This is a genomic window from Caballeronia sp. Lep1P3 (assembly GCF_022879595.1).
Lineage (GTDB): Bacteria > Pseudomonadota > Gammaproteobacteria > Burkholderiales > Burkholderiaceae > Caballeronia.
The window spans coordinates 2,272,609-2,385,976 of sequence record NZ_CP084265.1; the positions used below are offsets into that span (position 1 = coordinate 2,272,609).

The following is a 113,368-nucleotide window of genomic DNA, read 5'->3' on the forward strand; positions in this document are numbered from 1 at the left end:
CGTTGGCGTCGAACAGGATGAGCATGCCGTTTTCCTGCATGCGCACTCTCACGCCCGGCGTTCCACTCGCTTGCGATGACCAGATCGTCGTGCCATTGCGCACGACGACGAGGTACCCGTTCGTCCCGAGCGTCAGCGCGACGCGGCCGTCGCAGGATTTGAGCGTCTGCCCGGTCGAAAGGCCCTCGCCGGGCGCGAGATGCCCGCACGCGGACGGCGCGCGCACTGTCGGCAATGCGGCGAACCAGTCGAGATCGACGGCATTGGCAATGGCCTGCAGGCCCGCATCGTTCGGATGCAGGTTGTCGCCGCTGTTGTACGCCGGCGCATACGTCGACGCGCTTGCCCGGGCACTCGCCGCGCTCGCGGCGCTCGCGCTGCCGGGGTCGCCGAGCACGGCGGCCTGATCCAGCACGCCGTCGCAGCCGCTCGCGCCGCTGCGCAGCCATGCGTTCATCGCCTGCCGGGTGTCCTCGATGGCGGGCGTCCACGTCCCCACGCCTTCGAACGGCGTGAGCGTCGAGCAAATCACTTTGACCTTCGCGCTGTGCGCCTGCGCGATCAACTGCCCGAACGTGCTCTTGAGACGCTGCGCGGTCGGCGGATCGCCGCCGATCAGGTCGTTGACGGCATCGTCCGAAATGACGACCCACTTCACGTTCGCCTGCTGCAGCACGTCGCGGTTGAAGCGCGTGAGGCCCGCCTGCCCGGACGGGCCCGTATCGATGAAAAAGCTGTTACCGCTGATGCCCTGATCCAGCACGCCCACGTTCAAGCCCGCGCCCGCGAGCCGCGCCGCCAACCGGTTCGGCCAGCGCCGGTTGGTGTTGGGCGTCGACGCGAGACCGTCCGTAATGGATGCGCCGAACGTGACGACCGCGCCCGTCGCGCCCTCGTTGACGACGTCGAGGTTGGTCAGAAAGTAGTACGACTGCGCGCCGCCCGGGTTCGTGACGCCGCCCTTGAACGACGCATCGCCGCTCGCGTCGCCCGGCGCGACGTACACGTCCTGCAGCCCGGCGGGATGGCCCGTGGAGTACGGCGGCGTTTTCGACGGAACGTGCACGCTCACGGCGACATCGCCCATCACCGGCACGGGAAACGCGACGGTGTCGCTGACGACGGAGCCGCCCACCGGAATCGTCACGTAACTCTGGCCGTTGAACGTGACGGCGCGGTCCGTTTGCGCGACCGTCTGCGCGCCGCTCGACCGTTTCGCGATATGCACGTTGCCGAGCACCAACGGCTCGGTGCCGAAGAGATTGGAGAAGCGCACCCGCGCCGCCCTTCCGCCGATGCTCGTGTGCACGATCTGGCGAATGGTCTGGTTATCGAAGCCGGAATCGGTGGTGTAGGAAGGCGCAACGGACCATGTGCCGGTCCACTGCTGGGCGGAACTCTGCGCGAACGCGGGGGAAAGGCATGCACTCGAGACCATCGCGAAGAGCGCCGGCGCGAGGCGCCTCGTTAAAGCGTGCATCGTAGTCATATCCGCCTCCTGTCGACGGGAGATGGCCGGACGATGCGTGCGGCGCACCTGCGCCCGATGCATCGGCGAGCCTTCCCCGGTCGCATGCAGCGTGTCCGCTGTCGATGAGCCGCGCGTCGCGCGGCCGCGATGAATGCCGTTGCGGTGTAAATGAGAATACATCACACCGTTGCATTTTTTGACCGTGCGATAGCGCACAGACACGGCACATCGCATTCAATCCACGCGCGCAAATGAAAAGGCCGCAAGCGTCGTGCATGCGGCCCGTTGCCTGGCTGAAAACTTCCGTCGCGCTAGACGACGTTCATCGCCAGCGCGCTCGCGCGATAGTGCTCCGCAGCTTTCTCGGCATCGCCGAGTTGCTCGAAAAGACGTGCCAACGCGCGATGCGTCCGTATCTTGAGCGGCTCGTTGTCGGCGAGCTTCAGCGCCGATTCGAGGAACGCCTGCGCTTTGCCCCACAACTGCTGATGCAGGCACAGCCGCCCGAGCGTGAAGAGCAGGTCGGCGTCTTCCGTGCGCTCCTTCTGCCATGCCTCGGCGCGCTGGATCAGCGGCAGAGCGTCGCCGCCGACCACGCAATCCGGATACCGCCGCAACAACCGCGCGTCCCAGTTATGCGCGAGCGCATCTTCGACGATCTTCTTCGCTTCCGCGCGGCGATCGAGCGCGATCAGCAATTCGGCGGCGAGATCGGCGAGACGCGGCGACTGGCGCTCGGTGGCCGACAGCGATTGCCACAGTTCGAGCAGCGCGTCCGGATTGTGCCGCCGGTCGCGCAGCAGGTTCTCCGCCGCGACCTGCCGCAGACGCACCGCGACCGCCGGATGCAGCGCCTCGCGCTTTTCCAGCATCCGCACGAGCTTCAGCACTTCGCCCCAGTTCTTCAACTGCTGCTGCGCGCGCAGCGCGATCTGCTGCGCGTGAATGCGCCGGCCGCCCTGCGCCTGCATTTCCGTCAGCGCGACGAGCGCGCCGTCCGCGTCGCGGCCATCGGCGCGCATGTCGGCGGTGGCCATCAGACGCGCGTCCTGCCAGTCCGCGCCGTTGACCTGCGCGAGCCATTCGTCGCGACGCGCATATTCGTGCAGCCGATGCGCCGCGTTTGCGCCGATCAGCCCGGCCGCGCCCTTGTTCGAGTCGACGGAAAGCGCATCGCGCGCGGCCTTCTCCGCTTTCGAAAAGCGGCCCGCGTACAAGTGGCCGATCGCATCGCGCAGGGAAGCATTCGCCTTGGCGAGCCGGCTGCGCGCGCGGTATGCCGCCACGCGCTGCGGCATCTTCCAGACGCCGCGCACCGCGCGCACCAGCGCGTACAGCACGATGAACAGCACGACGAGCGCGACGACGAACAGATTGAGCGACACGTCCACGCGATACGGCGGGATGACGAGCAGAACCTGCCCGCCGTCGAAACCGCCGACGGTCGCGACGATCACCGCGACGGCGAAGAGCAGCGCGAGCCAGATGAGTCCACGAATCGTCATCATCCGCCTCGCTTGAACTGATGCACGGCGGCGAGGCTCGCGTTCAGGTTCGGCACGGCGACCGCGAGCGACGCCTGATCCACCTGCTTGACGAGATCGCGCACGGCGGCGACTTTGGTCGACGACGAATCGAAGTAGCGTCCGAGCGCGGCGTCGGCGGCGGCGAGGTCCGATTTCAGCGTCGGCTCGCTGCGCGATAGCAGCGACAGACGCGCGGACAAGAGCCGCAATTTCACGTTCTCGCGCACGAAGTAGCCTTCGTCGGGCGACGTGAGCATGGCGTCGGCGTTGTCGATGCGCCGCACGGAGACGAGGCTCGCGAGCTGCTGCCCGATGCCGCTCGTGATCTGCCGCCAGAGCACCTTCCAGCGCGGCTCGCCCGTCGCCGCCGCGACCGACGCGCTGTCGCCCGGCGCCGCGGCCTGCGCGCGCGCCCGCGCGATCGGCGCTTCGCCCGCGAGCGGCAACGCGTCGATCTGGTCGATGGCCGTATCGAGCTTGATCGCGAGGCCGGTCAGGTCCGTGGTCGGCGTGGCCTTGAGCTTGTCGATGTCCTGCGCGATCGCCTTGCGGATCGCCACGACCTGCGCGCCGGTGCTCGCGGCGAGACGCGTGTCGGCGCTTTGCAGCGCGAAGAGCGCGAGTTGAACGTTGCCGGTGAGCTGCAATTGCTGGCTCGCGCTCGAGAGAATCTGTTCGACTTCGGCGAGCGTCCAGTCGTCGCGATTGCTCGCGAGATCCTGATATTGCTGCTGCAAGGCCTGGCTATGCGCTTCGGCATCGGCGAGCTTGCCCTGCAACTGGATGATCTGCGTGCTGAGCGCGGTGGTCGCGCTCGCCGCCTGATCGGCCTTCGCGCGCAGATCGGCGTTTTGCGCATCCGCCCGGGCCACGCGCTGCGTGAGCTCCTGCCCGTTGCGATCGAGCTTGCGGTTGAGCGCATAGCCGCCCGCGCCCGCCGCGACCGCCAGAATGACGACGACGAACCACAACAGCACGATGCCCGCGCCGCCGCGCCGCTTCTGCTGCTCGTAGGGCGTGAAGGGCGTGTTCGGCGGCAGCGGCGGTGTCACGTTCGGCTGAGGTGAAGCCTTCTTTGAATCGTTCGAATCAGTCATGCGTGATTGAGCCGGTTGGTGAGCCGGCGGCGTGGCCGGCGAAGTGTCCGGTGATGGGTCCAGTGTCGGGTCCGGTGATGAATCCGCCGATGTATCGGCCGCGGTCGTCGGCGTCGGCCCCGCTGCGGCGGATGCGCGAACATCGCGGGGAAACAGCGTTTCCAGCGTTTGCACGATGCGTTCGTCGCCGGCGCCGGACACCGTAATCGTATCAAAACCCGTTTGCCGCGCGACTTCCGCGATGCGCGGATGCGGGCAGACGATCGGCGCGCGCTTCAGGCGCGCGATTTCGTCGGCGGTGAGATGTTCGCGCGCGAGTTCGTCGAGGTTGCGCACGCCTTCGGAACTCGTCAGCAGCCACGCGTGCGGCTCGCCGGCGAGCAGTGCGTGAATGCGCTCCCACTTGTGCATCGCCGGTTCCGGCAGCACGCGCCGGTACGCCGCCGCTTTCTCCACGCGCGCGCCCGCTTCGGTCAGGCGCTCGGCGAGCCATTCACGGCCGCCGTCGCCGCGCACGATCACCACGCGCCGGCCTTCGAGACCGCCCGCGCCGAAATGCGCTTCGATCGCGGCGTAGAGCGCCTCGGAATCGAAGCGCGGATCGGCCTCGTCCGCCGGCGGGCTGATGACGCGATACGCCGGCGCCTGCACGCCCTGCCGCGCGAGCGCCGCGACGCTGCCCGGACCGACGACGGCCACCGGCACGTCCGCCGGCCACGGCGCGAAGAGGCGGCCGAACGCGTGATCGACCGCGTTCGGCGACACGAATACGACGAGCGCGTAACGCTCCGGCCCGTAAAGCTCGTCGAGCGCGGCGCGCAGCGGGGCGTCGTCGGCGACGGGCGCGATGTCGATCAGCGGAAATTCGAGCGCGCCGAAGCCCGCGCGCGCGAGCCGCTCGACAAGCGCCGACGATTGCCCGGCCGGACGCGTGATGACGACGGTCGCGCGGAATTCGCGCGCCATCAGGAGGCGTTCGCCGCTGGCGGCGGCAGTGAATCGTCCTGCGAGCCGCCCTTCGCCGGGCTCGCGTTGGGCGCGTCGGCGCGGCTCATCGTCGAAAGCGCGTTGACGATATCCATCGCGCCTTGCGCTTCGAGGTCCGCCGACACGCGCTGACCGAGCGCGAGCGCGCCGGCGAGGTCCGGCGCGCGGACTTCTTCCTCGGCGCGCAGCACGCGCTTGCCGTCGGGCATCGAGACGGCGCCGCGCAGCGAGAGCATGTCGCCGCGCCATTGCGCGAACGCGGCGAGCGGCACTTCGCAGCTTCCGCCGAGCGAGCGCGATACCGCGCGTTCCGCTTCGACGGCGAGCGCGGTGGCTTCATCGTGCAGCGGCGCGAGCCACGCGGCGAGTTCGGGGCGATCCGCGCGAATCTCGATGCCGAGCGCGCCCTGCCCCGCCGCCGGCAAGCTCTGCGACGGTTCGAGCAGCGCGCGGATGCGCGCCTCGAGACCGAGGCGCTTCAGGCCCGCCGCCGCGAGAATGATGGCCGCGTAGTCGCCGCGATCCAGCTTCGCGAGGCGCGTATCCAGATTGCCGCGCAACGGCCGCACGTCGAGATGCGGGAAACGCGCGCGGATCATCGCTTCGCGGCGCAAACTCGAGGTGCCGACGACGCTGCCCGCAGGCAACGCATCGAGCGATTCGTAACGCGGCGAGACGAAGGCATCGCGCGGGTCTTCGCGCTCCAGAATCGCGCCGAGCGCGAAGCCTTCGGGCAACTGCATCGGCACGTCTTTGAGCGAATGCACGGCGAGGTCGGCGCGGCCTTCTGAGAGCGCGGCTTCCAGCTCTTTCACGAAGAGACCCTTGCCGCCGACCTTCGACAGCGTGCGGTCGAGAATCTGGTCGCCGCGGGTCGTCATTCCGAGAATTTTGACGTCGCAAGATGGATATAATTTGTGCAGCGCACACCGCACATGCTCGGCCTGCCACATCGCAAGCCGGCTCTCTCGCGAAGCGATGACGAGCGTCGCGGGCGGTGTCGTTGAATGCGTCTCGGAATTCATTGATGCTCGATCGGATGACGGGATGAAGTAACAAACAATGGTAGCACGCACACCACGGTCCATTCGACGTGTGCCTCGCGCGGGAGCCTTGTCCGGCGTGGCTTTGCGAGGGGCGGAGACAGCCGGCAGCGTCTTGCGCCGCATGAGGAGACACATGCCGGCACGCCGGCGCTCCGCGCACGTTCGTTTTTCCGTGGGTCCGCAGTCCATGCTTCGCGCGGCGTCCGTCCGGGCCGCCGCATCCGCCGATGGTCCTGGCTTCGCATCAGAGAGGAACTTGAACGTGACGTCTTCCGCATCGGCTCATCCGGCGCGCCGCAACGCCGCATCCCCAGACTCATCCTCCGACGCGTCCGTCGCGGCGTCGTCGCCTCCCATTGCGCGTACTCGGGCCGCGAGCGCGGCGAAGGCTTCCAGCGCGGCTGTCGCCGTCGAGCCGAAGCCGGGCGTCGAAGCGATCGTGAAAGCGTCCAAGGCAGCGAAGCCGCTCAAGAAGGCGACGACCGCCGCGCCCGGCGACGACGACAACGCGAATGCGTCCGCCGCTTCCGGCGACGCCGCCGAACGCGCGAAGCCCGCGAACCGCGCCCGCGACGACAAGGACCGGCCGCTCTTCGAGGACATCCGCTTTCTCGGCCGCGTGCTCGGGGAAGTGCTGCGCGAGCAGGAAGGCGACGCCGTCTTCGACATGGTCGAGGCCATTCGGCAGACCGCCGTCAAGTTCCGCCGCGAAGACGATGTCGAAGCGTCGCAGACGCTGGAGAAGCGCCTGCGCGGGCTGTCGCCGGAACAGACGGTGTCGGTCGTGCGCGCATTCAGCTATTTCTCGCATCTCGCGAACATCGCGGAAGACCGGCATCACAATCGTCGCCGGCGCATTCACGCGCTCGCCGGCTCCGCGCCGCAGCCGGGAACCATCGCGTATGCCATCGAGCGCATGCGCGAGCAGAAGAACGTCAGCGCAACGCGCAAGCTGCTGCAAAAATTCTTCGACGACGCGCTGATCGTCCCGGTCCTCACCGCGCATCCGACCGAAGTGCAGCGCAAGAGCATTCTCGATGCGCAGCACGACATCGCGCGCCTGCTCGCCGAGCGCGATCAGGAATTGACCGTCCGCGAGCGCGCGCACAACGAAGCGGTTCTGCGCGCGCGGGTGACGTCGCTCTGGCAGACGCGCATGCTGCGCGACGCGCGCCTGACCGTCGCCGATGAAATCGAAAACGCGCTGTCCTACTATCGCGCGACCTTCCTCGGCGAAATTCCCGCGCTTTACGCCGACATCGAGGACGCGCTCGCGGAACACGGCCTGCCCGCGCGTCTGCCGGCGTTCTTCCAGATGGGAAGCTGGATCGGCGGCGACCGCGACGGCAACCCGAACGTGACCGCCGAAACGCTCGAAACCGCGATCACGCGCCAGGCGACGGTCATCTTCGAACACTATCTCGAAGAAGTGCATAAGCTGGGCGCGGAGCTTTCCGTATCCGAACTGCTCGCCGGATCGAGCGACGCATTGCAGGCGCTCGCCGAAGCGTCGCCGGACCGCTCGCCGCATCGCACGGACGAACCGTACCGGCGCGCGCTCATCGGCATTTACACGCGGCTCGCGGCGAGCGCGCGCGTGCGGCTCGGCGAAGGCGTCGTGGCCGTGCGCAGCGCGGGGCGCGGCGCGACGCCGATCCGCGCGACGCCCTACGCCGATGCCGCCGAATTCACGCGCGATCTGAACGTGCTGATCGATTCGCTCGCGAAGCATCACGGCGCGTCGATGTCGCGCCTGCGCCTGTCGCCGCTCGCGCGCGCGTCCGAAGTCTTCGGCTTTCACCTCGCGAGCATCGACTTGCGGCAAAGCTCGGACATTCACGAGGCGGTCGTCGCGGAACTGCTCGCACGCGGCGGCGTCGCGCAGGACTACGCGGCGCTCTCCGAAGAGGAGAAGCGCGACGTCCTGCTGAGTGAGCTGTCGCAGCCGCGCCCGCTGCGTCTGCCGTATGCGCGGTATTCCGATCTCGCGACGAGCGAACTGGGCGTGCTCGAAGCCGCGCGCGTGTTTCGCGAGAACTTCGGCGCGCGCGCCGTGCGCAACTACATCATTTCGCATACCGAGACCGTCAGCGATCTGCTCGAAGTCATGCTGCTACAGAAGGAAACCGGCGTGCTGCAAGGCTGCCTCGGCAACAGCGACGATCCCGCGCGCGACGGCCTGATGGTGATTCCGCTCTTCGAAACCATCGCGGACTTGCGCAATGCACCCGTCATCATGGGCGACTTCTTTGGGCTGCCGGGCATCGACGCGCTCATCGACAATCAGGGCAACGAGCAGGAAGTCATGCTCGGGTATTCGGACAGCAACAAGGACGGCGGCTTTCTCACGTCGAACTGGGAGCTGTACCGCGCGGAACTCGCGCTGGTCGCGCTCTTCAGGGAACGCGGCACGACGTTGCGGCTCTTTCACGGACGCGGCGGCACGGTCGGGCGCGGCGGCGGCCCGACCTATCAGGCGATTTTGTCGCAGCCCCCCGGCACCGTGGACGGCCAGATTCGCCTCACCGAGCAAGGCGAAGTGATCGCGAGCAAGTTCGCGAACGCGGAGATCGGACGGCGCAATCTGGAGACGGTCGTCGCCGCGACGCTCGAAGCATCGCTGCTGCCGCACGAGAACGCGCCCGCGCAACTGCCGCAATTCGAAGCGACGATGCAGACGCTCTCCGATTCCGCGATGGCCGCGTACCGCGCGCTCGTCTACGAAACGCCCGGCTTCACCGACTACTTCTTCTCGTCGACGCCGATCGCTGAAATCGCGGAGTTGAACATCGGCAGCCGGCCGGCGTCGCGTAAATTGCAGGACCCGAAGCATCGCAAGATCGAGGATTTGCGCGCGATTCCGTGGGGCTTTTCATGGGGCCAATGCCGGCTGCTGCTGACCGGCTGGTACGGCTTCGGCAGCGCGGTCACCGCCTATCTCGACGAAGCCGGGTCGGAAGGCGAACGCACGAAGCGCCTCGCCGCGCTGCGCAAGATGCACAAGACATGGCCGTTTTTCACGAACCTGCTGTCGAACATGGACATGGTGCTCGCGAAAACCGATCTCGCCGTGGCGTCGCGGTACGCGCAGCTCGTCGCGGACAAGAAGCTGCGCAAGCTCGTGTTCGAGCGCATCGTCGCGGAACATCAGCGCACGTGTCATGTGCTGACGGAAATCACCGGGCGAAGCGAGCGGCTTTCCGACAATCCGCTGCTCGCCCGTTCGATCAAAAACCGCTTCCCGTATCTCGATCCGTTGAACCACCTGCAGGTGGAGTTGCTCAAGCGTCATCGCGCGGGCGACCAGAACGTGCGGCTGCGGCGCGGCATTCATTTGACGATCAACGGGATTGCGGCGGGCCTGCGCAACACGGGCTGAGTCTTCCCGGCGAGCGCGAAGCGGCGTTCAATCGCGCCGCTTCGCCTCGATCATCAGCGCGTCGAGTTCGAACGAGCCATCCTCCTTCACGCTGAAGTACTGGCGCACTTCGTCGGGCGCGCTTTTCCACATCGACTGGATCGCCGTCGCGCGCTCGGGCGGCGTGCGCATGCGCGAAATCCACGCATCGAATTCCAGCGGAATGCGCCAGCGTTCGGTCACGCGCGCGTCGAAGCCGGCGGCGTCGAGCATCGCGATCCATTCGTCGGCGCGATAGTCGCGCACATGCGACGCATCGCGCAGAATCTCGATCGCCTGAATGTGCGTGTCGTAGAGCGGATCGTCGATGCCCGCGATATCGATGAACTTGAGCCGCCCGCCCGGTTTCAGCACGCGGCCGACTTCGTTCAGCGCGCGCGGCACGTCGCGCCAGTGATGCGCGCTCATGCGGCTCACGGCCCAGTCGAACGAGGCGTCGTCGAACGGCAGCGTCTCGGCGGCGCCCTGCTGCGTGCGGATGGTCGTCAGGGCGCGCGCCTTTGCAACGGCTTCGACGGTGGCGAGCATTGGCGGCGCGATGTCGTAAGCCACCACCTGCCGCACATGCGGCGCAATCGCGAAGCTCGCGTGGCCCGCGCCGCAGCCCATGTCCAGCACGGTCGCGTTGCCGCAGGTGGCCGCGAACGTCGCCGCGAGATTGTCCAGGTCGGCGCCGGTCGCGTGAACCTGGCTCGTGAGATACGCGGCGGCGGTCGAGCCGAACGCGTCGGCCACCTGATCGTGATGTTTCATCGTGGGCTCCTTCGGTGGTGGATGTCTTGTCTACAAGAGGCCGCAGCGCCGGCCTGCCGCTACAATAGGCGCCTCGTTGTACCGGTACAAGTTGAGCAGTTATTCTGGTATCGAAAGCACCTGCCCTTCGACATTCGCATGAGCCACACCGATAACAAACCGGCCGCGTCGCCGGCCGAGTCGCCGGCGGAGACGTCCGCGCGCGCGCTCGGCGATTTCATCCGCACGCACCGCGAACGGCTTTCGCCGCTTTCCGTGGGCTTGCCGCCCGGCCCGCGCCGCCGCACGCCGGGACTGCGCCGCGAGGAAGTCGCGCAACTGTGCGGCGTGAGTCCGACGTGGTACACGTGGATCGAACAGGGCCGCCCCGTCTCCGCTTCCGCCGATGCCCTCGCGCGCATCGCCGTCGCGCTGCAACTGTCGCGGGCCGAACGCGCGTATCTCTTCGAATTGGCCGCGCAGCGCGATCCCGCCGAACCGGACCCCGCCGCGCAGGACGTGCCCGCCGCGCTTTTGCAGACGGTCGGCTTGATCGGCGCGCCCGCCTACGTGCTCGATCGCCAGTGGAACGCGCTGCGCTGGAATGCGCCCGCCGCCGACTTGTTCGTCGGCTGGCTCGACGGCGAGCACGACCGCAATCTCCTCACCTACACGTTCACGTCCGCGGCGGCGCGCGCGTTGATCGTCGACTGGGAAACGCGCGCGCGCCGTCTCGCCGCCGAATTCCGCGCCGATTCGATCCGCCATCTGAACGATCCGCCCACGCGCGCGCTGATCGACACGCTTTCCGCCGCGAGCGACGCCTTCGCGCGTTACTGGGCCTCGCAGGACGTGTTCGAGCGCGAAGGCGGCGAGCGCGCGTTCGATCATCCGTCGCGCGGACGCGTGGTCTTCAATCAGATCACGTTCAAGCCCGCGCATCGGGAGGACCTGAAGCTGGTTATTCTGGTCGGGTCCGAATAGTGTGAAATGTTAAAATTGTCGCCTTCCTGAAGCCCTCCCGAAGCCCGAACCGCCGGAAAAATCACGATGACGTCCCAACTCCACAAAAAAGGCGAAGCCTGGTCGGCTCGCTTCTCCGAGCCGATGTCCGAGCTCGTCAAGCGCTACACGTCGTCGGTGTTTTTCGACAAGCGGCTCGCGCTCGTCGACATTCAAGGCTCGCTCGCGCATGCGTCGATGCTCGCGGCGCGGAAGATCATCGGCGCGGACGATCTCGCGGCCATCGAGCGCGGCATGGCGCAGATCAAGGGCGAAATCGAGCGCGGCGAGTTCGAATGGAAGCTGGATCTCGAAGACGTGCATCTGAACATCGAGGCGCGGCTGACGGCATTGATCGGCGATGCGGGCAAGCGCCTGCACACCGGCCGCTCGCGCAACGACCAGGTCGCGACCGACATCCGCCTGTGGCTGCGCGGCGAGATCGACCGCATCGGCGGCCTGCTGAACGACCTGCGCGGCGCGCTCATCGACATGGCGGAGAAGCACGCCGACACCATCATGCCGGGCTTCACGCACTTGCAGGTCGCGCAGCCGGTGACGTTCGGGCATCACCTGCTCGCGTATGTCGAAATGTTCGCGCGCGATGCCGAGCGCATGCGCGATTGCAGGAAGCGCGTGAACCGTCTGCCGCTCGGCGCGGCGGCGCTCGCGGGCACGAGCTATCCGATCGACCGCCACGCGGTGGCCGCCGCGCTCGGTTTCGACGGCATCTGCGCGAATTCGCTCGACGCCGTGTCCGATCGCGACTTCGCAATCGAATTCACGGCGGCCGCTGCGCTCGTCATGACGCACGTCTCGCGCTTTTCCGAAGAACTCGTGCTGTGGATGAGCCCGCGCGTCGGCTTCATCGATCTGGCGGACCGCTTCTGCACGGGTTCGTCGATCATGCCGCAAAAGAAGAATCCCGACGTGCCCGAACTCGCGCGCGGCAAGACGGGCCGCGTGAACGGGCATCTGATGGCGCTGCTCACGCTCATGAAAGGCCAGCCGCTCGCGTACAACAAGGACAATCAGGAAGACAAGGAACCGCTCTTCGATACCGTCGATACGGTCGCGGACACGCTGCGCATCTTCGCGGAAATGGCGGCGGGCATCACGGTGAAGCCGCAGAACATGCGCGCGGCGGCGCTGCAAGGCTTCTCGACCGCCACCGATCTCGCGGACTATCTCGTGAAGCGCGGCCTGCCCTTTCGCGATGCGCACGAAGCGGTCGCCCACGCGGTGCGCATCTGCGACGATCGCGGCTGCGACCTCGCGGATTTGTCGCTGGAAGCCATGCGCATCGAGTTGCCGAACGTGGCGCATCTCATCGGCGAGGACGTCTTCGACTATCTGACGCTCGAAGGCTCGGTCGCGAGCCGCAATCACCCGGGCGGCACCGCGCCGGATCAGGTGCGCGCGGCGGCGAAGGCGGCGCGCGAAGCGCTTTGAACGCGCTTCTCTGCCGTGATGCCTGTCGAAGGCGGTCCGCTCGGGCCGCCTTTTTTTTCGTCACGACACACGGCGCCTTCACTGCTTCAGTTTCGTGAACAGAGCAGTCAACGTTTCGGAGCGTTGCTTGAGATTCGTCTCATTCAACTCCGATCTACATCTCAATAAGCTGTGCGGGTCGCATCAAGGCATTGCAAACGGCCAGAAAGACAGCCGTGACGCACCGTTCACCGTTTATCGAGAGATCGTTTCAATGAAGAGTACCTTCACGCACATCGCCGCCGCAGCAGTAATGGCCGCCGCCATCGTCGTTTCGCCGAGTTCGTTCGCGGGCAGCAAGACGGCTTCGTTTCAGGTTTCGCTCACCATCCAGAACGACTGTCAGATCAGCGCGAATCCGCTCAGTTTCGGCACGACGGGCGTGCTTGCGAACAACATCGACCAGTCGACGAACCTGAGCGTGACCTGCACGACGGGCACGCCGTACACCGTCGCGCTCGACGCGGGGACGGTGTCCGGCTCGACGATCGCGCAGCGCAAAATGGCCAACACGGCAGCGACAGGCCAGGTGCAATACAACCTATATCTCGATGCCGCGCGCACACAGGTATGGGGCAACACGATCGGCACCAACACGGCTTCCGGCACCGGTAACGGCGCGGCTCAGACCCTCACCGTCTACGGCCGCGTGCCGACGCAAGCGACACCCGTTGCGGACAACTATCTATCGACGGTCACGGCCACCGTCGCCTTCTGAGCGGCGGCGACCGGCAACTGCGCCACCGACTCCCGGCTACCGACGCCCCGCCCACGCGCGGGGCGCTTGCGTTAACAGCGAAGAAACATTATCCGTGGACGTCATCGAATGTCTCATAGCGGGGGTCGCATGCAGATCACGCTCGCGCGCGCAAGAGCCGTCCTGTTCGCGCTCATCTGCGGGTCGTCGCTGTGTTTCGCGGCATCGTTGCAGATTTCGCCCGTCTCCATTCAGCTTCATGCAAACGAAGCCGGCCAAGTCATCAATCTGCGCAACGCCGGCGACCAGGCCATTCATGCGCAAGTACGGGTCTTCACATGGGATCAGGCCAACGACGAAGACCATCTCGAACCGACTCGCGATCTGCTTGCCAGTCCGCCCATCGCCGAAGTGCCGGCTGGCGGCGCGCAGGTCATCCGTTTGATTCGCACCGGCCAGGAAACGGCGACGCAGGAGCGCGCGTACCGGCTGTTGATCGACGAGTTGCCGACGACCGACGCCGCATCGCAAGGCGTGCAGTTTCGCTTTCGCTATTCCGTGCCGCTGTTCGTCGAGCCGGACGGCAGTAGAGGCACATTCGATTTGAGCTGGTCGATCATCGAGAAGAACGGCCAGCCCTTCTTGCGGGTCGCGAACAGCGGGACGGTTCATGCGCGATTGAGCGCGGTATCGCTCGAAGTGAACGGCGCGAGCGTGCCGATCGCCGCCGGACTGCTCGGCTACGTGCTGCCGGGACGCGCGCGCGTGTGGCCGCTCACCGGGGCCGCGCGCGGCAACGCCCGCGAAGTATCGGCGACGGTCAACGGCAGCGCCCTCAAAGCCTCGCTGACCCCGGCCGCGCGCTGACGCGTCGCGCGCGACGCGACGCGAGGCTCGCTGCGATGAGCATACGATCCGTCACGTGCGGCAGGCGGCGCCAGCGGCGCCGGTGGATGGCGCCGGGCGCGCTGGCGCTTTCGGCGGCATGCCAGCCGACCCTCGCGCAGTTGACGGGTCCAGCGGACGCACCGGCCTTCCTGCCGGCTCCCGCTTCGCAAAACGTTTCGCAAGACCAGACGCTGGTGCTCGAAATCGTCATCAACGGCACGCATACGGATTCGCCGTCCGCGTTCGAGTTGCGCGGCGGCCAGTTGTACGCAGAGCCGCAGACGCTGACCGACGCGGGCCTGCGCATCGAGGACATCCGGCCGGGGCCGGACGGCTGGATCGCGTTGTCGTCCATTCCGGGGGTGCGCGCGACCTACGCGATCGCGCAGCAACAAGCCGTGCTGGACGTGACGACGGAACGGCAAGTGGCGCGGCGCATCGGCTATGCGATGCCGGCGGTGCCGAAGGCGACGCCGGGCACCGGATTCGTGCTGAACTACGACGCGACCTATCAGCGTTCGATGGGCACGGCATCCGGCAGCCAATTGGGCGTCTGGAGCGAACAGCGGCTCTTCACGCCGTTCGGCGTCTTCGACAACACCGGAACCTGGCTCGACGGAACCGGCGCCAATCGCTACACGCGGCTCGATACCAACTGGACGTATTCCAACGCTACGACGCTTTTCTCGATGACCGTCGGCGATGCGATCTCCGGGTCGCTGCCCTGGTCGCGGTCGGTGCGTTACGGCGGCATTCAGATCCAGCGCGATTTCACGCTGCGGCCCGATCTCATCACCTATCCCCTGCCGATGTTCGCGGGCTCGGCCGCCGTGCCGTCGGCGGTCGATCTGTACATCAACGGGCTGCGCCAGTACAACGGCAACGTCCCGCCGGGGCCCTTCCAGATCGCGCAGCGGCCGAGTCTTACGGGCGCGGGCGTCGCGCAGGTCGTCGTCACCGATGCGCTCGGACGCCGCGTGACCACGAGCGTGCCGCTCTACGTCGATACGCGCCTGCTCGCCAAAGGGCTTTACGATTATTCGATCGACATCGGCTTTCTGCGCGAGGATTACGCGCTGCGTTCGTGGTCCTACGATTCTTCGCCGATATTCAGCGGCAGCTTCAGCTACGGCGCAAGCGACTGGCTTACGCTCCAGGCGCACGCCGAAACCGCGAAGAACCTGCGCAACGGGGGCGCGGGCGCGGTGCTCCGCCTGGGCGACGCGGGCGTGGTGAATCTGGCCGCGGCCGGCAGCAACGGCGCGGGATCGACGGGCGGGCTGGCGAGCATCGGGTATCAGTACATCGGCCCGCGCTTCTCGGTGAACTTGCAAGGCGCGCACGCGACGCCGGGCTATCGCGACATCGCATCGCTCGGCGGCGGAACGATCTTCGAGCATCTGTATCAGGCGAGCGTATCGATGTCCTTGCTGGACCGGCAGTCGGCGACGCTCAGCTACATCGACTCGAAAGACGAGTTCACGGGCGCGGCGCGCGTCGTCACGCTCGGCTATAGCGCACAGCTCGGGCGGCGCTGGTCGCTGTTCGCGAGCGTCTATCGCGACTTCGCGCAACGCAACGTGTATGGCGGCTCGGTCGGCATCACGTTCGCGCTGGGCGCAAGCACGTCGATGACCGCGACGGTGTCGCAATCGGGCGGTCATGCGAGCGCCGAAGTCAACGCCTCGCGCCCCGCCGATTTCAGCGGCGGCTGGGGCTGGGCCGTCCAGGGCGGCGCGGGCGCGCAATATCGGCATGCGTTCGCCGGGGCCAACTATCGCGCGAGCTTCGGCGACTTCTTCGCGACCGCGCAACGCTTCAATGGCGTCACCACGACGACCGCGCAGGCCGCCGGCGCGCTCGTCGTGACGAACGGCGCGGTGCTGGCCTCGCGCACGCTCGCGGACAGCTTCGCGCTCGTCGCCACGGACGGCGTCGCGAACGTGCCTGTCTTGCAGGAGAATCGCCTGATCGGCGAGACCAATGCGCGGGGCTATCTGCTGACGCCCGATCTGCTGTCGAACCAGCGCAACCAGCTGGCGATCGATCCGCTCGCGCTGCCCGCCGACGCGATGATCGACCGCACCCGGCTCGAAGTCGCGCCGCAGCGGCGCTCGGGCGTACTGGCGCGCTTCGGCATGCGGCGCTACGAAGGGGCGTCAGTGCGTTTCGTCGATGACGACGGCAAGCCGCTTCCCGCAGGCAGTGTCGCGACGGTGACGGCGACGGGCGCGCAAGCCGTCGTCGGATACGACGGCATTGCGTTCTTCGAGCGGCTCGACGCGAACAATGCAATCACGATCAGCGGCAAGCATGCGGACTGCGACGCCAGCGTGCCCTTCGATCCGGCGAGCGCAAGCACGATGCCGCAGCTCGGACCGATCGTTTGCCGCGCGCGCGACAGAAGGCGGGGTCGTGATGCGTCGCGGCGCCGCTTCCTGTCACTCGTGGAGGAACACCATGCCGGGAATCAGCGGTAGCCGCAGGCGCGCGTGCCTGCGTGTGCTCGTGCTGTGCCTCCTGTCGTGGCTCGCGCCCCGCGTCGCCCTGGCGCAAAGCTGCGTGTTCACGGCAAGCAACATCGCGTTCGGCAACGTCAGCACGCTCAATGGCGGGCCGACGGACGCCGTCGGAACGATCAACGCCAACTGCACCGGCTATTCGACGCCTTACGTGCGGCTGTGCATGAGCCTCGGCAAGCCGGTCGGCGACGCGTGGACGCAGAAGTATCTGCCCGGACCTTCGGGTCAGCAGATCGCCTACAACATCTTCTCCGATCCGACGCATCAGACCTTGTGGGGCTCGTATTATTCGTCCGGCAACCCGCCGCTCGTCAGCGTCGATCTGCCCGTGACAGGCGGAAACGCATCGACCTCGCTGACGATGTACGGGCGCGTCAGCGGCGGCCAGACGAATCTGCCGGCAGGCAGTTACTCGCGCGTGTTCGCCACCAGCGACACGATGTTCGTCTACGTCGGCTATACGGGCACGCCGCCTAACTGCATGGCGACGAATTCGCCTGTCTTCACAGCGGGGTTCACCGTGACGGCATCGGTCATCGCGGATTGCAACATCGTCGCGCAGCCGCTCAACTTTCCCGCTGCGGGGGTGCTGAACCAGCCGGTGCGGGCCAACACGACGCTGCAAGTCACCTGCGTGAGCGGCGCGCCGTACACCGTCGCGCTCGATGCGGGAACGACGCCTGGCGGCACGGTCGCCTTGCGCAAACTCACGACCGCAGACGGCAAGACGGTCAACTATCAGCTTTACCGCGACGCTGCCTGGACGCAGCTTTGGGGCGACGGCACGCTAGGGACGAGCACCGGCGCCGGCACGGGAAACGGCACGCCGCAAACGCTCACGGTGTACGGTCAGGTACCCGCGCAGACGTCGCAACCGGCTGGCACGTACACGGACACGGTGACCGCGACGGTTGGTTTCTGATCGCGTCCGCGCATTCGAAAAGCGAGCACGCGCAGGCCGGGCGTCGTGCATCGCCCGTCATTTCCGGGATAATCTCGGAACCGTTCCGTAGCCATTCGACATGATCATTCGCCCGAAGCTGCACTGGTTCCGCATGCTGTTCGTCTGGCGCGGCTCCGTGCTGCCGCAATTGTTGCCGCGTCTCGCGCTCATCTTTGCGCTCTCCGTCGCGGCGATCTTCATGCACGACCACATGCGGCACTATCCGATCGGCCTCGGCACGCCGCCGTTCGCGCTCGTCGGCATTGCGCTCGCCGTCTTTCTCGGCTTTCGCAATAGCGCGAGCTACGACCGCTGGTGGGAAGGCCGCAAGCTGTGGGGCTCGCTCGTCATCACGGCGCGCTCGCTCGCGCGCCAGGCGCTGTCGATGCCGCATCCGCGCGATGCCGCCGGCACGCGGCAGTTCATCGCCGCGATCGGCGCGCTGGCGCATGCGCTGCGGCATCAGTTGCGCGGCACCGACGCATCCGCCGATCTCGCGCCGCGCCTGCCGCCGGAACTGAACGCGCGCGTGGCCGCCGCGCGGTACAAACCGGCGCTGATTCTGCTGTGGCTAGGCGAATGGGTCGCTGGCCGGAAGCGCGAAGGCGCGCTCGACGGCTACGCGATGCTCGCCATCGACGAGAACCTGAACGCGCTGTCGTCGGTCATCGGCGGATGCGAGCGGCTCACGTCGACGCCGCTGCCCTTCTCCTACTCGGTGATGATCCACCGCACGATTTATCTCTTCTGCGTGCTGCTGCCCTTCGGTCTCGTCGATGGCGCGGGTCTGCTCACGCCGCTTTTCGCGCTGCTCGTCGCGTATGCGTTCATGGCGCTGGAGGCGATCGCCGCGCAGATCGAAGACCCGTTCGGCCTCGAAGAGAACGATCTCGCGCTGAATGCCATGTGCGACACGCTCGAAGCCGCGCTGCACGACATGGTGGCCGATCCCGCGTTCGAGCGCGCGCCCGCGCCGCCGTCCGCCGCGCCGGGCTACATCCTCGACTGAGGCGCTGCTGTGCTCGCTTCAAGACACAGTTAATTTCAACGGCGCGCGTGCGTCATCGGCGCAATCTCAGTCATAATTTCTCGCGGTTTTTTCACGGAGAATCTGACTTGAAACTGTTCTACAAAGCCGGCGCGTGTTCGCTTGCCTCGCATATCGTCCTCGAAGAATCGGGCCTGCCTTATGAAATCGAAGCCGTCGATCTCAAGACGAAGCTGACCGCGAGCGGCGCGGACTTCACGGCGATCAACGCGAAAGGCTACGTGCCGGCGCTGCAACTCGACAACGGCGAAGTGCTGACCGAAGGCCCGGCCATCATGCAGTACATCGCGGATCAGGTGCCGGCCAAGCATCTCGCGCCGCTCGCGGATGCGATGTCGCGTTATCGCCTGCAAGGGTGGCTGACGTTCATCGGCACCGAACTGCACAAGAACTTCACGCCGTTCTTCAACCCGGCCGCCTCGAGCGACTGGAAAGCGGCTGCGATGGCCAATCTCGAGCGCCGCCTCGCCTACGTCGCGAAGCACCTCGACGACAAGCAGTACATTCTCGGCGACGAGTTCGGCATCGGCGATGCGTACCTCTTCACCGTGCTCGGCTGGGCGACGTTCATCGATCTCGATCTGAACAAGTGGCCGGCGCTTCCCGCGTATCAGGCGCGCGTGGGTGCGCGCGCGTCGGTGCAGGCGGCGATGAAAGCGGAAGGCTTGCTGTAAGCGCCGCGCGTTTATCGGGCAGCCAAAAGAAACGGCCCTCGCGGGCCGTTTTCTTTTGGAGCAAGCGGAACGTCAATCCCGCACGCAATCGACGAAATACTCGATGCGCCCGTTGATCATCTCGCCGACGAGCCCGTGGATATCCGTATGGAAGCCGGGGAAGCGCTCGTTGAATTCGCGCGCGAAGCGCAAATAATCGACGATCGTGCGATTGAAACGCTCGCCGGGAATCAGAAGCGGAATGCCCGGCGGATACGGCGTGAGCAGAATGCTCGTCACGCGGCCTTCGAGTTCGTCGATAGGCACGCGGTCGATCTCGCGGTGCACGAGCTTCGCATACGCTTCGGACGGCTTCATCGCCGGCTCCATGCTCGACAGGTACATCTCGGTCGTGAGCCGCGCGATGTCGTTCGCGCGATAGACGCTGTGAATCTGCTCGCACAGATCGCGCAGGCCGATGCGCTCATACGACGGATGCTGCGCGATGAACTCCGGCAGCACGCGCCACAGCGGCTGGTTGTTGTCGTAGTCGTCCTTGAACTGCTGAAGCTCGGTGACCATCGAGTTCCAGCGGCCCTTCGTAATGCCGATCGTGAACATGATGAAGAACGAGTAAAGCCCCGTCTTCTCCACGATGATGCCGTGCTCGGCCAGATACTTCGTGACGATCGCGGCCGGAATGCCGCTTTCGCCGAACTCGCCGTCCACATCCAGCCCCGGCGTGATGATCGTCGCCTTGATCGGGTCCAGCATGTTGAAGCCTTGCGCGAGCGCGCCGAAGCCGTGCCAGCGGTCGTTCGGCTTCAGCATCCAGTCCTCCCGGTCGCCGATGCCCTCGTCCGCCAGCGCGTCCGGGCCCCAGACCGTAAAGAACCAGTCGTCGCCGTATTCGGCATCGACCTTGCGCATCGCGCGGCGGAAATCGAGCGCCTCCGCGATCGATTCCTCGACGAGCGCCGGACCGCCCGGCGCTTCCATCATCGCGGCGGCGACATCGCACGACGCGATGATCGCGTACTGCGGCGACGTCGACGTATGCATCAGATACGCCTCGTTGAAACGATGGCGGTCGAACGTGCTGTTCTCCGAGTCCTGCACGAGAATCTGCGACGCCTGCGAAATGCCCGCGAGCAGTTTGTGCGTGGAGTGCGTCGCGAACACGAGCGCGCCGGTGCGCGGGCGGCCCGCGCCGATGGCGTGCATGTCCTGATAGAACGAATGGAACTCGGCGTGCGGCAGCCACGCTTCGTCGAAATGCAGCGTGTCGAGCATGTCGCCGAGCAAGTCCTTGATCATTTCGACGTTGTAGACCACGCCGTCATACGTGCTCTGCGTGATGGTCAGGATGCGCGGCTTCACCTTCGGATTCTTCGCGAGCGCCTCGCGCGCGAACGGATTCGCCTCGATCTTCCGGCGGATGTTCTCCGGCTTGAACTCGTCGCGCGGAATCGGCCCGATGATGCCGAAGTGATTGCGCGTCGGCGTGAGGAACACGGGAATCGCGCCCGTCATCGTGATCGCGTGAAGGATCGACTTGTGGCAATTGCGGTCCACGAGCACGATGTCGCCCGGCGCGACGGTTGCATGCCACACGATCTTGTTCGACGTGGACGTGCCGTTGGTCACGAAGAAGAGATGATCCGCGCCGAAGATGCGCGCGGCGTTGCGTTCGGACGCCGCGACCGGGCCGGTGTGATCGAGAAGCTGGCCGAGTTCTTCCACGGCATTGCACACGTCCGCGCGCAGCATGTTCTCGCCGAAGAACTGGTGGAACATCTGCCCGAGCGGATTTTTCAGGAACGCGACGCCGCCCGAGTGCCCCGGACAGTGCCACGAATACGAGCCTTCCTCCGCGTACTGCACGAGTTCCTTGAAGAACGGCGGCGCGAGGTTGTCGAGATAAACCTTCGCCTCGCGGATGATGTGCCGCGCGACGAACTCCGGCGTGTCCTCGAACATGTGGATGAAGCCGTGGAGTTCGCGCAGGATGTCGTTCGGCAGATGGCGCGACGTGCGCGTTTCGCCGTACAGGAAGATGGGAATGTCGGCGTTGCGTCGGCGCACGGCCGTGACGAACGCGCGCAGCGCGACGATCGCCGATGCAAGCTCGGGCGTGTCGCCTTCCACGACGACGTTGTCGGCGTAGGGCAAAAGCTCGTCGTCGTCGATCGACAGGATGAAACACGACGCGCGGCTCGACTGCTGCGCGAACGCGGCGAGATCGCCGTAGCTCGTCAAGCCGAGCACTTCGGCGCCTTCGCCCTCGATCGCCTCGGCCAGGGCGCGGATGCCGGAACCCGAGATGTTCTCGGAGCGAAAATCTTCGTCGATGATGACGACGGGAAAACGGAACTTCATGAGGCGAATCTCCAAATGGAACGACCGCTGCCCGAGCATCGGATCAGCGGTCTTTCAACTGCGTGCGCGTGTCTGACGATGCGAGGCTCAGGTTTTCGGCAGCGTCACGCCGTGCTGCCCCTGATACTTGCCGCCGCGGTCGGCGTAGGACGTCTCGCAGATTTCATCGCTTTCGAAGAACAAAACCTGCGCGACGCCCTCGTTCGCGTAGATTTTGGCGGGCAACGGTGTCGTATTCGAGAATTCGAGCGTCACGTAGCCTTCCCATTCCGGCTCGAACGGCGTCACGTTGACGATGATGCCGCAGCGCGCGTAAGTGGACTTGCCGAGACACACGGTCAGGCAAGAACGCGGAATGCGGAAATATTCCACCGTTCGCGCGAGCGCGAAGGAATTGGGCGGGATGATGCAGACATCGCCCTTGAAGTCGACGAACGATTTCTCGTCGAACGCCTTCGGGTCCACGATGGTCGAATTGATGTTCGTGAAGATCTTGAATTCGTCCGCAACGCGGATGTCGTAGCCGTAACTCGACGTGCCGTAGGAGACGATCTTGCGGCCGTCCTCGGCCACGCGCACCTGATCGCGCACGAACGGCTCGATCATCTTGTGCTCTTCGGCCATGCGCCGAATCCACTTGTCGGACTTGATGCTCATAGGGGACGCTACCCAACGTTTGAGGCGTGCAGCGGCAAGAATCGCGCGGCTGCCTGCCTGCGGTGAAACGGCGCATGGCCTTGGCGCGGCCAGACGAAAATTCGAACCGCGTATTTTACGCGAATGACGCCCGCGGGGAGATCGGCCGTCCGGACGATGCGCGCTAGCGCCGGATCACGCCGCACGCAAGCGCCGGACCCACGTTGTGCGGACTCGCTGCGTAGGGGTCGGTGGCTTCGCGATGAAGCATGATGGCGCGCGAGATGACCGAGCGCACGCCGTCGAGCGACACGTCCGTCGCGACGATGAAGCCCGTGGCCGAGCCGGTCGCGTCGGCGTGAATGTTGCCGAGCTCGCCTTCGACGCGGCTGCTCGCGCGCCGGCGATCGGAGGGCAGCGCGAAGACAGGGCTCGCGTCGCCGTTCACCGCGATGCAGTCGCCGCGCTCGTGAACTTCCAGCGCGTGATCGCTATTGGGCGGCATGTCGGTGAGGCTGTAGGACACCTGCACGCCGTCCGCGCGCTCGATGAGCGTGATCGTGCCGCGCGCCGTGTTGCCGGGCGTGGGCGTGAGCGCGGCGTCCGCGCGTTTCTCGTGATTCTGGAAGATGATGCCGCAGCCGCCCAGCAGGACGCTGCACGCGGCGAAGGCCAGCAAGGCGAACCGGGCGAGGCGCGAGCGCCCGTCGAATCTGTCTCTCATGCGATCCTCTCGGCGGCCCGCCGACGCCCTGTGCGTCGACGCTGCCGCGGCTCGAAGGCGACATGATACCGCGAGCCGCACTGCACAAGGCTCGCGGGAAACGGGCTCTCTTGCCGCGGATCAGGTGTTCTGAACGACGATGCTCGGGAACTTCGCAGTCATGTCGCGTTGACGCTCGGCCACCGCGATCGCGACGCGGCGCGCGATCGCGCGATAGGTCTCCGCGATGCGGCTTTCGGGCTGCGATACGACGGTCGGCTGGCCTGCGTCGGTGCGCTCGCGGATCGAGATGTCGAGCGGCAGGGAGCCGAGAATCTCGACGCCGTATTCCTTCGCCATGCGCTCGCCGCCGCCCGCGCCGAAGATGTGCTCTTCGTGGCCGCAGTTCGAGCAGATGTGCGTGCTCATGTTCTCGACGATGCCGAGAATCGGAATGCCGACCTTCTCGAACATCTTCAAGCCCTTCTTCGCGTCGAGCAGCGCGATGTCCTGCGGCGTCGTGACGATCACCGCGCCCGTCACCGGCACTTTCTGCGACAGCGTGAGCTGGATGTCGCCCGTGCCCGGCGGCATGTCGACGACGAGGTAATCGAGGTCCTTCCAGTTCGTCTGCCGCAGCAGTTGCTCGAGCGCGGACGTGACCATCGGGCCGCGCCAGACCATCGGGTTATCCTGCTCGATCAGAAAGCCGATGGAATTCGCCTGAATGCCGTGGCCTTCGAGCGGGTTCATCGACTGATTGTCGGGCGATTCGGGACGGCCGGAAATGCCGAGCATCATCGGCAGCGACGGGCCGTAGATGTCGGCGTCGAGCATGCCGACCGACGCGCCTTCCGCCGCGAGCGCGAGCGCGAGGTTCGTCGCCGTCGTGCTCTTGCCGACGCCGCCCTTGCCCGACGCGACCGCGATGATGTTCTTGACGTTCGGCAGCAGCTTCACGCCGCGCTGCACGGCATGCGCGACGACTTGCGAAGAAACGTCGACGGCGGTATCGGTGACGCCAGGCACCTGACGAAGCGCGTCCGCCACCAGCTTGCCGATCAGCGCGAACTGCGTTTTCGCCGGATAGCCCAGCACGACGCTCACCGACACCTTGCCGCCTTCGACCGACACGTTGCGGATGCTTTTGGAATCGACGAACTTGCGGTTGGTGTTCGGATCGGTGAGGGTGGCGAGTGCGGAATCGATCCGCGCGCGGTCAATGCTCATTGAAACTCCATGGAACGGCTGTTGCTTCCGCCGTGCGTCGCGGCGCAACAAACTGAAGAAATTGAAAGTATTTGTTAGAGGCCGTTGCGCGCGAGTCGCTTCGCGCTGCACTATCCCGCTGCTATTGTTTTTCCGGGGACGCATCGCAGCGGGCAGCCGGCCGCGTCTCTCAATATTGTAGAGGCTCGCCCGGAAGCCCGTCCGAAGACCCTTTCGCACTGTCGGCGCAAAAACGTCGAACGCTTGTTGAATCAAAGGAGATCAAAATGAACACGAAGTTGTTGACCCGCTTGTCCGCCCAATTGACCGTTTTCGCTGTCGCGGGCGCGCTCGTCGCAGGCTGCGCAAGCCAGCAAGGCACCAACACGGCCGTCGGCACGGGCGTCGGCGCGGCGACCGGCGCCGGCATCGGCGCGATTTTCGGCGGCGGCAAGGGCGCGGCCATCGGCGCGGCGACGGGCGCGGCGGTCGGCGGCATCACCGGCTACAACTGGCAGGCGATCCGCAACAAGATTTCGGGCGATTCCAAGGGCACCGGCACGCAAGTGACCGAGCAGCAGGACGGCTCGCTCAAGGTCAACATCCCGAATTCGATCTCGTTCGACACCAACAGCTACGCGATCAAGCCGTCGTTCGATCCGGTTCTCAACTCCGTCACGCAAACGTTGCAGCAGCACCCGGAGCTGATCGCGAGCGTCGTCGGCCACACGGATAACACCGGCACGGCCGCGTACAACCAGACGCTGTCGCAGAACCGCGCGCAGAGCGTGGCGTCCTACATCTCGTCGCACGGCGTTCCGGCGCAGCGTCTGTCGGCACAGGGCATGGGCCAGAACCAGCCGATCGCCGACAACGCCACGGAAGCCGGCCGCGCGCAGAATCGTCGCGTGGAGATCTATCTGCGCGCGACGGCGCAGCCGGGCCAGGTGCAGTAAAAGCTGCGACAAGCGTGTGCCGCCGCCGTTTCCAATGCGCGTGAAAAATATTTGAAACTCGGCGGCGCGGCGCGTGTCTGTCGTTACGGTAGGTGCGTGGCTGGGCCATCGCCTGCCATTCTCCTCTTGTCGTTGTTGCTCCGGGGCCCGATTGAGCCCCGGTTTTTTTTGCGCGCGCGGTTTTGCCCGCCGCAGCCCAACGCCCGTCGCGCCGCGTTGCCCGGCGCATCGCCCCGCCCTGCTAGAATCGACATTCCCCTTTTTCACCCACCCCAGCTCTTCCTCCGGGCCGCGCCTCCATGTCAGCACCGATTTCCGCCACTGCCGCCGCATCACCCGATCAGGGCGGCCGCCGCCAGATCCTCGTCACGTCCGCGTTGCCGTATGCGAACGGCCAGATTCATATCGGCCATATGGTCGAATACATTCAGACGGACATCTGGGCTCGGACGCTGCGAATGCACGGCCACGAGGTCTACTACGTCGGCGCGGACGATACCCACGGCACGCCCATCATGCTGCGCGCCGAGAACGAAGGCATCACGCCGAAAGCGCTGATCGAACGCGTCTGGAAAGAGCACAAGCGCGATTTCGACAGCTTCGGCATCTCGTTCGACAACTATTATTCGACCGACGCCGAAGAAAACCGCGTGCTGTGCGATTCGATCTACGGCGCGCTCAAGGAAGCCGGCCTGATCGACGCGCGCGACATCGAGCAGGCCTACGATCCGGTCAAGGAGATGTTCCTGCCCGACCGCTTCATCAAGGGCGAGTGCCCGAAATGCGGCGCGAAAGACCAGTACGGCGACAACTGCGAGGTGTGCGGCTCCACCTATCAGCCGACCGAGCTGAAGAACCCGTATTCGGTCGTCTCGGGCGCGACGCCCATCCGCAAGACATCGACGCATTACTTCTTCCGCCTGTCCGACCCGCGCTGCGAAGACTTCCTGCGCGGCTGGGTCGGCGGTCTCGCGCAGCCGGAAGCCACCAACAAGATGCGCGAATGGCTGGGCGACAAGGGCGAAGCGAAACTCGCCGACTGGGACATTTCCCGCGATGCGCCTTACTTCGGCTTCGAGATTCCGGGTGCGCCGGGCAAGTACTTCTACGTCTGGGTCGATGCGCCCGTCGGCTATTACGCGAGCTTCAGGAATCTGGCGGATCGCATCGGCGTGGACTTCGATGCGTGGGTGAAGCCGGATTCGAAGACGGAGCAGTATCACTTCATCGGCAAGGACATTCTGTATTTCCACACGCTCTTCTGGCCCGCGATGCTCCAATTCTCCGGCCATCGCACGCCGACGAACGTGTTCGCGCACGGCTTTCTGACCGTGGACGGCGCGAAGATGTCGAAGTCGCGGGGCACGTTCATCACGGCGCAGAGCGTGATCGACACGGGCCTCAACCCCGAGTGGCTGCGTTATTACTTCGCGGCCAAGCTCAACAGCACGATGGAAGACATCGACCTGAATCTGGAAGACTTCCAGGCGCGCGTGAACAGCGATCTCGTCGGCAAGTACGTGAATATCGCGAGCCGCGCGGCGGGCTTTCTCATCAAGCGCTTCGACGGCCGCGTGCAGGACAGCGCGATGCAGCATCCGCTCATCGCGCAACTGCGCGGCGCGATTGCGCAGATCGCGGCGTATTACGAATCGCGCGAATACGGCCGCGCGCTGCGCACGACGATGGAACTCGCCGATGCCGTCAACGCCTACGTCGATACCGCGAAGCCGTGGGAACAGGCGAAAGATCCGGCCAACGCCGTCGCGCTGCATGAGACGTGCAGCGTGAGTCTCGAAGCGTTCCGCCTGCTGTCGCTTGCGCTCAAGCCGGTGATGCCGAAGCTCGTCGAATCTGTCGAGGCTTTCCTTGGCATCGCGCCGCTCGTCTGGACCGATGCCGACCGTCCGCTGTCGTCGGCGCACGCGATCAACGCGTACAAGCATCTGACGACGCGCGTCGACCCGAAGCAGATCGAAGCGCTGCTCGCCGCGAACCGCGAGTCGCTGCAACCGGCGGCGCCGCAAGCCGCGGCCGCATCCGCGCCCAAGGCGAGCGCCAAGAAAGAAGCAAAGCAAGAAGCAAAGCAGGAAGAAGCCGGCGTGATCGCCATCGACGATTTCGCGAAGGTCGATCTGCGCATCGCGAAGATCGTCGATTGCAAGGCGGTCGAAGGCTCCGACAAGCTGCTGCAACTGACGCTCGATATCGGCGAAGAGAAGACGCGCAACGTGTTCTCCGGCATTAAGTCGGCGTATCAGCCGCAGGACCTGATCGGCAAACTCACGGTGATGGTCGCGAATCTCGCGCCGCGCAAGATGAAGTTCGGCATGTCCGAAGGCATGGTGCTCGCCGCTTCCGCCGCCGACGAAAAAGCCGAGCCGGGCCTGTACATTCTGGAGCCGCATGGCGGCGCGAAGCCGGGCATGCGCGTCAAGTAAGCGGCATTCGCCGGGCGAAACGAAGGGCACGCGGGGCAACCGCGTGCCCTTTTTGCTTTTCTGCGCGCTAGTCGTTCGGCTCGAATTCCACGGACGACGCCCCCGCCGGCGCGCTCGTCGATGCCGAAGTCGGTTGCGCCGCCGACGACGAACCGCGCGTTGACGACGAAAAGAGCCGCATCCACGAGTTGAATCGCCGTGTGTACGACAGATCGACGCCCTGATACGTGCCGCCATACGCCGTCACCGACCAGAAGCGCGAGAGGCTGAGTGTCGCCTTGATCGCGTTGCTCGCCGATTGCAGCCCTTGCTCGTAGCCGAGCACGAGCCGCTCGTTGATCGCCTTCGAGATCAGCACGACCTGCGGGTCGGTCAGCCCGACTTCGCTCGAACCGATGGAGAACTCGTCGAGTCCGAACGTCTGCGCGATGCGCTTGCCGCTCGAACCGCCGAGCAGCGCGAGCGCGCTCGTCATGGCGCTCTGCTGGCCGATGTTGTTGCCCTGATCCGTGCCGTGCCCGAAGAGCAGCCACGACAGCTTTTCGTTGTCCGGCACGTTCGGCTCCGAAATCAGCTTCGCCACCGGCGACTGAACGGTGCCCGTCACCTGCACGCCCGCTTCGATTTCCTGATTGCGCCGCATCGCGAGAATGTTCAGCCCCGGATTCGCCACCGGCCCGTTGAACGTGAAAAAGCCGTTCTCGATGTTGAGCTTGCGCCCGAACGCCGTGTAGGTGGAACCCGGCGTCACGCGCACGTTGCCGACCGCGCGCAGCGGCATGTTCGGCGCGCTCGTCGCCGTGATCGTCCCCGCGAGCCCGAGGTCCGCGCCCGCGCCCTTGAAGCGGAATCGCTGCCCGAGATCGATGTCGACGTTCGCGCGCGGCGTGAACGGCCCGACCGGTTTCTCGGTTGCCGCGACCATCTCCTTGCCGTTTTCGCCCTTCACGGTGCCGTCGGGACGCACGATCACGACGTCGTCGCCGAGCGAGGGCGCGGAGCTTTCCGGCAAGTCGAAGAGCGCGTGATCGACCGTGAACTTGCCGTTGATCGCCATGCCGCCTTGCAAGCCGGCGTTCGCGATGCTCGCGCTGCCCGAGAGCATCAGTTCGCGATCCGGCGACGCGAAGAGTTCCAGCTTGTCCGCGATGATGCTCGCGGTCAGATCCGGCTGCTGCTGGTCGAGGCGCACCTTGCCGGTCGCGCGCAGCGTGCCGCTCGCGCCGTGGAACTCCACTTGCCGGAAATCGACGAGATTCTCCGACAGCGCGATGCGGATGATGCCGTCCTTCAGTTGCACGCCCTGATCGACGACCGTTGCGGAAACATTGTCGCCGGTGAGCGATCCCGACAAATTCGGCTTCGCGACGATGCCGGCGATCGTCAGCTTGAGCGCGAGCCTGCCGCCGAGCAAATAGTTCGCGCCGAGGAGGCCGCCCGTCGTGCGAAGTTCGGGAATGTTCGCGTCGATGGCGCCGGAAAGCGGCGCTTCGTCGGCCACGGTCAGGATGCCGTCGCGTGCGACGAGCGTGGTGTGCACGTTCGCGTCGATGGCCCCGATGCGGCTTGCCTGCGCGTGCAGCGTCGCGTTCAGGCGGTTGCCGCCGGTGAAATCGGCGCGCGCGGCGATATCCGAAATGCCGAGCGCCGCGACGCCGCGCGTGCCGTCGAAGGTCACGTCGCCGCCACGCCGCCTGAGCTGTGCGTAGCCGGTCGCCGTCGCGCCGAGCGAGAAGTTCCAGTCGCCGTCGAAAATGAGGTCGGTGCGGATCGACGCTTCCTCGCCGGTCATTTCGCGCCGCACGTCGAGCAAACGCGGCACGGAGAGATTCGTGAGCGTGCCCGCCGACTCGATCCGCCCGTTTTCCAGCGCGAACGACTTCAGATTCAGCGCCGCGCCTTCCGCGACGAGCCGCGTCGCGCCGAGCACGATGCGCTTCGGCCCATAACTCACCGACAGCGGCGATTCGAGATTCACCGAAGGCGTGCCCTTGTTCGATAGCTTCGTGATGGTGCCGTCCCAGTGCGGGCCGTCGGGCGCGTCGGTGAACTTGCCGTTCGCGTCGAGCGCGAGATTCACGGGCTGACCCTGCACCTTGCCGGTCGCGGTCACGCCGAGCGTGTGATGCATGCGCGTGCCGTTGAGATTCGCGTCGAGCGCGGCCACTTCGACGCCCGATGCGCTCGCGTCGCGCGCCTTCAGCGTGAAGACGAGCGGACCGTTCGCGCCATCGCGGATATCGGCGCGGCCTTCGGCATGACCGAGGCGATTCGCGCCGAACACGACGCCATCGGCCTGATAGTTCGCCGCCACGTTCGGATGCGCGAGCGAGCCGGTCAGATCGCCGTCCGCTTTCACCGCGCCCGCGAGCCCGAAGCCGAGCCGTTCGAGACGCGGCGCATCGACGCGAAAGCGCAGCCGGTCGCCCGCCGCGCCGAAGCTGCCGTTAAGTTCGACATCGTTGCCCGCCACCGAGAGCTTGGCCGCGCTCGGCAAAAGGCGCGTGCCGGCGACCTGCACGGTTCCCGCGCCGGTGAGCGGCAGGTTGTCGTACATGCTGTCGTCGAGCTTGAAGGTGGCCTTGGCCGTGAGCGTCGGCGCGAGCATGCCGGACGCCGCGAGCGTGCCGTTCACGCGCGCGTCGATTGGGCGCGACGCCGCGGCTTTCTTCGGCGCGGGTTTTTGCGCGACGAGTTGCTGCGTGAGCAAAAGCGGATTGAAGTCGATGAATTTCGCCTTCACGTCGTAGCTCGAATGCGCGTCTTTCTTGAGCGCCCCGCTCGCCTCCACGCGGCCCTTTCCGACGACGAGCTTCACGGCGTCGAGCGTGGTCGCTTTCGGGTCGAGCCGGACCTTGGCCTGCGCGCGAATCGCCGCTTTCGGATCGTTCAGATCGACGCTGATGTTCTGCGTGTCGCCGGCGAGCGCGACGTTGACCGGCCCCGCGAAATCCGTCGGACGCACGCTCGATTCGATGGCGTTCAGATCGAGCCTCGCCACCTTGAGATCGAACTGGCCCTTGCCGCCCGCGAGCGAGCCGCCGCCCGTGATCGTCGCCTGCCTGAGCAGCCGCACGTTGAGGTCGGTGATGCTTTGCGCCGATGCATCGAGCCGCACGTTGGCGCGCGCGTCGACGAGCGGCAGGAGCTTCTTGTCGATGGAACCGGGCTTCGCGTTGACGATCGACACCGGCCCGCTCACGACGAACGCCTTTGAATCCGGCACCGGCTTCACTTCAGCGCGCACGGCGAGGTCCGCGGCGGGCGCGCCCGCGTTGAACGCCTGCGGATTGATGTGATCCGCCGTGACGATGGCGAGCTTGAGCGGGACATCGGCGAAGGGCGTCGCCTCGACGTGCGCGCGGCCCGCGAGCTTCATGCCGCTCGCATCGACATCCGCGATCAGGTCTTCGAGCGAGCCGGACAAGCGCGCGCCCACTTGCACCGCTTCGCCGTTCAGCTTGCCTGCGTAGCTGGCGTCGCCGGTAAGCGGAAATGGCCGCGCGCCGCCGTCGAGCTTCGCCGCCGCCGTCACCGAGCCGAACGGCGTTTCGAGGCGCTGGACCGTCGCCTCGTGATGCCGGCCGTCGCTGCGCCCGTTGAACAGCAGGCGCGAGAATTCGGTCGTCGTCGTGCCCTGATGCAGCCGCAGCTTTTCCACGCTCAAATCGCGGATCGCAAGCTGGATCGGCAGCCGCAAATCGTTCGGCAATTGCGTCTTTTTGCTCGGCTCGTTCGATGGCGCGATGCGCGCGTCGATCGTTCCGACATGCAGATAGTCGATGGTGAAGCGCAGCGGATCGCGCGTGAGCGCCCAGCGCCCCGACACGCTGTCGATGCCGATATCCGTGCCCTTGCCGTCTTTCCAGCGCACGTCGCGAAGCTGCAGGCCGGTCGCGATCGCGCCGCCGTCGAGCGTGCCCGCGAGCCGTCCGCCGAGCAGCGACGTCGCCGCCTGCCACGCGTAGCGCGTGCCGCGCTCGGTCGTCAGCGCGAAGAGGACCGTTCCGAGCGCCAGCACGACGATCAGCACCACCGCGAGCACGAGCGCGCCGAGCCAGCGCAGCACGCGCCGCCCGCCGCGCGGACGCTGCGGGGTGGGCGGAGTAGGCGGAGTCTCAGGGCCTCGCGGCGCGCCGTTGCCGGCCGGCCCTTCGCTCGGGTTCGGTTGGGTGTTCGAGTCCGTCGTCATGCGTTCCTGATGTTCACATTCGCTCCGTACCGCGTCGGTCGCGCTCAGAACGCGATGCCGAGCGTCAGATACGGCTTGATGCTCTTGTTCCTGAGTCCATACGCGAGATCCACGTTGACCGGCCCGACCGGGCTGCGCCAGCGCGCGCCGACGCCCACGCCTGGCTGGAACACGCGCTCGCTCCAGGTGTCGGTGGCCGTGCCGATGTCGAAGAACACCGCGCCGCCCCAGTCGTGCGTGAACCAGTGCTGATATTCGCTGCTTCCCGTCACCATGTACTTCGTCGGAAGGATGGAACCCGCCACGTTGTTGCCGATGCTCAAATAGCTATATCCGCGCACCGAATTCGCGCCGCCCGCGCGAAACAGCAGCGACGCGGGCACGCCGCTCGATGGCCCGCTCGTGAACACGCCGCCGAATTCCGCGCGAAACACGAAGAGATCGTTCTTGCCGAGCGGCAGATATTGCTGGGCGTTGGCGTAGAGACGCGCGAAGGTCTGATCCGTCATCACGTTCTTGACGGCGAAGCCGGCCTCCGCGCGAATTACGTTGCCGCGGCGCGGAAAGAGCGGATCGTCGACATCGCGGCGAACCCACGTCCACGCGGGCACGAGCGCGCGCGCCGTCGACGGATTCGGCTCGTTCTGCGTGAGGCGGTCGTCGTAGAACGTGAGCGAGTAAGTGGTGTCGATGTTCTGCGTCGAGCGCGAGCGCTGCACGCCGACCCGCGCGCTGTAGATGTTCGTGTCCGATACCTCGGTGATCGTGTACGAGCCGAACACCGCGTTGACCCAGCCGTGCGAGTCGGGCGGCATGGCCAGTTGCACGCGGCCGTATTGCTGCGTCTGGTCGAGCCGGCCGGAGACGGTGAACGGGTACGCCGCGCCGAACGTGTTCAGATAACTGTAGGCGCCCTGAACGTGAAAGCCGGTATCCGTCGCGTAACCGACGCCGTAGCGCATGCTGTTGTACGGATACTCGCTCACCTTGATATGCAGCGGCGTCTCGATGGGTTTCGTCACGTCGTTGTCCGCGTCGATCGCGACGCTCGCGTAATACGGCGTGTTCTGCACTTGCCGCTGAAGCTCGTTCACGCGGGCGATGTCGTAAATATCGCCTTCGTGGATCGGATTCACGTTCTCGATGATCTTGCGCGGATAGCGGTTCGTGCCGCTGATATCCAGTTTGCCGAAGGTGAAGGTGGGACCGCTATCGAACGTGACGGACAAATCCGCGATATGCGTGCGCGGATTGATGCGCGCCTGCGAGCGCGCGATTTTCGCGCCCAGATAGCGGCGCGACTGCAGCGCCCGGAGCGCGGCGTTCTTGGCGTCGTCCCACGCGGCTTGCGAGAAAGGATCGCCCTCGTTGATCGAAAACGCGAAACGCGCCGCGTTTTCCTGCGCGCGGTCTTCGGTCGTGACCGCGCCGGTGAAATGAAGCTGCACCGACGCCACTTTCGTCCGCGGACCCGGATCGACGCTCACCTTCACCGAGCGCTTGTCGCCCGAGCCGGTCACGTCGGTCCGCACGACGGGCGTGAAGTAGCCCTCGGTGGCGACGAGATCGCGGACGTCCTTCGGCGTGGCCGTGACGAGGAACTGGAACTGGTCGTCGCTTACGTCGTCGCGCTTGGCGAATCGGGCGAGATCCAGGTGATCCTTCAGGAGTTTCCTGACGTCGCGCGGCGCGTCGATGTCCACGTCGTACTTCGCGAACGCCGGCGATGCGACCGCAAGCGCGGCCAGCGCCGCGAACGCCGCACGCCCCGCATACGCGCCCCGGCTCAAGGCCGCGCGCTCCGGGCGGATGCCGTGCGAGGGCGCGGACGGTTTCGTCGCGCGCCATCTTGCGGCCAGGCCGCGCAACGCGCGCAGCGAATCAAACGAACGCCCCGCCAAACGTGACCTCCGGCATCGGGAAAAGTGTGGGAGTTGCAAGCTTATGCGGGTCCGCGCGTGCGAAATCTCGTGCGAGATGTCATGCGGAAAAGCGCGTGGAACGGCGCAGGCGCTATTTCACCACATCGATACGCGCCGGCGACGTAAAAAAGCCGCATCCGGGACGCGGGCCGTGCGGCGTTGGACGGCGCGCGCCGCGCCGGGTTCCAGGCGAACGCTCACAAACGCTCACAAACGCGCATAAAGGCGCATTAAGCCGCCGCCGCCGTGCGCGGATATGCGCGACGGCGCCGAGGCTTGCGGTAAAATTCGCGACGAACTCGCGGCACGCCGGGCGCGCCGCCATCCACCGAACCGCATCGAATCAACGGAAGCCGGATCATGTATCAGTCGGACATCACGCAGTTCATCAACCAGTTGAAGACGCAGAAGCCCACGCTCGAAGCCGAGCAGCGCCGCGGCCGCGCGCTCCTGTGGGACAAGCAGCCGGTCGACCTCGACGAGCGAGACCGTCAGCAAACCTCGCGCGTGAAGCAGACGCCTTACGTGTACTACCAGAACTTCTGAACGTGAGCGCCGGCCACGAGCCGCAAGCCTCGCGCGCCGACGCCCGCGAGGAAGCGCGCGAAGATCGCGACGTGGCGCTCGCCGCCCCCGCGACCGATTCGACGCCCGACACCATCGACGGCGTCGCGATCGCGCATCTGTACGGCGAGCCGCTCTGGAAGCTGCCGACGGACCTCTACATTCCGCCCGACGCGCTCGAAGTCTTTCTCGAAGCGTTCGAAGGCCCGCTCGACCTCCTGCTCTACCTCATCCGCAAGCAGAACTTCAACGTGCTCGACATTCCGATGGCGGATGTCACCGCGCAGTATCTCGGCTATGTCGACCAGATTCGCCAGTCGAATCTCGAACTCGCGTCGGAATATCTGCTGATGGCGGCCATGCTCATCGAGATCAAGTCGCGCATGCTGCTGCCGGTCAAGAAGGCCGACACCGGCGAAGACGCCGAAGATCCGCGCGCGGAACTCGTGCGGCGGCTGCTCGAATACGAGCAGATGAAGCTCGCGGCGCAGCGCATCGACCAGTTGCCGCAGCTCGGGCGCGACTTCCTGCGCGCCGAGGTGTATATCGAGCAGTCGTCCGTGCAGCGCTTTCCGGACGTCGACATGAACGACCTGCGCGCGGCGTGGGCCGACGTCATCAAGCGCGCGAAGCTCGTGCAGCATCACAAGATTTCGCGCGAGGAATTGTCCGTGCGCGAGCACATGAGCATCATCCTGCGCCGGCTGCAAAGCGCGCGCTTCATGGAATTCACCGAGCTTTTCGACACTTCGCGCGGCGTGCCGGTGGTCGTGGTGAACTTCATCGCCATGCTGGAGCTCTCGCGCGAATCGCTGATCGAAATCACGCAGGCCGAACCGTATGCGCCCATTTACGTGCGGCTCTCGTACTCTCCCGCCTAGAATTCGCTTTTCCCCTCACACTTTCCCCGGGGCGAGCGCATCAGGCGCCGCCCGCCAGGAGACACCCGCTCGATGAAAGTCATCAGCTCGATCCATGAACTGCGCGACCAGTTGCGCGGCCAGAACCGAACCGCCTTCGTTCCGACGATGGGCAATCTCCACGAAGGCCATCTCTCGCTGATGCGCCTCGCGCGCCAGCACGGCGATCCCGTGGTCGCGAGCATCTTCGTGAATCGCCTGCAGTTCGGCCCGAACGAAGACTTCGACAAATATCCGCGCACGCTTCAGGACGACATCGACAAGCTGCAGAGCGAGAACGTCTACGTGCTCTTCGCGCCCACCGAAACCGACATGTACCCGGAGCCGCAGCAATACCGCGTGCATCCGCCGCACAATCTCGGCGACATCCTCGAAGGCGAATTCCGCCCGGGCTTTTTCACGGGCGTGTGCACGGTCGTGATGAAGCTGATGTCGTGCGTGCAGCCGCGCGTCGCGGTGTTCGGCAAGAAGGACTACCAGCAGTTGATGATCGTGCGGCAGATGTGCCACCAGTTCGCGCTGCCGACGGAAATCATCGCCGCCGAGACCGTGCGCGACGCCGACGGCCTCGCGCTTTCGTCGCGCAACCGGTTCCTTTCCGCCGACGAGCGCGCCGAGGCGCCGCAGCTCGCCGCGCAATTGCAGCGCGTGCGCGAAGCGGTGCTCTCGGGCAAGCGCGATATCGCCGCGCTCGAACGCGAAGCGATGGACGCGCTCGCCGCGCGCGGCTGGAAGCCCGACTACGTGAGCGTGCGCAAGCGCTCGGACCTGATCGCCCCGGGCGAGGCGGACGCGAACGCGCCGCTCGTCGTGCTCGCCGCCGCGAAGCTCGGCGCGACGCGGCTCATCGACAATCTGGAAATCTGAAGGAAGTCTGCATCATGCAACGCACCATGCTCAAATCGAAGATTCATCGCGCGACGGTCACGCACTGCGAACTGCATTACGAAGGCTCGTGCGCCATCGACGAAAATCTCCTCGAAGCGGCGAACCTGCTCGAAAACGAGCAGATCGACATCTGGAACGTGAACAACGGCGAGCGCCTGACCACTTACGCGATCAAGGGCGAGCGCGGCAGCGGCATGATTTCGCTGAACGGGTCGGCGGCGCGGCGCGCGCAACTCGGCGATCTCGTCATCATCGCGGCGTTCGCGCAAGTGGATGAGAGCGAGATTGCGGCGGGCTGGAAGCCGAACCTCGTGTTCGTGGATGGCGAGAACCGCATCAAGGGCAGCCGCGATCACGTTCCGACGCAGAACTGGACGTAATCCATCTGCTTTTTGCTTTGTGATGAAGCCGGCGTTTCCGTCAAGGAACGCCGGCTTTTTCATTTCTTCGACGCCCAGTCGATGATCGGCTGCCACTGCTCCAGGTCTTTCTCGACGCGGCTTCGCGCGACATCCCAGATGGTGAGACCGTGCGCGGCGAGCTGCACGTAGTTCTGCGTGTCGCGCAGATAGCCGAGCACCGGCAGATCGAGGCTTTCGACGAAACGATGCAACTGCTCCGCCGAGCGCGTGCGCGCATCCACGCGCATGCCGACCACGCCGACCTGAATGGACCCTTTCCTCACGGCTTTTTCCTTCGCGAGCTTCGTCAGGAAGTCCTGCGTCGCGAGGATGTCGAACATGGACGGCTGGAGCGGCACGATCACCTTGTCGGCGAGCTGAAGCGCAAGCGCGAGCCGGTTGCCGTGCACGCCGGCCGGCGTATCGACGATGGCTTTTTCCAGACCTTTCGGCGGCTTCGCGGGCGCGTCGATATCCACGCCCCATTCCTCGATCTTCGGCAGCGTATCCACGCGCAGCGAAAGCCACGCGTGCGCGGAGCGCTGTTTATCGAGATCGGCGAGCGCGACCCATTCGCCGTTCGCCGCGAAATAGCCTGCAAGATTCGTTGCGAGCGTGCTCTTGCCGACGCCGCCCTTCGGATTTGCCACCACGATCACGGTCATGGAATGTCCTGATATTTGTCCGGCGCGCGAGAAAGTGCGGAAGTACGCGCACGGTTTCGTCGTTATAGAACGAGTACATGATTCGAGCCGTTGATATTATCGGCAAAAGTCGCGCGCGCGGCACGCTGGCCGAACGGCCAATGCGACGTGCGCGACGTGCGCTTCTCCCCTCTTCCTCACGGACGCTTCGCTCATGCCCCTTCGCCCCGACGTCACGCTGGATTACCTGCGCAATCGCCAGAAAGGTCGTCTGCCCGATCTGCTCGGCGTGCAAGTCCTTTCGCTCGATGAAAACTCGCTCGTCGGCGAACTCGTGATCCGCCCGGAACTGCTCGCGCCGAATGGCTTCCTGCACGCGGCCACCGTCGTCGCGCTCGCGGATACGTGTTGCGGGTACGCGTGCATCGCGCATCTGCCGGACAAGGCGCAGAACTTCACGACGCTCGAACTGAAGAGCAATCACGTCTCGACCGCGCGCGAGGGAAAGATCGTCGCGAAGGCGAGCGCCGTGCATCTCGGACGCAGCACGCACGTCTGGGACGCGACCGTCACGCATGGCGATGGCAAGCTCATCGCGATGTTTCGGTGCACGCAGATGATTTTGTATTGAGCGAAACGGCGCGTCACGCGAAGCACGCGGCGAGCGCATCGACATCGAGCGACTGCGCGAACGCATCCGCGAGCCGCTCCAGCGACGCCTCGCGCAGCGCCGGATAATCGAGCGGCGCGGCATCCTCCACGCCCGCCCACGCGAGCAGCGCCGCGCACGCTTCGGGCGTGTCGAAGAGGCCGTGCAGATACGTCGCGGCAATCTGGCCGTCGTCGGAGATGGCGCCGTCGCTGCGGCCGGAATCGAGCATTACGGCGGGATTCGCGAGCGCCGGGCCGCTCGTGCGTCCCATATGAATCTCGTAGCCGCGAACGGGCGCCTGCCCGCCGCCGAACGCCAGCTTGCCGGTTACGTTCTCCAGTTGCTTGTGCGGCGCGAGCACCGTACGAAGATCGAGCAAGCCGAGCCCGTCGACACGCCCCGCCGCGCCCTCGACGCCATCCGGGTCGTCGATCTCGCGACCGAGCATCTGCATGCCGCCGCAGATGCCGAGCACCTTGCCGCCGTATCGCAGATGCCGATGAATCGCGCGATCCCAGCCATGGTCGCGCAGCCACGCGAGATCGCGCTGAACGCTCTTCGAACCCGGCAGCACGATGAGATCGGCCGGCGGCGGCGCGATGCCCGCGCGCACGTATTCGAAGTCGACCTGAGGATGCGCGCGCAGCGCATCGAAATCCGTGTGATTGCTGATGCGCGGCAGCGCCGGCACGATCACCTTCAGCACCGGCCGCTCCCCGTGCGTGCGGCGCTCGCGCGGCAGCATGTCCTCGGCATCGAGCGTGAGGCCGTGCAGATACGGCAGCACGCCGAGCACCGGCTTGCCGGTCTGCGCTTCGAGCCAGTCGAGCCCCGGCTCCAGCAAGCCGATATCCCCGCGAAACCGGTTGATGACGAAGCCGCGAATGCGCGCGCGCTCGCTCTCGGACAAACACGCGAGCGTGCCGACGAGATGCGCGAACACGCCGCCGCGGTCGATGTCCGCCACCAGCACGACCGGACAATCGACGCGCTCCGCAAAGCCCATGTTGGCGATGTCGCGGTCGCGCAGATTGATCTCGGCGGGACTGCCCGCGCCTTCGACGATCACCGCGTCGAATTCCGCCTGCAAGCGCGCATAGGATTGCAGCACGGCATCGAACGCGATGGATTTGTATTCGTGATACGCGCGGGCATCGAGATTGGCGCGCGCGTGGCCGTGAACGATGACCTGCGCGCCGCGATCGCTCGTCGGCTTGAGCAGCACCGGATTGAAGTCGATGCGCGCCGGCACGCCCGCCGCGATCGCCTGCAACGCCTGCGCGCGGCCGATCTCGCCGCCATCGACGGTCACTGCGCTGTTCAGCGCCATGTTCTGCGGCTTGAACGGCGCGACGCGCACGCCGCCGCGCCGCGCGAGACGGCACAGCCCCGCGACGAGCGTGCTCTTGCCGGCATCGGATGTCGTGCCCTGAATCATCAGCGTGCCGCGCGGGGTGAAGGGCATCGGAGAATCCTGTGAGAAGCAACGCGCTATCTTAGCCCGTCAGTACAATATCGAGATGACCCGCGATCTCACGTTCATCCTCGGCGGCGCCCGCTCGGGCAAGAGCGCACACGCCGAACGTCTTGCCGGCGAAAGCGGCCTGCCCGTCACCTACATCGCGACCGCGCGCATCGGCGACGATGAATTCGCCGCGCGCGTACGTCATCATCGCGCGCGCCGGCCCGCGCACTGGCGACTCGTCGAAGCGCCGCTCGATCTCGCCGGCGCGCTCATCGCCGCGGACCGCGCGGGGCATTGCGTGCTGATCGACTGCCTCACGCTCTGGCTCGCCAATCTGCTCTTCTCGCAAGACGCGATGAACGACGACATCGCCGTCCTGCCGCCCGCCGCGCAGCACGCGTTCGATGCGCTCGATGCCGCGCTCGCGTCCGTGCAAGGCAAAGTCGTCGTCGTGAGCAACGAGATCGGGCTTGGCGTCGTGCCGCTCGGCTCGGTCACGCGCCTTTACGTCGATGAACTCGGCCGCCTGAATCAGCGCGTCGCCGCTGCCAGCGCGCGCGCGACGCTGATGGTGGCGGGCCTGCCCGTCGCGCTGAAGGGCTGACTTGCGATGCTCATGCTCTCCGTCTACGCAATGGCGTTGCTGGCCGTGCTCGGCGTCATCGTCGATCGCGTGATCGGCGAGCCGCGCACGCGGCATCCGCTCGTCGCATTCGGGCGCCTCGCGACGCGAATCGAAGCGCGCATGAACACCGGGCGTCGCGCGCGGCCTGCGGGAATGCTCGCGTGGTTCGTCGCGGTCGCGCCGCCGGTGTGCATCGCGTGGCTGCTCACGAGCGTGCTGCCGTTCGCGTATGCGTGCGTCGTGCATGTGCTGCTGCTCTGGTTCGCGCTCGGCGGGAAAAGCCTGCGCGAGCACATCGCGCCGATTGCGCGGGCGCTCAGTCTCGGCGATATCGACGGCGCGCGCACGCTCACGTCGCGCATCGTGTCGCGCGATACATCGCAGGCCGACGAGAACGCGTTGTCGCGCGCGGCCGTCGAATCGGCGCTCGAGAACGGCAACGATGCGATCTTCGGCGCGCTCTTCTGGTTCGCGGTTGCGGGCGGTCCCGGCGCGCTCGCGTTCCGGCTCGCGAACACGCTCGACGCGATGTGGGGTTATCGCACGCCGCGCTATCTGCGCTTCGGCTGGGCGGCGGCGCGCATCGACGACGTGCTCAATTTCGTCCCCGCGCGGCTCACGGCGGCGAGCTACGCGCTCGTCGGCGATACGGGCATGGCGTGGCATTGCTGGCGCACGCAGGCGCGCTCGTGGGACAGCCCGAACGCCGGCCCGGTGATGGCCTCGGGCGCGGGCAGCCTGAACGTGCTGATCGGCGGGGCGGCGGTGTACCACGGCGTGCTCGAAGCGCGGCCCACGCTCGGCGCGGGACACAGCGCGACCCCACGGCATGTCGTGGCGGCGTTGCGGCTCGTCGACCGGTCGGTGCTGCTGTGGCTTGCGGTGTTTCTCGTGTTCGCCGCGTTGAGCGTGACGGCATCGGCGTGAAGCGGGATGGCGGACGTATGCCGAAGCGCGCCGCCGTCCGTCGATTTCCACATACGCGGGACTGTGCGTTCTGCGCAAGGACCGTGGCGACATCTCGGTCAGGATCAACGGATGTTGTCCCGAAGCCGGCACACTTCCCTCTTCGGCAATTCAAGCATGACGACGAATGACTGAACCGATTCTCCACGGCGGCAACCTGCGCGAAGCCGCGCGCCGCTACGCGATTGCCCTCGACGACTGGCTCGACCTCTCGACGGGCATCAATCCGCGCGGCTATCCAGTCCCGCCCGTGCCGCCCGACGCGTGGCGCCGCCTGCCCGAAGACGACGACGGTCTCGCCGACTGCGCCGCGCGTTACTACGGCGCGCCGCGCGCGCTGCCCGTCGCGGGCTCGCAGGCGGCCATCCGCGCGTTGCCGCCGCTCTTCACGCGCGGCACGGTCGGCATCGCGCCGCTCGCTTACGGCGAATATGCGCCGGCGTTCGCGCGCGCGGGGCATCGCGTCGTGACGCTCGATGTGGCTTGCCGCGCGTTGCCCGCCACGCTCGATCACATCATCGTTGGCAATCCGAACAATCCGACGGCGGAACGGCTCGCGCGCGAAACGCTGATCGAATGGCACGCGCGGCTCACTTCGCGCGGAGGCACGCTGATCGTCGATGAAGCCTTCGCCGATGTCGATGACGATGCGGCGCATTCGCTCGCGAACGAAAGCGCGCGCGATGGCCTCGTCGTGCTGCGTTCGGTCGGCAAGTTCTTCGGGCTTGCGGGCATTCGCGCGGGCTTCGTGCTGGCCGCGCCCGCGCTGCTCGACGCGTTGCGCGATGCGCTCGGCGCATGGACCGTCGGCGGACCGGCGCGGCATGCGGTCATGGCTGCGTTCGCGGACCGCGCGTGGCAGGCCGAGACGCGCGAGCGCCTGCAGCGCGATGGCGCGCGCCTTGCCGCGCTGCTGAGCGCGCATGGCTTCGACGTGCGCGCGACGCCGCTCTTCGCGTGGACGCCGACGCCGCATGCGCCGTCGTTGCAGCACGAACTCGCGACACGCGGAATATGGACGCGGCTTTTCGATCGCCCTGGCATGATGCCGAGCCTGCGCTTCGGGCTGCCGGGAACCGAAGGCGACTGGCTGAGGCTCGAACGCGCGATGGACGAGATCGCGCGGCAGCGCTCGCCGATCCATTGACCGCACACGACGAAATGAACATCGACAAGAAGACCCGACGCAATCGCCACGGCGCAAGCATCGCAACGATCGCGCTCTTCAGCCTTTTGACGACGACGCGCGCACTCGCAGCCATCGTCGTCACCGACGACACCGGCGCGCAAGTCACCCTTCCCGCCCCAGCGATGCGCGTCGTGAGTCTCGCGCCGCACGTCACCGAATTGCTGTACGCAGCGGGCGGCGGCGCGCGCATCGTCGGGACGGTGACCTACAGCGATTATCCGAAGGCCGCGCAGTCGATTCCGCGCGTCGGCGACAACAAGGCGCTCGATCTCGAACGCATCGTGGCGCTGCATCCCGATCTGATCGTCGTGTGGCGGCACGGGAACGCCGCGCGCCAGATCGATCGCCTGAAGGCGCTCGGCATTCCGCTCTACTTCAGCGAGCCGAAACATCTCGACGATATCGCCGCGAGCATCGACAAGCTCGGCGCGCTGCTCGGCACGGAGGATCGCGCGCGCGCCGCATCGACGGCGTTCACGCGCGATATCGCCCGCTTGCGCGCGCAGTACGCGCAACTGCCGGCCGTGCGCGTGTTCTATCAAGTTTGGGACGATCCGCTCATGACGCTCAATCGCGACAACGTGTTCAGCGAAGTCATCGGCTTATGCGGCGGCGTGAACGTGTTCGGCAGCGAAGCGCCGCGCGTGCCGACGATATCGACCGAAGCGGTGCTCGCCGCGAATCCCGAAGCCATCGTCACCGCGACGCCCGGCGCAACGGCGCCCGATCGCCCGTTGCCCGCGCTGGATCGCTGGAAGCAGTGGACGTCGATGACGGCGGTCGCGCGCGGCAATCTCTTCGGCATCGACGGCGATCTCATCAATCGGCCGACGCCGCGCCTCGCGCTCGGCGCCGCCGAGTTGTGCCGCGATCTCGACGTGGCGCGCAAGCGGCGTTGAACGCCCGAACGCGGCCTCAGGCATTCCAACGCACGACGCTCCAGCCCGCGTCCGAACGGCGAAGCTGCACCACGGCGCCGAAATCGAGCGCCCATCGCAACACGCTCGCGCGCTCGATGCCGAGCACATGCGCCGCGAGCACGCGCATGACGCCCGCGTGCGCGACGACATGCACCGCGCGCGAAGCATCGGCGCATGTGTCGTCGAACCAGCCGATCACGCGCTCGCTGAACTGCGCGAGGCTCTCGCCGCCGTGCGCGCGCGCATGCTCGATGTCGGCGGCCCAGGCATCGATGAGCGCGCGATCGATGTCGTTCCACGCGCGGCCTTCCCATGCGCCGAAGTGCATCTCGGAGAGCCGTGCGTCGATGCGCGCTTCGCCGAGCGCGCGTGCGAGCGACGCGCATCGCAGCAGCGGACTCGCATGCCATCCATCGATGCAAGCGGGCACGCCGAGCTTCTTCATGCGCGCCTGAATGTCGAGCGCCGATTCGCGCACGTCACGCGCCAGCGCGACATCGCTCTGGCCGTAGCACACGCCCGCATCGACCACGACTTCCGGGTGACGTATCAATACGAGGTCCATGCAAGCCCGGCGAGATAGATCGCGAGTTCGAAAAGCTGTTGCGCGAAGCCGAGGCAATCGCCCGTATAACCGCCGATGCGCCGCACGAAATAGCGCCCGGCGATCACGCGCAGCAACGCGAGCGCAGCCATCGACACGCAGGCGAACTTCCAGCCGAACCAGAAGAGCCACGGCAAGCCGAAGAGCATCGCGATACCGAACGACACGGCGCTCATGCGCTGCGCGACCGGCTTCGCCTTGCCCTCGGCGCGCACGTAGTCGAGCGTGACGAGATAGCTGATCGCGAAGGCGCGGCTCGCGGCGTGCGCGGCGATCATGATGGATGCGGCGCGCATCGGCGGCAGCGCGGCGAGCGTTTGCCACTTGAGCGCGAGCGCGATGACGAGCGCAATCGCCGCGAACGCGCCGATGCGCGAATCGTGCATGATGCGCAGCACGTCGTCGCGCGTGTAGCCGCCGCCGAAGGCATCGGCGCAATCGGCGAGGCCGTCTTCGTGAAACGCGCCGGTGAGCAGAAGCGTCGCGGCCATCGACAGCAACACGGCGACGCCCGCTGGAAATACGCGCAGCGCGGCCAGATAGACGATCGCCGCGACGCCGCCGACCATCGCGCCGACGAGCGGGAAATAGCGCGCCGCCGCGTTCAGATACTCGCGCTCGAAGCCGACCCAGCGCGGCACCGGCACGCGCGTGAAATAGCCGAGCGCGGTGAAGAAGTAGCGCAACTCGTCGAGCGGACGATTCATGGCTGCGCGTCGTGCTTGTTCGAAACGCCCGCCGAATCGAAGCTCGCCATCTCGTCGACGAACGCGACCGCCGCACGCAGGATCGGCAGCGCGAGCGCCGCGCCCGTGCCTTCGCCCAGACGCAGATCGAGTTGCAGAAGCGGCGCGGCGTGCAAATGCGCGAGCATGCGCCGATGCCCCGCTTCACCCGACGCATGCGCGAACACGCAGTAGTCCAGCACGTCGGGCGCGAGCTTCGATGCAACCAGCAGCGCGGAAGTCGCGATGAAGCCGTCGACGAGAATCGTCATGCGCGCCTCGGCTGCGGCGAGATACGCGCCCGTCATCATCGCGATCTCGAAGCCGCCGAAGGTGGCGAGCGTATCGATCGCATCGCCGCTGTCCGCATGCGCTGCGAGCGCGCGCGCGAGCACGTCGCGTTTATGCGCGAGCCCGCGATCGTCGAGGCCGGTGCCGCGTCCGACGCAATCGTCGATCGGCAGCGCGCACAGGCGGCTCATGAGGCACGCCGCCGCCGACGTATTCGCGATGCCCATTTCGCCGAAGCCGATCACGTTCGTTCCAAGCGACGCGTGATGCCGCACGCGCGCCGCCCCGCGCGCGATGCCTTCAAGCGTCGTATCGCGCGACATCGCGGACTCGCGCGCGAAGTTGCGCGTGCCGGCGCCGAGCGACAGGCGCTCGTAGCCGTGATCGGCTGGAATGCGCGTCGCAACGCCGGCATCGACGATTTCGAGCGTCATGCCGACCGAGCGCGCCAGCGCGTTGACCGCCGCGCCGCCCGCGAGAAAATTCGCGACCATCTGCGCGGTGACTTCCTGCGGATACGGACTCACGCCTTCAGCCGCGATGCCGTGATCGCCCGCGAAGACGATCATCGCGGGACGCTCGATGCGCGGCTTCGTCGTGCGTTGTATGAGGCCCATTTGCAGCGCGAGCGATTCGAGCCGCCCGAGGCTTCCGGGCGGCTTCGTCTTCATGTCGATGATGCGGCGCAGGTCGGATTCGATGGCGCGGTCGAGCGCGCGGGGCGTCGGAATGGGCATGGCGTTCCCTGTCATAGGCGGTGAATCGAAGGCACGAGCGCTTCATGCGCGCCATCGCGGATCAGCACGAGCGGATAACCGAATGCGGCGCTCGTGCGCTCGGGCGTGAGCACATCCGCGACGGGGCCGCTCGTCGCGCCGCCTTTGCCGTCGAGCAGCAGCGCGTGCGTCGCGAAACGGCGCGCGAGATTCAGGTCGTGGCACGAGAAGACGACGGCGCGTTGCTCGTCGCGCGCGGCTTTGGCGAGCGCAGTCAGACAGTCGATCTGATGATGCAGGTCGAGATGCGCGAGCGGTTCGTCGAGCAGAAGCAGCGGCGCGTTCTGGCACAGCACGGCGGCGAGCGCGACGCGCTGCCGTTCGCCGCCCGATAGCGTCAGCACGTCGCGCGCGGCGAGTGAAGCAAGGCCGAGCGCATCGAGCGCGGCGCGCGCGGCGGCGCGGTCGTCGTCGCTCTCCCAGCCCCAGCCGGTGAGATACGGAAAGCGGTTGAGCAGCACGGTGTCGAGCACGGTCGCGCTGAAGACGTCGTGCGTGCTTTGCGGCATCAGCGCGCGCTCGCGTGCGAGGTCCGGCGCGCGCCACGATGCGAGCGCGCGGTCATCGAGCGTGACCGATCCGGACGCCGGCTTCGCGAGGCCCGCGAGCACGCCGATCAGCGTCGTCTTGCCCGCGCCGTTCGGCCCGGCGATGCACCACGCCTCGCCTGCCGCGATGGTCGCGCTCAAGTCCTGAACGAGCGTGCGTGCGCCTGCGCGCAGCGTGAGGTCGTGAAGGCGCAGGGACGTCATCGCGGCCTTCGCAACAGCATCCAGAGGAACATCGGCACGCCGATCAGCGCCGTCACCACGCCGACCGGCAATTGCGACGGCGCGATCACCGTGCGCGCGGCAAGGTCCGCGCTCATCACGGCGAGCCCGCCCGCGAGCGCGGCGGCCGGCACGAGCATGCGCTGATCGTTGCCGAACGCGAGCCGCAAGAGATGCGGCACCACGAGTCCGACGAAGCCGATGGTTCCCGCCGTCGTCACCGCTGCCGCCGCCGCGAGCGATGCCGCGAGATACACGCGCAGGCGCAATCGCCCGACCGGGACGCCGAGCGCGCGCGCGGTCGCGTCGCCGCGCAAGAGTACGTTCAGTCGCGGCGCGGCCGGCACGATGACGGCGAGCATCACGGCAAGCGCGATCATCGCGGGCCAGGGCGTCGCCGCGCCGTTGAGATCGCCGGTGAGCCAGAAGATCATGCCGCGCAGCCGGTTCTCCGGCGCGACGCTCAGCATCAGCGTGACGAGCGCGCCCCAGCCCGCCGCGATCACCACGCCCGTCAGCAGAAGACGCGGCGATGCGTCCTGCTCGCCGCGCCACAGGTGCGTGCGTGCAAGCCCGAGCACCAGCACGATCGATGCGAACGCGCCCGCGCACGCGGCAAGATCGACGCCCCACCACGGCATCGACGCGAGCATCGCGGCAAGCGCGAAGGCCGCCGCGCCGCCTGACACGCCGAGCACGTAAGGCTCCGCGAGCGGATTGCGCAGCAGCACTTGCAGCAGCGCGCCGGCGGTCGCGAGCAGCGCACCCGACGCGAAGCCCGCGAGCGCGCGCGGCAGACGCAGCGTGAGCACGATGTCATCGGCGATATCGGGCGCGGCCGCATGCGTGTGAAAGAGCGTGTGAAAGAGCGCGTGAAAGACCGCAGCAAGCACGCGCGATGGCGCGAGCGCGACGCTGCCGAGCGCGAGCGATGCGACGAGCATGGCGATCGTCGCAGCGGCGAGCGCGAGCCAGATCAGCGCGGCGCGGCTCGCGGTCATCGCCTTCAGCGGACGGCGCGCGTCAGCGGCTTCGCTCACGACGGATGCCAGCCGAGCGTGACATACGCGCCGCGCCGCGGCGTGTTGTACGAATAAGCGAGTTCATAGTTCCGGTCGAACAGATTGTCGATGCGCGCGCCCACGTACCACGACTTCGTGATGTCGTAGCGCGCCGAGAGATTGACGACGCCATAGCCCGCGAGCGTCGAATCGTAGTCGCTGCGCGCGCCGCTCACGATCCACTCGCCGCCCACGCGCCAGCGCCCGATCGAACGATGCGCGGCGAGCGTCGCGAAACGCCGCGCGCGTCGCGTGAGTTCCTCGTGATTCGTCTCGTCGACGGGATTCTGGAACGTCACGCCCGCACGCACGTCCGTTGCGCCGAGATGCCCCGCCCACGATCCTTCGACGCCCTGCACCTTCGCGCGCCCGACGTTCTGCGCGATATAGAAGCCGCTGCCGTCGGACACGTAGTCGATCAGGTTCGAATAGCGCGTCTGGAACGCGGTCACGCGCAGGACGCCCACTTTGTTCGACGCGTACTGCAACGCGGCTTCGACCGAATGACTGCGCTCCGGCTGAATCGACGGATTGCCGCTGAACGGATAGTAGAGATCGTCGAAGCTCGGCGCGCGGAACGACGCCGCGTAGCTCGCGCTCGCGCGCCAGTGCGCGTCGATGTCGTAGGCGTAGCCCAGATAGTAGCTGGTCGCGCCACCGAAGTCGGAGTACTGGTCGCGGCGCACGTTCGCCTGCACTTCGCTCGGACCGAAGCGCCCCACGTAGCCCGCGAACACCGAGTTCACATGTCTGTCGGGCGCGCTCAACTGATCCGAATCGAGCGATTGATCGAGATGCTCGTAGCCGAAGACGAGCTTGTGCGTATCCGCGAGCCTGAAGTCGTTCTGCCACAGATACTGATGCGTCTCAGAATTGAAGCGGCTCGTATAGACGCCGTTCTGCTCGATGTTCGCGCGGTCCTGTCCTTGCGCGATGGTGAAGTGCGTCGTCCAGCGGTCGGTCAGCTTGCCGTTCGCGAACACCGATGCCGAACGCACGCGGTCATGCGACTTGTTGATGTCGGTCGGTGTGCCGTAGGCATCGTCGAAACTGTCGACGCCGTTCGACTGCAGGAAGCGCACGCCCGCGTCCCACTTGTCGCTAAATTTATGACGCAGCGTCGCGGCGACGCTCTCGTTGAGATAACCGTTCGCGTTCGGATTCGCGCCGGGCGCGAGCGCCGGGTCGATCGCGGAAAAGCCGTCGGTTTTCTCGCGCGATACGTTCAGGCTGAACGTGGTGCGGCCATCGGCATCGAGCGCGCCGTCGACGCCCGCCGATTGCCGCTGCGTGTGATAGCTGCCGTATTCGGTTTCGAAATGAAAGCGCGGCGGATGCGGCTCGCCCTCTTTCGTGAAGATCTGCACGACGCCGCCGATGGCGTTCGATCCATACAGCGCCGACACGTTGCCGTTCACCACTTCGACGCGCCCGATCTGGTCGAGCATCAATTGCGAAAGCTGCGCCGCGCCGAGCGAGACCGATTCGACGCGCACGCCGTCGATGAGCGTAAGCGACTGCGACGACGACGCGCCGCGAATGTACACGCCCGAGTTCGCGCCCGGACCGCCGTTGCGCGTGATCTGCACGCCCGGCGCGAGCGCGATGAGACCGAGCGCATCGTCGGCGCTGCTATCGGCGATATCCTGCTCGTCGAAGAGCGTCGTCTGCGGGATGGCATCGGCGAGCGGCTGTGCGCCGCGCGTCGCGGTCACGACGACGGGCGCGAGGGTTTGAGCGTTGGATTCAGCGCTGGATTGAGCGTGCGCACTCGGCGCAAGAAGCAATGGACAGGCCAAAAGAACGACGCGCGGCGCGCGGCGAATGAGCCCGGACGAAGGCAAGACCATGTGTGAAGCGTTCCCGTTGGAGACTGGCGCGTGCCCCGCTCCCCGCGAGGTCTGTGCGCGACGCGCGCGCCGTGCGTCCGAACGATGTCGAGGCATGGCGCGCTGGACGATTGGCCGGTATCCGGGCTGACGACGCATCGTCCCGCCTTCCCGCGCGACAAGCGCGCAGTGGCATCGACACGTTTCTTGCAGGGCGCCTCGCGTCAAACGATTGCACGCGAGGCCCGCGAAAAAACGCGCATGGGACGACTTGCAACTTGCGTTGCGGTCGCTTACCGTTGCGGGGGCAGCACAGGTTGGCTCATCCCGTTCTGCGGGACTTCGCTTCCTGTTTCCCGTTTGACTGCGCCGCGAGAGACGCGGGCGCGAGCACCAAAAGTGCGGCAAGTGTAGGAGCGCGCGTTTGGGCCGTCAAGAAAGCGCGCATGCGGCGCCCGGGCGCAACGGGCGGCATCGGCGCTTGTCGTTCGTCTCGCATGCCGGTCATCGGCGAGAACCCAATCCGCACACGAATGCATGGCGATGCACGCAAGATCGCGTGCTGTTACGTCTCGAAACGAGACATTTATCGGAAGCGCGTTTGAAGCGCGCTAAAATGCGAGGTCTTTAGAGGACGCAGCACATGCTCAACGAACTCGAATCACTGTCAGGAAATATCGGCCGGCTGATCCAGATCAGCGAGCGCCATCATCAGGCGCGTCTCGCGCTCGAAGCACAAATCGAACAATTGCGCGCCGACTTCGCCAGCGTCCAGGCCGAACTCGTGCAGATGCGTCATGAGCGCGACACGCTGCAAGCCGAACGCGATTCTCTCTCCGCCAAGATCGACGACGCGCAAGTGCGCCTCAACGCGATCCTCGAAAAGCTGCCGCGCGGCAAAGGGCATCAGGCCGAAGGCGACAACCAGCTCGATCTTCTGAACGCCGACGCCGGCGCATCGCGCGAAGCACAGCACGAACACGCGCACGCCGCCGAATTGCACGGCGAGCATCATCACGGAGAGAAGGCATGACGACCACGCAGATCGAAGTATCCATTCTCGGGCAACCGTATCGCCTCGCGTGCTCGCCGCAAACCGAAGGCGCACTGCGCGAAGCGGTCGCGCGCGTCGATGCCGAAATGAACAAGGTGCGCAATGCGAGCAACGTGCGCGGCACGGATCGCATCGCGGTGATGGCCGCGCTTTCGCTGGCGTCCGAATTGCTGAAGCTGCAGGAAAGCGTGCGTCATGGCGAGGCCTTCCCCGCGGAGGAAATTCGCCGCACCATGCACTCGATGAACGAGCAACTCGGCGCGGTCATTGCGCAATATGAAGTGCAGTGACGAGGCGCAGTGACGCTCATGTGTTCGTCTAATCAGCGTCGCGATGTCAATCAAAAAAAGATACCGCGAGATCGCTGTCAAGGGGCTGCACAAGGCCATCGATTGGTGTAGAGTGAGGTCTCCCTGCCCAGTGCGCCAAGGTCATATATTCCTTGAACCAATGTCACATTGGCACGGTTGCGGAACCTTGCAGCACGGGCGCGCGCGTCACTCAGTCTGATGTACCCGAAGTGTTGCTTACCGCGACCAATCTTGAACCCAGGTTCAGGATGCCGGCCTAGCGGCTGTGGCGGGGACCTCATCCATACGGCATCGGTTTTTACCGATGCCGTTTTCATTTGCATTGTCGTCATTTGCATCGTCCTTTCGCACACAAGAAAAGCATGCGCTACTGGCTGATGAAGTCCGAACCGGACGAGGCGAGCATCGATCATCTCGCGCACGCGCCGAAAAAGACATTGCCGTGGACCGGCGTGCGCAACTATCAGGCGCGCAACTTCATGCGCGACCAGATGCAGGCAGGCGACGGCGTGCTCTTCTATCATTCCAGTTGCCCGGAGCCGGGCATCGCGGGTATCGCGAAAGTGTGCTCGGGTGCGTATCCCGATCCCACGCAGTTCGACCCGAAGAGCGCCTACTACGACCCCAAGTCCACGCAGGAAACGCCGCGCTGGTTGCTCGTCGATGTGAGCTTCGTCAAGAAGACGCGGCTCATCCCGCTCGCCGAACTGCGCGAGCATGAAGAACTAGCCGGCATGCGCGTGCTCGCGCGCGGCAACAGGCTGTCGATCACGCCCGTCACCGAAGACGAGTGGCGCTTTATTACCGAACGCCTTCTGTAGGGCCGGAACCAAACGCGCGCGGCGAGCGCCTAAATGCCGTCGCGATTCACGCGATGCCTTGCGTTCGGAGTCCTTCCATGATCAACAAGAAAATTGCCGCCGCACTCGCGCTCGCGATGTCGGGCGCTGCGCTCAGCATGTCAACCACAGCCGTCGCGCAGACGGCAATCGTCAATCCGCAGCCATCGGGCGTGCTGTCGCTGTCCGCGCAGGCAACGGCTCAGGTGCCGCAGGATGTCGTCACCATCACGCTCTTCTACGAGCAGGAAGCTGCGGATCCCTCCTCGCTCACCGCAACGCTCAATCAGCGCGCGGACGCCGCATTGCGCGAAGCGAAGGGCGTCGATGGCGTGACCGCGCGAAGCGGCTCGTTCACCGTGTATCCGTCGACGGACCGCGACGGCAAGATTTCCGCGTGGCGCGGCCGCACGGAAGTCGTGCTGGAATCGCACGACTTCGCGGCGGCGTCCAAGCTGGCGGGCAAGATGAGCGCGTCGATGCAGGTCGGCAACGTCACGTTCTCGCTGTCGCCCGAAGCGCAGCGCGCCGCCGAGCAGAAGCTCTCGGCGAACGCCATCGATTCGTTCCGCAAACAGGCGCAAGCCGCGTCGCAGGCATTCGGCTACAGCAGCTATGCGATTCGCGAAGTGAACGTCGGGCATAGCGGCGTCGCGCCGCGCCCAGTGATGATGATGCAATCGCGCGCGATGAGCGCCGATGCGAAGATGGCCGCGCCAATGGCGCTCGAAGCCGGCACGACGACCGTGGCCGTCGACGTGTCCGGCTCGGTTCAGATGGCGCGCTGATGCCGCAGTGCGCGCGCCTTCAGGCGGCGTTCGCCGTCACGCGGCGATGCCGCTTGTACGCCCACACCATCATGACGATGCCGGCGACGATCATCGGCAGCGAAAGCCATTGGCCCATCGAGAGGCCGAGCGCGAGCAGGCCGAGATAATCGTCCGGCTCGCGCGCGAATTCCACCGTGAAGCGCGCAAGCCCGTAGCCGATCAGAAAGAGCGCGGACGCGGCGCCGACCGGACGCGGCTTGCGCGAGAACGTCCAGATCACGATGAAGAGCACGATGCCTTCGAGCGCGATCTCATAGAGTTGCGACGGATGGCGCGGCAGCATGTGATAGCGCTGGAAGATCTCCGCGAGATGCCATTGCGCGTCGAGCTGCGGATTCTTCGCGAGCCAGATCGCATCGTCGTTCGTTGAGTTCTGAAAGAGCATCGCCCACGGCTTCGTCGGGTCCGTCACGCGGCCCCACAATTCTCCGTTGATGAAGTTGCCAAGCCGCCCCGCCGCGAGTCCGAGCGGCACCATCGGCGCGACGAAGTCCGTCACTTGCAGCCAGGTGCGCTTGCGGTGATACGCGAACAGCACCATCGCGAGCGTCACGCCGAGAAAGCCGCCGTGAAACGACATCCCGCCTTCCCAGACCTTGAAGATATCGAGCGGATGGGCCGCGTAATAGCTCGCCTTGTAGAAGAGCACGTAGCCGATCCGCCCGCCGAGAATCGTGCCGAGCACGCCGTAGAACAGCATGTCGTCGATGTCCTTCGCGCTCCAGCCTTGCGCGGCGACATGCGGCAGCCGCAATCGCAGCCGTCCGATAACGATGGCCGAAACGAACGCGACCAGATACATGAGGCCGTACCAGCGCACGGCGAGCGGTCCGAGATGAATCGCGACGGGATCAAAATTGGGGTGTATGAGCATCTTGGAGTAATCGAGCAAAGCGGAATCAGGCACGAATCATAAAGCAGAGACGGCGGCGGCCTTCGCACGCACGATCTCGATGAAGCCGGCGAGCACCGGGCTCACTTCCGCCGCGCGCCACACGAGCCCCGTTTCGACGACGGGCGCATCCACGACCGGCCGCAACGGACGATACACCACGCCCGTGCGCCGCAGATGACGCAGCGACTGCGGCACGAGCGCGACGCCCATGCCGGCGGACACGAGGCTCACGATGGTCTGCATCTGAATGGCCTCCTGCCCGATGCGCGGCGTCAGACCCGCCGCGCCATAGCAGCCCATAATGATGTCATATAAACCCGGCGCGAGACGCCTCGGAAAGACGACGAGCGGCGCGGCGGCGAGATCGCGCAAATCGACGGGCGTGTCGGCCCACTCCGCCGCGCCCTGTTGCAGGGCTTGTGCGGCATCCGTCGACATCGCGACGACGAGCGGTTCGCGCGCGATCGCGAGATAGGAGAGCGACATCGCGTGGCGCGGTGGCAGCGGCGGAATGACGAGGCCCGCGTCGATGCGCCCGGCGACGAGTTCCTCGATCTGCACGTCGCTCGTCGCCTCGGTCAGTTGCAGCCGCACGCCAGGATAGCGCGCGCCGAAATCGCGCAGGAGCGCGGGCAGAAGCCCGTAGTCGGCGGTCGAGACGAACGCGAGCGACAGCACGCCCGCCTCGCCGCGCGCGAGCGATTGCGCGAGCGGACGCAGCGCGTCGGCGGAAGCGAGAATGCGGCGCACTTCCGGCAACAGGTCCTTGCCGACCGGCGTCAGTTCGACCGTGCGCTTCGTGCGCGCGAAGAGCGCGACGCCGAGCGCGTCTTCGAGCGCGCGGATCGCCTGCGAGAGCGGCGGCTGCGTCATCGCGAGACGCGCGGCGGCGCGGCCGAAGTGCATCTCTTCCGCGACCGTCACGAAGTAGCGCAAAAGGCGCAATTCGATGGGCGGATTCCGCTCGTCCACTGATATGTTTTCCGACCTAGTAAAGCCTGAATAATATATTGGACAGGCACAAGCCGGCGCTGCATTCTTGCGCCACTAGACGAAATAATTCCTCAAGGAGCCCCATCATGGCCTTCAATCGCCGCTCGAAAAACATCACCCAGGGCGTCGCGCGTTCGCCCAATCGCTCGATGTACTACGCCCTCGGCTACAAGGAGGAAGACTTCGACAAGCCGATGATCGGCGTCGCGAACGGTCACTCCACCATCACGCCGTGCAACGCGGGCCTGCAGCGCCTTGCCGACGCCGCCATCGCGTCGATCAGGAAGTCCGACGCGAATCCGCAAATCTTCGGCACGCCGACGATCTCGGACGGCATGTCGATGGGCACCGAAGGCATGAAGTACTCGCTCGTCTCGCGCGAAGTGATCGCGGACTGTATCGAAACGGCGGTGCAGGGTCAGTGGATGGACGGCGTCGTCGTGATCGGCGGCTGCGACAAGAACATGCCGGGCGGCATGATCGGCCTCGCGCGCATGAACGTGCCGGGCATCTACGTGTATGGCGGCACCATCCGTCCGGGCAACTGGAAGGGCAAGGATCTGACGATCGTGTCGTCGTTCGAGGCGGTCGGCGAGTTCACCGCGGGCCGCATGTCGGAGGAGGACTTCAAGGGCGTCGAGAAGAACGCGTGCCCGTCGACCGGCTCGTGCGGCGGCATGTACACGGCCAACACGATGAGTTCGTCGTTCGAGGCGCTCGGCATGTCGCTGCTGTACTCGTCGACGATGGCGAACCCCGACGAGGAGAAAGTCGACTCCGCCGCCGAATCCGCGCGCGTGCTGGTCGAAGCCGTCAAGAAGGACCTGAAGCCGCGCGACATCATCACGAAGAAGTCGATCGAAAACGCGGTCGCGCTCATCATGGCGACGGGCGGCTCGACCAACGCCGTGCTGCACTATCTGGCGATCGCGCATGCGGCGGAAGTGGAATGGAGCATCGACGACTTCGAGCGCATGCGCAAGAAAGTGCCGGTCATCTGCGATCTGAAGCCGTCGGGCCAGTATGTCGCGACGGATTTGCACAAGGCCGGCGGCATTCCGCAAGTGATGAAGATTCTGCTCGATGCGGGTCTTCTGCACGGCGACTGCATGACCATCACAGGCCGCACGCTCGCCGAAGAGCTGAAGGACGTGCCGAGCAAGCCGCGCGCCGATCAGAAGGTGATTTTTCCGATCGAGCAGGCGCTCTACAAGCAAGGCCACCTCGCGATTCTGCGCGGCAATCTCGCGGAAGACGGCGCGGTCGCGAAGATCACGGGTCTCAAGAACCCGGTCATCACCGGCCCGGCGCGCGTGTTCGACGACGAGCAAAGCGCAATGGACGCCATTCTCAGCGACAAGATCACGGCCGGCGATGTCGTCGTGCTGCGCTATCTCGGGCCGCAAGGCGGTCCGGGCATGCCGGAGATGCTTGCGCCGACGTCCGCGATCATCGGCAAGGGGCTGGGCGAATCGGTCGGCCTCATCACCGATGGACGCTTCTCGGGCGGCACATGGGGCATGGTGGTCGGCCACGTCGCGCCGGAAGCGTTCGCGGGCGGCACGATCGGTCTCGTGCAGGAAGGCGATTCGATCACCATCGACGCGCACAAGCTGCTGCTTCAACTGAACGTGGATGACGCGGAAATCGCGCGCCGTCGTGCCGCGTGGAAGAAGCCGAGCCCGCGTTATACGCGCGGCGTGCTGGCGAAGTATGCGGCGCTTGCGCTGCCGGCCAATCGCGGAGCGGTGACGGGCTAAGGCGTTCGCACTATCAAGCAAAAGGGGCGCACGGTGCGCCCCTTTTTTCGTTTCTTTTCGCTTCTTTTCGTTTCAACGAGCCGTTCAGCCGCCCCGCTGACGCCGCACTTCTTCCTCCACTGCCGCGCCCACCCACTCGCGCATGCGCGTTTCCAGCGCAAACGTCACTTCTCGCGTGATGTCTTGCACGAGCTTCGTCGAATGTTCGCGCAACACGTCCTGACAACGCGCCTCGATGAGCGCGCGTGCATCGGCGCTCAGGAATTGCGCGATGCGCCCCTGCAGCCGTTCCGCGATGAGTTGCGCTTCGTAAGCGATCGCCGCCTCGTTCACCGCTGCCGCGCGCGCGTATTCCGGCTTGCCGGGCACGACGACATCGGTGAGAACGGGGATGGACGGATCGAAGGAGTCGGGCGTGGTGGAGGTGTCGGTCATGGTGTCCGGTTGGCGGTCAGTGGTCTGCATGCGCCGATGCTAACGCGCGCGAAGCCAGGCGCACTGTTCGCTCAACCGCCTTGCTTGTGCGTTTCGATGGCATAGCCGCGATCGCGATAGAAGCGAAAGCGCTCGCGCCCGGCGGAGAGTTCGTCGGCCTCGTCGCCGATGATCTCGACGAGCCGCTCGAAGCGCGCGAACTGCGCCGGCACCGGCGCGCCGAGATTCACGAGCACCTGATGATGCGGCACGTCGTCGAGATCGGACGCGAGCACAACGGGCGTTTCCTGCGCGAGCGCGCTCTTCGCCATGCAGTGCGGCACGAATTCGAGCGGCGCGAAGGTCCACAACTGTTCGTCGAAGGCGGCGAGGCGCTCAGGCTGTGCAAGCACGACGACCGAGCGCCCGCTCGCATACGCCTTGCGCGCGAGGCGGCAGGCATACGCGAGGGAATCGCCGACGTTCGTATGGAAGTCGATGCGCGTCACGGCTCGTCTCTCACTGCCCCGCGCGATCGATCAGGAACTGCGAGAGCAGCGGCACCGGCCGGCCCGTCGCGCCCTTCGCCGCCCCGCTCTTCCACGCGGTCCCGGCGATATCGAGATGCGCCCACGGATAGTTCTGCGCGAAACGCGACAGGAAACACGCCGCCGTCACGCTGCCGGCCGGACGCCCGCCGATATTCGCGACATCCGCGAAATTCGACTTGAGCTGCTCCTGATATTCGTCGTCGAGCGGCAGGCGCCACGCGGGATCGACGGCTTCGCGCGATGCGTCGAGCAACTCGCCCGCGAGCGCGTCGTCCTTCGAGAAAAGGCCCGTATTGTGATGACCGAGCGCGATGATGCACGCCCCCGTGAGCGTCGCGATATCCACGACGGCGGCCGGCTTGAAGCGCTCCGCATACGTGAGCGCGTCGCACAGGATCAGGCGGCCTTCGGCGTCGGTATTGAGCACTTCGATGGTCGTGCCGTTCATCGCGGTGATGATGTCGCCGGGCTTCACCGCGTTGCCCGCGGGCATGTTCTCGCACGTCGGCACGATGCCGATCACGTTGAGCTTCAGGCCCATTTCCGCGACGGCGCGCATCGTGCCGAAGACGGAGCCGGCACCGCACATGTCGTACTTCATCTCGTCCATCGACTCGCCGGGCTTGATCGAGATGCCGCCCGAATCGAACGTGATGCCCTTGCCGACCAGCACGATCGGCGCGCCCGATCCGTTCTTGCCGCGCGCCTTGCCGGTTTCGGCCGCGCCCGCGCCCTGATACTGCATCACGATGAACTGCGGCGGCTGCACGGAACCCTTCGCCACCGAAAGGAACGAGCCCATGTTGAGCGCTTCGATCTGTTTCTGGCCGAGCACGTCGACCTTCAGCTTCCAGTCGCGGCCGAGCTTCTTCGCCGTCTGGCCGAGATACGTCGGCGTGCAGATATTCGGCGGCAGATTGCCGAGATCGCGCGTGAGGTCCATGCCGTTTGCGATCGCGACGCTCTGTTTGACCGCGACGCGGCCCGCTTTTTCGTCGGCGGGATCGATGCTGAAGACGACCTTCCTGAGCGAGCGCGCGCCGTTGTCCGGCTTGCTCTTCATCTGCGTGAACTTGTACGTCAGCTCGCGCAGCGCGAGGATGGCGGCGCGCACGGCCCAGTCGCCGCTGCGCTCGAGGATGGGCAGTTGCGCGAGCGAGAAGGTCACTTGTGCGATCTTCGTGCCGAGAATCACGCGCCACGCAGCGCGCACGGCTTCGCCATACGCCTTCTGGTTGAACGCGTCCTGCTTGCCGAGGCCGACGAGCAGCACGCGCGCCGCGCCGATGCCCGTGACTTCCGGCACCATCAGCGTGGTGCCCGCGCGGCCGTTCATGTCGCCTGCCTTCACGATGCGCGAAATGAGGCCCTTGGTCGCCACATCCATGACGCGTGCGGCGCCCGTGAGCGTCTGTGCTTCGAACACGCCGAGCACGATGACATCGGCCTTCCCCGTCAGGAAACCATTTGCCTCGCCTTTGCTCCAATCACAGGCTTTTATGCTAAAGTCCATCGCGCTTATCCTCGGTAAAATCCAGGCTGAAGGATGAAAGCCGCAATTATCCGCTATTTTTACCGCGGCGGTCACAGGCTCGCGGCGCCGGGGAACGAAGCGTCATCCCACGGGTCTGTCAAAGCGTAGCCGCATCGCCGCCGGCCTCAAGCACAAATCAATGATCTTCGAACGCTCCCTGCAGCGCGAACTCGCGTATACGGCCGGCGCCGTGTTCATGGTGCTGCTCACGATCATGCTCACGACGATGATGATCCGCATCGTCGGCTTCGCGGCGCAAGGTCAGATCGATCCGCGCGACGTCGTGGTGCTGATCGGGCTCACCGTCATCGGTTATCTCGCGGTCATGCTGATCGTGACGCTCTTCGTGTCCATTCTCTTCGTGCTCACGCGCTGGTATCGCGATTCGGAGATGGTCGTATGGCTCGCCTCGGGCGTCAGTCAGACGCAACTCATCAAACCGATCGCAATGTTCGCGACGCCGATCATCATTCTCATCGTCTTCTTCGCGTTCGTCGGCTGGCCGTGGTCCAACCAGCAGAGCAAGCTCATCAAGGCGCGCTTTCAGCAGCGCGATGAAGTGTCGCTGCTCGCGCCCGGCCAGTTCCGCGAATCGCCGTCGAGCCATCGCGTGTTCTTCATCGAGAAGATGTCGCCGGATCAGGGGCATGTGGAGAACGTGTTCGTCACGAGCACCGAAGGCGGCAAGGTGAACGTGATCGTCTCGAAGGACGGCCACACCGAAACGCGCCCGGACGGCGACCGCTTCATCGTGCTCGAAAACGGCCGGCGTTATGACGGCGAGCCCGGTCAGCCGAACTTTCGCATTACCGAATTCGAGCGCTATGGCGTCAAGATCCTGAATCATCAGGTGGTCAACACGCCTACGACGACAGGCATCTCCACGCCCGATCTGCTCGCCAATCCGACCCGCGAAAATCTCGCCGAATTCGCCTGGCGCATCGGCCTGCCGCTCATCGCCATCAATCTGATGCTGCTTGCCATTCCGCTGTCCTACCAGAACCCGCGCCGCAGCCGGACCATCAACCTCGTGATGGCCGTGCTCATTTACCTCACGTATTCGAATCTGCTGAACGTCGTGCAGTCGTGGATCGAGCAAGGGAAGCTGTCGTTCGGCGTCGGCATCGTCGGGCTGCATGCGCTCGTGTTCGCGCTCGTCGCGTTCATCTTCTGGCTGCGCGTGCGCAACCGGCCGCTCTTCACACGCGCGAGCTTCGCGCGCTCGAAGGGAGCCTGACGCAATGCGTATCTACGAACGATACTTCGCGCGCCAGATTTATCTCGCGTTCATCTTCATCCTGTTCGCGTTCTCGGGCCTGTTCTTCTTCTTCGACCTGATCAACGAACTGAACACGGTCGGCCACGGCAATTACAAGTTCACGCTCGCGGTGCTGCGCGTCGCGCTGCAGACGCCGTCGCGCTTCTACGAAATCATTCCGGTCGCCGCGCTCATCTCGGCCATCTACGTGTTCGCGCAGATGGCGGCGGCGTCCGAATTCACCATCTTCCGCGTGTCGGGTCTGTCCACCGGCGCGGCGCTGCGCTCGCTTTTGAAAATCGGCGTGCCGCTCGTGCTTATCACGTACATCATCGGGGAAGTGGTCGGGCCGTATGCCGATCAGTTGTCCGAACGTGTGCGGCTCGAAGCGCTGGGTTCGTCGGTGTCGTCGAACTTTCAGTCGGGCGTCTGGGTGAAGGACACGCTCAACGCGAAGGAAAACGGCGAGCAGGTCACGCGCTTCGTGAACGTCGGCACGCTCAATCCCGACACGACCATCGCCGATGTCCGCATCTACGAGTTCGATTCGAAGTTCCGGCTTTCAAACGTGCGGATCGCGAAGAGCGGCGTCTTTCAGCCGCCCGGCCACTGGAAGCTCTCGGGCGTGACCGAGACGCAACTGATCGCCGCGCCGCCGCAATCCGCGAATTCCGGCGATGCGCTCAGTCCCGTCTATCGCGCCAAGCAGACGGCGCTGCCCGAATACTCGCTGCGCTCCGAACTGACGCCGCAGATTCTGTCGGTGCTGCTGGTGTCGCCGGATCGCATGTCGATGTTCAATCTCTTCCGCTATATCCAGCATCTGACGGAAAACCATCAGGATACGCAGCGGTATCAGATTGCCTTCTGGCGCAAGATTCTGTATCCCTTCGCGGTGTTCGTGATGCTGGTGCTGTCGCTGCCGTTCGCGTATCTGCACACGCGCGCGGGCGTGGTCGGCGTGAAGGTGTTCGGCGGCATCATGATCGGCATGAGCTTCCAGTTGTTCAATACGCTCTTCTCACACATCGGCACGTTGAATACGTGGCCCGCGCCGATCACGGCTGCGGCGCCCGCGCTGGCTTATCTGGCTATCGGATTGCTCGGGCTGAAGTGGGTCGAGCGGCACTGAGCCGCGCAACGAAGGAGAACGCGATGAACAGGCACGGCATCATCCTGTTCGGTCACGGCGCACGCGATCCGCGCTGGGCCGAGCCCTTCGAGCGGCTCGCGCAAAAGCTGCGCGCCATGCGCGGCGATCCGGTTTCGCTCGCTTTTCTCGAATTGATGACGCCCGATCTGCCTTCGGCCGTCGATGCGCAAGCCGCCGACGGATGCGACGCGATCACGGTCGTCCCAGTGTTCTTCGGGCAAGGCGGGCATGTGCGGCGGGATTTGCCCGAGATCGTCGAGCGATGCCGCGCGGCTCATCCGGGCATCGTCATTCATTGCGCGACTGCGGTGGGCGAGGACGAGGCGGTGCTGGATGCCGTGGCGGGATATTGTGTGAGGCAGTTGCAGGCGTAACGCGATTTCCAACGCACGCGCCACTCGCGGCGCAAAAAAAGCGCATCGTCTCCGATGCGCTTTTTGTCTGACCGCTCGACAGCATTAGCCGATCAAGCCGCCGCCTGCATTCCCTTCAAGTGGACTTTCGGCTTGCCCGCCGACGCCCGCTCGCGAAACGCCTCTCCTATCATCAGCAAACTCGGCTGCGACGGATCGAGCCATTCCTGCGCCTCGCCGAGCGCCATGCGCGCAAGCGTCAGCGTCAGCGTGCGTTCGCGCGGCGTGCTGCACGCCTCGACGATCGCCACCGCCGTCGAGCCCGGCCGTCCGGCGTCGATCAGTTGTTGCGCAATGTCCGCCGCGCTGTCGCGGCCCATGTAAAACACGAGCGAATCCGCCTTCGCCTGCTCGCGGATCTCGTCGCTGTCGGCGGCGCGGCTGTGCGTCGCGAGCGCGACGCTGCGCGACACACCGCGCAACGTCAGCGAGCGCTTGAGCGCCGCCGCGCTCGCGAGCGCCGCCGTGATGCCCGGCACCACTTCGAACTCGATGCCCGCCGCTTCCAGCGCGCGCATTTCCTCGTCGGCGCGGCCGAAGAGCATCGGATCGCCGCCCTTCAGACGCACGACGACGCCATGCTCGCGCGCGGCATCGACGATCTGCTTGTTGATGAAATGCTGGGCCGTCGAGCGCTGGCCGCAGCGCTTGCCGACCGCAATGCGCTTCGCGTTCGGCGCGTAGTCGAGCATCGCCGGCTCGATGAGCGCGTCGTGCAGCACCACGTCGGCCTGTTCGAGCAAGCGCATGCCGCGCACGGTGATGAGATCCGCCGCGCCCGGTCCCGCTCCGATCAAATAGACCTTGCCCATGTCGTTCATCCGTCGCTCAATCCGTCGCTCAGTCCGTCAATTATGCAGAAATCGCGCGAATCATGCCGGCGGCGACCGTGTGATGCGTCGCCTCGTCGATCAGCACGAACGCGCCCGTGCCCTGATGCGTGTCGTACTCGTCCGCGACGATCGGCTTTTGCAGCGTGAGCGCCACGCGGCCGATGTCGTTCATCGCGAGCGTGGTGCGGTCCACCGAATGCGAGAGCGTATGCACGTCGAGCACTTCCTTCACCGCGCCGATGCGCGCGAACACCGTGTTCGTCGTCTGCTTCAGCAGATATTTGCGCTGCGATGAAAGCGGCTCTTCGTCGAACCAGCACAGGTCGGCTTCGAGCTTCTTCGCGGGATCGACCGTTTCGGCGGCCGGAACGAACGTATCGCCGCGCGACACATCGACATCCTCGGTCAGACGAATCGTGACCGTCTGACCCGCGAACGCGCGATCCACCGGGCTTACGCCGCCCGGCACCGGCGCGATGATTTCCGCGACCGTCGCCCGGCGATTGCCCGGCAGCACGGTGAGCGCGTCGCCCACGCGGACTTCGCCCGCCTCGACGCGGCCCATGTAGCCGCGGAAGTCGTCGGCCTGCGAGCCGTCCTGACGCGCGACCCATTGCACCGGAAAGCGCAGCGCCTGATCGTTCGGCTGCGCGACCGGCAGCGATTCGAGCAGATCGAGCAGCGGCTCGCCCGCGTACCACGGCATGCGCTCGCTCGCGGTCACGATGTTGTCGCCCTTGAGCGCGGACACCGGCACGAAGCGCACGTCGGCAATACCGAGCTGACGCGCGAGCGCGACATACGCATCGCGAATCTCGTTGAAGCGCGTTTCGCTGTACTCGACGAGGTCCATCTTGTTGATCGCGACGATCACATGCTGAAGCCCGAGCAGCTTCACGATCGCGCTATGGCGCTTGGTCTGCGGCAGCAGTTGCGCGGCGCCGTCTTCGAACGTGACGCGCGTGGCATCGACGAGAATGATCGCGGCATGCGCCGTGGATGCGCCCGTCACCATGTTGCGCGTGTACTGCTCGTGGCCCGGCGTATCGGCGATGATGAACTTGCGCTTCGCCGTCGCGAAATAGCGGTAGGCGACGTCGATCGTGATGCCCTGCTCGCGCTCGGCTTCGAGGCCGTCGGTGAGCAGCGACAGATCGATTTCATCGCCGACCGTGCGCTTGTTCTTCGCGCGCGAGATGGCGGACAACTGGTCCGACAAGACAGCCTTGCTGTCGTACAGCAGGCGGCCGATCAGCGTGCTCTTGCCGTCGTCGACGGAACCCGCCGTGATGAAACGCAGCACGCCCAGGTCTTCAGCTTGATAGATGCTCATGATTCGTTCGTTCCTTGGGCGTTGCTTAGAAGTAGCCCTGCTTCTTGCGCTGTTCCATCGCGGCTTCGGACGCCTGATCGTCCATGCGCGTGGCGCCGCGCTCGGTGATCTCCGTCACGGCCGTTTCCGCGATGATCTTCTCGACATCGTCGGCATCGCTCGCGACCGGGCAGGTGCAGCTGATATCGCCGACGGTGCGAAAGCGCACCTGCGCGATCTCCGGCGTCTCGCCTTCGCGCACCGGCGTAAGCGGCGTGACCGGCACGAGCAGCCCGTTGCGGCGCACGATCTCGCGCTCATGCGCGTAGTAGATCGACGGCAGTTCAAGCTTTTCGCGGGCGATGTATTGCCACACGTCGAGTTCGGTCCAGTTCGAGATCGGGAACACGCGCAGATGCTCGCCGGCATGCAGACGCGCGTTGTAGAGGCTCCACAGTTCCGGGCGCTGCGCCTTCGGGTCCCACTGGCCGAATTCGTCGCGGAACGAGAAAATGCGTTCCTTCGCGCGCGCCTTTTCTTCGTCGCGGCGCGCGCCGCCGATCATCGCCGTGTAGCCGTATTGCTCGATGGTTTCCAGCAGCGTCACCGCTTGCGCGGCGTTACGCGAATCCGTCTCGCGGCGCAGGCGCACGGTGCCCTTTTTGATCGAATCCTCGACATGGCCGACGACGAGTTCCGCGCCGATTTCGGCCGCGCGGCGGTCGCGGAAGTCGATGACTTCGTCGAAGTTGTGGCCCGTATCGATATGCACGAGCGGGAACGGCAGCACCGTCTTGCGGCCCGCGCCGAGACCGAAGGCCTTCAGCGCGAGATGCAGCACGACCACCGAATCCTTGCCGCCCGAGAACAGCAGCGCGGGCTTGCTGCACTCCGCGACGAGTTCGCGCAGGATGTGGATCGACTCGGCTTCGAGCCAGTCGAGATGGTCCATCCGCGTCGCCTGATTGACGATCGGGGCGGTGACGTTGGGGTCGAGCGTGGTGCTCATGTTCGTCGATCCTTTTCTTTGCGGCGCCTCGCTAACGCGCCGCGTTCGGTAACAGGGTTTGATGCGGCGTCTTCGCGCCTGGGTGCTTCTTCGTGCACTCAGATCGCGGAGCTTGGCGCTTCTTTCACGATCTTGATGCTGCTCAGGTTCGTGCTCAGGTTCGTCATATGCAGCCCGCATTCCTTCGTATCGCGCGATTCCCACCACCAGCGCCCCGCGCGACTGTCCTCGCCGGGACGCACGGCGCGCGTGCACGGCTCGCAGCCGATGCTCGGATAGCCGCGCGCATGGAGCGGGTTCACCGGCACGTCGAACGCTTTCAGGTAGTCCCACACGTCGGCTTCGGTCCAGTCCGCGAGCGGATTGAACTTGGCGATGCCGCGCGGCGCGTCGTGTTCTTCCTCGTGCAGCTCGGCGCGCGTCACCGACTGCTCGCGGCGCTGGCCCGTGACCCACGCGGAGACCTCGGCGAGGGCGCGGTTGAGCGGCTCCACCTTGCGGATATGGCAGCAACTCTTGCGCAACTCGATGCTCTCGTAGAACGCATTCGCGCCGTGATCGCGCACGTAGGCATCGACGGCATCCGCTTGCGGAAGGAACTGCTCGATGTCGTAGCCATAGCGTTCTTTCACGCGGTCGAGCATGCCGAGCGTTTCCGCGTGCAGGCGCCCCGTGTTCAGCGAAAAGACGCCGATGCCGACGCCGCGCGAAAGAATCGCGTGCGTGAGCACCATGTCTTCGGCGGCGAGGCTGCTCGCCAGCTTGACGCGCGCGTGGCGCGCGGCGATCGAATCGAGCAGCGCATCGAGGCGTTCCGCCTTGGCTTGCAGTTCTGGCGTCATGCCTCAGGCTCCGAGCGTCGCGAGCACCGCGGCGCGGCGGCGGAACAGCGGTTCGGGGTTATCGTTCGCGCCTTGATACAGCTCGGTGAATTCGTTGAACGCGTTGAGCGCGTCGTGGATGTCCTTGTCCGCGCGCACCGCGAAAGCATCGAAACCGCAGCGGAAATGGAAGAACACCTGATCGCGCAGCACGTCGCCAATGGCGCGCAGTTCGCCCGTCCAGTGATGACGCTCGCGCAAGAGGCGGCCGATGGAAAAGCCGCGTCCATCGCGAAACACCGGGAAGTCGACCGCGATCAGCGCGATCTTTTCGAAGTCCGCGACGAGGTCGGCGGGTTCGTCGTCGGGCGCGAGCCACACGCCGAGTTCGTCCTTCGCGCGCGACGCGGCGAGCGCGTCCTTCTGATCCTTCCACAGCGCGAACGGCACGATGATCTTGCCGGCCGGCAACGCATCGACTGCGGGCAGCACGCCGTCTTCGGCGGCGCGCACGACAGTGAAATCGTCCTCGACGACCGCGCGGTTCTTGATAATCAACGTCATCTGCGAATCCTTAAGCGTGGGCCTGGCGCGATGCGTACACGCGCTCCTTGAACGGCGCGATGCCGATGCGGCTGAACGTTTCGATGAAACGCTCGCCTTCCATGCGCTGCTCGACGAAGGTATCGATCACGCTCGACACCACATCCGGCATTTCGTGCGCCGAGAACGACGGTCCGATCACCTTGCCGAGATGCGCGCCGGTCGCGCCGGAGCTTTGCTCGCCGCCGAGCGTCACCTGATACCACTCCGAGCCGTCCTTATCGACGCCCAGCACGCCGATGTTGCCGACGTGGTGATGACCGCACGCGTTCATGCAGCCCGAAATGTTGATGGACAGGTCGCCCAGGTCGTAGACGTAGTCGGCGTCGTTGAAGCGCTCCTGGATCGCCTGCGCGATCGGGATCGACTTCGCATTCGCCAGCGAGCAGAAATCGCCGCCCGGGCAGGAAATGATGTCCGTCAGCAAGCCGATGTTCGAGCTCGCGAAACCGACCGCCTTTGCGCGTTCCCAGACCGTGTAGAGGTCGCGCTTCTTCACATTCGCGAGAATCAGATTCTGCTCGTGCGACACGCGGACTTCGCCGAAGGAGAACGCGTCGGCCAGCTTGGCGACTTCTTCCATCTGCTTGTCGGTGGCGTCGCCGGGCGCGGTGCCGGTCGGCTTCAGCGACAGCGTGACCGCCGCATAGCCCGGAATCTTGTGCGGGCGCACGTTGCGCTCGACCCAGCGCGCGAACGGCTTGCTGTCGATCAGATGCTTTTCATACGACGCGTCGGTGTCCGCGAGCTTTTCATAAGCCGGCGGCGCGAAGAACTTCGACACGCGCTCGACTTCCTCGCGCGTGAGCGTCGACGGGCTGTCCTTCAGATGCGCCCACTCCTCCTCGACCTGCTTCGCGAACTTCTCCGGCGACAGCGCCTTCACGAGAATCTTGATGCGCGCCTTGAACATGTTGTCGCGGCGGCCGTAGCGGTTGTAGACGCGCAGCACGGCTTCGCAATACGTCAGCAGATGCTGCCACGGCAGATCTTCCTTGATGACCGCGCCGATGATCGGCGTGCGGCCGAGACCGCCGCCCGCGAGGATGCTCGCGACGACTTCGCCCTGCGCGTTCTTCTTCAGATAGACGCCGAGATCGTGAATCTGCACGGCGGCGCGATCTTCCGCCGAGCCGCACACCGCGATCTTGAACTTGCGCGGCAGCCACGCGAATTCCGGATGGAACGTCGACCACTGACGCATGATTTCGGCCCACGGACGCGGATCGACCGTCTCATCCGGCGCGACGCCGGCGAACTGGTCCGCCGTGATGTTGCGGATGCAGTTGCCGGACGTCTGAATCGCGTGCATCTGCACGGACGCGAGCTTGCGCAGGATTTCCGGCGTTTCTTCCAGCTCGATCCAGTTGAACTGGATGTTCGTGCGCGTCGAGAAGTGGCCGTAGCCGCGGTCGTGCTCGCGCGCGATGGTCGCGAGCATGCGCAACTGATCCGAGCGCAGATTGCCGTAAGGAATCGCGATGCGGTGCATATACGCATGACGCTGCATGTACAGGCCGTTTTGCAGCCGCAGCGGACGGAATTCTTCCTCGCTCAACTCGCCCGACAGACGCCGGCGCACCTGATCGGCGTACTGCGCGACTCGTTCGTCAACGATTCGCTGGTCGATCTGATCGTATTGGTACATTCGGGGGCCCCAAGTTTTTGTTTAGACGCCGGCGTCCCAGGTTACGCCGCGCATCAGATATCCATTGATTCGCCGTTTCGCCAGCCGTTCAGACGGAACGTTCATTTGCTAATAACGAAAACAGCTATGGATATTGGAAAAATTGGACTGATAGTAATAAACCTGCTATATATTGCAAACGACTGAAAAATTACTTTGATATGCGCGTGGGTTATAAATGAATCTGCATCAGTTCCGCTTCGTGCGCGAGGCCGTGCGGCAGAACTTCAACCTGACGGAAGCCGCGAAAGCGCTGTTCACCTCGCAGCCGGGCGTTTCGAAGGCGATCATCGAGCTGGAAGACGAACTCGGCGTCGAAATCTTCACGCGCCACGGCAAGCGGGTGCGCTCGCTGACCGAGCCGGGGCGGATCATCCTTGCTTCGGTCGAGAAGATTCTTCAGGAAGTGGAAAGCCTGAAGCGCGTCGGCAAGGACTACGCGGCGCAGGATCAGGGCAACCTCGTCATTGCGGCAACCCACACGCAGGCGCGTTACTCGCTGCCCGCCGCCATCGCCGAATTCAAGAAGCGCTTTCCGAAGGTGCATCTGTCGATCCTGCAGGGCAGCCCGACGCAGGTCGCGGAGATGGTCATTCACGATCAGGCGGACATCGCCATCGCGACCGAAGCGATCGCGAACTACAAGGAACTCGTGTCGCTGCCCTGCTTCCAGTGGCAGCATCTCGCGGTCATGCTGCCGGATCATCCGCTGCTGGAGCGCAAGCTCCTCACGCTCGACGACATCGTTCAGTACCCGCTCATCACGTATGAGGCGGCGTTCGCCGGGCGCACGAAAATCAACCACGCGTTCGGTTTGCGCAATCTGACGCCGGACATCGTGCTCGAGGCCATCGACGCGGACGTCATCAAGACTTACGTCGAACTCGGGCTCGGCGTCGGGATCATGGCGGACATCGCGTTCAATCCGGAGCGCGACCGCCATCTGCGCGCAATGCCCGTCGGGCATCTGTTCGGCACGAACGTCACGCGGCTCGCGCTCAAGCAGGGCGCGTATCTGCGCAGCTATGTGTATACGCTCGTCGAACTGCTGTCGCCGTCGCTGAACCGCAAGCTGATCGAGCAGGCGCTTTCGGGCGAGCACGAAAGCTACGAACTCTGAAGCCTCAATCAATAAAAACGATCGTTCCTCTCTGGAGAACTTCCCGATGACGTTGTCGAAGTTCACGCGCCGGCTCGCGGCCGGTGCCGCTTTAGCCGCGTTGTCGCTCGTCACCGCCGCCGCGCACGCGCAGATCAAGGTCGGCGTCGATCTTTCCAGCACCGGCCCGGCTGCCGCAATCGGCATCACGAGCAAGAACGCGATGCTGATGTGGCCGAAGACCATCGCGGGTCAGGACGCGCAGTACATCATCCTCGACGACGGCTCGGACCCCGGCGCGGCGGTGCGCAATATCCGCAAGCTCATCACCGAGGACAAGGTCGACGTGATCGTCGGGCCGAACATCACGCCGGCGGCGCTCGCCGCGCTCGATCCCGTCTCCGAATATCAGACGCCGATGATCACGCTGATCGGCTCGGCGTCGGTCGTCGAGCCGCAGGAAGGCAAGAAGGTGTGGGCGTTCAAGATGGCGCAGACCGACCGCGCGATGGCCGACGTGATGACACGCTACATGGCGAACCACGGCGTGAAGACGGTCGGTTTCATCGGCTTCGCGGACAGTTACGGCGATAGCTGGCTCAGCGAATTCACGAAGTTCGCGGATTTGCGGCATATCAGAATCCTCGCGAGCGAGCGCTTCAACCGCACCGATGCGAGCGTCACGGGCCAGATCCTCAAACTGATGTCAGCGAAACCCGACGCGGTGCTGATCGCGGGCGCCGGCACGCCGACCGTCCTGCCGCAGCGCACGCTCGTCGAGCGCGGCTATAAGGGCGCGATCTATCAGACGCACGGCATCGCGACGCCCGAGTTCATCAAGCTCGGCGGCAAGGACGTCGAAGGCACGCTGTTTCCGACGCAGCCGGTGGTCGTCGCGCGCACGTTGCCCGCCGATCATCCGTCGAAGAAGGCGGCGCTCGCGTTCGTGAGCGCCTACGAGGACAAGTACGGCCAGGGCACGGTGACGCAGTTCGCCGGCGACGCTGCGGGCGTCTATCCCCGGCTGCAGGATGCGGCCGGGCGCGCGCTCAGGACGGCCAAGCCGGGCACGCAGGCGTTCCGCGTCGCGCTGCGCTCGGAGCTTGCGCACGCGCACGAACTGGTGGTGCCGAACGGCGTCGTCAATACGAGCGCGAGCGATCACGTCGGCCTCGATCAGCGCGCGAGCGTGATGGGCGTCATCCACAATGGCGCGTTCACGTATCTCAGTCAATGACGGCTGCTTGCCGCGCGTGGCGTTTTCGTTCATAATCGCCGACTCGCAAGACAGCATGCCCAGGTGGTGAAATTGGTAGACGCAGGGGACTCAAAATCTCTGACGTTCAGCTAGTGCACCGGGTACACGGTAGTTGGTGCAGGAACTGCTCAGCCTTATGTGACAAGGCTTAGCGGCAACTGAGAAAGTTTTCGCTGACAAGCAAAGTTTTATGTTTTGTCAGCCTTCTCAGCGTATTCTCAGCGTGCTGGAAAAAATCTAGCGTGATTTGAGGGCGCCCGAGACGCCTCGGTGGTGGAATTGGTAGACGCGCCGGACTCAAAATCCGGTTCCGCAAGGAGTGCCGGTTCGATTCCGGCCCGAGGCACCAAAGACATAGTAGCGCACGAAGCCCTGCTGGGAAACCAGTGGGGCTTTGTCGTATCCGGAATCTGTTCGCACGGAGTACCGCTCACTGCTGCACGCGGCCTCGTTCATCGTTCGCGTACGCTTCAACCAGTAGTCGATAGCGCGCGTCCATGGGCTCGCTGATGCCCAACTGCCGACAGTAACGTCTCGTGTCGACAGCGGCGAGGCCTTCTGCCAGGAATGGTTTCATCCCGCCGTCAACGATGCGTATCGCCGTGCGCTCTAGGAAAAACTCAATCGCAGCTTCGTCATGTCGCTCTTTGTGCATCGCTCACCTCGATACCTGTGTTTTTATACAGTGTACCGGGGGCGAATGCAAAAGGGCCACGCAATGCCTGGCCCTTAGCAGTTGTCCTGCTACGCAATTACGCGAATTGCAGTTCCCGCTCAAAGGCCTCGGCGAGCGCGCCGAACGAAGTACAGTCTTCTTCAGAATAGAAGCACTCTTGAAGCGCCCAAAAGTAACGGTCATTGAGCCAATACATGTCGCTGCCATCTCGCATCAGCTCAAGTAGTGGTACGCGATCCACGAACGACGCCCCTCGGAGTAAGGTGGAGAGCGCGTGATGTGCGTCAGCAATGCGGGTCAGCGGAGATCTGCGGGCATCTTCCAAGGAAGCAGCGCGTCGTAGTCGTCAACGGTCCTCGCCAGAGGAAGACGTTGGAACAACCAGTGAAGGTAGCGATAGGGATCGATGCCCCCGGCTTTGCAGGTTTCGATCAGGCTGTAGAGGTTTGCACTTGCGTTCGCCCCCGCTACGGTGTCGCTAAAAAGCCATGAGCGGCGCCCGACGACGAAGGGGCGAATCGCATTCTCGCAAGGGTTGTTCGAGATGGCCCAAGTGCCGTTCTCGACGTAGCGGATCAGCTTCGGCCACTGCTCGCGCAGATAGGTCAGTGCCTTTCCGAGCAAACTTTTTGGTACGACGCCGGGCGACTCCGCGAGGGCTAAAGCGTAGATGGCGTCGAGTATGCGCGTGCTGTATCGACGTCGCAGTCGCTGTCGTCGCTCAGCTGCCCATTTCTTAGAGCGGGCCTCCGCAGTGAACAGCTTGCCGATCAGCGTGATGAAGCGTGTCGCGAGCAGATCGGGCGAACGCGCGGCTTTCGGCACGTTCTCCTCCGCTTTGATGAAGTACCGTCTTAGGTGTGCCCAACACCCGAGGTGCACGAGGTCGTAGCGTTGAGCGATGTCGTTGTAGGGCTCGTAGCCATCAGTCATCAGAACGGCGCCCTTGCGGATCCCCGTGAACAGCTTGTCGGCCAGCTTGGCACCGCGTCCGGGCGTATAGCTGAAGCAGCGGATGGGGATGCCTGAATTGGTCATCTGCGCCCAGAGGTAGCTCTTCGTTTGCGGCTTGCGCCCTTTCTCTTTCAGTACCTGGAACGTCGTCTCGTCACAGTAGATCAGTTCGGCATCAAGCAACGCATCGCGCATGAGGTTGATCACGGGCTGGGTCGCGAGGCCAACGCGAACCATGCTGGCGGCGATCGTGTTCGACGAGATGTCTCCGCCGAAGCGACACAGCAAACCGGCCTGGCGATAGAGCGGCACGCCGAACTGATATTTGCCGGTGGCGATCCATGCGAGCGCCGCTTCGCTCAACAGTCCGCGCGCGATGATGCGCGGCGGCGCTGGAGTGACCTTGATGCCGAGATCGCAGCACGGACACGCATATTTAACGCGCTGGTGTTGGATCACTCGAAGCTGCTCGGGGATCACATCGAGCTGCTCGCTGATCTCCGCGCCGATCTCGACGAGCGCTTGTCCATCGTTCGTGCAAAAGCGTTCGGCTTCGGGCAGTTCGTGCCGCACGACCTCGCGCGGTAGATTGGGATCAAGCGGCTTGCGGTGACCGCGCTTCTTGCGCTTGTGCGCGCCAACCGTCGTCTCCGGCGTGTCTTCTTGAGCAGGCGCGCTGTTCGCGCCGAGCACCTCGGCTTCGTTGAACAAGCCAAGTTGATCAGAATCTCGTGCCTCGCTCTTGGCGCCGAACAGTTCGCGACGGTAGGCTCGGAGTCGCTCCTCAGCAAGATCGCGCTCTGCGGTCATAAGCCGCAAGGCGCCGCGTAAGGCCTCCTGTTCTTCTCGCAATGCACGAGCAGCATCGCGCTCGGCGAGCAACGCCTTCAATTCCTCGGCGGTGATCGTGACATTGATCGGCATGGCCGGTTAGACCGGCGCACGGCCTCACTGTTCAGCTCACGCGGCGATATTCCTGCTTCGGATGCCGTCGTATCGCGGTGATGTCATCGCCATCGAGCAACGCGTGCAACACGTTGCTCGTCATCGTCACGATCTCAGCCTTGTTGTCTGGCCAGATGAAGTGGCTGCTCTCCAATCGTTTTATAAAAAGCCAGAAACCACTGCCGTCCCAGCCAAGTATCTTTATCCGGTCACGACGTCGGTTTCCGAAGATGTAAAGCGACGTGTCCATCGGATTTAGGCGCATCGACTGCTCGACGAGAATCGACAGACTGTTCATGCCGTAGCGGAAGTCGACAGGATCGCGGTGCAGGTAGACCTTCAGATTATCGTCGAACCGGAACACGGCATCCTCCCGAGCATCTGGACCACGGTGGTCAGCTCGTCGATGGTCGCCTCTGCGATGTCGAACTCAACACCGTTAGGCAAACGTATGTGCAAGGCAACCGTGATCGATGGTGTGCGCGCGGACACCGCTCGTTCAACCGTCACAGCCCCCTGAACGACCGGTACAAATGGTGATGGCACGTCGGTCGCGTCAGTCCGCAAGGCAGGCGGCGTGACATCAAGCGATGCCCTGTCTGCTGGTCTCAGTTCCTTATCCGCCGAATTCCGCGCCGCATGTGTCTTCTGATAGCGCGTGATCCACTCGCGCAACAGATTCGGGTTCAAGCCGTATTGCATCGCCGTCCGGGCTATCGAAACGCCGGACGTCATGCACAACTGGACCAGTTCCTCGCGGGCTTGCGGATCGTATTCCCGGCGACCATCCCGTTTCGCGCCGACTACCAGACGGCTACGCAAGTCTCGATCTTCTGTCATGTACTCTCATCCCAGCTGTCCACGTGGACAGGTAGCATCAGAGAATCACTCGTCCATTGCTAGGGCGTCCCTTAAGGACCGCATACAAGTAGTGCATCAATGTCCGCACTGTCCGTGAAAAGCTGGTCAGCGAGCCCATCGGTATCGAGCACGCCCGCTTCCGCTGCAGCTGCCAGGCTGTCGAAGAACCAGTTCAGGACAGGGGCACCGGGTTTTTGCGTGAGTGCCTCTACGCTAATCGGCGTCAACGTCTTCGAGACGTGATTCCAGCCGCCAAACTCGATAAGCGCGCTCGCGGCACGCTGACCTTCTTCGTTCTCGAACATCAGCGGCGTAGGACGCGCTGCGTAAGCTTCAATCTTTGCCATCAAATCCTCGTAGGTTGTGCCACAGGGCTCTCACCCGGGTCGGCGTCAAAGCGCCGGCACGCTGGATAACGTCAAACCTTACGAATTCTTGAGCACAAAAAAAGGGGAGCGAATGCGTGTGCTGTATTTTTCCGCGAAAGTACAGTACAGCTACCACGCAAGTAGAACGCGTAGCCGCTCAATGAGCCACTGCAGCTCTTCAGGCGACACCCAGGCTTTGCCGGCAACTGCACGGCGAACGCGCCCAAGTGTCTCTTCTTGAGCGTGCCCGGGGTGCTTCTCAGCGTCAGCGCGCGCTTTGGGCAGCAACTGATGCGCGAGGTCTTCGCAAATCTCGTAGCGCTCCGCACGCTCTTCAGCTGACTGAAGGATGTATCGGCCGCGGGAAATCACTACACCCACCTTTGTTTGCACGCCCGGCACCGTTGCTGGCATGTGCTCGTGTGGGAAGTCGTCAGGCACTGGCAGCATCAGCGGTCTCAAGGACTGACCGGGCGATAGTCACAACGTCGTCGCCGATGACGAAAGCCACGGGTGGCAGGTCGATGCGATGCTGCGTGCTATGCACGCTGGCGTAAGCAAGCCCGTTTCTGCACTCAACAGCGACGTGCAGAGATGCCCGCACTTGCGACTCCGCTGGTCCTTCCAGTCGCACCTCGTGCACATAAATCGTAAAGAGGCTAGAAACTGGAAAAGGCCCTCTCGGGTCGGGCCGATTCAGCGCACTGCGCGCACTCCGCCAACGCGGCTCTCCGTACGAGAGCGTCGTGCCCTCGCACACAACCTGCACGCTGTCGCCGGTGCCGTCGCCCAAACAAACTAAGGCATTTGTTTGCAGCGGTCCCTCGACGCGATACGCGTGCTCACTGTCGCCCGCTCGGGACGGCCGGACGCTACGCAGCTTTTCTCTGTATGCAAGAACGCTGTCGCGGTCCAGTGCGAGGTCGCTGACCGCAAGCAAGCGGAGTACATCGGCTTCGGTAATGTGCAAGACGGCCGCCGCCTCTGCTTCTGTAAAGTCAGTCATCGCCGTTGCTCGCGTGCACACGCAAAGCGAGGGCGACGGCCGCATCCGGACGCATCGGCAGCGGGTCGCGCGGCGCTACATGTACCGCCCATCCGCACAACTCGCGCACCTTGTACTTGTCAGCATCGGACAGATGCATAGTAAGCAGCGCGGCGTCGACGACCGCTTCCGCAGCCCCCTGCAGTGCGGTCATCCTCCTGCAGCATTCAAACACAGCGTCGAACGCGGCCTGCACACGCGTAGAGTTGGTATTCGCTTCAGCGCGCGCATCCCGAATCAATGCTTCATATGTCATTGCTGGAAAGCCTCCCGCACTATCTGTTCGCAACGAGCAATAACGCTGTCGGGCAGCTTCGCGAACCAGTCCCAGCTGCGCCGCTCTGACGCCGGCAGCTTGAAGTCGTTCGTAGCGATTCTGCGGACGAGAGCCGCAGCGACGAACTGTGGAATATCGAACTCCATGTCAATGCGTCGCATCGCAAGGTACCACCCTGTTCCACCCATATAGCTCCCGATGCCAATGCGCTCAACGCGGCGCGTTAATTGCACTTTTCCCATGGTAGCATAGTCGCACTTTGTTCGATGAAACAGGGGTTTTCCCACCCTTAATTGCATCATGCAACTAAGGTCAGAACTTATCGACAACATATCCACATTTATTTGAAACAAAAGAGGTTCGTTTGATGAGAAGATTTGGCGCAAGGGTCGTCGTGCAGGTTGGCGACACTAAACCGTTCATGTTGCACGAGTGCGCACCCCTGATTCAGCAAGATTCCGCGCGCGCGGAAGACCGGAAATTCGCCCGGAACCTTGTTAGCCTTAATCTGCATCAGTGCAGCAGCTGCTATGACCTGCTTTTCCGCATGTACAACCAACGCGTAGCGGAGGAGTGGGAAGCCAAGCGCTACTGTCCTACGCCCGAAATGGAGTTTCTGTGCGAACTTTTTCAGGTTTGTCTTAAGTATTCGAAGGCAACGCTATATATCGAGGCGTTGACCGGTGACGACTGAAGCGAGAATCAAGCGTTCCATAGCGTTGCGCGACGGCACTGTAGTGCTGCGCTCGGATGTCGCTAATCTTGGTAGCCCCGCTCAAGTCTCCCGAGTGCTCGCACGGCTTGTGGCTAACGGTGCGCTCGTGCGCGTGAGCCTGGGCGTGTATGCGAAAACGCGACTGAACAAATTCACGGGAAAACTGGCACCGGCTGCGCCATTTGAGTCCATAGCCGCCGAGACGTTTCAGCGCTTGGGCATTGCAGTTATGCCGGGCCGCCTCGCACGCGAATACAACGAGGGAAAGACAACGCAGATTCCTGTCGATGGTGCGGTGAGCACCGGAGCGCGACGCATAACCCGAAAGATTACGGTAGGTCGCAAGTCCGTCAAGTACGAGCGGTGACCAGCCTGTTTTCAACGTTGAAAACTGTAATGCGCCTCATCCGGTACGACACCTTTCGACGTCGAAACTCGTCACTCAGGGCACGCTGAAACACCGCGCTTACCTGCGGCGTACCGCCCAGTTCGGTTGACGCATAGCCGGTTGACAACAGCAATGCGAGCAGCCAGCCGAAGGGCTGCTCAGGCCCGTGCTACACGGCTCTCCCATCTTTTCATGCACATGGATAAAGGTGTCGCCCTAGACATCTGCATGAAAATCCCCGCCAAACGCTCCGCCCGCGCCGCTAGCCGCGTTGCTGAATCCACGCCCGAGTCGCTTTTTGTCGACAAGGCGCCGCCAGCGCCCTCTGCTGCGCAGCCCGCCACGCACTTCATCGCCTACCGTGGCCTCGGTTTGCTGCCAAACGCTCCACTCATCGCCGTGTACTCGACGGCACCGTTCGAGCCGCTTCTTGCCGACAACGAAGCCGCTGCTGCGTCGAGCAGCTACAGCGGCGAGCACCTCTTTGTCGCCAGCGTCACGTCATCAGAGCGCGTTACTGCCTACAAAGACCTTGAGGGCAAGGAAGGCGCTGCGGTCATGTCGCAGCTGCTGGCGCTGAGCGCGCCGCATTCGCACTGGTTCCTAGTGCCGGTGCACGGCTTTGATAGCAGCCCGCTTGCCACCATGGACCATCTGCGCGCGCGCGCCACGTATGTCGCCCAGGGCGACCGGCGCCTCCGCGAGCTGCTCGCAAGCGATGCTATCGAAGAAGTCTGAGTCGACCGTTTAGAGTATTCACTCTAAATATTTTGTGAGCAAGCCCCCTGCATTGCGCCCAATGAGGCGCATTACGCAGGGGCTGTTTTCATGGGGTGCTTATACGTCGTATACAGCCCTCAGGGAGCTGTCCTTAAAACTCTCTTTCAGTGAGACACACCATGAAACGCTTTCACTACTTCGCCGGCTCGCTTGCGTGCGGTCCCTTCAAATCCGTTCGTGTTGGATTCCGCAAAAATGGCGAGGCCGAATATGAGCTAAAGGTCGGTCAAGAACGATTCGAAATCTCCGCGGATGACTACAAAGACCTCTACAACGCTTATCTGTACGACAACCTCGGCTTCGCGATGGGTATGTACGCGCGTCTGTCGCGACCCAACTGATTGAAAGCAGCATGCGGGGCTGGCCAATGCCGCCTGCCCCGCCTTTGACAACAACAGAAATATTGGACAGCAAATGACCTTCAAAGAAACCTACACGGGCGCCGACATCCTCTCGATTGTGCGCACTCACTATGCAAACAGCGATGCAGCTGACGAAGACTTGACAGCAGAACAAGTGGTTGCAAGCGGCAAGTGCTATGGCGACACGGCGATGGACATTTTGCTTTGCTTGCTGGCGAGCGAAAAGCACGACACGGAGTACGGCACGCTCGAAGAATGCTGCGATGAGTTGGCTCGCTACCCGCTGGACAAAGAAACACATACGCAATTGGGCGTTCGAGTTCGCGAATACGAGTCTGGCGCGCGGGAAGTCAGCTGGGGCTTCGGCGACGACTACGTTCATATTCACGGCATCCGCGACTTGCTCGAGCACGCTCAACTGCAGGAAGACACGATGCCCATCTGGTTCGATGATGAGTGGGTCGAGGTCTGGGACTATGACGCTAGCCTCGCTTACGGAGGCAGGTGGGTCACGAAAGCAAGCATCGAAGCGCGCGACAACGACTAACACGCAATGACACCAGGGCCGGCGATGCCGGCCCCTTGATAACAACACAAACACTGACTGCACGGAGACGCTTATGTCCCTCTTCGCTCGCCCCCTGCTTACCCGCCCCCTCCTTGTGACCAAGAACGTTCGCGACGCCTCGATGGCGGCACGTGCCGCCGGCCTCGAACTCTTCCGCTCTGGCGGTAGTGGACGCCTTACATTGCTCCTAATGAGCCGCTGTTACACCGTCGTCCCGTGCGAAGCTAGGGTTTTGGCCACGACGACCTCTTAGGGAATTGGACCCGCTCGAGCAGTTCTTGCAGCATTGCAGCGGCGCCCATCACCACGGATTTTGGCGCGGTGCCTATCCGTCGCTCGAGTTTCGCCACATATTAGCGCCGCGCCTGATGCGCCGGGGGAAGGCTATCAGCCCGACGACCCTTTGGGCACGAGGAGGCTGCTGTGACGCTCGCCAAGTGGGCTACCCTCCAAGCCTCTGCACAAAGACGACCTGCCCGACTAACGCGCGCCGCTCGACGCTGCCGCACGGCTGCTCGCAACCGTCGCGCCGGAAGTCGTCGTCGACTGACTCGACCCTGCATATAAGTCGAAATCCGCGCCCTAGACGAGAGAGCCAATAACAAGTCTCTCACCTTGTCGAGAACAACTGTCGTAACCCTCTAGGCGTTTTTTCATCTGTTGCGGCGGTATGGGTAAGCGTCCAGCAGACCTTCTCGGTGCTCGTCGGACATGCCTGCTTGCAGTTCGTCGAACCACTCAATCAGCTCGTCCCAGTTGTTCAGGCTGAAAACACGGGTGTTGTACCGGGCCGCAAGATTGACTTCCGGGCGTGATACCAATTCGGCCATCGGCTTGTCCATGATGAACGCATCAACGTACGGTGCGTACGTGGAGATGTGTTTGATATCAAAATACACGCCAGACAGCCTGTTCAGTGTCCGGTCGCGGCGCTGGTACGAGCCCGCCTTCACTTGTGCCTTCAAGGTTGCCCACATGTGCGACGTAAGCCATTGCGTCGGCACAGAGCGGAAGTGCTCGGACATCAGGAAGCTGACACATTGCTGCACCCGTTCCTCGGGCGACATCTCCTCTGGCATCGAACACATGCAGCCCTGCATGTATTGCGACATTATCGGAGCGTCCAAGGGCGCATCCATGTCCCCGTGCGCCAAGCGCTGCACGAGTCGAAGGTAGCTAGCCCAAAGAGCACGCGCTGCAGCATTGCATTCGGCAACGACGTCTTGCGCGAGAGTGGCTTGTGACTGGCGCCAGTTCGGGAACACTTCGTCGATGAGCCGTTCGACCGACTGCTGTTTTGCTTCAGCAATCAGCACCGGGTCGCCGTGGTACTGGCCTACGTCAATCCAAACATAGCCGTCCCATTCGAACACATGCTCTGTATCGAGCGCGTCTTCGCGCTCCAAGGCTTGTTCGACAGCACCATCGTTTCGCCAGTTTGAAAATGCACGGTAAATCTGCTTTCGCTCAACCTCGTAGGCCGCCTCGAATTCGGCGCCGCGGCTAGCCTTCTTGATGAACTCAAGCAACTCCGCGTAGGCGGGCCATTGGTGCGTCTCGTCTTCGTGAATACTCGAGTACGGAGCCACGATGAGCTGGTCTTCTGCCAGCTCGGCGATACGATTTGCCGCACGAACAAAGCGCTCGTCGCCGCCACGGAAGGCGCTCGAGAAGAAGAACTGGTCGAGATATATGACCTTTTTCTGGACGGGGGGGAGGTACACGTGCCGGCTATAACGGCAATGGCGACAGCCTCGAAGAACGCCGTTGCGGCCAACATCGACGTTGCCAAAGCAGTTCTCGCGGCGGCAGCCGGGACAGTCCCCCAGAACATATGTGACCAGCATCTTCACCCTGTCGCGAATTCTTATCAGCAGATGATACTTCGGCGGCAGCCCTGCGCTACACCGAGAACGGTCAGCCGACGCGCCTCGGAACGTTTCAGCGAGACAGCAAGAAAGAAGACGTGCTTAGCCTCAAGAAGGCTCTGGCTTCGTTGGGCACTGATGCCTACGCCGTTATGCCGAACGACATGAAGGGCAAATTCCTGAACGGAGTTTCGGCCGGCAATGTCGACATTTTCGAAAAATTCGACAAGTACATCGAAGACCAGCAAGCCGCCTCGTGCTCGGGCAGACGCTTACGTCGGGCAGTGGAAATGGCGCCGGCAGCTATGCGCTCGGCCTCGTGCACAACGAAGTGCGGATGGACATTCTGCGTTCGGATGCAAAGCAGCTTGCGTCGACCCTGCTGCGCGACCTCATCCGTCCGCTCATTGACTTCAATTTCGGCACCGAAGTGCCGATGCCCGTAGTTCGCTTCGCGGCAGACGAAGGCGAAGACTTGGTGGCACTGACCACCGTGCTATCGCTGACCGTGCCGTTGGGCATCGGCGTGCCGCAGAAATGGGCTCGCGACAAGTTCGGCATCCCTGCGCCAGAGGGTGATGAGCCGTTGCTGGCAGCTATGGCGGCTGCCGCCGCAGCGGCAACGCCGAAAGACGGCAAGCCACTCCCGCCGCTCAGACCGAAGCAAGGGAAGGGACTGACATCATGAGCGCTGCCGGTTTCTGGCGCGCTCCTCCTTAGAACGCTCGACCGCTTCTTCAACCTGCTGGTCAATGACGCCAGCCGCGTCCAAAATGAAGCTATCGTAGAAAGCAATTTCGTCGTAGAGGCGGTCGTACGATATCAGCGCTGTGCGGCCGTCTTTTGTTTGTCGAATCTTCCCAGTCCGTTTGCGCCAGCCGACGAAAGGCAACGCGTCGTACTTCGGTCGCCAGGTCGCGCTCATCTCAGCGTGCTTATTGCTCAGGTAGCGAGATAGTGGCTCGCCATCCTCGACATCGGGCGGAACGTTCGCGAACAGGTCTTTCCACCATTGGGCTTCCTTCAGTACATCCGGTACAGGTTTTCCGAACCCGCGCACGGTGTAGTCCGTCACCTTATCCAGATGCGAAATCCATTCGTCGAGCGCGTCTCCGTAGTATTCGCAGCGTTTCGCGCGAGTTGCGGCCGCGCTGCGTTGAGCGAGTTGGCAATCGGCTGAGTCATGTAGAGGTCGACACGTCCCTGCTGCCACGAGGCCGGGGCATGCTTTGCTACGCGCTCGGGGACAACGATTTTCAGACCGTGACTTCGCGTTTTGGTATCCAGCCGCAAGAACAACTCGCAAGCCAATTCGTGATAGAGAGCCGCGACCGGAAACAGGATGTTCTCTCGAGACAGGCCGACGTGGTAAGCCTCGTTCCGATACTTGTGGCAAAGCCCCACGAAGTTGGCCTCTATCTCGGAGAGCCGGTTTTCGGCGCGGACGAATCTAACCTTTTCGTCGAATCGATTGCCCAGCACTCGCGCTTTCGACGCGCGGCTGTAGCGTTGTGGAGCGTCGGGAGATGCCATCATGCCGGCCCAGCCGAAGCGACTCTCGCAGTATCGATGCAGCATCAGCTCGATAACGTTGTCGACAAGAATCAACGCAAGGCGATTGCCAACGTCGGTGCCGACTCGCATTTCTTCGGCAGCGCGGTCCAGTTGCTCTACGTAAGTCGTCAAGGTCTTCACAGCGGTCGTTTTTCGTCGAAGACTACATATAGTACTCGGGCTGCAGTCCCGAAAACTCGTTCTTTCGAACAAGTCCTGGGCGTAGTAACTGATTCGACGGCCGATGCAGCGGCCGTTTTTCTTTGTGCGCTACACGGTGGAAACGGAGGCTCTCATGCGAAACATCTTGTTTCCACCCGACACCGCAGGCATGGCGTTGCTCGCAGCGCACTGGGCGCTGTTCATTAGCGTCATGATTCTGTCCGCAAAATACGTCTTCTGGCGCCGACGTCGCAAGGCGCTGTATCGCGCCCTACATCCGTATCGAGGCCCACACCTGTACTGGTCGCAACGGCTCGGCGGTGGCTTCAGAATCGGCATGCGTATAAAGTGACCCGCTATATCTCTTGTTTACAGCAAGAGACCCACGTATACTTTACGCATGCTCCAAACCATCCTTGAAAATCGCGACTTGCTCCTGACGCTCGGTTTTCTCACTGCGCTCTTCGGCTTCGCGTTCCCGACCACCTTCGGCAACGGGAACGCAGAGTTCTACGCGCAGCTCGAGCAGCAAGGCAAGTAAAACGCTACTCGCCTCGTAGAGCCTCGTCCTATTGGCGAGGCTTTTGTTCGCCCATCGAATAGTATTTATCAATTAAACGTCACCAACGATGTAACCATTCAAGCAGACTACCTTCGTAAAGCGTCTCAAAAAATGCATTAAGCGTTGTGTGACGGCCGCCGGAAGCGAGACGACTTTTTCAAGGTGCCTATAGGCTGTATGCAGATGTTCTGCATCGGTGCGACGGCATCGTCAACTATCGCCCTTCGGATACCTCGCCGAAGGGCGACGGAATGGAAGGGCAAAACCTCGAGGTGTTTCAAAATGGCATTCAATCCGCTGGTATCGCTCCCGCTGTTCACGCAGTTTGCAATTTTGGCCACAATCGGCTTCTTCTCAACTGAGATTACTCGCCGAACGCTAGTACTGCACCGTCAGGGCTTCTTCAGACTGGTCCCCAACCTGGCAGTCGTCGTTGCAACTGCGTTCGTCGCGTATGCACTCGCCGGCCCGGTGGTAGCAGCAGTAGCCGCCGCCTGCTCGCTAAACGTCTTGATGACGGTCGCCGGTGTCCGTCGGGGTGTCGTTGAACGACGTCAGCACCTCGCGAACTTGGATGCGTTTTATAAGGCTCTTTTCGCACGAAAGAACTGATTTTTGATTCCAAAGCCCACTTCGGTGGGCTTTTTCTTGGCTTCACGGCTTAAAGAAAATCGGCACATGGTCGATAACCAAATGCGAACAATGCCTTCGACGGGCACACCTCTTTATTTCGATTTGAAGAACGTTTATGTCAGTCTTGGAATTCCGGCGGAAAGCCACAACACAGTTGCACAGCGAGGTTGACGCGTTGGCGCGCGAGGAATCTTCGCTCGACTTCGCACCGGATGAATGGGGAGTCGACGAGCAAGGATTTTACGTCGCATCAGACGACGACTGGCGGGGTATGGAGGCTCATTTTGCACGATACGGGCACAGGATTAACAGGTGTTCGCCGCTCGACAGCTATAAGAACGGGATGCGGTACTTTGGCGGATTCCTGTCTAAAATCGGCTACCTTCGTGAGCACCCGTGGCACTACCAGCTTTTTACAAAAGATTGGACGGAGGACGAGCACGCGTACCTGCGAGCCGTGGCCGATGGCGACATCGAGCGGGTCTTCGAATTAGTGTCGAAAACCCGCTTTCTCGGCGAGATTGGGAGAAAGATGCGCTTGCCCGAGGGATGCGCGCTGACAAACTGAATTGATTGCTGCTTAGGTGTACGAGTGGTTTCTAGGTTTTTTATATGGCGTTGCTAGACGCCATATAAAAATATCTAACCTCACTTCTCGACTCGACTCGGACGCATCTTCGACGTTTATGATGAGCTTCCGCGATACGTCCCCGATGCTCTATCAAATAGAACCCGAGTTCGAGCTCGAGAGCCGCAAACTCGTCTTTTGTTCGCATCCGTCGAGGCAATCAAAGCCCCTGACTATCACCGACGCGTACTTCTAGAACTTCCGGCATTGACGCACATGATGAGAGCCCGCGAAAGCAGGCTCCCAAAAATCACGCATAGCTACGCTGTCATTTTTTGCCTGCATCCGTGAATGCAAGCAACCTCAAATGTCGAACAATTGTCCGATAGCTTCCCCGTCCAAGTTCCAGCCGCACGTTTGTCGGCCCCAGTTTTCGCCGCTGCCGTTGTAATGCTACGCAAGCGCAGACTACATCTGCTGCGGACACCGCTTTTCTTCCTCTCATTGATGACCTCAATCACGAAGCGCCGAGTCCCATGACCGGGCACATCTCGTGTAGTCACCAGCGAAATTGGTAATCGAAACTGCGTGCGAAGCAACTGGAATTCATCCATTCTGGATGCCATTACATCACGATAGAGTTCGCCGATATGGAAGCAACACCCTTTGATACAAGCTCGCCCGGAGTTCGCACCGTTCTGCATATGTCACCCGCCGTGATGGCGGCAGCAGTCCTGTCGGCTCAGAAATGCGGCTTGAACTTGCGCGAATGGCTCGACCGCGCCGTAACGAGCCTCATCGCGGACGACCATCCCGAAGGCGCAGCACCGTGGTCCGTGCAGGCGGCGGATTTGTTTGCACAGGTGGCCAACTGTTCGCCGGAACTATTGCATGGACGGTGGGCGGCGCTGCTCGAACTCGTGCGACTAGACCGCTCGCTGTGGCACGAGCCGACGCAGACCGTCGGCGAAATCGAGGACGGAGAACCGTTGAGTGAGCCGTACCTGTCGCCGGCTCGACTGCGAAAAGCATGGCCAAGACTGGTCGGACAGGTGTTTTGCCTGTGACGGGTCGGTGGGAAAATGGTGAGGTAAGCCCCGACGAAGCTTCGATAAATCTATGGGTTTGGGTATGGCGGCGGCGGGTGTAACAACATGTGGTCGGCTTGGAGCCGAAGTTCCATGCCTGAACCGATGCTCGAAACGCTATAGCCTCATTCGGCTAGCGCCTTCAGCAAGGCGTCGCGCGCATCTTGATAGAGCTCGATGTCAAGCTTTGTCGCCATATCGTCCGACAGTTCGAAAAGTTGTCGACGACAAGACACTGGCAGCAAGAGCGACTGGGCGCCCTTCTCGACCGCGATTTCCGCGAACGTGACTGCATTGTGAATCGGTTCAACGGTGCCACCCAGCGTCACTTCCCCAACGACAATCAAACCGCCACGAACCGACTTCCGCAGTAACGCGCCTGCCAGAGCAACCGACACGGTTGCCCAGCATGACTGCTCAGCGCACACATCATTCGTAACTGGTCGTTGTGAGCAAGCAGCCTATCGATGGCAACAGGCTGTGGTCAACATATTCCAACCCGCACGTCGATTTCGATGGGCGCAAAGTCCGAGCCGATGTCCGTTCCGTCACTGAAGGCACCAGTCGTGATGGAGAGCCGTTTCTCAATAGCAGGCTGGTCGGTTAGTTACTGGCATGCGTCTCGATGTGGGTCAACGAGTCGGAAGGCTTGGCGATGGCTCAGCGCTGGCATCCATCCAGCGTCTAGAACGGGATGTCATCATCGTCCCCCGGCGTCAGACTAGTTGTCGCCTCTGAACTTTCTTATCGAGAAGAGTCAGAGGTACAGGGTGAAGGCGAAACAAACGTATTCTGTTGAATTTAAGGAACAGGCGCTGTCGAAGGTCCTGCAGCGCGGCCCCCGAACGGTTGGAGCAGTGGCCGACGAATTGAACGTGAACGTACTGACGTTAAGGAAGTGGATGAGAGGCGCCGCCGCCGCGAAGCGGAGCTCGGGCTCCGAACACGCAAGACGTCCGGAAGACTGGTCGCTGGAAGAACGGCTGATGGCCTTGCAGGAGAGCCACGGGTTGGTCGACGAAGCGTTGAACAGCTGGTGTCGCGAGCGCGGCCTGTTCGCACATCATCTCGCGCAGTGGCGAGCGGATTTTTGCACGGTCGGTGGAACCGGTAGTCGGCGCGAGAGCGCCACGGAAGTCCGGGATCTGAAGCAGGCCAATTTCGAGCTGCAGCGCGAACTCAAACGCAAGGAGAAGGCGCTGGCTGAAGCTGCGGCGCTGTTGGTGCTGCAAAAAAAGCACCGTGCGCTGTTCGGGGGCGAGGCCGAATGACGGTCCCTGAAGAGCGCAAGGCATTGATCGACCTGATCAGCGAGGCGACCCTGGCCGGGGCTCGCCAGGCGCGTGCGTGCAGCATTCTAGGGCTCAGTGCTCGAACGGTTCAGCGCTGGCAGCGCGGCGAACCTGACGCGGTGGACGGGCGCTCGTTACGGCATCACGCGCCGCGTCACAAGCTCTCTGCCGACGAACGCGCCGAGCTTCTGGCGATCGCGAACTCGCCCGAATTCGGTCATCTGCCGCCAAGCCAGATCGTGCCTCGACTGGCAGACCAGCAACGCTATATCGCCTCCGAATCGACGTTCTACCGGGTCCTGAAGGCCGAGAAGCAACTCGCACACCGGCGCAGCGAACGGCCGGCACAGGCACGCAGCAAACCCCGTTCGGTTTGCGCCGATGCACCGAACCAATTGTATAGCTGGGACATCACGTATCTGCCGACCACGGTTCGTGGGCAGTACTTCTACTTGTATCTGTTTCTCGACGTGTTCAGTCGCAAAATTGTCGGCTGGCAGGTGTATGCCGAGGAAAGCAGCGTGCTGGCCAGCGAAGTCCTCAAGGACCTCTGCGCGCGCGAAGCGATACAGCCCGCCCAGGTGATTTTGCATTCGGACAACGGCGGCCCGATGAAAGGCGCGACGATGCTTGCCACCCTTCAGGCGCTGGGCGTCATGCCGTCGCTGAGTCGCCCGGGCGTGAGCAACGACAACCCTTACTCCGAGTCGTTGTTCAAGACCCTAAAGTATCGACCTGCTTATCCGCTCAAGGCATTCGATACCCTGTTTGCCGCGCGCACGTGGGTGGGCGCACTGGTGCGCTGGTACAACGAGGAGCATCGTCACAGCGCGATCCGGTTCGTCACGCCGGCGCAGCGTCATGCCAACCTCGATCAGGACATTCTGGATCGACGCGCGGCGCTCTACGAGTACGCCCGGCAACGCAATCCGCTTCGGTGGAAAGGCCCAACGCGCAACTGGCAACGCGTCGATGCTGTGCACCTGAACCCGGATCGAATCGATAACCAGGGCGGTACCCCACGACGCCCTAACCAGGAGAGAAAGGCAGCCTGAAATTATTCGTTGAGGCGACAACTAGCTTGAAAATTTCCGTCGTCCGGTGCAGGTTCTCTTGGCTGCATCGTGACCGGTTCTGCGCTACCGACCCCTGCTCCACTAAGCGCTTGCTCGAGAGCCGTCTCAACCGCATCAATGCGCTCCTTGCAGACCTTATATGCGGCAACCGACTCCGTAACGATAGTCAGCAGGTCGTCGATGTTTGGCTCCTGTTGATTACGCAGAGTGTCGGCGTGCTTTTGCAGCACCCCATACGCTTGCTTGAAAGATTTCTCGCTCATCTGTTCGCAATCCTTATTTGACCCGGACGGCTACACGCCCGTTCCTGAACTCGATTTCCAACCCATCGCCTGATTTTGCATCGGTTGCAGAGGTAACAGGCTTACCCTCCTCACCTCGCACAATTGCAAAACCGCGCCCCAACGTTTTCTCAGGTCCTTGCCCAGCCACTTCACGAAAAAGCGCCGTCGCGGCCGTTAGCGCGCCAGCAACTATTTGTCGTGCCGACACCGTAACATCCTGCAGGCCTTGCTCCACCGATTCTCGGCTTCTACGAACATCCAACGATGTACGGTCATGAATTGCTTCAAGCCGGGTCGTCGCGAGTACTCGTGCCGTGCTCACAACATTGCTGGCCTCTGCCTTTATTTCTGAGAACATGCCTGGCACGTCGCGGTTTGCCATCGCCAGCAACTGGTAGGCGTCATGCCGGACATCCGTCACCAATTTCCTCGCATCGTGTTTTGCGTCATGAACCGTGCTGGTTGCCCCGAGTTGAAGTTCACCCATCAATTCGGACGCGGTCTGTTTCGCGGTCGCAATCTGCCTGAATGCACCGGAATGTATGGCTGAGAAGTCTCTATCGAGTACGGCGCTTGAGGCGTTTGCAACTCTTGTTGCCTGCGTAGTCAACAGTTCAAAATTCGCTTTGGCTTCATCAACCCTTTTTTTGATAGCCTGCTCTATGCCCGCGGCCACCTTACTGGGCGTATCGAACCGGATGTTTGCAACCTCATCGAGAATGGTGTTGTCACGCTCATGGCCCACCCCGGTCAAAACAGGAATTTTCAGGCTGCAAATGCACTTGGCCAACTCATAATCGTTCAGCCAAGCTAGGTCATTGACGGCTCCCCCTCCCCGGATAATTGCCACAGCATCGGGGCGCGGATAATCTGAGTCGCTCCAGTTCTCCAGAGCATCTAGCAGTGCAGCTCGTATTTCCAGAGCGGCCCCCTCGCCCTGGAAGCGACTGGAGGCGTAGACAAACCGACAGATAGCGAAGCGCTCGAGGCGATTGGCTTCGGCCTGGAAGTCACCGAGCCCGGCAGCGCCCTTCGGAGCAACGACAAGAACAGCGTTGAAATCCCACGGCACCGGCAGCTTTTTGTTGGCGTCGAATATTCCCTCTTGCTGAAGCCGCGTTCGGATTTCCCTCTTCCTCGCCTCGAGGTCGCCCAGCGTGTACTCGGGGTCGATGGCATCAATCTCAATACTGAAGCCGTACTGCGGCTTAAAGGCCGGCTTTGCCCTGACCAAAAGTTTGATGCCGGAAGCGATGCTGGCACCTGTGGCTCGTTCGAATTCAGGGAGAATTGCCTCTTTTGAATTCTCAGTGGGTGGTTTGGCGGGTCAAGGGCGAGCGTAAGCTCGGCGCAGGGAACCCTTGAGGCGCACTGATTCGATAAGCTGAGTCATGGCTGGTTGCGGCAGAATGCTGCAACCAACCATGCAAGACGAAACGAACAATGACGAACCAACTGTTTGAAGCCGCTCTGGGAATCAAGGCCCCGTGGTATGTACAAAGCGTCGACTTTGATGCCGGCAAACGCCAGCTCACGATTGCCGTGGACTTCGTCGCGGGCAGCCGGTTCGGTTATGCCAGCGTCGCCGGCGAGCATCCGGTGCACGACACGCAAATCAAGCGTCTGCGCCATCTGAATTTCTTCCAGCACGAGTGCTATCTGGAAGTACGGGTGCCGCGCGTGCGCTTGCCGGACGGCTCGGTACGGTTGGTGGAACCTGATTGGGTCGGCCAACTCAGCGGCTTCACGTTGCTGTTCGAGGCGCTCGTGCTGATGCTCGCTCAGCAGATGCCGTTTGCTGCCGTGGCGCGCATCGTCAACTTGTCGTGGCACCGGGTTCACGCCATCTGCTCGCGCTATGTGGAACTGGCGCTCGCGTCGGCGGACCTGTCGGATGTGACGATGGTGGCGATTGACGAAACCTCGTACCGGCGCGGTCATGAGTATCTGACACTGGTTGCCGACATGCAGGCGCGGCGGGTCGTGTTCGTAACAACCGGCAAGGATGCCAGCACGATTGAACGCTTCGCCGCCTATCTGGGCCAACACGGCGGCAAGCCCGAGCAGGTCGGCTCGGTCAGCATCGACATGTCGCCGGCTTTCATCAAGGGCGTCGACGAACATCTACCCAATGCGCGGCTGACCTTCGACAAGTTTCACGTCGTCGCGCACGCGTCCAAGGCGCTCGATACAGTGCGTCGGCAACAACAGAAGGTCGACCCGGAACTTAAAGGCATGCGCTGGATACTGCTGAAAGACGCGAACAAACTCAATCTGGCCCAACTGACCGACCTCGAGGCGCTTATCAGTCAGTACACCACCAGCCGCACGGCCCGCGCCTGGCTGTATCGCGAGCAACTGCGTGAGATTCTCGAGCGCAAGCAAATCAATGTCGTCTCCGAAATGTTGCAACAGTGGTGCACCAACGTCATGCGCTCGAAGGTCGAACCAATGAAGGACGTGGTGCGATTGATTCGCCGGCACTTCGACGGCATCGTCGCCTGGACCCAGACCCGCCAGACCAACGGCTTCATCGAAGCCATCAACGGACTGTTTCAGGCCGCCAAACGCAAGGCACGCGGATACGCTCGCTTCGAAACCATGCGAACGGTCCTGTTTCTCATCGCAGGCAAACTGGACTTCTCCGCCTTCAACTCGCATGCCCGCTGAAGGCCGTTACCCACTCCGCTTTCAAAAGAGCCGGAGAATTTTGTTTGCAACATTGGCCCAGATGGTCGCTCTGGCTGATGCTAATACACCGCCTTCAGGTGTCCGCTCAGAAAGCTCAAGATAGACATGGCCGTTTTTGGTTCGGGCCTCAACAACTTCCACGATGGTCCAGACGCCGGATTTGAATGCCTGAGCAACCGCTTGCGCGACGCCGGCAAGTAGCTGCGAGAGCGTGACGCCTTTCTTCGATAACGCGACTCCCCGGCCAGCAACCTCGATGGCAGGCGCCAGCTCAGAAGAAGGAGCGGAAACAGGACTTGCGGACATCAGTGACGTAGGCAACCAAGCAGTGAACAGTGCCACTTCTGTACCCTCAGGTACATACCATTTGCGGGCGCCAGCATCCCATCGGGCGCCGAGCGCCTTGGCTTCATCTTTCTCTTTAAAAGGGACTTCGAGATAGGTTGTCACAAGACGAGGGCCGATGTTTATAGGCTTAGTCGAAAATACGCTCTAGCGCCAGATTGTCCTCAATCTTACCGCTTCCGCGGGGCTGTTTCAGCGGAACGAATTTGGGAACACAAAATCTATTCCCGTTGACCGAAATACGGTACTTCGGGTGTCACGAGTCGGGACTCTGACTCCTCCGTGCTTTCCGGTTCAGCCCCAGCCACGCTCTCGTCCTCTTGCTCGACCAGCCCCAGCGCTGCTGCCAAAGCCCCTTCCGGCACCCGACACTCCGGGCAAAAGACGGCGATTTCCTTCTCATCGAGTATGCGCATTGATGCGAGCCACGGCTGCGACACGTCTTCGAACTCGCCTGTGTACAACGTGTAATGAGGCTGCGTTCTGTCTACTGGCTTCCGGCAATCCGAGCACGTTGCGACCAAATGAAGTGGCTGGTATAGCGGATGAAGGCCTTGTGTAATCTGCTCCTCCATTGCCTCCCAACATTCCTGCCCGCAAAAAGCCATCTCTTGAAGTTCATGTAAGACGGTAATGGCTTTGGTCTCGCCTTCGATAGACACTTTCTGAGTGCGGCTGTAGAAACAGTGCATGCGAGAGCCGACCTTCTCCCCGCACACCTGGCAGCGGCCTAGGTCCATAGCGCTATCTCTTTCCTGTAGGGCTCACAGAGCTTCAACTCATCGCACTTGCGCCGGCGCCGCGAAGCACTCTTTCGACAATGTCTTTGCCCTTCAATACTTCGAGCCACTTCAAAGGTATGCCGCGGTAGCCGTACAAAAGCCCCGCCAGGCCTCCCGCAATGCAGGCAGTCGTATCGGTATCATTGCCCAGCATCACGGCCCGGCGTACACATGACTCGTAGTCGGTGGTTGCCAGCAGACAGTCAATCGATGACCTCAGGCTGTCGACAACATAACCTGAGCCCCGTGTCGGCTCTGCTCGAGCGCTCAATACTAACTGAGCTTCCCGCTCGTTCTGGGTAATCGTAAATCTGCGCCGAAACTCATCTTCAGCGTGGCTGACTGCCTCCTTTGCCACCAACCAATTAAGAATCCCCGCGCCTATGAGCGCATATAGCGCGCAGCACAACTGCGAGCGTGCGTGCCCGTGGGTCAAAACACCCTGCCGCATCGCCAATTCGATAAGATGGTCCGTCGATTTGGCGACGAAGACAACCGGCAGGCAGCGCATAAGCGCCCCGTTCCCATTGTCCCGCTCTCCGGCTGGCCCCGCGTGATTCGCAACGGTGCCGCTTCTTTTTAGAGTACCGAGGGCGCGCCGCGTCTGAATCCCCACATCAAAAACCTTGCCGTCAGGAGTCATGTGCCCGTCCTCGTACCACGCAATCAATTGCCCGGCGAAATCGACGAAGTCCAGGGACCCGTTACGGTTGAGGCTGTCGAACAGACAAAGCGCCTGTGCGCCGTCGTCGCTCCACGTACCGACGGGAACGCCGGCATGGGCGCGTCGAAACTCCCGCGGCGGTTCCATCTCGATTTCATCCTCTGCAGGTATCTCAGAGGCATCGTGGAACTCGTACGGTACACCGAGCGCATCCCCGACCAGGAGGCCGTAGAGACCTCCGCGCACGCGGTCCAGGCGTTCCTCACTATTGTTGGTCATATGGTTCCCCGTAGATGGTATGCGGCATTAGATGACGTTGACGCGGATGCCGGGTTGGCACATAACATGTGGCACGCAAGGGCCGCTCAGTGTGCTATACCGCGGATGGCTTCGCTTCGTAAGCTTTGTCGAAAATCGCTTCCAAAGCAGGATGCACACCGCGCAGCCCAGCTACCACCGCCTTGGCCCAGTCGAAATACTCGCGCTTTCGCTCAACCGACCAGTCTGCCGGAGGTGAAGCGGCAATATCGCGGAGGTTGCAGATTTTGTCAGCAAGCTTCACGAGCTTCGCTTTCCCGCTAATGTGAACTGCGTGCTCGACCTGCAAGCGCTTGCGTTCCGCCTTGGGCAGCCCCTTGTCGTCAGTCACCTCGGCGACAATTTCAGCGACCTCCCGGCCAAACTGGGCAACCAGTTCCTCCAGTGAAGTCTCTGTGTCTTCAATCGTGTCGTGAAGAATCGCGGCGATGAGAACAACCTCGTCGCCCACGTCGCCTTCATTCGCCAATGCATCGGCCAGCGCGATGGGATGGTTGATGTACGGCGATGAGTCGGCATCTTTCCGCCGCTGATTCCGGTGCTTGTATGCAGCGAATGCTGTCGCCTTGATGAGCATGTTCATAGGTTGGCTTTCTTCTTTTTGATTAAAGCAGCGACCCCTAGGGCAGTCAGGAGCCGGCCTGGTCGTCGACCGAAACCGTTTATGGCTGCAGACTCACGCGACCCTTTGTCTCAAAACCGGTCGAGTCGTAATAGCTCCCACCTGCGAACCGCGGCTCGAGTGAATTCAACACGCTTATGGCGCTTTCTGCGGTCACCTCGGACAGACGCTCCGGCGGTATAGGCGCGCGATACCATCTGCCAGAACGACTGAAAGACTCATACTCGATGAAGAAACGCAGCCAGACGGTGGAACAGCGCGTGCATTTGCTCAGCGTCACATCGCCATAGTTGCTGTTCGTCGTATCGACCCCGCTGAATATTATTTCGGGGTTGACGGGACCGCCCGCTGCTTCGAAACACTCACAGCCTGTTGGATGCACTGATTGCATGATTGCTACTTTCCCTTGTTATCTTGCTCGCCCGAAGCGTCGAGCTTGCCCGGGTGAGATGCTACCCATAGTCTCCGTATCGCTCGACGATATGGGAAACACCTGACCGCTCTTCGCGCACCCACGCAGCACGTCGAATGCGATAGCCTCCCCGACTGTCATCAAGCCCGGTTCGCGCCCTCCCCTGCAGCCAAGGCTTGCGCTGCCATCTGATGGCGTCACCGCTCCGCGTCGGCAGGACCATGCCATTGTCCCCAAGCGCATCGAGATGATGGCGAATCAGCCGCGCGTTCGGGACGTGATGCCGAGCACCTCCAACTGGCGGATGATTTTTGAGTTGACATCCACTTTTCGGCGCTGCGCTCGGTCGGCAGGATGCACAGGATGGACTCATCGACCTGCCGGTACATCGCTGTGGTCTCTCGCAACTGGTTGTGCGTGCCCACACTGGTCGTCCGCCGCAGAGGGGGCGTCGATACCGTACTCGGACAGACGTATGGGTCGGCCCGCACAAAGGCCGCCATACACGGCGACCATCGCGAGCGTGTCGCGTTTGCAGTATTCGAGCAAGCGTCCCCGCAGCTCTAGGCGTTCCAGTGCTGAGCTACTCGCGTCGACAGCAGCCCACCACGCCCGCTGTGCCGCTCCACCGTCTGCCACGCCGTTCAGCGACATATATTCCAGTTCCGGGCAGAGCGTCGGCACGACCTGCTTGATGGAAAAAGAACCTTTCATCGCGGGATGATAGTAGCCGCTGCGTACTACCTGCAGCAGGTCAAGCAGGCGACGCATGATTGCCTGAAGTTCGGCTCTGCACTCCGGGACCAGTTCGCATAGCTCCCTTAGCCGTGTGCGCTCGAAGGTCGAATAGACAATGACAGGCCCCTCGTTTCCGACCGTCTCAATGAGCGAACGCACAAACTCTCGTGCCGGCAGCTCGCCGGACAGGTCGAGAAATTCGTGGTGAGTCAGAATCCCGGTGCCGTCTCGACATGACAGGACCACTGAAAGGGAATCTGCTGATACGGGTGCGTCCCTGCCCAGAACGGCACGGACGACGACATCGTTTCGAAATCGAGGAAGTAGCGCGGGTACGGTCGCGTTCGCAGGAATTGCTGCGCCGAAGGCGCGATATACGGGACGCCCTCTCGCGACGCACGCAGAATGAGCAGGTTACGCGCGCTTCCCAAGGCAGTTTCGGGGACCTCCAGCGCATTGGTGTAACCGGCCTGTCGTAGCTTGCGCGCGGCGATTCGATGAAATATCTCCACCGGGAATTCGGCCGGAGGCGGCTCCTGACTGCGGCAGTATGAGATGAACGGGCAATCGTACGGACTCGAGCAATGTTCGCCCGTGCGAATATCAGGTTTGTCCCGAGCCAGCATGGCCTGCAGTTGCCCGACGATGCCATCGACGCTCACCTTCAACTGCGCGACTTTCGCTGTGACGTCTAACTCGCGCAGCAGGCCGGCGTAGTTCTCTCCACCAGCGTAGACGAACTGGTTGTTCGTGTACGCAAGGGTGACCCGTCGCACTGGATAGCCTGCGCCTTCTGCCACCCACGCCTGAAGAGCACAGTCGAGATAGAAGTACGCCTTGTCCGAGGTCGCCGCCTTCACCTCAATCATGTGCCAGCCGTCGAGGTATGGGGCAAACCCATCTGCTCTTGAGACGACGTCCCGGTACGAGAAAGCAGCCTCGTAGACGACCGTACCATTTGCCGATGCACGTGCAAGCGCTGCCGGCGTCTCGTCAAGCGCCCTCACAATGTCGCGCTCGTGGCCGACAAGCTCTCCCGGCCCCATCAGTTCACGTGCGCGGTCACCGAAGAGGTGCCCCATCCGGAAGATGTGCTCGCTCTCAGGTGAAACGTGAGCCAACTCTCGCTCGTGCATCTCCAGCCAGAGCCGCTTGTGGCACTGCAGGCCGGACAGGATTTTTGACTTGGACAGGCGGTAGATTCGGGTCATTGGCCCAACGTTTCCTTTCGTGAAGGAAGCGCGCATTGGTCGCAAAGCACGCATATCCTGTGGCGCACTCCCGTAAGCGTGCCGGGTGCGCCGCAAAGTTCGCAGGTGCGCAGGCTTCGTTCGCGCGCTCCATCCACGAGCGTCTCCGCGGCCTCAGTAGTGGGCCCCGCGAGGTACACCCGAAGTGAGCCAAGCTTTTGCTTAACCTGCTCAACCGCGACGGGCTCATCGCTTGATTCGCGCGCGATTTGCTCGAGCCCAGTTGCAAGGTCCGCAATAATCGCCTTCCAGCCCGGCGCGCACTCGAAGCGCTCGCCTCTCGGCAGACGCGATTCCAGCTTCCGAAAAATGAGCGGATGCGCGAGGATGATTTGGCGTTCGTCATCAAGATTCATTCATGCACTCCCCGTATTTGACGTAGGCCCCAAAGTCAGCAGCTACGATAGAGCAGCCTGTCGCGATGACAGTTTCCAGTGCGTCGGCGTCTTGCCGTCCGGGGTCCCTTTTGCGTTGCAACGGACGACACTGAAAGTGTTCTCCACGGGCAGTCCAACCCACACAATCTCACCGAAATCTTCGAACGAATCGAGAACAGCGCGAAACGCGGCGCTTTGTCTCGTCGCGCTGGAAATCGGGTTCAGCGGCGACATCAGCACAAGCCGCGGGCGCACGTTCGGGTTGCGGTCAAATGCGGGCTTCATAGCCCGGTACTGGGCGAGCTTCGAACGCATCTGTTTCGTGTCCCAGTTCCCCACGCCTTTCGCCTCCAGCAGCAGCAGATGGGTGATAGCTGGCGCGTTGGCAGGACGCTCGGTGAAGCACATCACAAAGTCTGCATCCTGCTGCCGGCCAGTAACTGGAAATGCGCCAGACTCACCAGCCAAGAGCGGAAGTGGCTCGTCTGGGCGCAGTTCGTCGCTCATCAGGGCCGCATACAGCCAGTCGAGGTGAAAATCCATCGCGCAAAACACCTTTTCCGTCGTGACCTCGATTCCGCACTTCGCGAGAACCTCGCCAAGGAAGTCATCGTGTGGCACGAATTTGACGCCCAGCACGCGCTGGATGAGAGCGAAGCGCTCTTTGGCGTTGAACCTGCCAAGCTTGTACTCAAGGCTTTCAGCTGGAAAGCTTACTGATTGGTCTGTCATTTCTTGTATTAGTCTAGTGCAGCATTGGAAGAGTCGGCGCTTAGATGTCAGGGACGCAGCTCGGAAGCTCAACACCATAGATTCTACCGATATAGAGGACATTTTCTGCCCAGTACACTCCTAGCCCCTTGGTTGAATGAATCTCAGCAAGCTCAGCGTCAGTGACCCGCGCCAGATGACAACGGCCGAACTCGCTAAATGCCGGACACTCGTTCTAATGCCAAAGCCATTGCAATGCCTCACAATGAGCGCAGGGATAGCTCAACGTCACCAGCCGTCACGTCAGTATTCAACCTGGCGCCTTCGGACAGCAGAATTCTGATGCCGTAATCAAGCGGCATAGTCATGCAATGGCAGTCAGTTCTCTTAATCATTTTTGTCGCGTTGGCTGCGGGTGGGAACGAACTTACGTGGCCAGCGCCTCTTGCCGGCGTGATACACCTCGTCGAACAGAGACCAGTCCGCGGGGGGATTCGTCGCGATGTCCCGCAGATTGCAAATCTTGTCGGCGAGCTCGGCGAGCTTCGCACGGCAACTGACCATGAGGCATCCCCATACAAGGTTGACAACGTCGCTTACGCGATTATTTGACGCTTCTCCAAATGAGGGCAGATAGTTGGTTTCCAGTACCGATAGTCCGGAAATGGCTGTCCCGGGTCTTGTCTTCTCGCGGGTTGTACTCCCCGACGCGAGCGAAATGAGCATCCCGACCAACCTGTTTGCCCGTCGAATCCGTCTCGATACTGCCAATAACCTTAAAATGGTCGTCTCGCAGATATTCTGTGCTCATTCAAGCCCCGTAGTTGGTGACGTATTGTTGCGCTCGCGTTGGTCGCAAACGGGGACCCCGTTGCGCACCCGAGCCAGTCTACGTCTCAGCTGGGACATTTCATGTCTCGAAACAAGTGGAATCAGAAATTCTCGGGCCACCGCTCCCAGAAGCACGGTTCGTCGTGGTGCGAGTTCTTCATCGCGTTCTCAAGGGGCACACCTTAGGACTTGAACGTCGTCGAAGCGCATGGTGCCGTCCGGGTACTCGAAGAATGCCTGCACCTTCCAGTACTCTGCGTCGCCTTCGTCAAACGGCACGTCGATGAAGACCGCACCGGCGTATGAGTGCGTCACCGTTTCCGACGCATATGGCCGGCACTCGCGCCAAGGTGCGTACTGGGCATCGAACCACTGCAAAACGCATTTTCGACTGTCCAGTTCCGCGTAATCCTTGAAGTTCGGCCGGTCCGCCAGGTCAAAAATCGAGATAGAGCACGTCTCGCTACAGCTTTCGTGCAATGGCGTCGATGTGTCCGAGTAATGCCGGCATTTCCCTTCCCCCCAATTGTTATGCCCAAGTTTTCACGGCTTTGGTACATCTCCGTCCATGGGCAGCACGGCCTTACCTGTCTGTGCGGGGACCAGGATACCTGCGCCCAAATATGGACAGCCGAAACCGTCCCGAACATCAATAATTGCATGCAACCGGGACAATTAACGTCTCGCGCTAGATGAGACACAAGACGTCCCGAATCTTCCGTACAATCACAAAGAGACGGACCTGAAAGCAAGGTACGCCCGCCAACCTCGAAAGAACGAACGCGATGCCCTCCAGCCTCGATGAAGTAATCCTGCGAGTCCTGCCGACCGAAAGAGACGCAGTGCCTTGGATGTCCACACCGGAAGTTCGCCGTCAGCTGGAAGAGCGTGGGCATCGTGTGGGGTACACAAAGAAGGTACAGCGGCATCTGACCAAGCTGCAAGACAAGGACAAATTGGTCTTGTCGACCGAGAACGGGCGCGAGTTGCTGTGGCAGAGAAAACCTTGGCTGCAAGGGACACGCGAAGGCGTTAGCCTGATGAGCGCGTCCGAAGCAGTTGCCTTTCACGTCCTGCAGCAGTTTGCGGGCAACAAGCTTCCCAGCGCCGTCACCAAGGACATCCAGCCACTTTTTCAGGCTGCGGAAGTTCGTCTTTCGCAGGAAAGGGCGGATAGCCGGGTGTACCGTGCATGGCCCGACAAAATTGACTCGGTCGACGGCACGTTCTCACTCATTCGACCGAAGCTGCGTCCGGAAATCTTCCAGACCGTCGCGACTGCAACCTTTTTTGAGCGCGAGTTGCTCGTGCAATACCGCCCTGCTTACAAGGGTGAACAGGCTGAAGAGCCGAAGGCAAAGCCACTGTGGCCTCTCGCGCTGGTCGAGTCAGGAGGCGTCATGTATATGGTGGCACAAGACCCGACTCGGCCGCCGCAGCCGGAGAGAGGTCGGAACGAATGGATGCGCACGCTTTATCGACTGGACCGAATTGGGTCGGCTACTGAGTCAGGAAAGAGCTTCGCCTATCCTGAAGACTTCAAATTGCGCAAGTACATCGAGACAGAACAAGCGTTTAACTTTCTCACGGAAGCGCCCGTGCGGCTCGAATTGGCGTTTGATGGCAATGCTGGTAACCACCTCAAAGAGTCACCCATGGCAAAGGACCAGGAAATCGAGACCTTGCCAGACGGACGCCTGAAGGTTTCCGGCACGGTAATTCCGAGTCTGAAGCTCCGGTGGTGGCTTCGCTCGATTGGCGCCGCTGTTGAAATTGTGGCGCCAAAATCGCTTCGTCAAGAATTCGCCGCGGACTACCTCAAGCTGGCGAACAGGTATCGTTAGGACGAGGACCACGTTGGGTTGCGAATCGGAGCATGCCAGCGTGACAAGACTCCTGTTCGACACCATTGTTTTTTTCGGTACTGCCGATAAGACGGAGTCAGATTGGCGCTCCTACCAGAGTCAGAAAACAGGCGAAGGAAATGATTCTCTGCCGGCCCTCCCGTTCCCCTTGTCGCTTGTTCCGCCATGGGAAAAGCTCGCCGAGCCTTCGGGACAACTGGGCGGAGAAATGGTCAGCGTTCGGCGCTCAATCCAAGCTTTATAACCCTGCCGCCGCGCACCTGCGAGCGGTGAAACTGTAGTCTTACCAGGGGAGTAAAAGTGCCTACTGCTCAACACCTTCATGTGCCCCGTCTATGCGTATTTGCAGGCGCGGGACTGTCAGCAGAAAGTGGTATATCGACGTTCCGCACCCGGAGACGGCATCTGGACCCAAGCGAGCATCGACGAAGTCTGTAACTTCACGACATGGCGCCGCAATCGCGAGGCGGTTTTCCGCTTCTATAACGAAAGAATTGCCGAGAAGCGGGACGCACGCCCAAACGAAGCGCATCAGATTCTCGCCGCATGGCAAAGAACCTGGGGCACAGAGCGGGTTCAGCTTATCACCCAGAATATCGATGACCTGCTTGAAAAGGCAGGGGCGCCGCATGTCGTACATCTTCATGGTGACATGCATTCGCTGCAATGCACTGCCTGCGATTTTCGCTTCGCCAACGATGGAGACGAGTTCCGTTCGGACGCGGCATGCCCGAAGTGCGGCGAAGTGGATGCGGTCAAGCCTGGCGTCGTGTTCTTCCACGAGCCAGCCCCTGAATACATGAACTTGCATCGCATGAAGGTGGAGATGACAGACAACGACTTGTTCGTCGCGATTGGGACGGCATTCGAGGTCGTCTCGCCCCAGAGTATGCTGCCTTGGGGGCGGCAGGACCGGCATGAGAGGAACTTTCTGATTGACCCGTCGCCAAGACGAACAGAGGTTTTTGGGGTTGTGGAGCCCGAGTGCGCTACGGTAGGCCTGCGCAATCTGGCAAATCGCATCACCAGTTTGATGACGACGTGCTGACCAGACAGACGTGTTAGCCGAAGTAAGCATTTGCGGGTCTCGGGAGGTTCGCCGTGACCTGCCTTAGCGACCGCCCGACAAACAATGCATACCCCTCGGACCGGTGAACAACGCACGCCGGTTTCCCAGCTTGCCTGGTATGGTTCTGGCACCCATGAAATGTCGTGCGTCGCGCCGCTGGCGCCAGCTTGACGCGGACGTTCGAATTCGCCTGCACCACGAACGCAGTTCGCGAATCATGGTTGCGGCGGAAAACTATTCCTCATCCATTTTCTCAAGCCGTTGGATAAACTCTTGGGCGCTCACCGGCTCGGACATGTTCGCGTCCTCTGCAGCTTCGTGAATCATGTCCACGAACTCGTCCGTATCCCGCGGATTACCCGCCCACGACAGTTCCCACAACACGGCATGGATGACCTGTGCGAGCGTCGGGTTCGGCAACTGAAATGTATGGAGCGTGCGCGTGATGTCCCGACTGTCAGCAACTGTCACCTCGGGGTTCAAACGCAGCGGAAGGTTGAAAATATGGCCGACCGGTACGAACTTGATGGCCCACCGGATGCGGGTTCCCTTTTCGTATCGAAGATTACCATCCTCCATCACATCGTCGCGCAGTTCATAACCCACCCCGCCAACCCACAGCCGATGGACGCCGCGCAGCTCATCTGTCTCCCGGTCCTTTTCCCAGTCGTAGAACAGTTCAAGATATTCGATACCTGTCGGGTCGTACTCGCCCGTGCAAGCCTCTGCGTTGCCCTTTTTCGTCTCCTGCAAATATTCCGCCGCATACGCCCGTTTGAACATCTCGATGAGCAAAGGATTGCGGTCAAGCAGCGAAAAAATGTCGCGAACGTAAATCTCGCCACAGAATCGTACTGGCTCCATCATGTACGCAGCAGCGTTGTCGGTCGTGTCAGACGGGACGTATGCATCATCGCCCGTTGCCTCATCGCTCACCCAATGAAAATATTGGAGTTTGCCACCCGTCGTCAGCGTCAGTTCTCCCACTGGTTTCTCCTGTTTCATTCGTTCCTGGCTTGCGCCAAGACGTCTCGTCGGCGCGAACACAACATTTCCTGACGCGCGGATGCGCGCGCCGAACCAGCAGTCAGCGAAGGTACGCTCGGCCGAATATGGACGGCTGCCCCGGCACTACGGCTCCATCCAGCAAATACGTGATGCTTCCGCCCCATTCAAGTACTGGCGAATCGAGGCGTATGGCAGCACAACTGTCTTGCAGCAGGCTTGAACAACGTGCGCGGGTTCAGGGTAGACATAAAGCCCATCACGACCTAACCCAAGCCTGGCCGCGTCTATCGCGCTCTCAGAGTCCCCCGCCATATCATCCTCGATGACCGCAGAGCAGTCGCCACCATCGTGCGTCGCCTTGGCACTCAGAATGAGACGCCTTTTGATTACATCACGAATGTCCGTGCGCCATTTCACTGACCCACTGATACCTTCCTGCCATCCAACCTGGTAGAGCGTAAGCGTCGAGTAACGCTCTCCGGTAATAGCGTCGAACACGACCGGTCTAACGTCAGCCAACGGATAAGGTCCGCCACAATACTCGCTGACCGACACCTCGACCGAAAAAACTGACGGTGTGTCGAGCAGAACTGTAGCTCGCGACGAATAGGAGCCCGCACACTCGCCAGCATCCGCTTTGATTTCTCGGCGCAAATCCTTCACTGCGGCAACAAGTTCGTGTTGCGTCCGGGACTTTGCCACCGGGAAGGGCGCCGGCCGAATATCGACGGTAGCTGCAATACAGGTCCCCACCCTGGCAGTCACGACAGTCCACGCGATGAACCCCAAAAGGCGATTACGCACTATTCAAATGAATCAACGACAAAAGACAGGTGGAAAGGTCTCTTCTTGAGTTCGGGCGCCAGCTAAAGCGACAAGACGCCATCATTTGCCCACGGTGTCTGCAACATCCCGCCAATTGACCGCCAGAAGCGGCACCGTTGCATACCCACGTCGAACATATTCCGCCAGCAACGCGTCCCCCTCTCCCGCCAAACGCACTGCTGGAGGGCAGCCCAGCAAACAGGGAGCCCGTCGCTCGACGAGTTCGCCTACGGGCCAGGTCTCCGGCATACACCCCGCCAGTGCATGGCCAACGGGCAAACCAGTAGCCTCCCGGCTTGCATAGGCTTCACGCATTGAATCGAGGGGGAGGTCGACGAGCGATGCTCGGACAGAAAACAACTGTTCTTCACGCGGCATGGGGACAGGGGCTTGCCACCAGATGGCATTTTCATGCCGGAGAGCCAACAGGACCGCTTCGCTGGCAGTGCCGGGCAAGCGACCGAGCGTTGAACCACTACCTGCCAGGTAGCCATAGAAATCCGAGTATTGGCTCAACCACCCGCGCTCGCCGTCAAGGAACGCCGCGACGCCTCTCTTCCGACAGTAACTCGCGTGCGCGCAGATGTTACACGCTGGACCGTCGCCGACGCACACTACTTTGCGCGACGACCATCGCATCGCGTCGAGACGAGACCACGCGAAGTTCGACGCAAATACGGCCTCAACATAACGAAACGGCTTCCCTGACGCGACAGAGACTTTGCCATAAAAAGTCGCCGCCTCGCGGCGTTCCGCCTCGGACGGGAGGCGCAGCGTGCCACCACCGCTGACTACTCCGAGGCGCTGCAGAATGAGCACCCCCGGCGGCGTGACATCGCAAGTCAGGCCGAGTTTCCGGATAAGCGAGTCGGCGTGGTCGCTGTCCAAACTATTGAACGTTCCCACAAGCGCCGCATGCAGTTCCGGCTGCTGTTCCCCGCCATACATGCGGATGAACCGGCTGAAAAAAGCATGAAGGCTCCCAACCCTCGTGTCGCTGACAATGTCTTTCGCCGTGCGGGCGAACTGGACACATCTTGTGAAGTTGCATTTGAATCGCTGCGGGATGCCAGCCAGCCGGAAAATGCGCCTACGGTCGTGCGCGTCATAGCCAACGACCTGGTTCATGTCCTTCATGTACGGCAGCAGCAGTTCCAGGCGGGAATTGATGATGCGACACCGCCACTGGCTCCCGGGGGTGGTCTCGAATGAGTGCCCCCGCCAGTGTGGGTCTTGCCTCATGGTCGATTCCATCAGCGCTAGAAAGTAGCGCTCATCCGACGTGTCAGCAAGGCTTCGAAGGTATGCCAATCTGGCAACGTCCGAAGTCCGCATAACGTTGGCCTCCGCGTCGGCAAACAATTTCCCAAGGTCAGGCAATGATGAAGCCACAAAACTCCTTTTGATGTTCACGACTGCTCGATTTCCTCTGTCGATATCGAGGGCAGAGAGGTTGAGGATGCCCACGTCCTGCAGTGCTGGTTACAAGCCCTTCGACGCTGACGCTCGCCAACACAAGTGTCGACATGTATTAGGGCTGGAAATCCGAGATGGTACGCATACCGCTTCGGCAAACTCCTCCGCTACCTGTCTTTCAAAAGCTCGTCCAACGCCGACAGCGCTTCGACCGCACGCCCCTGAATGCCGACGCCCTTCGCTGGGTTGGTTACGGCCTCCCGCGCATTGATGCGGATGACGCGCGGACCATGGCGCTCACTGAACCGTCTTACGGTAGGCAGCGCTTTGCCCGCGCCGATTTCGACCACAGCGAGCCGAGCGACGCCCCCAAGCCAATGGTCCAACCTCGCCAGCTGCCTTTCAGTACGCGAATCGAGCCACGCCCAATCTCCGAACATCAGAATATTTGGTCTGGCCAGCGCACCGCAGCGCGGGCATTTTGGAAATGCGTTCTTGAGGTGACACGCGCGCTCGTCGACGTCGGGTGCGAAACGGGCCGCTGACCAGATGTCCACTGAACACGGCTCTGTGCATTGGAGGTGGTGAATGGAGCCATGACATTCCGCGATGGCGCTTTCCGGAAACCCGGCCTTCTGGAACTGACCGTCGACGTTGCTCGTAAAGACGAACGCTCCTCTACTCATCCCGTCTGCCCAGCGCTTCAGGATGGCAAAACCGGCGTGCGGCTCGATGCTCCGGTACAGCGCAAGCCGGTGGCCGTAGAAGCCCCAGGCAAGCGCGGGATTCTTCATGAAAGCATCCGGGTTGGCAATCGACTCGAAAGGGATTTTTGCCTCGCCCAGTGCGGGATAGGCGGCCCACATCCCCTGATTGCCGCGAAAATCCGGCAACCCCGAATCCACGCCCATCCCCGCCCCAGCGGTGATGAGCAGTCCATCCGCTTCGCGCAACCATCCGGCCGCCGTCTCGAGTGACTGAGCTTCTAGCGTCATTGCAACGCAACCTCGGGTTCATTGTTGATTCCGTAAGGAACATGACCGGTTGTGACGTGCCGTGACGCGGACTCACAATTGCGGACATGGTCGTCAAAGAAAATGTCCGGCTCAAATTCGGCCAGGAAGGGGGCTTTCGGCCGACCACCGAGAAACATCGCTTCGTCGACCGTGACGCCCCACGCCATCAGCGTACGAATGGCGCGTTCGTGCGCGGGCGCGCTTCGCGCGGTGACAAGCGCGGTCCGCACAGTAACAGTCGACCTGCGTCCGCGTTGGAGCCAGCAGAGCGCATCAAGGAAAGGCTTCAGCGGTCCCGGCGGCAGTGGTATACGGGCGTTGCGCACTTCATGGTCGATGAACTGCTCCAACTGCATCAGCCTGAAGATACGTTCCGCCTCGTCACTAAACAGGACGGAATCGCCGTCGAAGGCGATTCGCAATTCGCCGTTGTTCCGAAGACGAGTTCCCGCCGATGCGGGATAGACTCGCGCGGCCGGAAACCCTCCCGCCATCGCGGCCCGTACGTCAAGAGCATTGACCGACAGAAACAGGTTCGCGCCGAGCGGACGCAGGTAGCGATGCGGCGCAGCGCCGCTGGTGAAGATAGCGCGGCTGATTGCCAGCCCATGATGACGGGCGGAGCCGAAGACCCGCAGGCCGGTCACCGGGTCATTGCGCGAAAGAATGGCCACTTCGACATCATTTCCACCTTCACCGCTGAATGCAAGGAGCTTTCGCACAAGCGGGAAAGCAGCGCCCGGCTGAGCGGGAAGGTCGAGCTTCCTCTCCTGCAGCGCGCGGTACGCAGCCGGGTCGGCCTCTCGAAAAACGAGGTTCTCTTCTTCGAAGTCGAAGAGCGCTCTTGCAGAAACCGCGACGATAACCTTTCCGTTCGTACCCAACGCAGCCTCCCGACTTCGAAAGAGTTTCATCCTACTGCCGATTTCGGACACTTCATGTCTCACGCAAACAGCGCGTCTGCCGCGCTCTTACCTGCTTTATGTGCTACAGCGCCAGGCAACGAAGAGATGCCGAGCCCGCAGCACCACAGGCCGGCATCCGCCAAGACCGTCCAGGAAGACACGGGCCTCGAGCGAACGTGTCGCCGCAGGGCGGTTCTCGAGAGCCACAAAAATGTGAGTCCGCCAGTGGCGGAAGAGCGCCTGCGGGTCACTGCTGGATAGGAGCGAGTTGCAATGGCCGCGCGGGAACCGAGTCAGCTTACAAGCTTGAGTACAGTCTTGTGCCGGACCGTTGCGTTTCGCGGCGCCCATTCTTTGAGGAGCCGCTCGTATTCGGCCCGATACTCACGCCCACGGGCAATCAGGAATTCGCGCTCAACCGCCGCTTCATCATCTTTGCCAGAGTAAATGAGTGCAGCGTAAAGCGCCGCCCTGACCTGGATGTACAGCAGGTGCGTCCTGCTATGGGGGGCCAGCCGCAGGCGGCAATTTTCCGGATAACTGGCGCCGCTCGCACTGAGCGTCGCCCGCGCCTTTGATTCCGCGATGTCGTACTCGCCAGCAATCATATGTCCGGCAGCCCCGAATGCCGCCGCTGCAAGCAAGCCAGGCCGGTCAACAAATTCGTCAGCGGCCGCGTCAAGCTGGAATATGTCTTGGCGCAAGAGGCTAAACGCGTCGAAGTCCTCATCAGCCAGACGGGCCGCGTGGCACGGCTCCAGATAGGCATAGCGCTCACCGTTGACCATATCGGTCCGATAACTATATATCGGCTCCGCAATGGGCAAAAACGGACTCGGCCCCATCAAGGCCTGCCAGTGCGTCGCCCCGAAGAGCTCTGCAACCACTTGGCAGGCCGTAGGTGCATCAATCCTCAGCGCTATCTCAAGGCGTCTGGCGAAGGTCCGAATGCTGACTCTTGGCACCGGTGCTACCGGCAAATCGCGCGGGTCGGGCTCGAAGCACCCCGGCAACACGTCGATGAGCTCCCATGCATAGTCTTCGAGGTCTTGTTGCGTACTGACTGCTCCGAGCGCTTTCTCTGTTTCCCTCCAGGTCCGCATTACGCAGGTCGCACTGATGGCATCAAGACTGCATTCCCGGCTCAGACCCGGCAGCAACATCTGTAGGCGCAATGCCTTCGTTTCCAGTCGCCGTTTCAGCTCCCCAAGGAAATCTTGTGTTGCATCAGCCTTCCACGTTGGCAGCTTTAACGCGGTGGCGAGCAGACAAAAGCGTTCGTACAATCCGGTCCTCCGTTATCGCCCATCCAGAAACAGTTTCAGGTCCGAGCGGCTTGCATCCCAAGGGGTCGCGCAGCCCGGTTGAGCTTCCACGCATCCCCGCACGCAAGGCTGCAAGGTCCATAGCCGACCGGGTCAACTACGGGCGCGATTTTCGAAGTAGAAGTCATCAGCCTGACGTTTCCAGGTATTCAGTTCTTCTCCCCGCTTTTGGTCGGCGAAGCCATGATGCGGAATGTACCAGCCGCGGTCGATTCGGATGGCGACTACGTCATCCTCGGGTCCAAGCAACTCATTGTGCTTTGGAAATCCGCCAATGTCGCCTGGCGAAAAATGGGTTTCGGTGTGAAGCAGATAGAAGTTCGCCCCGACGTGAACGTACGGCTCAAACCGCGCTGTCGCGCGAGCGCGAGACGGCTCGGCTGTGTAGTACTTCAGGGTGGCCTCCCACAAAGCCTGAAGTGCCGCTTCCATCTTGGATGCGCGGGTCTTGGGATTGCCGTCCGCTATCGAAAACCAGATGGCGTAGCTTGCAACGTTATTAGCCGACATTGCTTCGTTCCCCCGTGAAAATTCCCTGGTTACACAGTTGCATAGCTCACCGCCGTATAAATCTGAGCTTCCGGCAGCCGTACTCTATGGTCTCTATATAGTTACGCTCACTGGAGCCCACGACTGATGGCGTCGCGCGCTGTTATGCAATCGTGTGCGCGACACACGTCTATCCTCTTGACGAGACCGACGTCACGTGAAACAAACGCAGCGAGACTTCAGCGGCCAGTTGACGCATTATGAGGCCGGGTTGAGACATTTCATGTCTTATAAGGATGGCGGCTGCGGCGTCGGTCTGCCAAATTGCCTCGAACGGACAGGTGCGCCGGCGGCTGTCCCTCGCCGGGAACAACAGCATCAGGTGCAGAACGCCCCATCATGCAGCACCTTTTGCGCCTGCTGTCGACTACATAAGCTTCCGGCGCCGCATCGGGTCGTCCCGGCACCATTGCCAAGAAGAAACATTCAGCAATTGCGACACCAGATGTCTCAATCCGGATGAATACTGTCGACCCAGCCCACGTCAGAGGGACATTCCCCGATGCCGTTCGACCGGGAGCTCGCCGCCCAATATTTTCATGTCCAGCCCAAACCGGAAGCGTGGCACCACAACCCGACGAAAGAAAAAAGCCATACCCGCTCGGCCGCCGCACAAGAAAAACGTTCTCGTGTAGTTATCGAGGCACGAGGGAATGCCATTGGCTGTGACGCGACCAGAACAACTTTCAAGACGCACGCTGGAGCCTGAGAGAATGACCCAACCCCATCCCCGCATCGCCTTCCTAGCCGACCTGCTCGGACTACGTCCGCCAGAAGGAGGCAGCGAGCGAAGCCTGACAGAGCTGGTATTAGGCAGACTTGGGAAGAAATGCCAACGCTTGCGCGATGAATTGCCCGGTCTCACATTTTCCGCGAGTGAGGCGACTATCGCGCGAGCTTGCGCCATTCCGAAATGGCGGCTACTTATACACGAGCTCGCGGAACCTACATGCTTTACGAGGTTCCCAAGCGGGCGCTGGTCTGTCGCGGACGTTCTACCGGCTGCTGTCGACGTCGACAGCATCGAAGTTCCGTTGAACGACGGTCAGCGACTTTATGCGCGGCACTTCGCCATGAGACTCGCTAAGGCACTTGCTCTCGAACAACCCGCTGCCCACGACCTGGCCGCACGCCTTTACGGAGCAGAAAGCTGGCTGGCTCTGGTTGGGAATATTCCGTTCCTCGCGCCTGATGAACCCCTATACACGTACCGAAAGACTGACCCCGGGACAGATGCGAGGGCCGCACTGCACTCTTCGACGGGATGTGTACGGTTGGCCGCAGAGCTTACGGCGCTCACATACCTTGCACACCCGGACGCCAGAGCGCATGCAGCACGCCACGCACTCACCCGAAGGCCGGATTTTCTGACCGCCGCACGCATCGCCGTGGACGCGCTTATCGAACAGGGGGCGGACCAGGAGGCTTTGGATTGCGCGAATCGCACGTTGCGCGCCGTATCCAGAACCATCCCCCCAGCCTCTCCAAGCCTTGATTCGTCCAGTGCCGCGAACATCGAATATTTCCGGCTGCGTTGCGCCCGTATCATCGCGCTTAGGCAGCTTGCGCAGTTTGACAATGCCGACGATGAGAAAGTGGAACTGGTTGCGGAGCTCGTCGCGGCAGGTGCACGAGGCGAGGCGTTGGCAACGCAGTGGCTCGCTGAATATAGCGCCGCTCAGGGGCTTTGGCCGCAAGCAACCACGTGCCTGTGATACAGGTCGCGACATGGAGAGCAGCATGACAGTAACCGCCGGCAAGCTGATTTTCCTTAGCGTCGAGTATGTCCGCACCGCGCGGTATCGCACGCGACGCCAAACCGAGAGCCATCGCACCCCGCGCTATCACGTGCGATACCAACTGGAGAACCAATCTGCTCATGAGGCGATGGTCGGCCCAAATCCACGACAGTATCTCGTGGCTCACATTCGTGCGAGCAAGCTCGGGGACATAGTCGAGGTGAGGCTATCCAAAAGCGGGACCGACATCGTCGATTGGACAAACAGAACAGACGAAGAGCTTATGAGGGACTTTGGCGGAACGTGGTTCGAGCAGTGTGATTTGTGAATGACAAAAGCAAACAAAATGGCCAGTCAGCTAGGCGTAGCCGAGAACCGAGACTGAGTGGCAGCGGTTCGAATCGCAAGGCCCTCGGGCTGACGAGACGTCTAACATTTGAGACACGGTTTGTCTTGTTCTCAGCTTACGATTCAATATCAACACGAGACGGAGAAAGTGAACAAGGTGAGCTACAAGCGATTCTTTGCGCTCTGTGAGGTCGTTGGCCTTCCCGCGCCCGGCACCGTCAAGGCCGAAAAGCTAATTGAGATAATCGAAAAACGTCTGCTCATCAAGAGCGAACGCCTCTCTCAGGAAGTCGAGGGTCTGAGCTTCGAGGGCGCCCGGGATGCAGTGGCCGCAGCCTGTCAGTCTATTCACTGGGAACGGTTGACCAGGGCGTACGGAGCAATTCGCAATCAGCAGTACCTGGTCAATGGAGCGTGGGACGTCATCAGCAGCCTGCCGGCAACGTTTGAGCCAAAGCCCGAAGACATTCCGCTCAATGCGATGCGCCGCATAATCATCCGGGAGTTCGCATCCGGTATGCAGGCAGCACTCCGGCTCGAAGCGCCGGCTGCTCACGACCTCACGGCGCGACTGTACGGAGTACCGGACTGGTTCACACTGACGGGACCGCGTGTAGTCATGTGCCCGGCCACGCCACTCTACCAGTATCGCGAACGCGCCACCGTCGACGGAACTGTCGCATTCCTCGAGCCAAGCTCTGCCGCATTGATTGCCGAAGAAGAAATTGAGGCGGAGACTGCCCTATGGAACGCGGATAGGCGCGCCGACATCGCAATGCACCACCTCGCCCACCGCGCCGACCTGTTGGCGGCAGGGGCAATCGCTTGTTCATCGGCAATCGAAGCAGGAAGGTATGAGCAGGCACTATTCTGCGCGAACCGCGTCATTCAAGCCATGAAGCCGGTGCTCCCTGCCGAGCTTGCCCCGCTTTCCATGCGCTCGCGCAGCAACCTCTACTGGCGAGAGGTCTTAGGAGCATGGGTTGCCGCTGTTCGCAAGCTTGGGCCGGTGGCAGAGGCATCGCGCCGTCAACAGCGTTACGTATTCCGCGCGCTGGAGAGGTTTGACGCAACGCGAAACGTACGGGAAAACGGCTCTCCAGCCACACCGCTTGCTCATCGGAGCATGTTCAAGGTTGTTGCGGTTATGTAGACCTAATGTTCAGGCGCCTCGCCCACGAGCAAACGCTCATTCGACGCGACGGACCTGACACCCTGCCGCACCAGCAGGAAAAGCCCCGCCTCGACGTAGGCAACGCTTTCCTGAGGCATTTGCGCTCGTTGGAACGCTCCAACTTCCTTCATGAAAAACTCATAGCCCCGGGGGTTCAATGCAAATCCTAGACCTTGACAAAGTACGTCATCGAGAACGGCAAAGCGTTCCGGTTGCAACATTCTAAGATGCTTACTTGCGAAAGAAACCGCTAAACCCTTGATGGCGACTCCTTTCTCGATGGCGCTTACAACATCAAGCGCCGGCACCGCCGAGAGCCACTCTTTAAGGTGATTTCGTAAAGTCGACCGTTGTTGCTTCAGCAAGTTGCCCCACACCCTGCCGCCCGCGCCCCAGTCATGCACACTTTGACTGAAGGCAAAGCAGTCATCTTCCGTTGAAGTCTCCGAGATGATGCGCTGTAGCAACTGCCGCCCCACAGATTCTGTATCGGCGGTTTTTTGGATTGCTTTTTGTTGGTTGATAGCGCTTTCCAGCGCCAGCTTCGAAAATCCAAAGCATCCGAACGTTAAGGTCGGGGTGGAGTATGTTCCCGTACAGGCATCGAAATCGCGGACGGTTCGCATGGCTCCGTCATCGCACTGGTACGGCCACTGCACGCTCGGCGTATCCAGAATGGCGGCGTCACAGACAGGGCAAATTGAAACCCACTCGGTGTTTTCAAATTTCCCAAATTTGGCCGCGCTCTCGCCGTCCGCTAATGTCTGCACCGCTTTTCTTAGCGTTCGGCCATTGATTTGGCCAGCCACTGACGGGGTACAACACTTCAATCTATTCATCGGCACTCGCTTTCGTAAGAAGTTGCGTCAAAGAGAAGCCCGAGGGACAACATCACACCTGGTGCGATGTGTCAACTCCGACGTCGGTCGGAATTGGAGTCTTTCACACCACTAGGTTCGCGATAGGCTTACCGTCGTCGTTTCTTTGATATCGCCATACAGGGGCCGCGATACGGAGCTGCTCATCTTCGTTTACGTCCGCTCAGACAATATCTTTAGGGCGACCCAGCGCCCGCGTGAATGAAGGAGACGGATTAGATGCAGCTGCAACTGCAGCGGAGTGGGAATGTCACTTACAACGACCGTTCATACGCTTCTCAAGCGCCTAGCGCCGACGAAACAGCGACCTGTGCACAGGAAGAGCCGTCCCCATCTGCCCGGTCGCCACAGGATTATTCCGAACGATGCCGCTACTAAATAGACGTCTGCCTAAGTTTCATCCCGTCCAAGTTTCATCACGCTACCTGTCGAAGGCAAACACTCATGATGCGCATACCGAACGTCTTCCCCGGACAAAGACAAGCTTAGCGGCGCATCGGGACATTTCCAGTCCCAAATCGACGGTCCAGCCTCACAGGCGCTCAATTCTTCATCTGCCCATGCATCCTAGCCAAAGAAATAAACACATAGTTTGAATTGAGACGACATTTGTCTTTTTACGCAGTTACCATTAGTCTTGCTGTCAAGAAAGGGGCGACAGATAGGCAGATGCAAGCCCCATCGCCGAATCAATTGAGGTTCACATCATAGACCGCGCCCGTCCGCACGGATGCCTGACCAATCCGCGCCAGAACTGTCACTGTCATCAAAGCCCATCCATCTTTCAATGAGCACCCTCCAAAGTCGCCTGAAGCTTTTCAACGCGAAAGAACGTTTCGCGCTCGTCAGCCACATTCTCGGGAATGCGCACTTCGAACCCGCCGCCGATTTCATGCGGAACATCAAAGAGTTATACGGCGTGAGTTCAGCGCCGTACGACATTTATGGCGCGATGGAGTACCATCTGGACTGGTTGTATGCGGCGCTTTTGAATCCGGAAGTCGGCGCTCCTATCCCACTCGTCATTGGCGAAGACGGCGGCTATGGGCCGGTCACGGGCTCGCAAGAGGACATCGACTTCCTGGTGTGCTTCTCCCTCGACGAAAATTCGGTTGATGCCGTGCAACCGGTTACCTACCTTGTTCTCATCGAGGCAAAAGGCGTAACGAACTGGGAGACGCCGCAGCTCGCGTCGAAACTTGCGCGCTTCCGGACGATGAAGGCGGCCTTCGAGGCAAACCCGAACGTCCGCACCAAATTGCTTCTCATGTCACCGACCGACCCACGACTGGCAAACCGTCAGAATGAGGCGCTACGGCAAGTTATCGCAGATTTTGAAGACTTCGGTTCAATCGACTGGTTGCCGATACCGATGGAAGCCGCCTATCAAAAGGTGGTCAGATGTGACGCGAATGGGGTACCGACCAAGACGGCCCCAACGCATTGGAAAGTTCAACTCCGCTAGCACGGTCGGAATTTGAGACTACCCACCAGGTCACCACACCAATCTACGAGCGCGAATGAATCAACCTTATCGGCTGTCCAAATCGAAGATTCTCTCCGGACTCCAATGTCCGAAACGCCTGTGGCTCGAGATGCATAGGCGGGACCTTGCGCAAGTCTCACCTGGGAGCGAACACATATTTCGACTCGGCCACGTACTGGGAGACAAGGCTCGTGAAATCCTTGGTCCTGGCGAACTCATCCGGCATGAGACCGACATTGCGCAAGCTCTGTCTGAAACGCCGCATGTACTTGCCCGCAACGGGGCTAACCAGAGCTTTGTGTACGAAGCGGCGTTTTCGTATAAGGGAGTAGTCTCGCGCGCCGACGGGTTCGTCAAGCTCGACGACGGCTGGCGTATGGTCGAGGTCAAGGCGTCGACTGCAATCAAGGAATATTACCTGCGGGACTGCGCTGTCCAGTCATGGGTCGCCGAAGGTGCCGGCTATCCGGTACGCGAAGTACATCTCGCGCATCTGAACAGCCAGTTCGTCTATCGGGGTGATGGAGACTACCGAGGTTTGTTGACACTCGTCGATGTTACGCAGCGAATCCAAAGTTATAAGAGCGACGTAGGGAGCCGCGTCGTGGATTTCCGTGTCATGTTGTCGGGAGCAGAACCTGACATTCAAACCGGTGACCATTGCGGAGCGCCCTTCGAATGTCCGTTCATGCATTATTGCTCGGCTCAGGAGCCCGCATCACCCGACCATCCTGTCGAGATATTGCACGGCAACACGGCAAGGCGCCTGCGTGCCGACGGCTATGACGACCTTCTCACCGTGCCGGCTGCCGCCATCTCGAGCGCAAGCCAGCGCGTTATCTGGCGTGCCACTCGGTTGAACGAAGTCTATTACGATGCCGACATACAGAGGGAAATCAAAACACTCGCGTATCCCCGGTACTTCCTGGACTTTGAGACCGTCTCTTCGCCAGTGCCGCTTTGGGCGGGGATTCGGCCTTACCAGCAAGTTCCCTTTCAGTGGTCATGTCACACCGAAAGCCAGGTCGGAACGCTGACGCACCAGGAATTCCTGGATGTCTCAGGGAATCCTCCTGTCGAGGAGTTTGTTCGCAGCCTGCTAGCCAGCCTAGGCAGCACAGG

The 113,368-nt window shown here is 62.6% G+C and carries 106 protein-coding genes, 1 tRNA gene, 1 other RNA gene, 3 pseudogenes and 1 riboswitch (2 of these 112 running past the window's edge); of the genes and pseudogenes, 52 read left to right on the forward strand and 59 right to left on the reverse strand.

Going from position 1 to position 113,368, the window contains the following annotated elements:
• The 4 genes from LDZ27_RS10690 to hemC all read right to left on the reverse strand — a co-directional run.
• A protein-coding gene (locus LDZ27_RS10690) for a GDSL-type esterase/lipase family protein (protein WP_244814060.1) crosses the window boundary here: on the reverse strand, positions 1-1,489 show its 5' portion. The gene continues 122 nt to the left of window position 1, outside the view; only the first 1,489 of its 1,611 coding nucleotides appear in the window; its start codon is at positions 1,487-1,489; the stop codon falls past the left edge of the window.
• Positions 1,490-1,782: 293 nt separating this feature from the next.
• Complete coding sequence (locus tag LDZ27_RS10695; RefSeq protein WP_244816120.1) at positions 1,783-2,976, reverse strand: heme biosynthesis protein HemY; 1,194 nt, start codon at positions 2,974-2,976, stop codon at positions 1,783-1,785.
• On the reverse strand, positions 2,976-5,060 hold the full coding sequence (hemDX, locus tag LDZ27_RS10700) for a fused uroporphyrinogen-III synthase HemD/membrane protein HemX (RefSeq protein WP_244814061.1): 2,085 nt from the start codon (positions 5,058-5,060) through the stop codon (positions 2,976-2,978). The genes LDZ27_RS10695 and hemDX overlap by 1 nt, the downstream gene beginning before the upstream one ends.
• Positions 5,060-6,106 (reverse strand): hydroxymethylbilane synthase, encoded by a 1,047-nt coding sequence (gene hemC, locus LDZ27_RS10705; RefSeq protein ID WP_244814062.1) that lies wholly within the window; start codon positions 6,104-6,106, stop codon positions 5,060-5,062. Before hemC ends, hemDX begins: the two co-directional genes overlap by 1 nt.
• A gap of 283 nt (positions 6,107-6,389) precedes the next feature.
• Between hemC and ppc the strand changes: the two genes are divergently transcribed.
• Complete coding sequence (gene ppc / locus LDZ27_RS10710) at positions 6,390-9,506, forward strand: phosphoenolpyruvate carboxylase (protein ID WP_244814063.1); 3,117 nt, start codon at positions 6,390-6,392, stop codon at positions 9,504-9,506.
• 27 nt (positions 9,507-9,533) lie between these two features.
• Here the strand turns inward: ppc and LDZ27_RS10715 are convergent, their stop codons facing one another.
• A complete protein-coding gene (locus LDZ27_RS10715) occupies positions 9,534-10,298 on the reverse strand; it encodes a class I SAM-dependent methyltransferase (protein ID WP_244814064.1) in 765 nt (254 codons plus the stop codon).
• Positions 10,299-10,436: 138 nt separating this feature from the next.
• Here LDZ27_RS10715 and LDZ27_RS10720 point away from each other — a divergent pair, with 138 nt between their 5' ends.
• From LDZ27_RS10720 to gstA, 8 genes are all read left to right on the forward strand, one after another.
• Positions 10,437-11,261, forward strand: coding sequence for a helix-turn-helix transcriptional regulator (locus LDZ27_RS10720; RefSeq protein ID WP_244814065.1), 825 nt, complete (start codon positions 10,437-10,439; stop codon positions 11,259-11,261).
• 66 nt (positions 11,262-11,327) lie between these two features.
• A complete protein-coding gene (gene argH / locus LDZ27_RS10725) occupies positions 11,328-12,731 on the forward strand; it encodes an argininosuccinate lyase (protein ID WP_244814066.1) in 1,404 nt (467 codons plus the stop codon).
• Positions 12,732-12,984: 253 nt separating this feature from the next.
• Entirely contained in the window at positions 12,985-13,488 is a 504-nt protein-coding gene (locus LDZ27_RS10730; RefSeq protein WP_244814067.1) for a spore coat U domain-containing protein, read from the forward strand.
• 129 nt (positions 13,489-13,617) lie between these two features.
• Positions 13,618-14,334: a molecular chaperone gene (locus LDZ27_RS10735; RefSeq protein ID WP_244814068.1), complete on the forward strand. Its 717-nt coding sequence runs from the start codon at positions 13,618-13,620 to the stop codon at positions 14,332-14,334.
• A 35-nt stretch (positions 14,335-14,369) separates the two neighbouring features.
• Positions 14,370-16,835, forward strand: a complete 2,466-nt coding sequence (locus LDZ27_RS10740) for a fimbria/pilus outer membrane usher protein (protein ID WP_244814069.1) — start codon at positions 14,370-14,372, stop codon at positions 16,833-16,835.
• Positions 16,816-17,799: a spore coat protein U domain-containing protein gene (locus LDZ27_RS10745; protein ID WP_244814070.1), complete on the forward strand. Its 984-nt coding sequence runs from the start codon at positions 16,816-16,818 to the stop codon at positions 17,797-17,799. Before LDZ27_RS10740 ends, LDZ27_RS10745 begins: the two co-directional genes overlap by 20 nt.
• 100 nt (positions 17,800-17,899) lie before the next feature.
• Positions 17,900-18,829 carry a bestrophin family protein gene (locus tag LDZ27_RS10750; protein ID WP_244814071.1) on the forward strand — a complete coding sequence of 310 codons (930 nt, stop codon included), beginning with the start codon at positions 17,900-17,902 and terminating at the stop codon, positions 18,827-18,829.
• A gap of 107 nt (positions 18,830-18,936) precedes the next feature.
• The gene (gene gstA / locus LDZ27_RS10755) at positions 18,937-19,542 is read left to right on the forward strand and encodes a glutathione transferase GstA (protein WP_244814072.1); all 606 of its coding nucleotides are present in this window, start codon (positions 18,937-18,939) and stop codon (positions 19,540-19,542) included.
• Between the two features lie 72 nt (positions 19,543-19,614).
• Here gstA and LDZ27_RS10760 read toward each other — a convergent pair whose 3' ends face one another.
• From LDZ27_RS10760 to apbC, 4 genes are all read right to left on the reverse strand, one after another.
• Positions 19,615-21,900 (reverse strand): arginine/lysine/ornithine decarboxylase, encoded by a 2,286-nt coding sequence (locus LDZ27_RS10760; RefSeq protein ID WP_244814073.1) that lies wholly within the window; start codon positions 21,898-21,900, stop codon positions 19,615-19,617.
• Between the two features lie 87 nt (positions 21,901-21,987).
• Complete coding sequence (dcd, locus tag LDZ27_RS10765; RefSeq protein ID WP_014190693.1) at positions 21,988-22,557, reverse strand: dCTP deaminase; 570 nt, start codon at positions 22,555-22,557, stop codon at positions 21,988-21,990.
• Between the two features lie 163 nt (positions 22,558-22,720).
• Positions 22,721-23,260, reverse strand: a complete 540-nt coding sequence (locus LDZ27_RS10770; protein WP_244814074.1) for a superoxide dismutase family protein — start codon at positions 23,258-23,260, stop codon at positions 22,721-22,723.
• A gap of 120 nt (positions 23,261-23,380) precedes the next feature.
• The gene (apbC, locus tag LDZ27_RS10775) at positions 23,381-24,469 is read right to left on the reverse strand and encodes an iron-sulfur cluster carrier protein ApbC (RefSeq protein WP_244814075.1); all 1,089 of its coding nucleotides are present in this window, start codon (positions 24,467-24,469) and stop codon (positions 23,381-23,383) included.
• A gap of 266 nt (positions 24,470-24,735) precedes the next feature.
• Here apbC and LDZ27_RS10780 point away from each other — a divergent pair, with 266 nt between their 5' ends.
• Positions 24,736-25,404, forward strand: a complete 669-nt coding sequence (locus LDZ27_RS10780) for an OmpA family protein (protein WP_244814076.1) — start codon at positions 24,736-24,738, stop codon at positions 25,402-25,404.
• 299 nt (positions 25,405-25,703) lie between these two features.
• Positions 25,704-27,845: a methionine--tRNA ligase gene (metG, locus tag LDZ27_RS10785; protein ID WP_244814077.1), complete on the forward strand. Its 2,142-nt coding sequence runs from the start codon at positions 25,704-25,706 to the stop codon at positions 27,843-27,845.
• 67 nt (positions 27,846-27,912) lie between these two features.
• Here the strand turns inward: metG and LDZ27_RS10790 are convergent, their stop codons facing one another.
• Positions 27,913-32,037 carry a translocation/assembly module TamB domain-containing protein gene (locus LDZ27_RS10790; protein WP_244814078.1) on the reverse strand — a complete coding sequence of 1,375 codons (4,125 nt, stop codon included), beginning with the start codon at positions 32,035-32,037 and terminating at the stop codon, positions 27,913-27,915.
• Between the two features lie 44 nt (positions 32,038-32,081).
• Entirely contained in the window at positions 32,082-33,827 is a 1,746-nt protein-coding gene (locus tag LDZ27_RS10795) for an autotransporter assembly complex family protein (RefSeq protein ID WP_244814079.1), read from the reverse strand.
• A gap of 489 nt (positions 33,828-34,316) precedes the next feature.
• Between LDZ27_RS10795 and LDZ27_RS10800 the strand changes: the two genes are divergently transcribed.
• The 4 genes from LDZ27_RS10800 (at position 34,317) to panD (ending at position 36,711) form a co-directional block, all read left to right on the forward strand.
• Positions 34,317-34,505 (forward strand): DUF3460 family protein, encoded by a 189-nt coding sequence (locus LDZ27_RS10800; protein WP_244816121.1) that lies wholly within the window; start codon positions 34,317-34,319, stop codon positions 34,503-34,505.
• A 71-nt stretch (positions 34,506-34,576) separates the two neighbouring features.
• On the forward strand, positions 34,577-35,404 hold the full coding sequence (locus LDZ27_RS10805; protein ID WP_244816122.1) for a ScpA family protein: 828 nt from the start codon (positions 34,577-34,579) through the stop codon (positions 35,402-35,404).
• Positions 35,405-35,476: 72 nt separating this feature from the next.
• On the forward strand, positions 35,477-36,310 hold the full coding sequence (panC, locus tag LDZ27_RS10810) for a pantoate--beta-alanine ligase (RefSeq protein WP_244814080.1): 834 nt from the start codon (positions 35,477-35,479) through the stop codon (positions 36,308-36,310).
• Positions 36,311-36,324: 14 nt separating this feature from the next.
• A complete protein-coding gene (panD, locus tag LDZ27_RS10815) occupies positions 36,325-36,711 on the forward strand; it encodes an aspartate 1-decarboxylase (protein WP_244814081.1) in 387 nt (128 codons plus the stop codon).
• Between the two features lie 59 nt (positions 36,712-36,770).
• Here panD and LDZ27_RS10820 read toward each other — a convergent pair whose 3' ends face one another.
• On the reverse strand, positions 36,771-37,397 hold the full coding sequence (locus LDZ27_RS10820) for a ParA family protein (protein WP_244814082.1): 627 nt from the start codon (positions 37,395-37,397) through the stop codon (positions 36,771-36,773).
• Between the two features lie 193 nt (positions 37,398-37,590).
• On the opposite strand from LDZ27_RS10820, the gene LDZ27_RS10825 reads away from it, so the two are divergent.
• The gene (locus LDZ27_RS10825) at positions 37,591-38,007 is read left to right on the forward strand and encodes a PaaI family thioesterase (protein ID WP_244814083.1); all 417 of its coding nucleotides are present in this window, start codon (positions 37,591-37,593) and stop codon (positions 38,005-38,007) included.
• A gap of 13 nt (positions 38,008-38,020) precedes the next feature.
• On the opposite strand, the gene LDZ27_RS10830 is transcribed toward LDZ27_RS10825, so the two are convergent.
• A complete protein-coding gene (locus LDZ27_RS10830) occupies positions 38,021-39,493 on the reverse strand; it encodes a cobyric acid synthase (RefSeq protein WP_244814084.1) in 1,473 nt (490 codons plus the stop codon).
• 55 nt (positions 39,494-39,548) lie between these two features.
• Here LDZ27_RS10830 and cobU point away from each other — a divergent pair, with 55 nt between their 5' ends.
• The 4 genes from cobU (at position 39,549) to LDZ27_RS10850 (ending at position 43,172) form a co-directional block, all read left to right on the forward strand.
• The gene (gene cobU, locus LDZ27_RS10835; RefSeq protein ID WP_244814085.1) at positions 39,549-40,097 is read left to right on the forward strand and encodes a bifunctional adenosylcobinamide kinase/adenosylcobinamide-phosphate guanylyltransferase; all 549 of its coding nucleotides are present in this window, start codon (positions 39,549-39,551) and stop codon (positions 40,095-40,097) included.
• A gap of 6 nt (positions 40,098-40,103) precedes the next feature.
• Positions 40,104-41,045 carry an adenosylcobinamide-phosphate synthase CbiB gene (gene cbiB, locus LDZ27_RS10840; RefSeq protein ID WP_244814086.1) on the forward strand — a complete coding sequence of 314 codons (942 nt, stop codon included), beginning with the start codon at positions 40,104-40,106 and terminating at the stop codon, positions 41,043-41,045.
• Positions 41,046-41,211: 166 nt separating this feature from the next.
• Positions 41,212-42,231 (forward strand): threonine-phosphate decarboxylase CobD, encoded by a 1,020-nt coding sequence (gene cobD / locus LDZ27_RS10845; protein WP_244814087.1) that lies wholly within the window; start codon positions 41,212-41,214, stop codon positions 42,229-42,231.
• Between the two features lie 14 nt (positions 42,232-42,245).
• Positions 42,246-43,172, forward strand: coding sequence for a cobalamin-binding protein (locus tag LDZ27_RS10850; RefSeq protein WP_244814088.1), 927 nt, complete (start codon positions 42,246-42,248; stop codon positions 43,170-43,172).
• A 16-nt stretch (positions 43,173-43,188) separates the two neighbouring features.
• Here the strand turns inward: LDZ27_RS10850 and cobC are convergent, their stop codons facing one another.
• From cobC to LDZ27_RS10880, 6 genes are read right to left on the reverse strand one after another with little or no spacing between them, the layout of a single operon-like run.
• Complete coding sequence (gene cobC, locus LDZ27_RS10855) at positions 43,189-43,758, reverse strand: alpha-ribazole phosphatase family protein (RefSeq protein WP_244814089.1); 570 nt, start codon at positions 43,756-43,758, stop codon at positions 43,189-43,191.
• Positions 43,743-44,504, reverse strand: a complete 762-nt coding sequence (locus LDZ27_RS10860) for an adenosylcobinamide-GDP ribazoletransferase (RefSeq protein ID WP_244814090.1) — start codon at positions 44,502-44,504, stop codon at positions 43,743-43,745. Before LDZ27_RS10860 ends, cobC begins: the two co-directional genes overlap by 16 nt.
• Positions 44,501-45,565, reverse strand: coding sequence for a nicotinate-nucleotide--dimethylbenzimidazole phosphoribosyltransferase (gene cobT / locus LDZ27_RS10865; protein WP_244814091.1), 1,065 nt, complete (start codon positions 45,563-45,565; stop codon positions 44,501-44,503). Before cobT ends, LDZ27_RS10860 begins: the two co-directional genes overlap by 4 nt.
• The gene (locus LDZ27_RS10870) at positions 45,562-46,341 is read right to left on the reverse strand and encodes an ABC transporter ATP-binding protein (RefSeq protein ID WP_244814092.1); all 780 of its coding nucleotides are present in this window, start codon (positions 46,339-46,341) and stop codon (positions 45,562-45,564) included. Before LDZ27_RS10870 ends, cobT begins: the two co-directional genes overlap by 4 nt.
• The gene (locus tag LDZ27_RS10875) at positions 46,338-47,360 is read right to left on the reverse strand and encodes an iron ABC transporter permease (RefSeq protein ID WP_244816123.1); all 1,023 of its coding nucleotides are present in this window, start codon (positions 47,358-47,360) and stop codon (positions 46,338-46,340) included. The genes LDZ27_RS10870 and LDZ27_RS10875 overlap by 4 nt, the downstream gene beginning before the upstream one ends.
• A gap of 35 nt (positions 47,361-47,395) precedes the next feature.
• Complete coding sequence (locus tag LDZ27_RS10880) at positions 47,396-49,270, reverse strand: TonB-dependent receptor domain-containing protein (RefSeq protein ID WP_244814093.1); 1,875 nt, start codon at positions 49,268-49,270, stop codon at positions 47,396-47,398.
• A gap of 94 nt (positions 49,271-49,364) precedes the next feature.
• Positions 49,365-49,662: riboswitch (cobalamin riboswitch) on the reverse strand.
• A gap of 230 nt (positions 49,663-49,892) precedes the next feature.
• On the opposite strand from LDZ27_RS10880, the gene LDZ27_RS10885 reads away from it, so the two are divergent.
• The 5 genes from LDZ27_RS10885 to LDZ27_RS10905 all read left to right on the forward strand — a co-directional run bounded on the left by LDZ27_RS10885 (position 49,893) and on the right by LDZ27_RS10905 (position 52,241).
• Positions 49,893-50,282 carry an ATPase gene (locus tag LDZ27_RS10885; protein WP_244814094.1) on the forward strand — a complete coding sequence of 130 codons (390 nt, stop codon included), beginning with the start codon at positions 49,893-49,895 and terminating at the stop codon, positions 50,280-50,282.
• Positions 50,279-50,593 (forward strand): cell division protein ZapA, encoded by a 315-nt coding sequence (locus LDZ27_RS10890; protein WP_244814095.1) that lies wholly within the window; start codon positions 50,279-50,281, stop codon positions 50,591-50,593. Before LDZ27_RS10885 ends, LDZ27_RS10890 begins: the two co-directional genes overlap by 4 nt.
• 117 nt (positions 50,594-50,710) lie before the next feature.
• A non-coding RNA gene (gene ssrS / locus LDZ27_RS10895) (6S RNA) lies at positions 50,711-50,893 on the forward strand.
• A gap of 83 nt (positions 50,894-50,976) precedes the next feature.
• Positions 50,977-51,435 (forward strand): EVE domain-containing protein, encoded by a 459-nt coding sequence (locus LDZ27_RS10900; protein ID WP_244814096.1) that lies wholly within the window; start codon positions 50,977-50,979, stop codon positions 51,433-51,435.
• Between the two features lie 137 nt (positions 51,436-51,572).
• Positions 51,573-52,241, forward strand: coding sequence for an SIMPL domain-containing protein (locus tag LDZ27_RS10905; RefSeq protein WP_370653397.1), 669 nt, complete (start codon positions 51,573-51,575; stop codon positions 52,239-52,241).
• Positions 52,242-52,260: 19 nt separating this feature from the next.
• Here LDZ27_RS10905 and lgt read toward each other — a convergent pair whose 3' ends face one another.
• Positions 52,261-53,157 carry a prolipoprotein diacylglyceryl transferase gene (lgt, locus tag LDZ27_RS10910; protein ID WP_244814097.1) on the reverse strand — a complete coding sequence of 299 codons (897 nt, stop codon included), beginning with the start codon at positions 53,155-53,157 and terminating at the stop codon, positions 52,261-52,263.
• A gap of 36 nt (positions 53,158-53,193) precedes the next feature.
• Complete coding sequence (locus tag LDZ27_RS10915; protein WP_244816125.1) at positions 53,194-54,084, reverse strand: LysR substrate-binding domain-containing protein; 891 nt, start codon at positions 54,082-54,084, stop codon at positions 53,194-53,196.
• Positions 54,085-54,257: 173 nt separating this feature from the next.
• On the opposite strand from LDZ27_RS10915, the gene ilvD reads away from it, so the two are divergent.
• Complete coding sequence (ilvD, locus tag LDZ27_RS10920; protein ID WP_244814098.1) at positions 54,258-55,931, forward strand: dihydroxy-acid dehydratase; 1,674 nt, start codon at positions 54,258-54,260, stop codon at positions 55,929-55,931.
• Positions 55,932-56,015: 84 nt separating this feature from the next.
• Here ilvD and LDZ27_RS10925 read toward each other — a convergent pair whose 3' ends face one another.
• The 3 genes from LDZ27_RS10925 to LDZ27_RS10935 form a co-directional block, all read right to left on the reverse strand.
• Positions 56,016-56,366 carry a DUF2486 family protein gene (locus LDZ27_RS10925; protein ID WP_244814099.1) on the reverse strand — a complete coding sequence of 117 codons (351 nt, stop codon included), beginning with the start codon at positions 56,364-56,366 and terminating at the stop codon, positions 56,016-56,018.
• 71 nt (positions 56,367-56,437) lie between these two features.
• Positions 56,438-56,854 (reverse strand): DNA polymerase III subunit chi, encoded by a 417-nt coding sequence (locus LDZ27_RS10930; RefSeq protein WP_244814100.1) that lies wholly within the window; start codon positions 56,852-56,854, stop codon positions 56,438-56,440.
• A gap of 10 nt (positions 56,855-56,864) precedes the next feature.
• The gene (locus LDZ27_RS10935) at positions 56,865-58,409 is read right to left on the reverse strand and encodes a leucyl aminopeptidase (RefSeq protein WP_244814101.1); all 1,545 of its coding nucleotides are present in this window, start codon (positions 58,407-58,409) and stop codon (positions 56,865-56,867) included.
• 160 nt (positions 58,410-58,569) lie between these two features.
• On the opposite strand from LDZ27_RS10935, the gene lptF reads away from it, so the two are divergent.
• The 3 genes from lptF to LDZ27_RS10950 are packed head-to-tail and all read left to right on the forward strand — an operon-like array spanning position 58,570 to position 61,215.
• A complete protein-coding gene (gene lptF / locus LDZ27_RS10940) occupies positions 58,570-59,667 on the forward strand; it encodes an LPS export ABC transporter permease LptF (RefSeq protein ID WP_244814102.1) in 1,098 nt (365 codons plus the stop codon).
• Between the two features lie 4 nt (positions 59,668-59,671).
• Entirely contained in the window at positions 59,672-60,820 is a 1,149-nt protein-coding gene (gene lptG, locus LDZ27_RS10945) for an LPS export ABC transporter permease LptG (RefSeq protein ID WP_244814103.1), read from the forward strand.
• 23 nt (positions 60,821-60,843) lie between these two features.
• Entirely contained in the window at positions 60,844-61,215 is a 372-nt protein-coding gene (locus LDZ27_RS10950) for a sirohydrochlorin chelatase (protein ID WP_244814104.1), read from the forward strand.
• 92 nt (positions 61,216-61,307) lie between these two features.
• Here LDZ27_RS10950 and cobA read toward each other — a convergent pair whose 3' ends face one another.
• From cobA to LDZ27_RS10980, 6 genes are all read right to left on the reverse strand, one after another.
• Positions 61,308-62,066 (reverse strand): uroporphyrinogen-III C-methyltransferase, encoded by a 759-nt coding sequence (gene cobA, locus LDZ27_RS10955; RefSeq protein ID WP_244816126.1) that lies wholly within the window; start codon positions 62,064-62,066, stop codon positions 61,308-61,310.
• Between the two features lie 40 nt (positions 62,067-62,106).
• Positions 62,107-63,420: a sulfate adenylyltransferase subunit 1 gene (locus LDZ27_RS10960; RefSeq protein ID WP_370653301.1), complete on the reverse strand. Its 1,314-nt coding sequence runs from the start codon at positions 63,418-63,420 to the stop codon at positions 62,107-62,109.
• 25 nt (positions 63,421-63,445) lie between these two features.
• The gene (gene cysD / locus LDZ27_RS10965) at positions 63,446-64,408 is read right to left on the reverse strand and encodes a sulfate adenylyltransferase subunit CysD (protein WP_244814105.1); all 963 of its coding nucleotides are present in this window, start codon (positions 64,406-64,408) and stop codon (positions 63,446-63,448) included.
• Between the two features lie 98 nt (positions 64,409-64,506).
• On the reverse strand, positions 64,507-65,250 hold the full coding sequence (locus LDZ27_RS10970) for a phosphoadenylyl-sulfate reductase (RefSeq protein ID WP_244814106.1): 744 nt from the start codon (positions 65,248-65,250) through the stop codon (positions 64,507-64,509).
• A gap of 3 nt (positions 65,251-65,253) precedes the next feature.
• Positions 65,254-65,793, reverse strand: a complete 540-nt coding sequence (locus LDZ27_RS10975; protein ID WP_244814107.1) for a DUF934 domain-containing protein — start codon at positions 65,791-65,793, stop codon at positions 65,254-65,256.
• A gap of 10 nt (positions 65,794-65,803) precedes the next feature.
• Positions 65,804-67,480, reverse strand: a complete 1,677-nt coding sequence (locus tag LDZ27_RS10980; RefSeq protein ID WP_244814108.1) for a nitrite/sulfite reductase — start codon at positions 67,478-67,480, stop codon at positions 65,804-65,806.
• A 217-nt stretch (positions 67,481-67,697) separates the two neighbouring features.
• Here LDZ27_RS10980 and LDZ27_RS10985 point away from each other — a divergent pair, with 217 nt between their 5' ends.
• The 3 genes from LDZ27_RS10985 (at position 67,698) to LDZ27_RS10995 (ending at position 70,225) form a co-directional block, all read left to right on the forward strand.
• Positions 67,698-68,639, forward strand: coding sequence for a CysB family HTH-type transcriptional regulator (locus LDZ27_RS10985; protein ID WP_244814109.1), 942 nt, complete (start codon positions 67,698-67,700; stop codon positions 68,637-68,639).
• Positions 68,640-68,685: 46 nt separating this feature from the next.
• Positions 68,686-69,855, forward strand: a complete 1,170-nt coding sequence (locus LDZ27_RS10990) for an ABC transporter substrate-binding protein (protein WP_244814110.1) — start codon at positions 68,686-68,688, stop codon at positions 69,853-69,855.
• A gap of 285 nt (positions 69,856-70,140) precedes the next feature.
• Positions 70,141-70,225: transfer RNA gene (locus LDZ27_RS10995), tRNA-Leu, on the forward strand.
• A gap of 81 nt (positions 70,226-70,306) precedes the next feature.
• On the opposite strand, the gene LDZ27_RS11000 is transcribed toward LDZ27_RS10995, so the two are convergent.
• The 8 genes from LDZ27_RS11000 to LDZ27_RS11035 all read right to left on the reverse strand — a co-directional run bounded on the left by LDZ27_RS11000 (position 70,307) and on the right by LDZ27_RS11035 (position 75,244).
• Complete coding sequence (locus LDZ27_RS11000; protein ID WP_244814111.1) at positions 70,307-70,531, reverse strand: hypothetical protein; 225 nt, start codon at positions 70,529-70,531, stop codon at positions 70,307-70,309.
• 318 nt (positions 70,532-70,849) lie between these two features.
• On the reverse strand, positions 70,850-72,430 hold the full coding sequence (locus LDZ27_RS11005) for an IS66 family transposase (protein ID WP_244814112.1): 1,581 nt from the start codon (positions 72,428-72,430) through the stop codon (positions 70,850-70,852).
• Positions 72,431-72,461: 31 nt separating this feature from the next.
• On the reverse strand, positions 72,462-72,815 hold the full coding sequence (gene tnpB / locus LDZ27_RS11010; RefSeq protein ID WP_244814113.1) for an IS66 family insertion sequence element accessory protein TnpB: 354 nt from the start codon (positions 72,813-72,815) through the stop codon (positions 72,462-72,464).
• On the reverse strand, positions 72,791-73,291 hold the full coding sequence (locus LDZ27_RS11015; RefSeq protein WP_244814114.1) for a transposase: 501 nt from the start codon (positions 73,289-73,291) through the stop codon (positions 72,791-72,793). Before LDZ27_RS11015 ends, tnpB begins: the two co-directional genes overlap by 25 nt.
• A gap of 71 nt (positions 73,292-73,362) precedes the next feature.
• On the reverse strand, positions 73,363-73,659 hold the full coding sequence (locus LDZ27_RS11020; protein WP_244814115.1) for a hypothetical protein: 297 nt from the start codon (positions 73,657-73,659) through the stop codon (positions 73,363-73,365).
• 454 nt (positions 73,660-74,113) lie between these two features.
• Entirely contained in the window at positions 74,114-74,686 is a 573-nt protein-coding gene (locus tag LDZ27_RS11025; RefSeq protein WP_244814116.1) for a hypothetical protein, read from the reverse strand.
• Entirely contained in the window at positions 74,679-74,981 is a 303-nt protein-coding gene (locus tag LDZ27_RS11030; RefSeq protein ID WP_244814117.1) for a hypothetical protein, read from the reverse strand. The genes LDZ27_RS11025 and LDZ27_RS11030 overlap by 8 nt, the downstream gene beginning before the upstream one ends.
• Positions 74,978-75,244: a hypothetical protein gene (locus tag LDZ27_RS11035; RefSeq protein ID WP_244814118.1), complete on the reverse strand. Its 267-nt coding sequence runs from the start codon at positions 75,242-75,244 to the stop codon at positions 74,978-74,980. Before LDZ27_RS11035 ends, LDZ27_RS11030 begins: the two co-directional genes overlap by 4 nt.
• A 441-nt stretch (positions 75,245-75,685) precedes the next feature.
• On the opposite strand from LDZ27_RS11035, the gene LDZ27_RS11040 reads away from it, so the two are divergent.
• The 4 genes from LDZ27_RS11040 to LDZ27_RS11055 all read left to right on the forward strand — a co-directional run bounded on the left by LDZ27_RS11040 (position 75,686) and on the right by LDZ27_RS11055 (position 77,794).
• Positions 75,686-76,084, forward strand: coding sequence for a DUF6088 family protein (locus LDZ27_RS11040; protein ID WP_244814119.1), 399 nt, complete (start codon positions 75,686-75,688; stop codon positions 76,082-76,084).
• Positions 76,085-76,333: 249 nt separating this feature from the next.
• Positions 76,334-76,843 carry a hypothetical protein gene (locus LDZ27_RS11045; protein WP_244814120.1) on the forward strand — a complete coding sequence of 170 codons (510 nt, stop codon included), beginning with the start codon at positions 76,334-76,336 and terminating at the stop codon, positions 76,841-76,843.
• 161 nt (positions 76,844-77,004) lie between these two features.
• On the forward strand, positions 77,005-77,226 hold the full coding sequence (locus LDZ27_RS11050) for a hypothetical protein (RefSeq protein ID WP_244814121.1): 222 nt from the start codon (positions 77,005-77,007) through the stop codon (positions 77,224-77,226).
• Between the two features lie 73 nt (positions 77,227-77,299).
• Positions 77,300-77,794, forward strand: a complete 495-nt coding sequence (locus tag LDZ27_RS11055; RefSeq protein WP_244814122.1) for a hypothetical protein — start codon at positions 77,300-77,302, stop codon at positions 77,792-77,794.
• Positions 77,795-78,468: 674 nt separating this feature from the next.
• Here the strand turns inward: LDZ27_RS11055 and LDZ27_RS11060 are convergent.
• Positions 78,469-79,668, reverse strand: a complete 1,200-nt coding sequence (locus LDZ27_RS11060; RefSeq protein ID WP_244814123.1) for a hypothetical protein — start codon at positions 79,666-79,668, stop codon at positions 78,469-78,471.
• Between the two features lie 113 nt (positions 79,669-79,781).
• Between LDZ27_RS11060 and LDZ27_RS11065 the strand changes: the two are divergent.
• A pseudogene (locus LDZ27_RS11065) lies at positions 79,782-80,371 on the forward strand (DUF935 family protein).
• On the opposite strand, the gene LDZ27_RS11070 reads toward LDZ27_RS11065, so the two are convergent.
• Positions 80,366-80,758, reverse strand: coding sequence for a hypothetical protein (locus LDZ27_RS11070; RefSeq protein ID WP_244814124.1), 393 nt, complete (start codon positions 80,756-80,758; stop codon positions 80,366-80,368). The pseudogene LDZ27_RS11065 and the gene LDZ27_RS11070 sit on opposite strands and share 6 nt — an antisense overlap.
• Positions 80,755-81,378: a hypothetical protein gene (locus LDZ27_RS11075; RefSeq protein ID WP_244814125.1), complete on the reverse strand. Its 624-nt coding sequence runs from the start codon at positions 81,376-81,378 to the stop codon at positions 80,755-80,757. The genes LDZ27_RS11070 and LDZ27_RS11075 overlap by 4 nt, the downstream gene beginning before the upstream one ends.
• Positions 81,379-81,532: 154 nt before the next feature.
• Between LDZ27_RS11075 and LDZ27_RS11080 the strand changes: the two genes are divergently transcribed.
• The 5 genes from LDZ27_RS11080 to LDZ27_RS11100 all read left to right on the forward strand — a co-directional run bounded on the left by LDZ27_RS11080 (position 81,533) and on the right by LDZ27_RS11100 (position 84,229).
• Positions 81,533-81,751, forward strand: coding sequence for a hypothetical protein (locus tag LDZ27_RS11080; protein ID WP_244814126.1), 219 nt, complete (start codon positions 81,533-81,535; stop codon positions 81,749-81,751).
• Between the two features lie 48 nt (positions 81,752-81,799).
• Positions 81,800-81,940, forward strand: a complete 141-nt coding sequence (locus LDZ27_RS11085; RefSeq protein ID WP_244814127.1) for a hypothetical protein — start codon at positions 81,800-81,802, stop codon at positions 81,938-81,940.
• 303 nt (positions 81,941-82,243) lie between these two features.
• Complete coding sequence (locus LDZ27_RS11090) at positions 82,244-82,573, forward strand: hypothetical protein (RefSeq protein WP_244814128.1); 330 nt, start codon at positions 82,244-82,246, stop codon at positions 82,571-82,573.
• 136 nt (positions 82,574-82,709) lie between these two features.
• Entirely contained in the window at positions 82,710-83,162 is a 453-nt protein-coding gene (locus LDZ27_RS11095) for a hypothetical protein (RefSeq protein ID WP_244814129.1), read from the forward strand.
• A gap of 650 nt (positions 83,163-83,812) precedes the next feature.
• Positions 83,813-84,229, forward strand: a complete 417-nt coding sequence (locus LDZ27_RS11100) for a hypothetical protein (protein ID WP_244814130.1) — start codon at positions 83,813-83,815, stop codon at positions 84,227-84,229.
• A 146-nt stretch (positions 84,230-84,375) separates the two neighbouring features.
• Here LDZ27_RS11100 and LDZ27_RS11105 read toward each other — a convergent pair whose 3' ends face one another.
• Complete coding sequence (locus LDZ27_RS11105) at positions 84,376-84,648, reverse strand: S16 family serine protease (protein ID WP_244814131.1); 273 nt, start codon at positions 84,646-84,648, stop codon at positions 84,376-84,378.
• Positions 84,649-85,020: 372 nt separating this feature from the next.
• Here LDZ27_RS11105 and LDZ27_RS11110 point away from each other — a divergent pair.
• A protein-coding gene (locus tag LDZ27_RS11110; protein ID WP_244814132.1) for an IS3 family transposase occupies positions 85,021-86,597 on the forward strand; the annotation gives its coding sequence in 2 pieces (ribosomal slippage) (positions 85,021-85,489 and positions 85,489-86,597; 1,578 coding nt in all).
• A gap of 2 nt (positions 86,598-86,599) precedes the next feature.
• Here the strand turns inward: LDZ27_RS11110 and xseB are convergent.
• A complete protein-coding gene (gene xseB / locus LDZ27_RS11115; protein WP_244814133.1) occupies positions 86,600-86,881 on the reverse strand; it encodes an exodeoxyribonuclease VII small subunit in 282 nt (93 codons plus the stop codon).
• 13 nt (positions 86,882-86,894) lie between these two features.
• The gene (xseA, locus tag LDZ27_RS11120) at positions 86,895-88,136 is read right to left on the reverse strand and encodes an exodeoxyribonuclease VII large subunit (RefSeq protein ID WP_244814134.1); all 1,242 of its coding nucleotides are present in this window, start codon (positions 88,134-88,136) and stop codon (positions 86,895-86,897) included.
• A 209-nt stretch (positions 88,137-88,345) separates the two neighbouring features.
• On the opposite strand from xseA, the gene LDZ27_RS11125 reads away from it, so the two are divergent.
• Entirely contained in the window at positions 88,346-89,572 is a 1,227-nt protein-coding gene (locus LDZ27_RS11125) for an ISL3 family transposase (RefSeq protein ID WP_244814135.1), read from the forward strand.
• A 21-nt stretch (positions 89,573-89,593) separates the two neighbouring features.
• On the opposite strand, the gene LDZ27_RS11130 is transcribed toward LDZ27_RS11125, so the two are convergent.
• From LDZ27_RS11130 to LDZ27_RS11160, 7 genes and pseudogenes are all read right to left on the reverse strand, one after another.
• A complete protein-coding gene (locus tag LDZ27_RS11130; RefSeq protein WP_244814136.1) occupies positions 89,594-90,043 on the reverse strand; it encodes an exodeoxyribonuclease VII large subunit in 450 nt (149 codons plus the stop codon).
• Between the two features lie 669 nt (positions 90,044-90,712).
• Positions 90,713-91,663: an ADP-ribosylglycohydrolase family protein gene (locus tag LDZ27_RS11135; protein ID WP_244814137.1), complete on the reverse strand. Its 951-nt coding sequence runs from the start codon at positions 91,661-91,663 to the stop codon at positions 90,713-90,715.
• 94 nt (positions 91,664-91,757) lie between these two features.
• A complete protein-coding gene (locus LDZ27_RS11140; protein ID WP_244814138.1) occupies positions 91,758-92,285 on the reverse strand; it encodes an HD domain-containing protein in 528 nt (175 codons plus the stop codon).
• An 820-nt stretch (positions 92,286-93,105) separates the two neighbouring features.
• Positions 93,106-94,739, reverse strand: a pseudogene (locus tag LDZ27_RS29010) (DUF2779 domain-containing protein).
• A complete protein-coding gene (locus LDZ27_RS11150; RefSeq protein ID WP_244814139.1) occupies positions 94,682-95,080 on the reverse strand; it encodes a hypothetical protein in 399 nt (132 codons plus the stop codon). The pseudogene LDZ27_RS29010 and the gene LDZ27_RS11150 overlap by 58 nt, the downstream one beginning before the upstream one ends.
• 42 nt (positions 95,081-95,122) lie before the next feature.
• Positions 95,123-95,833, reverse strand: coding sequence for a hypothetical protein (locus tag LDZ27_RS11155; RefSeq protein ID WP_244814140.1), 711 nt, complete (start codon positions 95,831-95,833; stop codon positions 95,123-95,125).
• Between the two features lie 450 nt (positions 95,834-96,283).
• Positions 96,284-96,373: pseudogene (locus tag LDZ27_RS11160) on the reverse strand (phosphohydrolase); the annotation flags it as partial.
• Positions 96,374-97,494: 1,121 nt separating this feature from the next.
• On the opposite strand from LDZ27_RS11160, the gene LDZ27_RS11165 reads away from it, so the two are divergent.
• Complete coding sequence (locus LDZ27_RS11165) at positions 97,495-98,487, forward strand: helix-turn-helix transcriptional regulator (RefSeq protein ID WP_370653304.1); 993 nt, start codon at positions 97,495-97,497, stop codon at positions 98,485-98,487.
• 343 nt (positions 98,488-98,830) lie between these two features.
• Entirely contained in the window at positions 98,831-99,556 is a 726-nt protein-coding gene (locus LDZ27_RS11170; protein WP_244814142.1) for a Sir2 family NAD-dependent protein deacetylase, read from the forward strand.
• Positions 99,557-99,811: 255 nt separating this feature from the next.
• On the opposite strand, the gene LDZ27_RS11175 is transcribed toward LDZ27_RS11170, so the two are convergent.
• The 7 genes from LDZ27_RS11175 to LDZ27_RS11205 all read right to left on the reverse strand — a co-directional run bounded on the left by LDZ27_RS11175 (position 99,812) and on the right by LDZ27_RS11205 (position 106,582).
• A complete protein-coding gene (locus LDZ27_RS11175; RefSeq protein WP_244814143.1) occupies positions 99,812-100,582 on the reverse strand; it encodes a hypothetical protein in 771 nt (256 codons plus the stop codon).
• Positions 100,583-100,708: 126 nt separating this feature from the next.
• Positions 100,709-101,287, reverse strand: coding sequence for a hypothetical protein (locus LDZ27_RS11180; RefSeq protein WP_244814144.1), 579 nt, complete (start codon positions 101,285-101,287; stop codon positions 100,709-100,711).
• A gap of 183 nt (positions 101,288-101,470) precedes the next feature.
• A complete protein-coding gene (locus LDZ27_RS11185; protein WP_244814145.1) occupies positions 101,471-102,877 on the reverse strand; it encodes a hypothetical protein in 1,407 nt (468 codons plus the stop codon).
• A 116-nt stretch (positions 102,878-102,993) separates the two neighbouring features.
• Complete coding sequence (locus LDZ27_RS11190) at positions 102,994-103,821, reverse strand: Sir2 family NAD-dependent protein deacetylase (protein WP_244814146.1); 828 nt, start codon at positions 103,819-103,821, stop codon at positions 102,994-102,996.
• Positions 103,818-104,756 carry a 5'-nucleotidase gene (locus LDZ27_RS11195; protein WP_244814147.1) on the reverse strand — a complete coding sequence of 313 codons (939 nt, stop codon included), beginning with the start codon at positions 104,754-104,756 and terminating at the stop codon, positions 103,818-103,820. Before LDZ27_RS11195 ends, LDZ27_RS11190 begins: the two co-directional genes overlap by 4 nt.
• Before the next feature lie 284 nt (positions 104,757-105,040).
• Positions 105,041-106,033 (reverse strand): hypothetical protein, encoded by a 993-nt coding sequence (locus tag LDZ27_RS11200; protein WP_244814148.1) that lies wholly within the window; start codon positions 106,031-106,033, stop codon positions 105,041-105,043.
• A 132-nt stretch (positions 106,034-106,165) separates the two neighbouring features.
• The gene (locus tag LDZ27_RS11205; protein ID WP_244814149.1) at positions 106,166-106,582 is read right to left on the reverse strand and encodes a hypothetical protein; all 417 of its coding nucleotides are present in this window, start codon (positions 106,580-106,582) and stop codon (positions 106,166-106,168) included.
• A 541-nt stretch (positions 106,583-107,123) separates the two neighbouring features.
• Here LDZ27_RS11205 and LDZ27_RS11210 point away from each other — a divergent pair.
• The 4 genes from LDZ27_RS11210 to LDZ27_RS11225 all read left to right on the forward strand — a co-directional run bounded on the left by LDZ27_RS11210 (position 107,124) and on the right by LDZ27_RS11225 (position 109,861).
• The gene (locus tag LDZ27_RS11210) at positions 107,124-107,330 is read left to right on the forward strand and encodes a hypothetical protein (protein WP_244814150.1); all 207 of its coding nucleotides are present in this window, start codon (positions 107,124-107,126) and stop codon (positions 107,328-107,330) included.
• A gap of 565 nt (positions 107,331-107,895) precedes the next feature.
• Positions 107,896-108,336 (forward strand): hypothetical protein, encoded by a 441-nt coding sequence (locus tag LDZ27_RS11215; protein ID WP_244814151.1) that lies wholly within the window; start codon positions 107,896-107,898, stop codon positions 108,334-108,336.
• 25 nt (positions 108,337-108,361) lie between these two features.
• Positions 108,362-108,688 carry a hypothetical protein gene (locus LDZ27_RS11220; protein WP_244814152.1) on the forward strand — a complete coding sequence of 109 codons (327 nt, stop codon included), beginning with the start codon at positions 108,362-108,364 and terminating at the stop codon, positions 108,686-108,688.
• Between the two features lie 168 nt (positions 108,689-108,856).
• A complete protein-coding gene (locus tag LDZ27_RS11225; RefSeq protein ID WP_244814153.1) occupies positions 108,857-109,861 on the forward strand; it encodes a hypothetical protein in 1,005 nt (334 codons plus the stop codon).
• Between the two features lie 2 nt (positions 109,862-109,863).
• Here the strand turns inward: LDZ27_RS11225 and LDZ27_RS11230 are convergent, their stop codons facing one another.
• Complete coding sequence (locus tag LDZ27_RS11230) at positions 109,864-110,721, reverse strand: hypothetical protein (protein WP_244814154.1); 858 nt, start codon at positions 110,719-110,721, stop codon at positions 109,864-109,866.
• Positions 110,722-111,547: 826 nt separating this feature from the next.
• Between LDZ27_RS11230 and LDZ27_RS11235 the strand changes: the two genes are divergently transcribed.
• A complete protein-coding gene (locus LDZ27_RS11235) occupies positions 111,548-112,225 on the forward strand; it encodes a hypothetical protein (RefSeq protein WP_244814155.1) in 678 nt (225 codons plus the stop codon).
• Between the two features lie 55 nt (positions 112,226-112,280).
• Positions 112,281-113,368 carry the 5' portion of a DUF2779 domain-containing protein gene (locus LDZ27_RS11240; protein ID WP_244814156.1) on the forward strand. It continues 484 nt past the right edge of the window, so the window shows 1,088 of its 1,572 coding nt (coding positions 1-1,088); the start codon lies at positions 112,281-112,283; its stop codon lies beyond the right edge, outside the window.

What these genes read in the sequence shown, in the direction of transcription:
- LDZ27_RS10695 (WP_244816120.1), bottom strand. Translation starts at nt 2,976, where the DNA reads ATGACGATTCGTGGACTCATCTGGCTCGCGCTGCTCTTCGCCGTCGCG.
- hemDX (WP_244814061.1), bottom strand. Translation starts at nt 5,060, where the DNA reads ATGGCGCGCGAATTCCGCGCGACCGTCGTCATCACGCGTCCGGCCGGG.
- hemC (WP_244814062.1), bottom strand. Translation starts at nt 6,106, where the DNA reads ATGAATTCCGAGACGCATTCAACGACACCGCCCGCGACGCTCGTCATC.
- LDZ27_RS10715 (WP_244814064.1), bottom strand. Translation starts at nt 10,298, where the DNA reads ATGAAACATCACGATCAGGTGGCCGACGCGTTCGGCTCGACCGCCGCC.
- LDZ27_RS10720 (WP_244814065.1), top strand. Translation starts at nt 10,437, where the DNA reads ATGAGCCACACCGATAACAAACCGGCCGCGTCGCCGGCCGAGTCGCCG.
- argH (WP_244814066.1), top strand. Translation starts at nt 11,328, where the DNA reads ATGACGTCCCAACTCCACAAAAAAGGCGAAGCCTGGTCGGCTCGCTTC.
- LDZ27_RS10730 (WP_244814067.1), top strand. Translation starts at nt 12,985, where the DNA reads ATGAAGAGTACCTTCACGCACATCGCCGCCGCAGCAGTAATGGCCGCC.
- LDZ27_RS10735 (WP_244814068.1), top strand. Translation starts at nt 13,618, where the DNA reads ATGCAGATCACGCTCGCGCGCGCAAGAGCCGTCCTGTTCGCGCTCATC.
- LDZ27_RS10740 (WP_244814069.1), top strand. Translation starts at nt 14,370, where the DNA reads ATGAGCATACGATCCGTCACGTGCGGCAGGCGGCGCCAGCGGCGCCGG.
- LDZ27_RS10745 (WP_244814070.1), top strand. Translation starts at nt 16,816, where the DNA reads ATGCCGGGAATCAGCGGTAGCCGCAGGCGCGCGTGCCTGCGTGTGCTC.
- LDZ27_RS10750 (WP_244814071.1), top strand. Translation starts at nt 17,900, where the DNA reads ATGATCATTCGCCCGAAGCTGCACTGGTTCCGCATGCTGTTCGTCTGG.
- LDZ27_RS10760 (WP_244814073.1), bottom strand. Translation starts at nt 21,900, where the DNA reads ATGAAGTTCCGTTTTCCCGTCGTCATCATCGACGAAGATTTTCGCTCC.
- dcd (WP_014190693.1), bottom strand. Translation starts at nt 22,557, where the DNA reads ATGAGCATCAAGTCCGACAAGTGGATTCGGCGCATGGCCGAAGAGCAC.
- LDZ27_RS10770 (WP_244814074.1), bottom strand. Translation starts at nt 23,260, where the DNA reads ATGAGAGACAGATTCGACGGGCGCTCGCGCCTCGCCCGGTTCGCCTTG.
- apbC (WP_244814075.1), bottom strand. Translation starts at nt 24,469, where the DNA reads ATGAGCATTGACCGCGCGCGGATCGATTCCGCACTCGCCACCCTCACC.
- LDZ27_RS10780 (WP_244814076.1), top strand. Translation starts at nt 24,736, where the DNA reads ATGAACACGAAGTTGTTGACCCGCTTGTCCGCCCAATTGACCGTTTTC.
- metG (WP_244814077.1), top strand. Translation starts at nt 25,704, where the DNA reads ATGTCAGCACCGATTTCCGCCACTGCCGCCGCATCACCCGATCAGGGC.
- LDZ27_RS10790 (WP_244814078.1), bottom strand. Translation starts at nt 32,037, where the DNA reads ATGACGACGGACTCGAACACCCAACCGAACCCGAGCGAAGGGCCGGCC.
- panC (WP_244814080.1), top strand. Translation starts at nt 35,477, where the DNA reads ATGAAAGTCATCAGCTCGATCCATGAACTGCGCGACCAGTTGCGCGGC.
- panD (WP_244814081.1), top strand. Translation starts at nt 36,325, where the DNA reads ATGCAACGCACCATGCTCAAATCGAAGATTCATCGCGCGACGGTCACG.
- LDZ27_RS10820 (WP_244814082.1), bottom strand. Translation starts at nt 37,397, where the DNA reads ATGACCGTGATCGTGGTGGCAAATCCGAAGGGCGGCGTCGGCAAGAGC.
- LDZ27_RS10825 (WP_244814083.1), top strand. Translation starts at nt 37,591, where the DNA reads ATGCCCCTTCGCCCCGACGTCACGCTGGATTACCTGCGCAATCGCCAG.
- LDZ27_RS10830 (WP_244814084.1), bottom strand. Translation starts at nt 39,493, where the DNA reads ATGCCCTTCACCCCGCGCGGCACGCTGATGATTCAGGGCACGACATCC.
- cobU (WP_244814085.1), top strand. Translation starts at nt 39,549, where the DNA reads ATGACCCGCGATCTCACGTTCATCCTCGGCGGCGCCCGCTCGGGCAAG.
- cbiB (WP_244814086.1), top strand. Translation starts at nt 40,104, where the DNA reads ATGCTCATGCTCTCCGTCTACGCAATGGCGTTGCTGGCCGTGCTCGGC.
- cobD (WP_244814087.1), top strand. Translation starts at nt 41,212, where the DNA reads ATGACTGAACCGATTCTCCACGGCGGCAACCTGCGCGAAGCCGCGCGC.
- LDZ27_RS10850 (WP_244814088.1), top strand. Translation starts at nt 42,246, where the DNA reads ATGAACATCGACAAGAAGACCCGACGCAATCGCCACGGCGCAAGCATC.
- cobC (WP_244814089.1), bottom strand. Translation starts at nt 43,758, where the DNA reads ATGGACCTCGTATTGATACGTCACCCGGAAGTCGTGGTCGATGCGGGC.
- LDZ27_RS10860 (WP_244814090.1), bottom strand. Translation starts at nt 44,504, where the DNA reads ATGAATCGTCCGCTCGACGAGTTGCGCTACTTCTTCACCGCGCTCGGC.
- cobT (WP_244814091.1), bottom strand. Translation starts at nt 45,565, where the DNA reads ATGACAGGGAACGCCATGCCCATTCCGACGCCCCGCGCGCTCGACCGC.
- LDZ27_RS10870 (WP_244814092.1), bottom strand. Translation starts at nt 46,341, where the DNA reads ATGACGTCCCTGCGCCTTCACGACCTCACGCTGCGCGCAGGCGCACGC.
- LDZ27_RS10875 (WP_244816123.1), bottom strand. Translation starts at nt 47,360, where the DNA reads ATGACCGCGAGCCGCGCCGCGCTGATCTGGCTCGCGCTCGCCGCTGCG.
- LDZ27_RS10880 (WP_244814093.1), bottom strand. Translation starts at nt 49,270, where the DNA reads ATGGTCTTGCCTTCGTCCGGGCTCATTCGCCGCGCGCCGCGCGTCGTT.
- LDZ27_RS10885 (WP_244814094.1), top strand. Translation starts at nt 49,893, where the DNA reads ATGCTCAACGAACTCGAATCACTGTCAGGAAATATCGGCCGGCTGATC.
- LDZ27_RS10890 (WP_244814095.1), top strand. Translation starts at nt 50,279, where the DNA reads ATGACGACCACGCAGATCGAAGTATCCATTCTCGGGCAACCGTATCGC.
- LDZ27_RS10900 (WP_244814096.1), top strand. Translation starts at nt 50,977, where the DNA reads ATGCGCTACTGGCTGATGAAGTCCGAACCGGACGAGGCGAGCATCGAT.
- LDZ27_RS10905 (WP_370653397.1), top strand. Translation starts at nt 51,573, where the DNA reads ATGTCAACCACAGCCGTCGCGCAGACGGCAATCGTCAATCCGCAGCCA.
- lgt (WP_244814097.1), bottom strand. Translation starts at nt 53,157, where the DNA reads ATGCTCATACACCCCAATTTTGATCCCGTCGCGATTCATCTCGGACCG.
- LDZ27_RS10915 (WP_244816125.1), bottom strand. Translation starts at nt 54,084, where the DNA reads ATGCACTTCGGCCGCGCCGCCGCGCGTCTCGCGATGACGCAGCCGCCG.
- ilvD (WP_244814098.1), top strand. Translation starts at nt 54,258, where the DNA reads ATGGCCTTCAATCGCCGCTCGAAAAACATCACCCAGGGCGTCGCGCGT.
- LDZ27_RS10925 (WP_244814099.1), bottom strand. Translation starts at nt 56,366, where the DNA reads ATGACCGACACCTCCACCACGCCCGACTCCTTCGATCCGTCCATCCCC.
- LDZ27_RS10935 (WP_244814101.1), bottom strand. Translation starts at nt 58,409, where the DNA reads ATGGACTTTAGCATAAAAGCCTGTGATTGGAGCAAAGGCGAGGCAAAT.
- lptF (WP_244814102.1), top strand. Translation starts at nt 58,570, where the DNA reads ATGATCTTCGAACGCTCCCTGCAGCGCGAACTCGCGTATACGGCCGGC.
- lptG (WP_244814103.1), top strand. Translation starts at nt 59,672, where the DNA reads ATGCGTATCTACGAACGATACTTCGCGCGCCAGATTTATCTCGCGTTC.
- LDZ27_RS10950 (WP_244814104.1), top strand. Translation starts at nt 60,844, where the DNA reads ATGAACAGGCACGGCATCATCCTGTTCGGTCACGGCGCACGCGATCCG.
- cobA (WP_244816126.1), bottom strand. Translation starts at nt 62,066, where the DNA reads ATGGGCAAGGTCTATTTGATCGGAGCGGGACCGGGCGCGGCGGATCTC.
- LDZ27_RS10960 (WP_370653301.1), bottom strand. Translation starts at nt 63,420, where the DNA reads ATGAGCATCTATCAAGCTGAAGACCTGGGCGTGCTGCGTTTCATCACG.
- cysD (WP_244814105.1), bottom strand. Translation starts at nt 64,408, where the DNA reads ATGAGCACCACGCTCGACCCCAACGTCACCGCCCCGATCGTCAATCAG.
- LDZ27_RS10970 (WP_244814106.1), bottom strand. Translation starts at nt 65,250, where the DNA reads ATGACGCCAGAACTGCAAGCCAAGGCGGAACGCCTCGATGCGCTGCTC.
- LDZ27_RS10975 (WP_244814107.1), bottom strand. Translation starts at nt 65,793, where the DNA reads ATGACGTTGATTATCAAGAACCGCGCGGTCGTCGAGGACGATTTCACT.
- LDZ27_RS10980 (WP_244814108.1), bottom strand. Translation starts at nt 67,480, where the DNA reads ATGTACCAATACGATCAGATCGACCAGCGAATCGTTGACGAACGAGTC.
- LDZ27_RS10985 (WP_244814109.1), top strand. Translation starts at nt 67,698, where the DNA reads ATGAATCTGCATCAGTTCCGCTTCGTGCGCGAGGCCGTGCGGCAGAAC.
- LDZ27_RS10990 (WP_244814110.1), top strand. Translation starts at nt 68,686, where the DNA reads ATGACGTTGTCGAAGTTCACGCGCCGGCTCGCGGCCGGTGCCGCTTTA.
- LDZ27_RS11000 (WP_244814111.1), bottom strand. Translation starts at nt 70,531, where the DNA reads ATGCACAAAGAGCGACATGACGAAGCTGCGATTGAGTTTTTCCTAGAG.
- LDZ27_RS11005 (WP_244814112.1), bottom strand. Translation starts at nt 72,430, where the DNA reads ATGCCGATCAATGTCACGATCACCGCCGAGGAATTGAAGGCGTTGCTC.
- LDZ27_RS11015 (WP_244814114.1), bottom strand. Translation starts at nt 73,291, where the DNA reads ATGACAGAAGATCGAGACTTGCGTAGCCGTCTGGTAGTCGGCGCGAAA.
- LDZ27_RS11020 (WP_244814115.1), bottom strand. Translation starts at nt 73,659, where the DNA reads ATGGCAAAGATTGAAGCTTACGCAGCGCGTCCTACGCCGCTGATGTTC.
- LDZ27_RS11025 (WP_244814116.1), bottom strand. Translation starts at nt 74,686, where the DNA reads ATGACTGACTTTACAGAAGCAGAGGCGGCGGCCGTCTTGCACATTACC.
- LDZ27_RS11030 (WP_244814117.1), bottom strand. Translation starts at nt 74,981, where the DNA reads ATGACATATGAAGCATTGATTCGGGATGCGCGCGCTGAAGCGAATACC.
- LDZ27_RS11035 (WP_244814118.1), bottom strand. Translation starts at nt 75,244, where the DNA reads ATGGGAAAAGTGCAATTAACGCGCCGCGTTGAGCGCATTGGCATCGGG.
- LDZ27_RS11045 (WP_244814120.1), top strand. Translation starts at nt 76,334, where the DNA reads ATGAAAATCCCCGCCAAACGCTCCGCCCGCGCCGCTAGCCGCGTTGCT.
- LDZ27_RS11050 (WP_244814121.1), top strand. Translation starts at nt 77,005, where the DNA reads ATGAAACGCTTTCACTACTTCGCCGGCTCGCTTGCGTGCGGTCCCTTC.
- LDZ27_RS11055 (WP_244814122.1), top strand. Translation starts at nt 77,300, where the DNA reads ATGACCTTCAAAGAAACCTACACGGGCGCCGACATCCTCTCGATTGTG.
- LDZ27_RS11080 (WP_244814126.1), top strand. Translation starts at nt 81,533, where the DNA reads ATGCGAAACATCTTGTTTCCACCCGACACCGCAGGCATGGCGTTGCTC.
- LDZ27_RS11085 (WP_244814127.1), top strand. Translation starts at nt 81,800, where the DNA reads ATGCTCCAAACCATCCTTGAAAATCGCGACTTGCTCCTGACGCTCGGT.
- LDZ27_RS11090 (WP_244814128.1), top strand. Translation starts at nt 82,244, where the DNA reads ATGGCATTCAATCCGCTGGTATCGCTCCCGCTGTTCACGCAGTTTGCA.
- LDZ27_RS11095 (WP_244814129.1), top strand. Translation starts at nt 82,710, where the DNA reads ATGTCAGTCTTGGAATTCCGGCGGAAAGCCACAACACAGTTGCACAGC.
- LDZ27_RS11100 (WP_244814130.1), top strand. Translation starts at nt 83,813, where the DNA reads ATGGAAGCAACACCCTTTGATACAAGCTCGCCCGGAGTTCGCACCGTT.
- xseB (WP_244814133.1), bottom strand. Translation starts at nt 86,881, where the DNA reads ATGAGCGAGAAATCTTTCAAGCAAGCGTATGGGGTGCTGCAAAAGCAC.
- LDZ27_RS11125 (WP_244814135.1), top strand. Translation starts at nt 88,346, where the DNA reads ATGACGAACCAACTGTTTGAAGCCGCTCTGGGAATCAAGGCCCCGTGG.
- LDZ27_RS11135 (WP_244814137.1), bottom strand. Translation starts at nt 91,663, where the DNA reads ATGACCAACAATAGTGAGGAACGCCTGGACCGCGTGCGCGGAGGTCTC.
- LDZ27_RS11140 (WP_244814138.1), bottom strand. Translation starts at nt 92,285, where the DNA reads ATGAACATGCTCATCAAGGCGACAGCATTCGCTGCATACAAGCACCGG.
- LDZ27_RS11150 (WP_244814139.1), bottom strand. Translation starts at nt 95,080, where the DNA reads ATGAATCTTGATGACGAACGCCAAATCATCCTCGCGCATCCGCTCATT.
- LDZ27_RS11155 (WP_244814140.1), bottom strand. Translation starts at nt 95,833, where the DNA reads ATGACAGACCAATCAGTAAGCTTTCCAGCTGAAAGCCTTGAGTACAAG.
- LDZ27_RS11165 (WP_370653304.1), top strand. Translation starts at nt 97,495, where the DNA reads ATGTCCACACCGGAAGTTCGCCGTCAGCTGGAAGAGCGTGGGCATCGT.
- LDZ27_RS11170 (WP_244814142.1), top strand. Translation starts at nt 98,831, where the DNA reads ATGTGCCCCGTCTATGCGTATTTGCAGGCGCGGGACTGTCAGCAGAAA.
- LDZ27_RS11175 (WP_244814143.1), bottom strand. Translation starts at nt 100,582, where the DNA reads ATGAAACAGGAGAAACCAGTGGGAGAACTGACGCTGACGACGGGTGGC.
- LDZ27_RS11190 (WP_244814146.1), bottom strand. Translation starts at nt 103,821, where the DNA reads ATGACGCTAGAAGCTCAGTCACTCGAGACGGCGGCCGGATGGTTGCGC.
- LDZ27_RS11195 (WP_244814147.1), bottom strand. Translation starts at nt 104,756, where the DNA reads ATGAAACTCTTTCGAAGTCGGGAGGCTGCGTTGGGTACGAACGGAAAG.
- LDZ27_RS11205 (WP_244814149.1), bottom strand. Translation starts at nt 106,582, where the DNA reads ATGTCGGCTAATAACGTTGCAAGCTACGCCATCTGGTTTTCGATAGCG.
- LDZ27_RS11210 (WP_244814150.1), top strand. Translation starts at nt 107,124, where the DNA reads ATGCCGTTCGACCGGGAGCTCGCCGCCCAATATTTTCATGTCCAGCCC.
- LDZ27_RS11220 (WP_244814152.1), top strand. Translation starts at nt 108,362, where the DNA reads ATGACAGTAACCGCCGGCAAGCTGATTTTCCTTAGCGTCGAGTATGTC.
- LDZ27_RS11230 (WP_244814154.1), bottom strand. Translation starts at nt 110,721, where the DNA reads ATGAATAGATTGAAGTGTTGTACCCCGTCAGTGGCTGGCCAAATCAAT.
- LDZ27_RS11235 (WP_244814155.1), top strand. Translation starts at nt 111,548, where the DNA reads ATGAGCACCCTCCAAAGTCGCCTGAAGCTTTTCAACGCGAAAGAACGT.